Origin of the sequence: Hyphomicrobium nitrativorans NL23, assembly GCF_000503895.1 — a bacterium.
GTDB lineage: Bacteria > Pseudomonadota > Alphaproteobacteria > Rhizobiales > Hyphomicrobiaceae > Hyphomicrobium_C > Hyphomicrobium_C nitrativorans.
The window spans coordinates 702501-816016 of the sequence record NC_022997.1 but is presented as its reverse complement, the minus strand read 5'-3'; the positions used below and the strand labels follow the sequence as shown (position 1 = coordinate 816016).

Sequence of the window (113516 nt, the reverse complement as noted above, 5' to 3'; positions counted from 1 at the left end):
CCGGATCCGCGGCGCCACCCGGTTCCGCAGCCGGTGCCGGCTTCGGCCCGCCCTTGGCCACAACCACCATCGCCGGGCGCAGCACGCGATCGTCGATCACATAGCCCGCCTGATAGACCTCCACGATGGTTCCAGGCGCCACATCGGCGTTGTGCGCCTCCATCATCGCCTGATGCAGATGGGGATTGAAGGCCTCGCCCTTGGGCACGATCCGCCGCACCCCGTTCTTCTCCAGCGCGTTGAGAAACTCGCGCTCGGTCATCGTAACGCCCTCAAGAAGCCCTTTCAGCACCGGGTCCTGGTCGGCCGCATCCGCCGGCACCGCCTGCTTGGCCCGCTCGAAATTGTCGGCAACCCCCGCCACATCGCGCGCAAACTTGCTGATGGCGTACTTCGCGGTCTCCTCGCGCTCGCGCTCGGCCCGCTTCCTCATGTTATCCATCTCGGCATGCGCCCTCAGCAGCCGGTCGGTAAGGTCGGCGATCTGCCCCTGCAGCGTATCGACCTCGGCCGCCAGGCGCTCCGCCTCCAGAACCGGATCGGACGGAGGCGCCGAGGAAGTTGCATCGGCTCCGCCCGTCGTGCCCGGCGCATTCGGTTTCATCGTCTCGTCAGACATGAGATCTCCAGATCGAAGCGAAAATCTTGAAAGCGCCCAAACGGACCGGCGTTCGGACCGGCTGGCACCGCGTGCCCGAGGCGTGCGGCGCGGGGGCGCAGGATACAAGCGCCCGATATCAGCCGCAGAGGCGGAAAAATCAAGTCAGCACGCGGCTGACGAGCCGCGCCGTGTAGTCGACCATCGGAATGATGCGGGCATAGTTGAGCCGCGTCGGCCCGATCACGCCGAGCACGCCGACCACTTTCCGCTCCTCGTCGTGAAACGGCGCGACGATCAGCGACGAACCCGACAGCGAGAACAGCTTATTCTCAGAACCGATGAAAATCCGAACCCCCTCACCCTGCTCCGCGAGACCCAGGATTTGCACCAGATCCCGCTTGCTTTCGAGGTCGTCGAAAAGCTGGCGGATGCGTTCCAAATCCTCGATCGCGGTCAGGTCCTTCAAAAGGTTCGCCTGCCCCCGCACGATCAGGCTCTTCCTGTCGTCGAGCGAGCCCGACCATTCGGCGAGCCCCGCCTTGATCACCTTCTGCGTCAGTTTGTCGAGTTCGGCTTTCGCTTGTCCGAGCTCCACCTCCACCGCCTGCCGCGCCTCGGCGATGGTGAGCCCACGGATATGCGCGTTGAGATAATTCGCCGCTTCCGTCAGCGCGGACGGCGGCAGGCCCGCGGGCAACCCGATCAGACGGTTTTCGACGTTCTGATCCTCGTCGACGAGCACGACGAGCGCCTTTGTCGGCTCCAGCGGCACGAAATCGATGTGCTTCAAGCGCGCCGTCTGCTTCTCGGCCAGCACCACGCCCGCACAATGCGAAAGCCCGGAGATCATCTCACCCGCTTCCGTCAGCACCTGATCGAGCGACTTGGTGCGCCGGACAGCGATCTGCGCCTCGATCTTGCGCCGCTCCTCCGTGCTGAGGTCTCCGACCTCCAGCAAACCGTCGACGAACATGCGAAGCCCCGACTGCGTCGGCAGCCGCCCGGCCGAGGTATGCGGCGCGAAGATGAGCCCCGCGTGCTCAAGGTCGCTCATCACGTTGCGGATCGACGCGGGCGACAGCGCCATCGGCAACACGCGCGACAGGTTGCGCGAGCCGACGGGTTCGCCCGTGGCCAGATAGCTGTCCACGATCTGCCGCAGAATTTCGCGCGAACGCTCGGAAAGTTTTTTGATTTCGGACTGAGGTTCTGACATCGGGATCTCATGTCGCGAACGGCATGCGGCCGCTCGGGACCCTGAAATAATGGCAGCAAGCCCGTTCAATGCAAGACCCCGGCCGTAATCCACACCCAGCGCAAAGCCGTTGCGGAGGCGTCGAGCCAGGGTCCGTCCGCACCCGCCGATTGAGGTTGATCCCAGTGGGGCCCTCCCTTAGGGTCGCGCGCACACCGAAATAGCGGGATGGAAGGGACAGGGCGACGGCCTTCCCTATGCCGATCTCCCGAGCATTCCGAGAAAGCCGAAACCACATGCGCCCTTCCAAACGCCAGCCTGGCGAACTTCGCCGCGTCTCCTTCGAACGCGCGGTCTCCATGCACGCCGAGGGCTCCTGCCTGATCAAGTTCGGCAACACCCACGTACTCTGCACCGCAAGCCTTGAAGAGCGCATTCCCCCGTGGCTCAAGGGCCAGGGCCGCGGCTGGGTCACGGCCGAATACGGCATGCTCCCCCGCGCCACCACCGACCGCACCCGCCGCGAGGCATCCGTCGGCCACCAGTCGGGCCGCACCCAGGAAATCCAGCGCCTCATCGGCCGCGCACTCCGCGCCGTGGTCGATCTCCCCAAGCTCGGCGAACGCCAGATCTCCATCGACTGCGACGTGATCCAGGCCGACGGCGGCACCCGCACCGCCGCGATCACCGGCGCGTGGGTGGCGCTCCACGACTGCATCCAGTGGATGAAGCTCCGCGACATGGTGAAGGACGGCGTTCTGCGAGACCACGTGGCCGCCATTTCCTGCGGCCTTTACAACGGCACGCCCGTCCTCGATCTCGACTACCTGGAAGATTCGAACGCGGATGCGGATTCCAATTTCGTCATGACCGGCGCCGGCGGCATCGTCGAAGTCCAGGGTACCGCCGAAACCACGGCCTTCAGCCAGGAAAGCTTCGACGCTCTGATGGCACTCGCCCGCAAGGGCATCGCCGAACTGGTCGAGCTGCAGAAACTAACGGTCGCGTGATCGGTTGAGGTCTTGAGCCCTCGATGCCATAGACCGAAACCATGACAAAGCCTGCCATCCTCGAAGCGGTAATCTACGCGCGCGACCTTCCCGCCGCGGAAGCCTTTTACACGCGCCTGCTTGGAGTTGCACCGCACGCAAAGGTCGACGGCCGCCACATCTTCTACAAGCTCGCGCATCACATGCTTTTGATCTTTAATCCCGAGGCAACCCGCACTCCCCCGGACGGTCCCCTTCCCGTGCCGCCTCACGGCGCCAGAGGCCAGGGACACGTCTGCTTTGCAGCCAACGCGGACGAAATCGAAGCGTGGCGCCAGCGCCTCTCCGCCATGAGCGTCGCAATCGAATCCGACTTCGAGTGGCCCCAGGGCGGCCGTTCCATCTATTTCCGCGATCCCGCCGGCAATTCCGTAGAATTCGCCGAGCCGCGCATCTGGGGTTTTGACGCATGACCACGCTGACGTTCGGCACACGCCTCGTTGTCGCGAGCCACAACCCCGGCAAGGTCTGGGAGATCAAGGAACTGATCGCCCCCTTCGGTCTCGACGCGGTTTCCGCCGGAGATCTCGGCCTTGCGGAGCCGGAGGAAACCGAAACGACCTTCGAAGGCAACGCCACCCTCAAAGCCGTCGCCGCCGCAAAAGCGTCGGGGCTTCCCTCGCTCGCAGACGATTCCGGCATCGAGGTCCACGCGCTCGACGGCGCGCCCGGCGTCTATTCGGCCGACTGGGCCATGCCCGGCAAGGACTTCGGCCGCGCCATGCAACGGGTCCACGACGAACTCGCGGAACGCGGCGCCTGGTCCGGCCCCGCCCCCACGGCGAACTTCATTTCCGTGCTCTGCCTCGCGTGGCCTACGGGCGAAACGCGCCTCTTCCGCGGCCGCGTGGACGGCACGCTCGTCTGGCCACCCCGCGGCGGAAACGGCTTCGGCTTCGACCCCATGTTCGTGCCCGAAGGCGCAACCGAAACCTTCGGCGAAATGGAACCCGCGGGCAAATACGCCATCTCCCATCGCACCCGCGCTTTCGCCGCCTTCAAGCGCGACTGCCTCGAAGGCATCGCAGCCGAACCTGCACGTCCGAAATCCGGCCGCGACCTCGAAGGCCTCGAAGCCGCCGCCCGCAATCTCTCGACGCAAGCCGAACTGGCCCGCTTCATCGCCTCCTTGCGCGACGACCTCGCAACCAACGGCGCCGACTGGCCGGTGCGCGACTTGACAAGCTTCCTGGGTGCTCTCCAACAGGCTGCGGAAAAGGTCGACACGCCCGATGCCGAACCCCGCTGGCGCACGCTCGCCCGCGCGCTCCTCGCCGCCAGCCGATGACGCCGCCGATCCAAGCCACAGCAACCGACGACGGCACGCCCGGCTTCGGCGTCTACATCCACTGGCCGTTCTGCGCGCAGAAATGCCCCTACTGCGATTTCAACAGTCACGTCCGCTTCGGCGGCTGGGACGAGCCGCGCTTCCTCGCCGCCTACAAACGCGAACTCGACCACGTCGCAAACCTGATCGCGCACGGTGGCCCTCGCTCCTCTTCCCCTCCCCCCTTGTGGGGGAGGCCGGGAGGGGGGGATTCCAGAACGGCTGCTGTCGGGCTTCCCCCACCCCTAACCCCTCCCCAAGTCCATGCGGAGCATGGCTCCGCCATGACATGGGAGGGGAAGGCGCATCGCCCCCCACCGTCACCTCGATCTTTTTCGGCGGTGGCACGCCGTCTCTCATGCAGCCTGCAACCGTCGCCGCAATCCTCGATCACATCGCAAGCCTCTGGCCCGTGTCGCCGGGCGCCGAAATCACGCTCGAAGCCAACCCGGGCAGCGTCGAAGCCGGCCGCTTCGCGGGCTATCGCACGGCAGGCGTCAACCGCGTCTCCATCGGCGTGCAGTCGCTCCGCGACGAGGATCTCAAACGCCTCGGCCGCATCCATTCGGTGGAAGAGGCGAAGGCTGCCGTTGCGCTCGCCCACAAGACATTCGACCGCGTTTCCTTCGATCTCATCTACGCCCGCCCGCACCAAACACCCGCCGATTGGCGCGCGGAACTTACCGAAGCGCTCGCGCTGGCCGGCCGCCATCTCTCGCTCTACCAGCTCACCATCGAGCCAGAGACGCCCTTCGCAGCCCTCTATGCGAAAGGCCGCCTCGCAATTCCCGCCGCCGAAGCCGCTCACGATCTCTACGAAGTGACGCAGGATCTCACCGCCGCTGCCGGCCTGCCCCAATACGAGATCTCGAACCACGCCGCGCCCGGCGAGCAAAGCCGCCACAACCTCACCTACTGGCGCTATGGCACCTACGCAGGCATCGGCCCCGGCGCCCACGGCCGCTTGCAAACACCTGCGGCACTCCTCGCCACCGAAACCGAACGCAACCCCGAAGCATGGCTCGCGAACGTCGAAGAAACCGGCCACGGCATCGCGGCTACAGAAGCGATCCCCTCTTCCGCCCAAGCCGACGAACTGCTGCTGATGGGTCTGCGCCTTGCGGAAGGCGTAGATCTCGACCGCCTCGCCCGCATCAGCGGCCTCGCACCCAGCGCGGCCCGCCTCCGGAAACTCTCCGACCAGGGGCTGATCGAGCAGATCTCTCCCGCCACTGCACCCGCTTCCGAACCCGGCTTCGACGAAATCCGCGCCTGCCTCGGCCCGGGCCTCACCCCAGCCGGCCAAGAAAAAGCGCCCCGCCTTGGCCGCATCCGCGCCACCGGCGAAGGCCGCTTTATCCTGAACCACCTCGTCCTCGAACTCACATCGGGACTGGAAACCGCGCTTCAACACCAATAAAAAACACCGCCCTCGCTGCGTCCTGCCTGCAATAGACAAGTGGACCGCCGCCCACTAAGCACGCCGGAAACCTCTCCACGGAGCACGACGGATCATGATTAGGCGGCTCTACGACTGGACGATGGATCTCGCCCGCCACGGCCGCGCGAAGCACGCGCTGTTCTGGATCTCGTTCATCGAAAGCTCGTTCTTCCCGATCCCGCCCGACGTGATGCTGATCCCGATGGTGATCGCAGAGCGCGCGAAAGCGATGCTCTACGCCTCCATCGCAACCGTCGGCTCCGTGCTCGGCGGCATCGCCGGCTACATCATCGGCTATTTCCTGTTCGAGCAGATCGGCCTGCCGATCCTCGAACTCTACGGCAAGGCCGACAAGGTCGCGGAATTCTCCACGTGGTTCAATGAATGGAGCATCTGGATCTTGATCGTCCTGGGCGGCCTCACGCCCTTCCCCTACAAGGTGCTCACGATCACGGCAGGCGTAACGGCTATGCCGATCCTCCCGTTCATGCTCGCCAGCATCGTAGCGCGCGCCTCGCGCTTCTTTCTCGTCGCGGGCCTGCTCTACTATTTCGGCCCGCCGATCCGCGAATTCATCGAACGCCGCCTCACGCTGGTGACGACCGTGTTCGTCGTGCTTCTGGTCGGCGGCTTTGTCGCCGTCAAGTATGTGGTCTAAGCTCCTGGCGTACCGAGGATCTTGAGTATGTTAATGTCTGAAATCCCCGAAAAAAGCGCCGCCTACCGCACCGGCGGCCTGACGCTGTTTTTCGCGACCGGCATCATTCTCGTCGCGCTCGCCTTCGAACACCTCGGCGGCTACACGCCCTGCCCGCTCTGCCTGATGCAGCGCTACGCCTACTATGCAGCCATTCCGCTGCTGTTCGTCGCCATGGCGTTGACATCCGAGATGCCGCGCCTCGCGGCCTTCCTCTACGTCGTCGTCGCGCTCGCCTTCCTCGGCAACGCTGGCCTCGGCGTCTATCACGCGGGCGCTGAATGGAAATTCTGGCCGGGCCCTACGACGTGCGGTGCAGCCCAGTCGCTCCCCACCTCCGCATCCGACCTGCTGTCGAGCCTCGCGGAAAGCCGCGTCGTCCGTTGCGACGAAGCCCCGTGGACGTTCGCGGGGCTATCCTTTGCGGGCTGGAACGTCGTCGCCTCGCTCGCAGCGTTCACCGGCGCGCTCAAAGCTGCCTTTCTTTCAGCATCTGTGCGCGACTGAAACGGCCGTTGATTCAAGCGCTTGAAATTATCAACAAGCGCGCGCCGCAAACCAAAAATCCAGACGCGTGAGCCGCTTGCGAACTTCGCATGTGGCCGCGACGTAGCATGTCAAGATGATTTCCACCGCAAGTCATTTTTGCGCCCTGCCGTGGCCACAGTGTCACGGTCATATGAGTCCATACGCGGAACGCAAATGGAACAGCGTGAGTGTCAGCGGACCGCGGAGGGAGGGAAATGTGGACGTGCGGGAAGCTCTGGGAGGGTGTCCCGTTCGAAACTGCCGAAACGCTCTTTGTGTCGGAGAAAGGGGCAAGTGTTGTGTCCGCCCACGATCGACGGAAGCAGATGGCATCGGTGTTTTCCACAACAGACAGACCATCTCCCTGGAACCGAATGCGTAAGCGTTGCGTCAGTTGCGTACCGAGTAGCGGTGTTGCGTTGAGTAAGCGTGAGTTGAGTACCCCAGTCTTGCGTACCCCAGTTTTGCGTACCCCAGTTTTGCGTACCGAAGTTCCGCGTAGCGTTGCGTTGGCGTACCCCCAAAAGTCCCCCAAAGACACGCTGAAACGCGTGTTCGAAAGAATGAAGCGAACCGCTCGGACACAAAAGTCCATGCGTTTGTCTGAGCGGTTCGCACCCCGGAATTCTTCAGTTCAGCGTCTCCGGCAGGAAGGATCCAGCGTCTCGCTCAATTGAGCGACGGATCCCGCATGTTCCGGTCGTCGCGTAAGAGTGAGTGAAGTCGATGCGTTTGGAAGAAAGTCACTGGCGTTCGCTGCAGGATGTTGTTGGCGTCGTCCTGGCAGCCACGAAAGACGGGTCTCGCGGCGGAGCGACAAACCCCATCGCGGAGAAATCGCCGCAACAGGCAGGAAACCGGCCGATTTCCTACACGAAGCAATAGTCGGCCAAGGAATTCGGAGGCTCTCGAAAAGCCTCCAACGAGTAGGCAAGCATACCGGGCACCTGACGATCAGTCCCAGTTGGTGTCACATGGACCGGTATATGCGTAGTGGCACTGAAGCGAACCGGTGTGCTTGCCCCCCAACGTTTGAGTCACAGTAAATTGAGGAGCGACCCAATGGTTCCCGAGCACGTCAATCCGATTGAATGGCATCAGGCCGTCGGCATTGCGCGCCAGTCCTGCGCTCGCTTTTTCCGCGACGGCGGAACGGCCCGCGACGCAATGCGCGCATTCGGCGCCGAAACCGGCACAGCGGACACGAAGAACGCAGCCGATTGGGGGAAAGCCGTCGAGGCGATCGCGCTCGTCCTCTGCGCAAAGCCGGAAAAGCGCGCCGCCTGAGCCGCGCGCTGCTTGACGCTTATCAGCTTGGACCTTCCAATTCAGGCCCCGGCAACGGGGCCTTTTTTTGCGCGCGGAACAGATCTGCAAACCGGGCCGGAGTCAATCATGGCCGCGCAAACGCGCCCTACGGCTCCAGTTCGGTGTCCCAGTAGAGATAGTCGAGCCAACTATCGTGCAGATAGTTCGGCGGGAACAGCCGCCCGTTCCTGTGAAGCTCGAACACCGTCGGCCGATACGGCATCTGGTGCGGCCGCATCTCGATATCCCACGGCATCTCCGCACCCTTCCTGAGGTTGCAGGGCGCGCATGCGGTCACGACATTGTCCCAGCGGGTCAACCCGCCGCGCGAGCGCGGAATGAGATGATCGAACGTCAGGTCGTCCTTGATGCCGCAATACTGGCAACTGAAGCGATCGCGCAGGAAAACGTTGAACCGCGTAAAAGCGGGATACAGCGCCGGTTTGACGTAAGTTTTGAGAGAAACGACGGAGGGAAGCTGCATCTCGAAGCTCGTCGAGCGAACTGTCCGCTCATACTCCGAGACGATGTTGACGCGATCCAAAAAGACGGCCTTCACCGACTCCTGCCAGCTCCAGAGCGACAACGGGTAGTAGCTCAGGGGCCGGAAGTCGGCGTTGAGAACCAGTGCCGGAAACGAGTCCGGCTTGGCAGCATGAGCGTTCACGAGGCTGCTTCCAATCGGTTCGCGTCGAATCGAAGGGAACCCTCCGATATCGGGTGCGGATACTAGCGACGCATGACAGCTCTGTGAAGAACCCCTGTCTAATGGGAACTTTCCGCGTCGTATCAGTCGGATGACCCAATTTATACGCGTCGACGGCGCGTTCGGATCGCACGCCTACCGCGAAACGCGCTGGTGTGCGTAGAACGCCCAGAGAAGATGCGCCGCCACGCCTCGCCATGGCCGCCACCGCTCGGCAAGCGCCAACAATTCGCGCGAACTGGGTCGCGTTTCGAACGCGAATGCGCGTTGGGCCGCAATCTGCAGCGCGAGATCACCCGACGCGAAGCCGTCCGGCCGACCAAGACAAAACAACAGGTAGATATCCGCCGTCCATGGACCGATGCCGCTCACGCCCACGAGCGCGTCGAAAAGCTCCGTATCGGCCATATCCTGATCGAGCACGAGCGCGCCGCTTTGAATGGCGCTCGCAGCCGCCCGCAACGTTCGCATCTTTCCTTGCGACAACCCGGCAGCCCGCAATGTCGCATCGTCCTGCGCGAGCAGCGTCTCGGCATCGAACGGATCGACGGCGCGCACTGTGCGCGCCCAGATCGCAGCCGCACTCGCAATGGAAAGCTGCTGCCCGACGACGATCCGCGCAAGGCCCTCGAACCCTGCCGGATGGCGCCGCAGCAAAGGGTCGCCGATCGTGTCATGCACGCGCCGCATCACCGGACACAGACGCCGCAACGCCAACGCTCCGGCGCGGATGTCGCGCGCGCTCTCCAACGTCGCGCTGACGCGGACCCTCCGTGCCTCCCGTATCTTCCTCGCCATGAGATCGACGCTCCCCGCTTTTCGCAGACGCTCTCTCAAAGTAGGCTTCGTCCATGAAATTGGAAACATACACGCGCCGCTGGCGGCCCGCAGAGCTGCCGCGGCGGCCGGACGGCGACGATCGTTCGAACGGCGAAGCGCGTCCCGTATTCCGCTTCGCTCCGAGCCCGAACGGCCCGCTCCACCTCGGCCACGCACTCTCGGCGTTTCTCAACTTCGACATGGCGCAAAGCTTCGGCGGCCGCTTTCTCCTTCGCATCGAGGACATCGACCTCGCCCGCACGCGCGAAGAGCACGTCACCGGCATCTTCGACGACCTCGCCTGGCTCGGCCTGAGCTGGGAAGAGCCCGTGCTGCGCCAGAGCGAGCATTTCGCGACCTACCAGGCCGCCGCCCACACGCTTCTCAAGTTGGGCCTGCTCTATCCCTGTTTCGCAACGCGCGCCGAAATCGCCGAAGCCTCGAAGCGTGCACCGGGCGCACGCGATCCGGACGGCGCACCGCTCTATCCCGGCCTGCACAAACGCCTCGCGAAGGAGGAAGTTGCAGAGCGCATGAGGCGCAATGAACCGTTCGCGTTGCGCCTCGACATGGACCAGGCCCTCGACGTGCTCGCACTCAGGACGAACGCGCGACGCGTGACGTTCTGCGAACTCGCCGCCGACGGAACCGGCGAAGAGATCGAGGCAGACCCCGCCGTGTGGGGAGATGCGATTATCGTGCGCAAAGATACCCCGACGAGCTACCACCTCGCCTGCGTGGTCGACGACGCGCGCCAAGGCATCACCCACGTAGTGCGCGGCCGGGATCTTTACGCCGCGACCGGATTGCACCGCCTTCTGCAAGTCCTCCTCGGCATTCGCCGGCCGGTCTATCATCACCACCGCCTGCTGACCGGCCCCGACGGACGCAAGCTCGCCAAAAGCGCCGGCGCACGCCCCCTGGCCGAGTTTCGGGACGAGGGCGTCGAGCCGGCGGAGGTGCGCGCACGTGTGGACCTTGGGCATCAACTGCCCACCATTCCGGCTAACGACCGTTCGTAAACCAATGTTTCCGATGGCCCGCCATCGGCTTATCGCCTACACTTCAACCGTGGATTTTCCCGATATCTGAGCCTGTTAGTGAGCTTGCTAGGTGAAAAAGCCGCGGAAGCCCAAACCGAAGGCCAAACGCCGTGCCCCAAGCCCGGCGATCGCTCCGCGGCGTACCCTCGCACCGGCACAGCGCGCGCGCCACGCAGGCCGCGCCCAGCGGCACACCTCGCTCGCGTCCATAGGCCGCCGCCACCTCTCAGCGATCCGATCCTCCGGGACCGCCTCAGCACGCCGCGGCTGGTCCGAACTCGCACGCCTCGCCCAGCGCATCTCGGCAGGCGAGCTCCGCTCGACGTTTGAAAACTCGCGCACGCCCCCACGCACAATCGCGCTTCCCTATTCGCGGGACGAACGCCAGGTTCTGCTGCTTCTGTTCCTGCCGATCCTCCTCGTGGCGTCGGCCCTCGTCGCCCATCAATCGATGCGCACGCTCTACGACTACGTCACGCTCGCCGCGATCGTTGGGCCAGATCGGGAAGTGGCATCCATCCGCCCCGGCATCGCGAAAACGGGCCTCCCCCCCGCAGCGGAGTTGCCGGAGCCCGCGGCACGTCCGGCGATCGCTCGCGAAACGGCGATGCCGGCAACGGCCGTGCGCCTGCTCGCCGGCACACCGGAAACGGAAGCTCCGAACCCCACCGCACCAACGGTCCCCGCCGTCGCCCAAGCGGGCTACGCCGACGCCCGCCAGGTGGCAACCCCGGCGGACTTGGCCCCGGTGCCTCGTAATTTGTCCTCGATTCCGGAAACCAAGGCTCCCGCAACGGCAGCGCTGCCGTCCGAACCGCCAACGACCGTGGCTTTTCTGAACCCAGCCCCCGTGGCCGGCCTGAGACAGCCCAGCGTCGTGCCCGCACCCATCGAAGCATTCGAGGCCGATGATAGCGGCCAGCCCATTCTGCCGGGCATCTGTACGGTTGCGGATGCGGAGCGAAACGCCCCTGTCATGACCGGCACGCTTCCCGTCAGCACCGCCGCGCCCGTCTCGCTCAGCCCCGAAGCCTTCGGGCTCCGCCTCGCCGAAGCGGCCGAAGCGCAGACCACGGTCTTCGTTGTCTACAACGACACCTATCGCAGCATCGCCTATCCCATGGGCGACGTGCACCACATGTTCGGCGTCTGCACCGACGTTGTCGTACGCGCCTACCGCGCGCTCGGGCTCGACCTGCAGGCGCTCGTCCACCAAACCCGCTCAGGCCGGGGCGACCGCAACATCGACCATCGCCGCACCGAGGTGCTGCGCCGCTTCTTCGCCGCCCACGGCGAAAGCCTCCCCGTCTCGCCCTTCGCCGAGGATTACAGACCCGGCGATATCGTGACCTATCACCGGCCGCAGAACAGAGGCTCGCGCTCGCACATCGCAATCGTATCCTCGGAAATTGCGCCTTCCGGCCGCCCGATGATCGTGCACAATCGGGGCTGGGGCCCGCAGCTCGAAGACGCGCTCTTCGTCGACCGGATCACCGGCCACTACCGCTACCGCGGGCCGATGCCCGTCCAGGAAGCGCGTGCACCGGAAAGAGCCGCACCCTCGATCTCGCCCGTAGCCGGCATCGCCGCGGCAGCCCTCCCGGTTTTTCTCCCCGCTCCCGGCAATTGAGCGAGAGCCTCCTTTTTTCTCCGCCTGCGAAGAAACGAATTGGGAGTCCCTGCAACTTGGCGGGCTCATAAACCGTAAACCACGTATTTCGGCGCGGACTCCTTGAAAAAGCATCGCCAAAACATAAAAAGACTAGCAACACGCTTGCCTAAGGCAGCGAATAAGCTCAGCTTTCATGGATGAGTAAAATGCCGAAAAGGGTCGGCATGCCGGTAGTGCGTACGCAACAGACTTTGAGATCGAATTCCAGCGCACGCGGAAAACCGAAAATGCCTAGCTTCCGGATGACCTCTTCCAACCCATTCTGGTTCGAGGATCTCGTTTTCCTCGTCATGGAGGAGAGCCGCCGCCTGCCGGAACGCGCTTCTGCCGCGTTCTCGCGCGCGCGCCGCACGGCTGAAGCAGGCGCCGCCGCCGTTGTGCGCATGAAGCCGCTCCTGGTGCGCGAGGCCGTGGCACCGGCCAAGGCCGTTCCCGTCGCAACCGTCCAGACACGCGTCGTCGCCCGCGTCGAAGCCGATCTGCTGGACGATCCGCTGTCCTGGGCGCTGGCCACAGAGCCGTTGGTGAGCGGCGCGAAAGGCGTCGAAAGAGCCGTGGAGCTGCACGAAAAGGCCCGCGAGCAGCTCGGCGCAATCACGTACGTCCTCGACCGGATGCGGGACGAGTTGAGCCCCGCGCTGAGCAAGGCTCCCGCCCGGACGGAGCAAAAGCCCGCGGACGGCGATGCCGCCGTCCGGCTCGACACCTCGATTGAAGCGCTTCTCGCCCTGTCGCGGAGAAACGCCGCAACACGCCCGAAGGACCGCCTTCTCACGGCAGCTTAAGTCCGGGAAAAGCGCCCTGAGCACCTCACCGCCCGTCGGGCGGCGGAACGGACTGCGCGGGATCGAGCACGTGCCCGCCGAAGGTCTGCAACTCCAGCACCGCAATCGCCCGCTCGGATAACCCGTCGGCGCGAAACCTCAGATGCCCGTCGATCCCCGTAAATCCGGCCGGCCGCGTCAGCGTCTCGGTCGTAAACCGCTGCCCAGGCTCGGCTGAAGACAGCGTGATCGCAATGCTCACGGCATCGTACGCCAGGCTCGAAAGCCGCGGCGGTGGCTGACCGAACGTCCGCGAGAACCGCTGCACATAATCGCGCCATCCGTGCGGATCGGGCCCGGGATACCAGCCACCGACGAAAGCCTGCGCACGCCCGGCGTTGGGATAATCCCAGCCACCCGTGCCGATGAACTGCACCGTATCGCCCCTGACACCCGAATAGGTGAGGATGGGATCGATCTGCGGCAGCACCTCCGCACCACCCGCGACCAGCAGCGTGTCGACAGGCGCGACCGTATCGGTGCTTTGCCGGAGCCCGTCGGCCAGCATCCTCACCGGCTCCAGCATCGCGTTGGCCGTCAACGGATAGCGTGTCACGGCCGCGACCGATCCCCCATGGCGCTGCGCCGCGCGATGCAGTGCAGGCTCGATCACCTGTCCATAGCCGTCATCCGGCAGCAGGGCCGCAAAGCGGCGTTTGCCGCGCGCCGCGGCATAGGCCACGATCCGCTCCACCTCCTGCTCCGGCAGAACGCTCATGAGGTAGACGCCCGGTCCCGCCGCGCGCCGATCGTTGGAGAACGAGAGCACCGGCACGTTGGCCTGCCGCGCGACCGGAGCAACCGCAACGGTCGCTTCCGCCGTCAGCGGCCCGACAAGGATTTCCGCGCCCTCGCCGATCGCGTCCGTCGCAGCCTGCGCCGCGCCCTGCGCGGTCCCCCCATCGTCCTTGACGATAAGTTGTACGAGCGGCGTATCGAGTTCGAAAAGCGCGAGTTCCCCGCCCTGTTTCATGCCACGCGCCGTCGCCGCCTGCGGGCCGAAGCCCGAGAGCGGCAGCAACATTCCGATGCGCACGGGTTTCCGTGGGCGTCCATTTCCGGCTGGCGCCGTGGGCGGTCCCGCACCGAGCCCTTCGGTGGAGCTGTCCGATCCGCCGAGATTGGTGGCGCAAGCCGCTAGCCACAGAGCGGCCGCGCCGACAAGGATGAGGCGCCACCACGTAAGCGCCCGCGCGGCTCGAACCGCGAGCCGGCCAGGAACTCCGCTGTCGGGCCGAATGGAGGGCGGCCGGCAAGAATCGGTCGTCACGCAGAAAACACCGTCGGCCTTATGGAGATCGCACGCGAGGTTACAGCCAAACCTGGCAATGAGGTTGGGAAGATTTCGTTACAGCTCGTGGACGGCAGGGTGAAGCGAATTGTGCCCCCCACCGAAATATGGCTTGGATCTTTCACGGCAAAAGGGTGAAAACGTGGTCGCGCAACAGTCGGCGAATGTCGCCCGGCGCTGGCACGGCGCACCGTTAACCAGCGCGCGTCAACCGGAGCGGATGACATGCCCGACGATACGCGGGAAACCGAAACGGCAGCCTCCTCGACGACGGCCAATCGCGTCGTATTCGAGGTCGACCGCCAGCTCGCTCAACCGCTCACGCCTGGCCTCTACCTCGTCGCAACCCCCATCGGGCACCTGGCCGACATCTCATTACGCGCCATTGCAACCCTCGCCCGCGCCGATGTCGTCTACTGCGAGGACACCCGCCACAGCCGCACGCTCCTCGCTCATTACGCGATCCGGGCAACCCTGCGCCCCTACCACGAGCACAACGCCGAGACAGAGCGCCCACGCATCGTGCGCGAACTCGCCGCCGGCCGCGCCGTGGCCCTGATCAGCGACGCAGGAACCCCGCTGATTTCCGACCCCGGTTTCAAGCTCGTTCGGGACGCGGCTGCGGCAGGGCACGCCGTGACGGCGGTGCCCGGCCCATCCGCCAGCCTCGCGGCGCTGACCGTCGCGGGCCTGCCGACCGACGCCTTCTTTTTTGCGGGCTTCCTACCGCCGAAAGAAGGCGCACGGAACAGCCGTATAGCCGAGCTGGCTGCCGTGCCGGGCACGCTCGTTTTCTTCGAAGCCCCCAACCGCGCCGCCGCAACCCTCGCAGACCTTAGGGATCGCCTGGGCGACCGCGAAGCCGTTCTCGCCCGCGAACTCACGAAACTGCATGAGGAAGTCCGCCGCGGCACGCTCGCCGAGCTTGCGGAAAAGGCGGAAAGCGACCCGCCCAAGGGCGAAGTCGTGATCGTCGTCGGCCCCCCAGCCGATGAGGAGGCGAGCGACGCCACCATTGCCGAACGCCTCGCCCCCGCGCTCGAAACCCTGAGCCTCCGTGACGCCACAAAAATGGTGGCCGACACGCTGAAGGTCCCCAAGGCGCGCGTCTACGACATCGCCCTCGACCTCAAACGCCGCCAATGACCATGCGGGCGCCGCGCCGACACTCCGACGGAGACGCGCGCGCCGCCCGGCGCAAGAGCGAACGGCAAGGCCACTCGCCCTGATGCTGCGCGGCTACCGCATCGTGAGCCGCCGCCAACGGACGCGGCTCGGAGAAATCGATCTCATCGCCATCCGCGGACGCCGCCTGGCCTTCGTCGAGGTCAAGCGCCGCCCGTCTCCAGAAGCTGCCGAAGCCGCCCTAACACCTTATCAGCGCGACAGAATTCGGCGCGCGGCCAGTCTCTGGCTCGCTCAGAACACGCGCTATCAATCGCACGACATCGGCTTCGATCTGGTGCTGATCGTCCCGCGCAAATGGCCCCGCTACCTCCGGGACGGCCTCTAGGCGCCCTCCCTTGCGCGCACCGCTACACGAATATGTGTGATTGCAAGGGCTTCCTGACTGGGCTCGGGATAATTATACGCTACGATGTAACATCGCAGCTTCGAAACGGGGCCTCACCCGACGTCTCTAGGGAGAAAACGCTGATGAAGAAACCGATCGTCGCCATTGCGGCATCTGCAGCCGCTCTCGCACTTGGCGCGAGCGTTGCCTTTGCTGCCAGTGTCGTGGCGGCAAAGAAATACGAGTTCGATGTCGAAAAGGGCACCGCCGAAGCAGAGCGCAAGGCCTTCTGGGACAAGTACGGCGGCTGGTGCGCGATCCAGGATTGGCACCCGGCGGTCGAGAAGTGCGAGGAGAGCAAAGAGGGTGACGACACGTTCCGCACACTCACGCTCAAGGGCGGCGGCACGATCAGGGAGCAGCTCATTGCGAGCAGCGCCACGATGTATCGTTATGCGATCCTCGAAAGTCCGCTTCCGGTGCAGAACTACTCCGCACAGTTTCAGGTCTTGCCGGAGGGCGACGATCTCGATGGCGTGAAACTGACCTGGAGCGCCACCTTCGACCCCGCCGAGGGCAAGGACGCCAAGGAAGCGCGCGACGTCATCAACGGCATCTTCGAGGCCGGCGTCGACGCCATCAAAGCCGAGCACGGCGGTTCGTCTGACGACGACGATTGAGCATTGGCGGGCTGTGGACACGGAAAACGGGGGCGCGAACCGGCAAGGATCGCGTCCCCGCTTTCATAAGAGAACGGAAAGATCAGTTGGCGGAAGCGGTCCTCGAAGCCTTGGAGCGGGCCGCAACGGCCCGGCGGCGCTCGACTTCGCCGCGCGAAACCTCGCCCGCGCCGATCAGGGCGTTGACGCAGCGGTTCGAAAGCTTGGGTCCGTTGGCCCGCATGCACGACCGGACGGCCGGGCTGCCGACGCCATGCTGGCTGCAATAGGAGTAGTAGTCCGAAGCGCAGGCGAGCTTGACGCCGAGGCTCACGGCATTCGCCTGCCCGGAGAAAGCGGCGCTGGCGGCGATCGCGGCAAGAACGGCGCGGACGGCCGTAGACTTGAAAACGGGGGCGATCAGGGTCGAGGGCGTCATGGCAACCTCCAAAAGATCTCGCGTTCCGCGATCTGTCATGACCCGAACGTACAAGACACGGCCCTATGCCGCTGTTACGCACGGAACGCTGCGGTAAAGTCCGCTGCGTGGTAAGCAAAAAGCCATCGACAGATCCGGCGCGCCGTTCCGCGCGACCGGGCATGACAAGGGGAGGAAGTCCATGAGCCGCCTATACGGACCCCAGCATCGGGAATTGCAGGACCATTTCGCAAGCCGCGCCATGGCCGACCGTATCGAAGCCATCGCCGTCAAGCCGGAGATCGACGACACAGCCCGCGCGTTCATCGAGAGCCGCGACATGTTTTTCCTCTCGACGGTCGATCACAACGGCCGCCCAACCGTCTCCTACAAGGGCGGAGACCCCGGCTTCGTCCGCGTGCTCGACGCCGGCACGATCGCCTTCCCGAGCTATGACGGCAACGGCATGCACTACTCCACCGGCAACATCACCGGCCACGCCGAGATCGGTTGTCTCTTCATCGATTTCGAAAAACCGTTCCGTCTCCGCCTTCAGGGCCGCGCGGAAGTGGTGAAAGACGGCGACCTGCTCGGCCTCTTCAACGAGGCGGAGCTGGCGGTGCGCGTCGCCGTCTCGGAGATCTGGATCAACTGCCCGCGCTACGTCCACCGCTACGAGAAGAAGACGGCCTCCCGATACGTCCCGCGCGCCGAGGTCGAAACGCCGCTCTGCGAATGGAAGCGCATCGACGGCCTCCAGGACATCCTGCGCCCGCACGAACTCGCCGCCGTCGAGAAGGCCGGCAACATCACCGAGGAGGAATGGATGGGCCGCGTCGCCTCGGGTGACGAGAACGCCTGAGTCCGCATGACTAAACCCGTCGGGTTTAGTCACCAGGAATCAAGATTAACGGCATTTCGCCGGCGCTTTCCCGAGCGCCGGCGAGGACTTCGACACACACGCGCGTTATGATGATCCGCACATGGGGGATCATGGAGTTCGGTAATGCGTGTGATCGCCCGTACGATGTTGAGCAGCCTCCTCGCAGGCGCAGGAGTTCTTTGCGTTGCAGGCGCCACAAACGCCGCGCCGCCTCTTCCGGCAGCCGCCTTTGCGTCGAAAGACAATGCGTCGCTCATCGACGTGCGCCACCGCCGCCATCGCAGTTTCAAGGACGATTATTACGATGACGGCGGCGTCTACTACGTCCCGCCGCAGCCCGCGCGTATCTATCGCGTGCCGGACTTGCCGCCTCCCGTCGTCGAATATCGCCGGCCGCTCCCGGCCCCGCCGCTAACCGTCTACACGCCGCCCGTCTATGGTTGGCAGGTCGCGCCCTGGGGCGGCCCGCCCCGGCCGGCATCCTGCGGAAAATACCGCTACTGGGACGGCGAAGGCTGTGCCGACGCCCGCTACCTCCCGCCCTATCTCGGCCCGCGCTGGTAACGCGCACATCGAGCGTTTCGGGAGAGTGTGCCCGCATCGGCGAATTCCGCCGTTGCGCATTCATGCGCATCTCGTGGTAAGCCTCAGCGCGATCCGAACCACGATCCCGTGAGACCAACATGCCCCTCCGCATTGCCTGCCAGATGGACCCCATCGAGCGGATCGACATTCGCGGCGACAGCACCTTCGCGATCCTGCTCGAAGCGGAACGCCGCGGCCATGAGATCTTCTATTATACGCCACAGAACCTCGCGCTCGACGGCCGCGATCTGATGGCCACAGGCCACGCGTTGAGCGTGGTCGACAAAATCGGCGATCACTATCGCCTCGGCCGGGCAAGCCGCGAAAACCTCGCGGAGTGGGACGTGGTGCTGCTGCGCCAGGATCCGCCCTTCGACATGGCCTACATCACGACCACGCATCTCCTGGAGCGCATCCACCCGAAGACGCTCGTCGTCAACGACCCCGCGCACGTGCGCAACGCGCCCGAGAAAATCTTCGTCCTCGACTTCCTGGACCTGATGCCGGCGACCCTCGTCACGCGCTCGCTTGACGATGTGCTGGCCTTCCGCCGCGCGCACAAGGACATCATTCTGAAGCCGCTCTACGGCAACGGCGGCGCGAGCGTGTTCCGCGTTGCACCCGACGACACGAACCTCGGCTCCCTGGTCGAGCTGTTCCAGACCGTGTTCCGCGAACCGTTCATGGTGCAGGAATACCGGCCCGAGGTGCGCGGCGGCGACAAGCGCATCATCCTGGTGGACGGCGAGGTGGCGGGCGCAATCAACCGCGTGCCGCCAGCGGGCGAAACGCGCTCCAATCTGCACGTCGGCGGGACGGCGCACCGCACCGATCTCACCGAGCGCGAACGCGAGATCTGCGCGCGCCTCGCCCCCGAGCTCAAGGCCCGCGGCCTCATCTTCACCGGCATCGACGTCATCGGCGGCTATCTTACCGAGATCAACGTTACGTCTCCCACGGGCATCCGCCAGGTGAAAGACTTCGGCGGCGCCGATATCGCTTCGCTCATATGGGATGCCATCGAGAACAAGGTCGCGCAGAAAGCGCGCTGAACGCATACGCCTCTCACGCGACGTCACTCGTGGCCCGCACCCTTCCGCTTCATGTCCGCGCAACCGGCCGTCGCCTCGTCGCCGGATTCGATGTAGCAGGCGCCGATCCGGCCGGGCCCAAGCACGCGGCCATGGTTGTAGCCCTTGCTGTCGGACGCCACCCACGTGAAGGTCTCGTTATCCGGGTAGATGATCCCGAAGAAATGCTTCGTCCCCTCGGCGTAGGTGAAATGGCCTTTGAAGCGCCGGTCCCGTTGCTCGGTGATTTCCACCTTCTTGGTGCCCCAGTCGCTGAAGCCTTTCTTGTCGGAAATCGTGCGGTTTTCTCCAACCCACGTTCCGACCAGATTGGGGATCTTCTCGTCCGCGAGAGCGCCCCCTGCAATCGTCAGAGACATCGCAACCGCGAAGCACGGGCCCGCAGTCGCAGACAGGCGGCGGCACAGCGAAACGCTCATGGCATATCCTCACGAAACCCAATGAGCGATCTTAGACCATGATCGCTTCAGGCCTAGCAGCCTGAAGGTCTATAAAGCACCTAGATCGGCGTCTCCAGAAGATGGTGCTTTATGAGATAATCGAGGCTTCTGGACCAGCTCTTGTCGTCGCTGCGGATGTCCACGCTGCGCACGAACTTGATCCTCTGCGTATCCACATCCGCCACGGTGACGTTCACGCTGAGGATAAGGCTCGACACCTTCTGCACGTTGATCCACGCGACCACGTCGCCGCCAAGCTCCCGGCCGTAGGTGATTTCGCACCCGCCGCATGCGCCGATGGCCTGGTCCTGATCGATCCGCGCCCGAACCGCAGGCGGAACGGTCACGAACGTGAAGCGTCCGCTTTCGGCCAGCCGATCCTGGAATTGCGCTTGAATTGCAGCGATGCGGGCCTGCTCTGCCGCGCTCGCAGGTGCAGATGGCGCGCTGCCGCTACTGTAATCCACGGCAAGAAGCGCCACGGACTTATGCTCGCGCTCTTCCGCCCCGTCGCTCGCCGCGGCCGCAAAAAAGATCGCAACTGCGAACAACGGGAACCATCCGAAATGGCTGGCGATCGTGTCGGCGCGGGGGGCATCCAGGCCCATGCGTCTGCTCCGTCAACGATACGAGACACAGGGTTGTTGCAAAACATTCGACGAAGCAGCGACAACGTCTGGCAGCACGAAATGATCCCTCTCCGCCGCAATATATTTCGTACGGCACGCGCCCGGCATCGTACCGACGGTTGCGAGAGAACCTCCGCCCGCATACGCTCCCTGGACGGAGAAACGGGGACCCGTCGGAATGTACGGCACCATTGCCACCATGGCGTTCGTGGGCGTGGAAGCGCGCCCTGTGGACGTGCAGGTGCGCATTACGCCCGGCGCGCAGGCGTTCATGATCGTCGGATTGCCGGACAAGGCGGTGGCCGAAAGCCGCGAACGCATTCGCAACGCGCTGCATGCCGTGGGCCTGGGGCTTCCCTATAAGCACGTCACCATCAACCTCGCGCCCGCCGATCTCCCGAAAGAAGGCAGCCACTTCGATCTTCCCATCGCGCTTGCGCTCATGGTCGCCATGGAGGCTATCGCGCCGGACGCGATCGAACGCTACGCCGCCATCGGCGAACTCGCCCTCGACGGCGCCATACGTCCCGTCCCCGGCGCGTTGCCCGCCGCAATCGGCGCCAACGCCATCGACAAAGGGCTCATCTGCCCGGAAGCCTGCGGCCCGGAAGCGGCTTGGGCGGGCGACGACGCGGACATCCTGGCCGCCCCGCATCTCCTCTCCCTCGTCAATCACTTCAAGGGCCTACAAGCGCTGTCCCGGCCGAAGCCCGCGCTCACTCGAAACGAGAGCGGCACCGTGCACCCCGATTTGCGCGACGTGCGCGGCCAGGAAAGCGCGAAGCGCGCGCTCGAAGTCGCCGCCGCAGGCGGACACAACCTCTTGATGGTCGGCCCCGCGGGATCGGGTAAATCCATGCTCGCCCAGCGCCTGTCATCCATCCTGCCGCCACTTGCATCCGAAGAGATGTTGGAAGTTTCGATGGTGCACAGCCTCGCGGGCGAGCTCATGGGTGGAAAGCTCTGCACCGAACGGCCCTTCCGCGCGCCCCATCACTCGGCGAGCATGGCCGCTCTCGTCGGCGGCGGCACGCGCCCGCGCCCTGGCGAAGCGAGCCTCGCCCACCTCGGCGTGCTGTTCCTCGACGAGTTGCCCGAATTCCAGCCCTCGGTGCTGGATGCCTTGCGCCAGCCGCTCGAAACGGGCGAGCTGATCATCGCCCGTGCCAACCACCGCGTCGCCTATCCGGCGCGCCTCCAACTCGTGGCCGCGATGAACCCGTGCCGATGCGGCGGCGGACCGGGACAGACCTGCAAACGCGGACCGCGCTGCGCGGCCGATTACCAGGCGCGCATCTCGGGGCCGCTGCTCGACCGCATCGACCTTCAGATCGAGGTCCCCGCCGTCTCCGCGGCCGACCTCGTCCTGCCACCCCCGAAGGAGGGCAGCGCCGAGGTCCGCGCCCGCGTCACCGCCGCACGCGAACGTCAGCGCGCCCGCTTCGTCGAGCACAGCGCCGCCAGCTTGCGCACGAATGCGCAATGCTCCGGCACGCTGCTCGAAAAGATCGCCCAGCCGGACGACGCCGGCTTGGCCCTGATCCGCAGCGCCGCCGACACCCTGAAACTCTCCGCGCGCGGCTACCACCGGACCTTGCGCGTTGCCCGCACCCTGGCGGATCTCGACGCGGCCGAGACGGTTGGCCGTATTCATGTTGCAGAGGCGCTCTCCTATCGCGGCGAAACGCTGCGCCAGGAGCGTGTCCAATGAGGCCAGAGGCAGCCTGCCGTTGCGCCCCCCGGCTTTCCGGCGCCACCGGCCTTACTCTCACCCCGACTCATGACGTAGAAAAGCGTCCGGAAAAGTGGCCCGTCGGAATTTGGCCTGCCGCGCTTTGGCATCACCCCGTCGGCCCGCATGGCGAGCATCGCGTGCCTGAAATGACGTCGATGAGTAAAACGATGAGATGGGTGCTCGCGGCTGCCGCGGGCCTTCTCCTGGCTTCGGCCCTCCCGAGTCTCGCGGAACCGCCGCGCGATGCCGCCCCCGGCCTGCCCGCCGCCGACGAAATCGCCCACATATTCAGCCAGGTGGGCGACCAGCTCTACGAGGACTGCATCTTCGAGCTCTCGGAAGAGCAGATCGACGTACAGGCAGCGCTGATCCACGCCTACATCGAAAAAGGCGCGACGAGCACCGTCGCACGCCGCCTCGCAGCCACGCAGATCCAGCCTCCCAAGCTGTCCGAGGACTGCGAGCGCGTCCGCCAGCAACCTGAAGTGCCCGTGGGCGACGCTTGGTCCACCACCACGCTCAACATGCCGAAGCAGGCACCTTCCGCCGCGGCGACGCCGAAAACTCCGAAACGCCAGCAGCAGCCACCGTCGATTTCGCTGGCGGGCCGTTCCGGGTTGCCGCAATGGGATTGCGCGCCCGGCGTCGACTACGTCACCGTCAGCCTCAACGGCTTCAAGCGGAAGCTGAGCGGCGGCGAGATTTGCAGCCCGTATCAGGACGTCGTCCAGCAAGTCCCCGCCTCGACGCCGAGCTTCCGCCTTGGCTACACGATCCGCACCGGCCGGCTGTTCGTCATCGCGCCGGGAGACCCGGCAAACGGCCAGACCGTCGCCTGGGGTCTCTCCGGCCGCGACGTCTGCCGCAACAATCCCGACCCGGATTGTTTCGCAGCCCGCGCCATCGGTCCCTTGCCGCCGGGCGAATACACGTTCGCCGGCAGCGCCAAACACCGGGTGAGCTGGGGCCCGAAGACCAAACGCCACGTCGCGGCGGTCTATCTGCGCACGCTCTGGAACCGCGACCGCTTCACGCCCGAACAGACGGCCGCAATCCTGAAGCGCGGCAACATCGCGATCCACGTCCGCCTGAAGGGCGAGATGTCCGAAGCCTGCATCGGCCTCGAACCCAAGGGCTGGGCCTACGTGTCGTCGCTGATCAAGGACGGCCGCGCCACCGGCCTCCACGTCTACATCGACGAGCCGCACCCGCAGGTCGCCGGCAACCCGCCGATCGTCGTCGCCTCGACGTTCTCGCTCACGTCGCTCTTCGGCCAATAGACCATGATCGCTTCAGGTCCTATCAGCCTGAAGCGTGAATCATCGGTCTGACTAAAGAGATAGAGCGTGATCCCGATTCAATCAAAACTGATCACGCTCTAGAAAAGGCCGGGGAACGCGCCCCGGCCTTCGTTCGATCTTTGAAAACTCCGGACGTGATTAGTCCTTGATGCCCTTCTGGATCTTCGCCGCAACGACCGTGTTCTGCAAAAGGCACGCAATCGTCATCGGCCCGACGCCGCCCGGCACCGGCGTGATGGCGCCCGCCACCTCCGCGCACTCGGCATAGGCCACGTCGCCCACGAGCTTGGTCTTGCCGTTCTCGCTCGGCACGCGGTTGATGCCGACGTCGATCACGATGGCGCCCGGCTTGATCCAGTCGGCCTTCACCATTTCCGGACGGCCCACGGCCGCAATCACGAGATCCGCTTCGCGCACGACGCCCGGCAGATCCTTCGTCTGCGAATGCGCAATCGTCACCGTGCAGCTTTCGCGCAGCAGCAGCGCCGCCATGGGCTTGCCGACGATGTTGGAGCGGCCGATGACGACCGCGTTCATTCCCTTGAGATCGGGGGCGGCGCGCTTGGCAAGGATGGCCGAGCCGGTCGGCGTGCAGGGCACGAGCGCACGCTCGCCGATCCAGAGCCGGCCGACGTTCGTCGGATGGAACCCGTCCACGTCCTTGTCGGGATGGATGGAGTTCAGCACCTTCTCGGCGTTGACGTGCTTGGGCAGCGGAAGCTGAACCAGGATGCCGTGCACCTCAGGGCTTGCGTTGAGCCGCTCGACGAGGGTGAGAATCTCATGCTCGGAGGTGGTCTCGGGCAGTTTGTATTCGAACGACTGCATGCCGACCTCGACGGTCTGCGCGGCCTTGTTCTTCACGTACACTTTGCTGGCCGGGTCCTCGCCGACGAGCACCACCGCGAGGCCCGGCGTAAGCCCGTGGCTCGCCTGCAGCGCCTTCACATCGGCGGCCACTTCCTTCCGGACGTCTGCTGCGATGGCCTTGCCATCGATGATCTGGGCTGCCATGGGCTCCCCTCCTCCGTTTCTTGCGTTGAGCGGTTGGTCTCGAACCGTATCCAAATCCAAAAAAATTACACGACGCCACCCAGCCGCGCGGCGAGCCGGGCTTCGATGTCTTCCACGTTGCCGGTGATTTCGACCGACTTCACGCGCGATTTGCCGCCGTGGGCCAATCCCACGCTGCTTTTCGGCACCCCGAGCCATTCGGCCAGGAGCTTCATCAGGGCGGCGTTCGCGGCACCGTCGGCGGGCACGGCACGAACTCGCGCCTTGAGGGCGGGCCCGTCGGCCGTCTCCTCGACGCCGTCAATTGCATCTTTGGACGATTTTGGCGTGATCCGCACGCGCACGATGACGCACCCGGCCCCTCGCCGCCAGGGAACCTGGGATGGATGAGCGATCCCGGCCCCCTCAGCCGTCACAAGAACAGCTTGGCGACGTTCGGCAGAACCACGCTCTGCACGAAAAAGCAGCCCAGCAGGAGAATGAGCGGCGAAAAGTCGATGCCGCCGAAATCGGGCAGCGCATTGCGGATGGGCCGCAAGAGCGGCTCGGTCACGGCCCGCAGCGCCTGATCCAGGGCACTGACGAACCGATTGTAGGGGTTGACCACCCCGAACGCCATCAGCCAGCTCAGGATGACCGAAGCGATGATGACATAGACATAGAGGGTGATGAGGTAGCTGATAAAGCCGAGCAGCTCGAGCATGGGGCGGATGTCCTGAATTCGCGGAGAGCCACTCGACGTGTAGCGGCTGCGGCTTGGGGCGGCAAGTCACTGCAAACCATCGGAGGCAGCGCCCCCGCCAGTTCCTTGACAAGGTCAAAAGGCGGACGGTAAATGCGCGAACCCTGTTCGGGGCCGTAGCTCAGATGGGAGAGCGCTGCAATCGCACTGCAGAGGTCAGGGGTTCGATTCCCCTCGGCTCCACCAATTAAATCAAGATCTTACGTAAACCCCACCAACGCATAACCCATCCTGTCACGCACCTGTCACGCACGGGGGCCGGCTTAGGCAGGTGTTTTGGTGTGCCCGCATGTTCGTGTTCCCAACGCTCGTGCGTGACAGGAATGGCGTCTGACACCGCATTGAGTCTGTCACGGGCATCAATACCGCTGCGCCATCATCGCTCCCTGATCCTGGGTTAGAGATGATGCAGGACGAGCAGTTGAGGCGAGCAAATGACTGAGAACACGCTGACACGTCGTGACGTCATCGCAGGATCGATCGCAATCGGCGTAGCGACGTTGGCGCCAGATCAGAAATGGTCCACGCCACGGCCGGAATTCGTGGCCATGCATCAACGCCTCGGCGAGACACTGGTCGTCTTCGAGAAGGCCAAAGCGCGGCGCCTTGCTGCGCAACCGCGCATACGCGCTGAGATGCGGGCGTCCTCCAGCAAAATGAAAGCTTTCTCATCGGCCCCAGAAATCCGTGACCTGAACCTAGCGCGGATGGATGCGCGTGCGGCAGCAGAGAGTGTTTTCTTCTCTCGCGCACAGAACTCGGCCGAAGCCGCAATGCAGCGGGAAGCACGCCATATCTTCGCGTCGGTACTGAGCTAAACGGAAGCCTGGCGCGGCTTAGTTACATTTCCCGGCCGAAATCGCGGTCCTGATTGCGCCGGCGCCATTCCTCCATCTGTCGCTTGATCTTCTCCACCTCGCGCACGTGCCCTTCCTTATGGGCGTCTACGGCCTTGCCGAATTGCTGCGACGGGCTGCTGACCATCTGACGTTCGGCAATGATCTTCTCTTTGGCCAGTTCGGGCGTCACGATGCTCCGCAGAGTCGCCTCACGTTCGCTGACCAGGGCGAAGCGTTCTGTCTTTTGTCGCTCCCTGATTTTTTCGATGCCGGCCTTGTAGTTCTGCCAGAGCCGATCCGAGACCTGCTTCTTTTCAGTCTTTTCCGAACGCGCGAGGCTGGCGCGCTCTTGGGCCTGTATTGTTTCCACCCTGTTCAACAGCCTGTCCGGTTTTATGATGAGGTTGAACATCTGCCGGACGGTGAGGGGCTTGCCGTTCCCTAGTCGATTGCGCTGCGTATAGACATAGACCGCGCGCTCGAACGGATGTGCTTCCCTCAAGCGCGCGCTTTCCTTCTTGTGCACTCTGTAGAGATCGCGCCATTGCGGGCGGCGGCGGGTGAACACGGCAGAGCAGGCCCGCTGCACGGCCCCTCGTGCGTTTTGATAATAGGCGTCCCGCTCGGCGCGGTGATGCATTGCCAGGATTTTGCGATCCTGCGGGCTGGGTTGCTGGAGCGTCGGCCGGATCTCCGAGCGAAGCTCCTTCATACGATCAAGAATCTCCTGCTGTTCGATCCAGTCCTTGCGCGCAGTCTGCTTATTCTTCACCGGCTCAAAGGGAATGGAGGGATCCTGTTCGCGGGCGGAAGACACTTCTTTGCGGCGCTGATTGTTCCTGATCCGCTGCTCGATGTGGATGCCGTGTTCTTTCTCATAAGCTTCGGCCCATCGCGACAGCCGCTCTTTGCTGTATTTGAGCGCGGCCGTCATTCCGGTTTCGGGATGGATCGTGTTGACTACAATATGCACATGCAGGTGTTGCTTATCCGAATGGGCGGCAAGCAAGGCTTGGTGCCCAGCAAGACCGAGAGCGTCCAGGGAGGAGAGCGCAGTTTCGCGCATGTGCTCCGGTGTGGGGCTCTCCCCTTGTGCCCAGGACAAAGTGAGATGCAGAACGGGGCTGATATTCTTCCGCCCACGCGCGGATTGGCCAGAATGCTGCTTTAACGCAGCCTGATCGCGCGCGGTCGCGAACATCTCGAACCAGGCATCGTCGGCCTTCGAGATGAGATTGCGGGTTTCGTTCCAAAGGATCCGGTCACGGGAAGTCGTCCGTGCGTCGTGCAGGATGTACCCACACACTCCTTTGAAAGACGTCCCGCGCTTGTGGAGCCGGGGAATCATTGGCAATTGCCCTCGTCATAAGGCTTGAGGTTTTCTGGTTCAGCAGCTCTTCGGAGAGAAGCATGGTCAGCAGCTGTTGCGCCGTGTTCCAGAGATAGCCGCGATCAGGCGGTAGATTGCCGTTCAGTGCGTGTGCGAGTTGGTTCACGTTATTGCCGATACGGCGAAGCTCCGCGAAGAGCGCCGGGTCCATGACGCGATAGGTCGGCACAGCACTCATTTCGACCTTGCCTGTCAGCACGAGACGTTCGCACAAGCCCGAGACCGTAAGCCCGAGGGCCTTTGCCTCGGATGCCTTTCGCACATAATCGTCATCCGTCATGCGGATACAGACCATCTTCGTGCGGGCGCCTTTCTCGTGTGTCCGTCGTCGCGGCATTCTCTGCCTCTATAAGGTTGGGTTCGGGGCGCGGCTGCGCCCTGACCGGAGGGGTCCAGGGGAGTGCGGAGCACTCTCCCCGGCGAGAGGGATCTTGATATCGATATCGGCGTAAGCCGGTATATCGATATCAAATCCACATCTCGCTACCCCACGGCTTTAACTTATTAGGGCGCTCTATTTCTACAAAACAAGTCAATTCAAGTTGCTCCCATATTTATTTCTTTGGGCCGTTATTTTTACATACGGACATACGTGCACATAAAAGAACATTCGATTTCTACAGCGAATTTGCGCGCACGTTTACAAGAGCACCTTTTCAAATACTAATTGCGCACCCCTTTTCCGAAGGAGGTGTGGCAATGTCCGAAAAGCCCTTTTTAGACCCGAGTTTCCCACCGCGCGGCTCCGGCATTCCGGGCCGCTCCGAAAGCGCACCCTCAACGCGATGGGGTCATCCTTGGGAGCTTTCATCGAACTGGGACTGGCAGCCGGGCCGCGTTCTCCTGGGGCATTGGCAGGGGCGGCTCATCGGCATTGACGATGACCGGCACGTCGTCACCGTTGCGGGTACGCGGGCGGGCAAATCCTCAACCGTTCTTATTCCGAACCTGTGCCGCTATCCGGGCTCGGTGCTTGTGCTCGACCCGAAGGGCGAGCTTGCCCGTGCGACAGCCGGGCATCGCCAACGCATGGGTCAGCGCGTCTACGTGCTGGACCCGTTCGGCGAGACAGAGTTCGCCACCGCTTCCCATAATCCGTTCGACGAGCTTGAAAGCGGCAGCGCACAGCGCATCGCGGCCGATGCAGCGCAGATCGCGGACGCGCTCATAATTGCCAACAACAAAGACCCGCATTGGACAGACAGCGCCAGGAACCTTGTCCGGGGCCTGAGCCTGCATCTGCTGTCCACCACGAGCGGTGCAACGCTCCGCAGAGTGCGTGCGCTGCTGAACGGTACGCCGGCGGAGCTGGACGAACTGTTCACCGCCATGACGGCATCAACGGCCTTCGACGGCGTCGTTTCCAACATCGGCCGGTCGTTCCTCGGCAAGCTTGAGGCAGGAGGACGCGAGTTGCAGGGCATCCTGTCTACGGCCCAGGAACAGACCGCGCCGCTGGACGATATCGTCGCCATCACCGAGCGCAGCAGTTTCGCGCTGTCCGATCTCGCGACCGACAACGTGAGCATCTATGTAGTTCTGCCCGGCATGCGCATGGGCACGCATTACAGATGGATGCGCTTGGTAATTCAGCTCGCGCTCGCGGCGCTTGAGCGCACGCGAAACACGCGCGGCGCGTTGCCGGTGTGGTTTGTGCTTGAGGAGTTTCCGTCGCTCGGTCACATGCGCTCGATCGAGACGGCGGCCGGTCTGATGGCTGGCTTCGGGGTGAAGCTGTGGAGCGTGTTGCAGGACTTCACGCAGCTCAAGACGCATTATCCGAAATCCTGGGAAACATTTCTCGGAAATGCCGGCATCATTCAGGCCTTTGGCAATGCTGATCTGACCACAACCGAGCATCTCTCGCGGCTGCTCGGCTCCACGCAAGTTTTCGAGCGTCAGGCTGTCCGTCTCTCCGGACAGGCGATGAGCCAGGGCGATACCGGTATTCGCGAGCATCTGCGCAGCGTGCGCCTGCTCGATGCCAACGAGATCACCATGCATTTCAGCAGAGAAACAAACAGGCAGCTGGTCCTCGCGCCCGGCCGCCCGCCAATCTATATGGAGAGGCTGCCCCATGACTTTCATGAGCCTTTGGCGTCATAATCCTATCCGTAGCCGCAGCCCCGGCGGCTACCTTGAGGAAGCAGGCTACCAGTGGGACGAGGCACGCCTGAGTGGGCAGCTGATCGTCGCGATGCTGGGTTTAATTTCCGGCGCAACCGCACTTGTCGGCTATGCGCATGGTCCGAAACCGGGACTGATCTTCCTTCTGCCCCTCGCACTCATATGCGTCGTTAAACTGACCTGGAGCATCGCCCGTCCGCGTATCGTGGTGTTCGAAGCTGACGGCGGAATATCCACCCCAAACGGCGTGGCGAAGCGATTTTGGGTCGAGAGACTCAACTTCGATCAAACGGAGATTGCGTCGATTGAACTGACAGCGGATGGCACCAACTGGGGAGTTGTCCTGTTCACGAAGGAAGGTCGCACAGTATTGCTTTCACATGCGATGCAAAAAGCCGATGCGCGACTCGTCGCCGTGCAGCTCACCAAGGCCCTGCGCGAGATACGCGAGAGCCTATCGACCGTGGAAAGCCGCCAGCGCGCTGCGCCTGCGGCGCACGCGAGGGAGATCTGGGTGCATTGATCCAAGCCCAGCATCCGATCGACGCGGCAAGGCGCGTCGGTCTTAAGGGCCGCACCGAGCGGCCCTTATGGTGGAGCCGATCACGGCTCCACCTTGTCGGCTCGCCAGTCACTATCGGGGTCGGTGGTTACGACGAACAATTCCGAGTTCGGATTACGGCTGCGCAGTTGCTGCGCCTTGGCGATGGCCTCTTCGGGGCTCGTTGCGTGCAAATAGATGCTGCGATACTCGGTGACGCGGAAGCCGACTTCGTAGGCGTTTGATTTGACGGTCATGTGTTTCTCCTTGCGTTTGTTCTTGAGCGGCTGGGCGAGCTGCCCGACCTCAATGGGGGCGTTAAAACCGGCCCCATAAGGCTGGCGGGTCAAACCCCGCGCCGAAGGCGCGCCCGAAGGGGGCGGAGCTGCACGGAGCGTAGCGTAGGAAGCGAGCCGGGTTGAACCGGCGAACGGGTCCGGTTAGACCCCATGACGATGAGGTCGGGCAGATCGCCCAGACGCGGCGCAGGCAATGGAGAAGACCGTGAGGGCTGGCTCGCGCTGGTCGTGGTCTCTTACCGATACCGAAATTTAGCCCCTGACAACCACCAGAAGGCTGCGGGCCCCGCATGCCCCGGCGCCCATATGGCCCAGACATAGCGATGCTTCCTGAAGTATTCCGGCGGTGGGCCATGACTTTCCTGCGGCCAGCAGACGATGTCGTCCACCGCGTAGATGCGCGCAGGCGGGCGACTGAGCCATTCGGACGTGCGGCTTGGATGGCAGAGCGAGGAGATGTTCAACAACATCGCCACTTTGCCGCCGGTCTGTGCGGTGAGAGCAAGTGCGTGCTCGACGAACCTGTCAGCCAGACCTTTGCCATAAGGGGGATTGGTGACGATATGTTTTGCGCGCGGGCGGTGCTCGCGCAGAAAGTCAGCGCCGCTTTCGCCGAAGCCGTAGGAATAGAGGTCGGTGCTGACCACGGTGTGCCCGTGGTCGGCAAGGACCTGCGCAATTGCGCCGTTGCCGCAAGCCGGCTCCCAAATCGAACCGTCGAAGGACTCAGCGGAGAGCAATGCGCGCGTGGCCTCGGGCGGGGTCGGATAGAATTCGTTCTCGATACGGTTGCCGATGCGGAACGATGGGCGCAGGACGGCCTGCGCCGTCCTCGCCCGCGGGGTTGCGAACCCTCTCATAGCGCGCACCCGCTTTCTCGTTCGTCGCGGTGGCGGTCCATGAAGTCTGCCACGCGATGCTGGAGCGCGACGCCACCCCAGCCGGTTGCGGCATAGTCAATTTTCTCAAGATAGCGCTCGACAGCGGCGATGATGTCCAGGGCCTCGGCGAGGCGGGACCTGAGTTGCCGGGAGGTCATTGGCCGACCTCCCAGTTGCTGGTTTCGATGCGGCCATCGCGGCACCGGAAGAAGGTTTCTCCGTCCAGATCGTAGAGATCGTCTGCGCGCAGGATAGCGTCTTCGATACGGGCCTCGTAAGCGTCAGCGGCAAGGCGGCCGGGGCGGGTGAAGAAGGGGCTCATTGCTGAGCCCCTTTGTTATCAGTGTCCTTTTCCGAGAACTCGCGGATTACGACCTTGCTGGTCAAAGGCAGGGCTTCGAGCATGATGTTGGCACCTTTGCCGTCACCGTGCAGCCAGGCTGCGCCGATCTTGAGCCAGTGCGCGTTTTCGCCTTCGCCCTGCACGACATAGACGCCGTGCGTCGGGGCTTTCTTTTCTTTGGTTTGCTTCTTCATGGGTTCTCTCCGTTTCTTGTTTTGAAGCCAGACACCGCGCCTGGCCTTGATGGGGGCGTGGAGAAACCGGGCGCATGCGAGCGGGTCAAACGCCGCGCCCAAAGGCGCGCCAGAGGGGCGGAGCTGCACGAAGCGAAGCGAAGGAAGCGAGCCGCGTTGACCCATAGCGAGCGGGCCCGGTTAGACCCCATCCTGACAAGGCCATGCGCGGGCTAACTGAAAAGACGATGGAAACGGACACTCGCTTTGAAGAAGCCGCAAAAAACAAAGAACGACACTAAGCGGCCTGCTGCGGCACATTTGATGACGGAGGCGATTCTGCGGAAGCACTACCTCGGCCAGCTGCAAAGCCTGAAGCTTGGTAAGCTAACGATAGAAGGGAGAGCTAGGCTTTGGCTGTCTGCGAGTTTTGCGGGTGAACTACAGACACCTGCTGAGGTCGAAGCGGACCGCTCAGCACTAAAGCTCGCCGGATGAGAGTTGCGGCATCGTCAATTGATAAAGAGCTACCTTGGCCCGTGACACGACGGCAACTCGCTTCGCACTAACTGGCGGATGGCTGGGCGCATAGTCAGTTTGAGGCGGGCCTTCAGGCGCGTATCGTTTAATGCGACAAGGCCGTCACCAATGAGCCAGGATGTTCCAACCGCCGCAGTGACCCACTCACCCCGCAAGAGGCTTTGGCCGATCATGTCGAAGCGCATGGGCGCTTTAATTGCTGAACTCGTCAATAGCGGCCGATCATCCAGAATGCGTTTAGCTGTGGCACTGCGTCGTGTGACGGCAGAAACTGCCCAAGCATAGACGGATATTCCCATGATCGTGGCCAACCCGGATGAAATCCGCAGGTCAGCGGCCACCGATTGCCTTTTCGTTCGTTGAAAATGTTGCTCCAGAACATGATATCCGCCGCGCGCCATTTCCAGGGACGACAAAGCAACCGCTCCGCCGCTCAGAGTGAAGCCGGCACTGGCAAGAAATAGGCCGCCAGCCAGACCCGAAAGACCGGCAAGCAGTAGGAAGTTCGGCGACTTCATGGGGTCGAACGCGAACAGGCACCCGGACATCGCGGCAAAGGAAAATGCTGCCATGGCTTCAGGGGTCTGGCCAAAGATTACTGCGTTGCTAACCGCATCAGCCTTGTTGTTCTCGCTTGCGACGAGGGCAAGATTGCCCCCCTCATACGCCGCAAACTGCAATCTATTGTGATGTTTCAAAATGAAATTTGAAAAACCTGACGGAGCAACATTTATAAGCCCTCAAAACTTAATTAGAGAATTAATATAAAATAAAACACGTGAATTATGCAAATTTCGCAAAATGGAATGAGAAAGTGGCGTTTTCAACAAACAGCCTATTTGACCGTCTAGCCTTGCAAAGCCCCCCGGGTGTGAAGCTGTAAAGTTGACCTTCCGCTCAAAATAAGCGTACACTGATTAACGGTCGGGCTTTTCCGGCCGAGGGCGTGATAACCCTTAGATGTTGCGGTGGACACAGCCGGATTTGTGTCGCTTCTCGGTCTCAAGGCCGGGAGGCGGCGTTATATGTCCAAGCCTCGCGGCCAAAAAAGCGCCGCGCCGTTTCAACATCAGCGGTTATCAACTCCCGGCCACCAGCCAGCATTTGCTGCTTGTCTGGTGGCTATCCGATGCCATTGGGGGATGATTGAGAACTGCCAGCACGGTCACTGCCATTTTCATAGCCGGCGCTGTTTTTTGCAGCCTGATCTACGCCAGCGGGGCAATCGGCTCGGCCTCTGCCTCGACATGCGCGTCCACCATTGCTGAGGCCGTCGTGTCCGTGCGTAGCGCGATTGAGCCGACGACACGACCACATAGCGATGTAGATCGAGACTTTCACCTTGCTATGTCTTGTCTGATCCGCGCAGTCGAGGCGCTTCAGGCCGACGTTGATGACCTGCGACAAAGAAACGAGTCATTTCAACAGATCCGGCTCGAACCGCGCGAAGGCGCCAAGCCCGCGCAATGAAGCTCTTCGCTGCCGCACTGTTAGCGATCTTCACAATGGCTCCGGTCACAGCTTCTGCCAATTGCTCGGGACCTGCGGGTATCCGCGGCGCCCTTGCCTACAACGACACGCACGACGTGGTGCAATTCTGTGATGGTGTTAACTGGTACGCTCTTGGCGGTGGTGCAACGCCCGCCGGCAATGATGGCTCCATACAGTTCAAATCAGGCGCAAATCTCGCAGCCGATTCAGATTTGCACTGGGACGATACGAACAGGCGGCTAGGGATCGGAGCGGCAACGCCCACGTCCAGGCTGGACATTCGCGACGGAGCGCATGCAGCCAATCAGGACATAGGCATCAACATCGGAACGCCGGTTGCCGGAACCGGATGGCTCGGCGGAATTCGCGTGAAAAGTAATTTATCCGGGGTGCCAAGACTGACCTTGGACGTCCCGTCAGGCAATACATTTAATTCTACAGAGGCCATCAGTGTTCTAGGCAACGGCAATGTCGGCATCGGGACGGGAAGTCCCAACACCAAGTTGCATGTGTTCGGCAGCACGGCGACAGGCACGGTCGGAACGCAAGAGTTGATCAAACTTTCGCGGGCTGTAAATTCCGGCGTGTCGTTCCCACAGGTCGCAGCGATCGCATTGGGTACTTATGGGATCCAACCGGGGCTTGCACCGGGATCGAGACTCGATTTCATGCTCAAATCCACTGGGGATCATGACCATATTGCGGATGTTACGGTCATGACGATGAACAGTAATGGCAACGTCGGGATTGGGATGACAACACCGGCAGCACGGTTGCACGCACGTGCTGCAACAGACACCGGAACTGCAATACAGGGGGGCACGCACAATGGCTCGGTATACGGTCTTTTAGGTTACAACAATTCTTGGGGCGTAGTTTGCAATGGGACCAACTGCGGTGGTTCTGCGCCGTGGACGAGCTACTCCGATGCTCGCCTCAAGGATCGTGTGCGCCAGCTTGCAAAGGAAGACGGTCTTTCAACTATCATGAAACTTCGACCTGTTCGTTTCCATTGGCGTGATGCTGAACGAGCGCAAGGAGAGCAGCTGGGCCTGATCGCCCAGGAAGTCGAAAAAATCCTGCCTGAAGTGATCGGTGATCCTATCGATTCCAGTATCACGCTGCCAGATGGCAGCAGAGAAGAGATAAAGGGAACACTAAACGTCAGCTATGCTGCGCTTGTTGTGCCCCTCATTAAGGCCGTCCAGGAACTAAAGAGCGAGAACGACACGCTGCGCGCTGAACAAAAAGCCGCAAACGACAAAGACGCCGTTCGCGACGCCGCGATCGAAGAGATGCGTCAGCAGCTCCGGGCGTTGATGACTTCCCAATAAGCATCAGGGCGTCTTTCTCTGCCATTGATTATCTCGCCTCAATTATTCTAATCGAACCCAGGCGCGATGCTCCGCGCATCACTTAGAATTCCTCTACATTCCGGCAAGATTTCCGCTAGAAGCGCATCACATCCACATCCGCGCAGCGATCTCGCGCTCTTCGCTACCCATAGCCTGCAGATAGATTGCTGTCGTTTCCATGCGTGCATGGCCAAGCCAGCGCTGCACGAGATTTAGCGGTATCTTCGAGCGGATCGCGTGCACGCCGAAACCGTGACGCAGGCCCTTGGGGCTGGCATGGGGTCCGGAGACCAGCCCTGCCGTGCCCATGACCTCCTTAACGAGTTGCCAGGCACGCCCGCGGGAAAGCGGCCAGAGGCGCTGCAAATGGCCCGCTGACGGCAAGCCGTGTATACGCTGAAGCTCTTCAATGAGCACGGGAGGTATTGGTACTTCGCGCACAACCACCTGCGGTTTGCGCTTTTTTAGACAACGTATGGCGATGGCCCGTTCGTCGACCATGATGTCTGCCGTAGTCAGAGCGAGAGCTTCAGAGATGCGGCAGCCGGTGTAAACAAGGGTCAGACAGAGCGTGCGCACGTCCGGCCGCGTCGCGCTCCAGCTAGCCACCAGAAAGCGATCTCGTTCTTCACGGGTGAGGTACTTACGCAGGCCGGCGGTAGAGTAAAGACTCGTAGGTGCTGACTGTGCGTGATGCATGGCGACGTTCCTTTCCGCCGGCAGCATCAGTTCGTGAATGTGACACTCTTGCCTATTCTGTTCACCTCAGCGGAATCCCCTCATCTGCGAGGATTTGAGCGGCCTGCTCCAGCAAAAGTTAACACTCTCGAACGAGCCGGATCAATCAGTTTCGCAGCGAGTCGGGGGGCACTCGAACACTTTAGGCAATTCTGTCCGTACCTCCGCCAAAGCCCTGCACCCATGGATTGGTTTCCATAAGGCAAAAGCAAAGGGGTGGTTACGGCATGTCACTTCAGAAAGACGGGAATGGCCGCCTGCTCGGGCTGCTCCACGCTGAAGCCCGCTTGGATAGCGCCGACCCTTCGGTCCAGAGATACAAATGGCACTTCGAGTCGATCGGCGGCCGACGATCCGGCTCAAATCCCGACAACGAGGCGGCTGGTATCGCCATTGTCGGCTTCATCTGCCTTGGGCTTTATGCCCTCGGTATAGCCCTCGAGTTCGTAAACACGCATTGGTTCTGGTTCGCTTCTATTGGCGGAGGAACGCTGGCCATCGCATATTTGGCCACGGCGAACTTCTTCCTGCCAAACTACATCAGGACAGCGGTCGCACTGTTTTTACTGACGATGACTATGGCGACGCTCTGGTTCCTTGGCTACGGCGTTTACTCTGTGCACCTTGGAGACTACCCGACATACGCGGACTACTTGGCCCGCTATATGCCCAACGACAGGCCCGCACCTGATTTGCTTGATTTGGCCCGCGTGTTCGGTACCATTTACGGCGTGGGCGCGCTCGTTGTGTCTTTCTTTCCGTGGGTACGGATGAAACGACCTTTCCACCAGCAGCTGGGGGTGGCTAGCGCGTTGTTCATCGCTGCCCCGCCTATCGGGTTGTGTATTTACGGAATCTACGACACATTCTTTTGAACATGAACGCTTGCTGCATTGCCCGCGCAACGTCGCTGCGGGCAGCTTCGCGTTGTCACGGCAGTGAGCAAGCGACCCGGGCCGGGCTAGCTCGGCTGCTGAAACCACTGCGCGAGGTATTGCGCGTGATCGGCGCGCGTGTCCTGGGTGATGCCGAGTTCGCACCATGTTGTTGAAAGAGGGATTTTATGGAGCCGTGGTGCTGACTGACAACAGCACGCCAGCGTGATGCGGTCCTGGAGACGAAATCCGGCTGCACCTTGCAGCGCAGCCGGAAGTGGATCGGCCTATTCCGCTGCCTCTGCGCAAGTGGTGCCGTTAACGACAGACCGCAACGGCTCGGGCAGCCACGATTTACCAGCGACAAGCTGCTCGGCGCGCGCCGCAAGTTCGGGCTTCTTGAGCTTGTCGAGTGCGGGAGCGTGAGAGCCGTTCACCTCATCGATGGCGTCAAGGATTTGCGAACGCTTGATACGACCGAAGTAGTTTGCGGCGGTCGGCTGGAACCAGTTACCCGGATCGAGCTGCAACGCCGCGGCAAGGGCACGAGCGTGCACCAGCCTCGGCAAATCAGGCTGGTCAGGCTTACGCTGCACGGCATCGACCGCACTGGCGGCGATAAATGCCAGCAGGCCCAGGAGTTCGTCGCATGACCGGGACAGCAGCCAGCTCCAGAGCGCTTGCGTATTGCAGGGCATTTGACTGCTGATGCGCTCTCTCTCCTGCTCGACAACAGCCAGCGCCTTGCAGGATTCAGGATCACCTATGATCCGATTGAGATAGGCATTGCCGGCATTGAGCTTCAGGCAGGTCTCTGCCGCGCCCAAACCTGGAAATACGGACAGGGCGAGACTGTGGACAATCGCAGTAAGCGCGATGTCGGGCCGCCTGATGAGCTCGGCGCTGATAGCGGCGCTATATTGTGCGCTCAGATCCTCGACCAGCCGCGGGGGAACGCGTCGGTCCGAGCGATACTGCATGGCTCATCGCCGGCAGATGAGGCTTCATCGCTCTGGAGCTTATCAGCGTCCTCCTTGCGAACCAGGCCACGCTCGACACAGAGAGCGCCGCGGTGATCGAGACAAAGAATTGCGCCGGCTACGGCCAGAGCTTCGGAGGTCCAACTCTGCGGCGTGTCCTCAAGGGCATCCATACGCTCCTGAAGCACGGCGAGACGATCTTCGTCGGCATTCTCGGTGTCGGCCAGATCATCGTATTCGCCCGCGAGACGTTCGAGCTCGGCCTGATCGGCTTCGCTCAGAGGGGCGCGCTCGGCACGAACCCGCTTGAATCGGCTGATGGTCTGCCAGTCCGCATCGGGAATGATTTCCACCCAGCTCCAGCCTTCGGCGCGGATGTCAGCGGAGCAGGCATTGAACTTCTCGGCGACAAGACGTTCGAGCAATGCAAGATCCAGGATAAATCCGCTACCGGCATCGTCAAAGAGATCCTGACGCAAGGCACCGCCGGCAGCCACATAAGTGTCGAGACCAACAAAACGCACGCGCTTGTCACTCGTCGAAACGTCGCCCTCAGTCAGCAGCCCGCGGATGTTATGCGCATTGCGGCTCCATTCGGAAAGTTCGGAGAATACACGCTCCTGGGCGGCCTGATCGTCGGATATGGCGAAAGCCTGGGCTTCCTCAAGATCTATGACACCGGAGCGATAGGCATCGAGAATGACCGGCGACAGGCGGCCAAGCTTCATGCGTCTGGCAACGACGGTATCGGACACACCAAAGCGTGCTGCAATGTCGGCTACAGACGAGCCGCCGTCGATCAACTGCCGGAATGCTTCAAACTGGTCCGCCGGATGCATGTGAGCACGGACAGCATTCTCCGCAAGACTCAACTCGGTCGCGGCCAGCTGCGCATCAGCCAGCAGGCAAGGAACCATATAAGCCTTGTCAATCTTGCCGGCCTTCACGAGCGCCTGAAGCGCAAGCAAACGTCTTTGACCGGCGACGATATCAAACTTGCCGCGCTTTCCCGGCCGCACGACAAGGGATTGCAGCAGACCATGGGCGGCGATGGATGCGGCGAGTTCATCGATGCCGGCATGGATATCGGTTTTGCGGACATTGCCGTCCCACAGGACCAGCTTGGTCAGAGGAAAATATGTAATCTCGGTCATGAAAGACTCCTTCGGTTGTGAGCCCGCCGGTATGGCGGTCTCGATGCCGAAGCAGCAGCGCCGGGCTTCAGCAGACGCGGAACCGAAGCCTGCAAGGCGAGGCGGCCGGCGACGCCGAAAGCCGAGGGGGCGAACGCGACGCGAGAGACACCCTTGAAGCGGATGCGGACCGGCGCAGAGTCGGCATCATCAAGAGGACCGCCTGCGGGTGGCCCGAAGAGTGGAGCGCGCGGGATCGTTCCGAAGACAACTGCCCAAATGGGCAAGTGCTGGTTTGCCTGCGGCCATGTCGCCGTAATTTAAGCGTGCTGACGATCAACGTTGGGGCGGCTGAATGAGGGCCGGAACCGATGATGATGACCGGGCAGGACAGGATTGAAGACGTGCTGTTCATGGTATGCACGTTCTACGGGATCGAGCGGGCTGATCTGCTGTCGCGGGCGCGAACCCGCACGCTGCATCGGCCTAGGTTGATTGCGATGTATCTGAGCTACCGGACATCAGGCGCATCGCCCGAAGAGATTGGCATGGTCTTCGACGGACGAGATAGGACAATCGTGCAAATGCATTGCCGCGCCATAGCGCGCGAATGTGAGGAAGACTTCGATCTGATGCGTCTGGTGCAAGACCTTGAGAGGGCCATCAAGATCCGATGGCGATTAACATAACAACGGCGTGATAATATAACTTATGGGAAATCATAGATATCCCAAAATGCGACTTTAGCAATTGCAGCATGCCCCACTACCGATAGCGCCTCTGCCGAGAAAGCCGACATCGGGCGGCGGCAGTAGGCTACACGCCGGCTAGCCAAATGGAACTCCGATCAGAGTGGGGTGTTTCGGGCAGCATAGTTCGAGTGCGCACGTGGAGTGCCCGCCTGAGATGCCCCGATCGGCGCGGTTTCTCGGCGTTCGCCATTGACGCACCTGCTCGTCAAACTGAACCGCAATAAGGAAACACCCCCATGGAAACGCTTGAAAAACTGTTCGAAGACACACTGCGTGACATCTACTACGCCGAGAAAGCCATCATTAAAAATCTGCCCAAGATGGCCCGCAAAGCAGACTCGGACGATCTCAAGGCGGCGTTTGAAGAGCACATCGTACAGACAGAGGAACAGGTCGCCCGCCTAGAGCAGATCTTCGAGATGATTGGCAAGTCCGCGCGCGGTAAACGCTGCCCCGCAATCGATGGCTTGGCTGAGGAGGCGAGCGAAATCATGCAGGAAGCGAAAGATAAAACCGTTCGCGACGCCGGCATGCTCGCCGCCGCGCAGGCGGTGGAGCACTACGAAATCGCGCGCTACGGCACCCTCGCCGCCTGGGCCGACAAGCTCGGCATGGCCGACGCCGCAGAGCTTCTCCGCACCACGCTGCAGGAGGAGAAGGACACGGACGCGAAGCTGTCTGAGCTGGCGCTTTCGGAAATCAACGTCGAGGCCGACGATGCGGAGCCGAGGGCAAAAGGCAAGGCCAAAGGCGGACGCAAAGAAGCCGCAGAATAAAACGTGCCTTGCGGGCCGGGCGCCCACCCGGCCCTCCTTTGTCCGTGAGAGGCCATATGAACCTTAAACTGCTGCCAGGGGCACCGGTCTCCCCTGCGTGGAGATGGGGACGTGCAGCGGCGTTGGCCGCCACGGGGCTTGCGGCGTCGGCCCTGCTTGTCAACCACCTCGCCCGGCGTGCCGAGAAAGCGCATCGGCCAATTGGCCAGTTCGCGTCCGTCGGCAAAATGCGGGTTCACTACGTGGATCGCGGCAGCGGCCCACCGGTTCTGGTCTTGCACGGCAACGGCGGCGTGTTGGAAGAGCTGACGTCGAGCGGGCTCATAGACCATCTCGCCAGAACCCACAGGGTCATCGCGCTGGACCGCCCGGGTTTCGGGCTTTCACCACGGCCGGATCGCGGCTGGAGCCCGGAACGCGAGGCGCGCCTCCTCCTGGCGCTGATGCACCAACTTGGACTGGACCGTCCCGTTATCGTCGCTCACTCGTGGGCAACGCTTGTCGCTCTCAATCTGGCACTCGAAGAGCCCGATGCGGTGTCCGGGCTGGTCCTGGTCGCCGGCTACTACTATCCGACTACCCGCGGGGACGTCGCTATGCAGCGCCTCGTCGCGATGCCGGTGGTGGGTGATGTACTGCGGAATACCATTTGGCCTTTGTGGGCCCGGGTGGCGGCGCCGTTGGCGTTCAAGCGCGTGTTCTCGCCGCTCGCGCCGACAAAAGCCTTCTTGAGCAGCTATCCGGTTGCTATGGCAGTGCGGCCCTCGCAGCTTCGGGCCGTCGCGGACGATACCGTCGATATGCCAAACGCCGCAGCGCGCCTCACCGCTCGGTACGGCGAGCTCCAGATCCCCGTGGACCTCATCGCGGGCGCCGATGACCGGATGGTTTCGACCGCGGATCATAGCCGTCGGCTCCATCGGGAGCTGCACAACAGTTTCGTCGACGAGGTGCCCGGTGTAGGCCACATGGTTCATCACGCGCATCCGAAGCTCATCGAGCGGCGGGTCGCACATGTGTTTCAAAGGGCGTTGAAGCCTGTTTCTACCGTGGAACCTGCAACATAACTTTTGCGAGGCGCTGCAATCATCAGGAACCGCTCAAGACGTCGGATGGTGGGCGCCTTCCGGAAAAGCAACGTCCGCCCACGCAGGAGGATCGTAATCCAGGCAGCCGGCGTTCGGTCGCTCTTGCTTTGCACCAGCTTTTAGGCAGAGGTGACGTCAGGTTTGATGGGAAACTTTATCTCCACGACACAACCCTGAACATCGGTCTTCCAGATGGCCGTTCCACCGAGCTGCTCCGCAAAGGTTAACACGAGGCGGGTGCCTAGCCGTTGCTGCGGCTCGGCGGGATATCCCCTGCCGGTGTCAGAAACCTCCAAGACAAGATCTGGACTGGCGTCCGACAAGCTAACGTCCACGGTGCCGCCGTCCTTCCCGAAGGCGTATTTGAACGCATTGGTGACAAGCTCGTTGACCAGAAGTCCGACAGCCAAAGCCCTGTCCGGCGGCAGGAGCACGCGAGCGGACGTACATGTCAGTGAGATCGTTCTCTCACTGCTATCGAGGGCGCCCTCCAGCGACTCGCACAGCCCGACCAGATACTCCCTCATGTCGATGTGGCCGTCGTGGCGGGAAAGCTGCAGGTAGTTGTGGACGGACGCGATCACTTGCACCCGGTGTGCAACATCCTCCAGCGCTTTACGAACCTCCGGCGAACTCTGGCGTCCCTGCAGAGCGATAATCGACGAGATCACTGCGAACTTGTTTTTGACGCGATGGCTCATCTCATCGAGAAGCAGAGCGGTGCTCTCATGCGCTTTATGGGCGGAATCTAGGGCGCGATGCAGGCTGGCCGCCACGAAGACCAGACAGCTCGCAACCAAGACAAACAGGGCGAGAGCCGCGACATGGACCCGGACATCACTGTTCCAGTCTAGCAGGAGAGCGATAAGGACAACACTTGCTACGGTCGCGAAAAAGCCGGCGCCGCGACCGAACAGCAAAGCGGACGCCACGATAGGAAGAATGAACAAAAGCGAAGCATACGGACCGGCATTATCGCCGATGGCATAACGGACCGCGAATGCGACCGCCACGAGACCTGCCGCAGCGCCCCATCTGACGATCGGGGGCTGGAGGCGTAGACAGAGACCAGAGAGGAAATCCATGTCCGCCACACAAATCTGTTTGCGCAAATATGACCGGGCAGCTGGCCGAGGCGACCATCCAGCGGGGGGTGGAACTGTTGAGTTCGTGTTGTGTTTTCTTATCGCCCGACGCGGAGCAAGGCATGAGACAGCCAATCGGACCCGTTCCTGACGACAATTCTTTACCCGCTTATCTCTTCGAAAGCAGTAACGGAGCGATGTTTGGCGTGAGTTTAGACTCGCACGGTAAAAATTTACCGCGCCGCGAAGGAGGGTGGGCCTTGCGCGCCGCATTCTCCCTAGGTGTCCACGATCCGGTGCCCGCGCCTATCGACCCGGAGCCGATTCTGCGGGGCATTCGCTCACAAGGATATTTCATCTGGCAGGCTCGGCGCACGCTTCCTTTTGGAACGACGCAGTAGACGCAGGGCTGGAGCCCTATCTTTCTAGGAGGTTCCGGACGAGGTGGGAGCGCACGCGCAGCCCGCCAGGGTCACCCAAGGCGTAAGGCAACCGGGGGTATGAGGCGAGATGGAATGCGCGTCAGAGAGAAGGATGAGGATGCCGGGATCACCGCGTACGGCATCCGAGCCAGTTCGCGCGAGAAAAACTTGAGAGCTTCGATCGTGAACCATTCGCCTGCGCAGCGGTGGCCGCTGAGGTGATCGCCGCCGCCCTGCTGAAGCAAAGAAAATCTGTAGTCACCGACACCTTGAAATCGGAGCGGCGCGAAAGCGGCGGCGTTCTGCCAGACGCGTTCGTCCCGATGAATGCCATAGACATCTAGGACGACGAGAGTATCCGAGGGGATCCGGAAACCCTGCCACGCGATTTCGCGGCGGCTGCGCGCGCCAAGGAAAGGCGTGAAGGGACAGAAGCGCCGGAGCTCCTGGACGAAACAATCGAGCATCTCGTCATTGGATGCCACCTGGTCCCGCATTTCGGAGATTTCGCTCAACTTTAGCGCTGCGAGATCGAGAAAATAGGGAATCGCCAGCGCCGGACGGATCACGTTCAATAGCTCCACCGCAGTAACTTCGGCTGGAAGCAGATTGCCGTCGACATCGCGAAAGTTCGCGATGCGCGCGAGCGCGCTGGTCGGCGACGGAGCAGAAGTTCGGTCACGTGTCGCGGAGACGATGCCGTGCATCCATCGTTCCGATCGCCGCCTGGCAAAGCGTCCCTTCCAATTTCGCCACGCAATGCCTCCGAAGGCGTCGACCATGGCGGCGGCATCAGCAGCACGTTGCTGCGTTTCGCGTGGGCCAAGAGGAATTCCGGCCCATTCGCACATGGTGCGGAATAGAACCGTCTGCGCTTCAGAGAACAGATTGAGACGTGTGCCTGGCTGCCATGACGCCGCCGCCTCGCGCCAGGTCCTCACCAGAATTGGCGTGAACGAACTGAGGGACTGAGGTCCCATAAGCTCAAGATACATTTCTTTTCGGTGGCGATGCGCGAGGCCATCAAGACCATGGATACCGCCCTGGCCCAGTAGCGTTTTCTCGATCCGTCCCGGAGCGACGTCCTTCCGCTCTACCGATCCGGAATCGTAGAAAAGGGCGGCCGCTGCGGGCCCTCCGATGCAAACGGCTTTCTTCATCATGAGACGGCAGGAAAAAGCATCAGTTCCGAACCGGCGGAGCCTGTTCGACGCGAACCGATAGCCTTCCCAAGCCAAAGCGACAGTGCTGTCAGGAAACGGATCTCGGGGCGGCTCTTTCATACCGGAGTTCTCTCTCCCTCGTTCGCGCGACGCTTCATCGACTAAGTTTTCTGCGACACCCGGCGGCCTCGGATTTGGCCTCCCAGTGCGTGACGGTCGCGTCCCTTCTCCCCGCGGACGCCGCAACCAGCGAGACGGGAGCAGGCACAGACGTTTTTTTTATTCGGTGAGGGACGGAGCATTGGGAAGGCTTTCTCCCTGCTCCGGATCGGGCGGACCCGCGAGCAACATCATGATCCCGGTCACGATCAAAGCGGCAATCACGCCTCCTATCACGATACGGAGGCCGCTACGGGGGCCACTTGGTTTGATCATGCTGTCCTTCCGTTCATGTCCCTGGGAGTTCTCGGCCGAGCGCCGCGTCTCGCCGTGCTGATAAACCGGAACCTTTAACTGCCGCCAAGGTTGCACAACAAATCAGAAGGAGGCTCCGATGTTCCTGCGTATCGACCGGCTTCAGATCGAGCTTCCCCCTCCGGCGCAACAGGATCCGAATGGGGCGGCCGCGCTTCAGGAACTGCTTGGCGGCAAGTATGGGGAGATGTCGACCCTCGGCAATTACATGTTCCAGAGCTTCAACTTCCGAAGCAAAAGCAAGCTCAGACCGTTCTACGAACTGGTCGCCAGCATCACGGCGGAAGAACTCGGTCACGTCGAGCTCGTGAGCAACGGCGTGGCGATGCTGAACAACGGTCCCGACACCGCAATGGACGAGATGGACGGCGGAGACATCAGCGATTCGCCGTTCGATGCAATGAAGGACATTCGCCTGGCGGCTTCGTTTCTGTCCAACGGAGGTGGATCGGCACCGGTCAACAGCAACGGGCACTCTTGGAACAACGATTTCATAACCACGACCGGAAACGTCGTGCTCGACCTGCTCCACAACTTCCATCTGGAATGCGGGGCGCGCCTACATAAGCTTCGCGTCTATGAGACCGTCTCCGATCCGCTGAGCCGTGAGATCTGCGGTTATCTATTGGTACGCGGCTCCGTTCACGCACACTCGTACGCGCTCGCTCTCAAGAAGATAACGGGGGTGAACATCGAGCAGATGCTTCCCGTGCCCAATATCAATCTCGACAAGATTCCCGAGAGCCAGAAGTACCTGGCTGAGGGCTCGCATCGCCGTCTCTACACCTTCAGCCCCAGCGATTACGCCGGTATCGCAGGCTTATGGAGCGCGGACGAGCAAGCGCTCCCCGGGGACCCGCCCGGTGGTCTGGAAGTTGTCGAGGGTGCGCCCGAGGGCGGAAAAATCCACGAACTGGCCGGCGTGCCGTCGGCATTCTCGCCGGACTACGCGCCCGAGGAGATGTTCGAGATCGCGTCTCGCCTTTATCAGGCTTCGCGGTAGCCCGGAGACCGATTGTGATGAAAACAAACCATTGCGACGCCGCGTGATGGCGGACAAGACGGATCATCGACATTTCCGCTTTCGGCGGGGATACTCTTCGGATTGGGGCTCGGCGGGTTTTTCGACGGCATCGTGCTGCACCAGCTTTTGCAGTGGCATCAGATGCTGAGCAGTTGGTACCCGCTCACGTCGGTCGAAGCGTTGAAGCTCAATACGTTCTGGGACGGAGTCTTTCACAGCGCCACCTACCTGTTCGTGCTCGGGGGCCTGTTTGTCCTCTGGCGCAGTGCGCAACGCCGCCCTCTCCTGTGGTCGGGCAGGATGCTGATCGGCTCCATGCTGATGGGGTTCGGTGCATTCAACCTCGTCGAGGGAACCATCAACCACCACATTCTCGGCATCCATCACGTCAATGAGACCGTTCCCTTCGCCCAATGGATTTACTGGGATCTCGCCTTTCTGGCCTGGGGCGCTGCGATGCTGGCGGGAGGTTGGATCCTGATGCGCTCAGTTCATCACCAGCAAAGGCCGTTGCCATGAACCGACGCGATGGCGAAGACCGAAGCCGAACGCCCTCCTTACCCAATGAGATGATCTGGCTGCTGTTCGGGTTTGGAGCTTTGCTGGCGACCGCTCCCGTTTGGCGCCTCGCGATCTACGGTTACAATCCGTCGGTCGACGAATTGCTGCGGGTTATTTGCATGGTGCCACGCTAACGCGAGGCGCGAGACCCGAGGTGACGACGCGTCAAACGGTGCCGCCGTTAACTCCCCCGCGCGAACTTTTCGATTGATTGCGGGCGTTCGCCAGCCCACCGGGAAATCCACTCCGATCGGAGTATCGGCGCGCCGACCCGCCCCGGCGCGCTCGGGCTTCCAAGGACGATGCAACGAAAACGTCCAGTGCGGTTGCGGCCGATACGGCCGCGAGCGCGAGCTTCACATTGCCACGCTGCGGATTGTGCGGGTGGAGCCCTTTCAGGAGCACGGCGATATCGAGCATGTCGCCCGCCACCCGGCTTTTGACGCCTGCCCGCTTTTCCGTCGACAGTGTCAGTATCCCGCTCGCAATCTCGCGAATGCCGAACAGGCGGACGAGGCCCTCCATGCCCTGAAGCCCGAGAGCCCGAGTCACTCGCGGAGCGGCAAACAGTTCCACGGCCCCGAGCCCAATGCTGAACCACCCAAGGGACTTGGCAAGGCGATCCTCGGGCTGGATCGACGACGGTCCTGAGCTCACAATTTTCGGAGCGCCCTTCGGCCGCACCGCGTTGGCAACGAGAGACATTCCTAGCTCCTTAAGGCTTCACGACCACCTTGATGCAGCTGTCACGCTTGTCCCGGAAGACTTTGTACATCTCCGGCGCTGCATCGAGATCGACCGTGTGGGTGATGACGAACGAAGGATCGATCTCGCCGTCCTCAATTCGCTTCGACAGATCGTCGGCCCAGCGTTTGACGTGGGTCTGCCCCATGCGGAAGCTCAGTCCCTTGTTCATCGCGATTCCGATGGGAAACTTGTCGGCGAGCCCGCTGTAGACCCCAGGGATCGAGATGGTTCCCACCGGACGGCACACGTAAATCATTTCTCTCAGAACGTGAGCACGGTCATTGGCGAGCATGAACATCTGCTTGGCGCGGTCGTACACCGAATCCGGATGCGTGAGCGAGACGTGCGCCTCGAGCCCGGTTGCGTCGATGCACTTGTCGGGCCCTCTGTTGTCGGTTAGCTCGTTGAGGCGCTCGATCACGCTTTCCGTTTCGAAGTTGATCGCGACGGCGCCGCCGGCCTCGGCCATGCTGAGGCGTTCCGGGAGGCGGTCGATCGCGATAATCTGTTCGGCGCCCAGGAGCACGGCGCTCCGGATGGCCATCTGGCCAACCGGACCGCATCCCCAGACGGCCACCGTGTCGGTGCGTTCGATGTCGCATTGAACGGCCGCTTGCCAGCCGGTCGGCAGAATGTCTCCAAGAAACAGCGCCTGATCGTCCGGCATCCCGTCGGGGACTTTGATGTGCGTGCTGTCGGCGAACGGAACACGCAGGTACTCGGCCTGCCCCCCAGGATAACCGCCCGTCAAATGCGAGTACCCGAAAAGACCGGCCGTGGTGTGCCCGAAGGCTTTTTCGGCGAGTTCTTTCTTCCGATTTGTCCGCTCGCAAACCGACCAGTTTCCGCGGCGGCACTGATGGCACTCGCCGCAGGTAATGGTGAACGGCACGACGATGCGATCGCCCTTTCGGAGGTTGCCATTGATCCCGCTGCCGACCTCCACCACCTCGCCCATCATCTCATGCCCCATGATGTCGCCGGGCATCATGGCGGGGATGAAATTGTGAAAGAGGTGCAAGTCGGAACCGCAAATCGCGCAGCTCGTCACTTTGATAATCGCGTCCCGCGGCTCTTCGATTTCCGGATCGGAAACCGTATCGCATCTCACGTCTTCTTTACCGTGCCAGACGATTGCTTTCATTCGATATCTTCTCGTTTTGGCGGCGTACGCAGTGAGTTGGCACGCACCGCGAGCAGCAAGGCGGCGACGGTCACTCCTGCTCAACGTGACGCTTCTTGCGCAGTTCCGCTCCGTGCGCACCACACGGTTCGAGCGCGGTTTCCGATCGATGGAGATGCGCGAGCATCAGCCGGATACGGAAAGGCAGCCGCGCGATCGGATTTTCGCGCAGTATGCGTTCGGCAAGGGCGAGCAGCAGCGTGTTCATGCGAATGGAACTGCGTGAGCGGCGTTTGGTTTCAATACATCGCCACATCCGGTGGCACGTCATTCAAGGAAGGACCACGTCATGACATCGCCTCGTGAATCGCTCGCGGCCTGGCTACGGGATGCCCATGCCATGGAGGGCCAGGCCGAGACGCTCCTAAGCACCCAGATTGAACGCCTCAAAAACTATCCGGAGGCATTGCCGCGGCTCAAGGCTCATCTCGAAGAAACCCGCGCTCAGCGCGACGCACTGGAAGGCTGCCTCGAAAAGCTTGGAGAGAGTACGTCGTCGTTGAAGGACGGGACTATGAAGCTCGCGGCTAATATGCAGGGCCTTATGCACATGATGTCGAGCGACGAGGTGCTCAAGAACGCGCTCGCCAGCGCCGCCTTCGAGCAGTTCGAAGCCGCATCTTACAAAATGCTCGTGGCAGCCGCACGCGTCGCGGGCGAACCGGAGATCGCGCGCACCTGCGAAACGCTGTTGGAGCAAGAGGTCGCAATGGCCGACTGGGTCTGGAGCGAACTTGAGCCGCTGACGGAGAAGTATCTCGCTCTCGAAGCCGCCGGAGCTGAGGCGAAGCGCTAGACGGAGTGCGAACGATCGGAACGCCAAAACGCTCGGCATACTTCTAAGATCGAACCGCCAATTGACGACGTCCAAATTGGCCGGCTCCGATCACGCGCCTCCGGCGCTGCTGCCGGGGGCGCTTACAGCCCTCAAGCGTTTACGGCACTCCGAACCAGGCGATCGCTGCCCCAGGCGGCCCGCCTTCGTGTCTGCCTAGTCTAGCCAATCCAGGGCTTTGCGTTATCGGAGCGACCGACAGGGCGCCGATGCGCGTTGCCTGCGCAATCATCGGGCGAGTGCCCTGAAGAAACTTCGCCTCCGGTCATTGTCACTTGTGCGAGGCGGCTCGACGTCCGCTCTGCTCCTAGATGCGGATCTGCCCGCCGTGATGCTCAACTCGCCCCGGCGCGATGATCATCACTTCCGCTATTGGGACGACGCGTTGCTGCGCGGCGCACCATCGCGTGCGTCCTCTTTGGCGGCTTTCTCTACTTAGCGTCCGTCCCAAAAGCCGGCGATGTAATGCAGGAAAAGCAGCTGCTCCGCTGCCTCGCGCTGTTTTCTTAGGCCGGCTTGGCCACTGGCTTTCTGTTACTGCTGTTAGCCGGGACGCCATCCATGGCCTTGGCACGACGTTCCATAATCTGGACGGGGGTCGCGGAGGACAGGACCGTGCCGGCCTTCGTCTCGACCTTCGAACGGAAGGTTTGCTTGAGGGTGTAGTCCTCGCCCTTGAGCCGATCAGCGTCTTCCTTGGTGAAGGCTTCGGCGCCGGTGATGTTGGCGGCCGGCACATAGCGGTCCGAACCAAGATTGACGAGAGCGACGCCCTGCCCCTTGATCGCGTCGAGCGATTCCTGGGCCAGCTTCGAGGACTTGTCCCCGAATTCAATGCGGATATTCACACGGGCCGCGTCGATGTCGATCCCCCTCTTCTCTTTCAACGACTCTTTCGCACGTTCCTTGTCCTCGTCCGCCATTGGGCGAATGAGGCGGATCGTATCGAGGGGCACGAGCTTGGTGACACCTTCATGGGTCGTGTATTTCAGGGAGTGTGCAGACATGATCATCCTTCGTTTTTCTTGTTGAACCGCGAAGGATGATGGCCGCCAGCGATCCCGAGTCATGGCGCGCTGCAGCAATATTACAATGGCATTCAGCGGACCGGATCGGCCTTCAATACACTCGGCGTCCGCCGTGCGCCGCAGACAACCTCAAGCACGAACAGCTGGCCGATCGGTGCGCTCCGCATGTCCATGCTGCCTGCCTCCGCCTGAAAAGCACGATCGGCGCGAAAGACCAAAACAGCGCGAACAGCCCCCTGCTCCCCGTCGACGAAGAAGCAGCCGAGATCATCCCCGAGCCAGGCCTTCGCCGTCAGCACAGCTTGCCAATTGGTCAGCGACTCTCCCGGATGGTCATAGGCCAGCAGCGCCTCAGCATCAGGATGCACTGTAATGTCCGGGATTTGATCAATGTCGCCCTGCACGCAGGGAGGTTAGCCAACCTCCGATCCTCGGACACGCTGCCCCGCAGCATTCCGCAAGGGATCGAAGCCGCATGGCGGAAACCCGCCACTCTCGGGGTTCCGTTCACGAGAGCCCGACCGGCCTGAAGGCCGGAGGCGGCCGGCCTCCAATTGTTCGTTTGATCACCAAAACAAAGAGACCAGAAAAGCGCGGCTTACTTGGGTTTTCCCTTTAAGTTCATACTTATTGCCGAGCATGAGCAGCGCAGCGTCTCCGGCGAGGACCCTTTGGGGGTGATGTAGAGCCAGGACTGACATTTCTCGCAGCGAAATTGAGCCATCAGATCCTTGAAAGCGGCCACCACAGGCTGAAAATCCTTCTTGCCGAAATTCGCCCATGCATTGTAGTGGACCGCCTTGTTGACAGCCCATTGCTCGACATTGCTTGCGCCGTTGGAAGCGGAAAGCTTTGATTTTCGATCCGACGCTGCCTGTCGCGCCTCAGCATCGCTCCAGGAATTGGCGGCGTCTGCCGCCTTGCCGAAGAGTTCGCCCATACGGGCGAGCACACTCGGCAGAAGATCGCCGAGTTCATATGCACCGTCCGATCTGAAGACAGCTCTGGCGCCTAAATTCTCTGCCAGATGGGGCACGGCATATTCCAGGTGATGCCGGACCATGGCCGCCGCCACCGGCACCTTGCCTTTGGAAAGGGCCGCGTCGATGTCCACCCAGATTTCTTCATCGGACTCGACGATAGGCCCCGTATCGACGGTCCAGTTTTGGAAGACAAGCGACGTTTTCGATGAAACAACGCCAGCAGATCGCATTTGCTCAGCCCAAAGGCGATCATGCGTCGTGATGACGAACTGGGTATCCGGAAACTGCTCTTTGAGCAGCTTGCAGAATTGGTAGCGATGCCCCACGTCCACAGACATGACGACGTCATCCAACAGCGCAAAGGTAAAGCGGTTTCCTAGTAGCCGCTTCATCAAGGCGAAGTATAGGCATACGCCCATGCCGTCTTGATGCCCCTCGCTGTGAAAGGCGGCTGGCGGGAACAAGCCCTTCTCGTAGAAGTTCACAAGCAAATCCAGCCTCCCCTCTGTCGGGGTGAGCTGGGCAGCGAACTGCTCTTCATCGCCTTCGTTGATGATCTTGTAGAAGCTTGAGAAATCCTCCTGCACGTCCTGATAGAGCGTATTGAGCTCGTCTTCCATAGCGCGGCAATAGGCGTCGTAAGCGGACTTGGCCGCATCGGCGGCGCGCGCGGACCTCACAAGAACGCGGGAAGCGTCACGATAGTCGGCGATACGCGCCTGGGCGGTTGTCAGGAAAGTCTGCGCGTCAATGCGGGCGCTCTGGTCCGGCTTCGCGTTAAGCTTGGCGCGCAGATTCTGCAACGCCTTGGGGAGATCGGGAGGCATGTCCGCCCATCCCTTGCCGAGGCGATCCTTCAGCCCGGTTATACCGTCAAGAGTTTCGAGCGAGCCGCGTAACTGGTCGAGATCCTTGGTCCAGCCCGAGAGTATGGCGGCCGTCTCCGCCTCGCCTTCGGCTGCGGCGATTTTGGTGACAGGATTGATTAAGCCTGCGATGCGTGATGTTTCCCCGCTGAGTTCACCGCCGGCGTTGAGCAACGCGTCGTTCAGCTTTCCCGCCTCCTGAGACTTCGCCAGTTTTATTCTGAGATGATCTCGAAGCTGCCCTTCATCGTCCCATTCATGATCGCATAGCGGACATTCGGCGCCATCGACGAGCGAAAGTCCTTTCTCTATCAGCGTTCGGCGATGGAGCATGGTTAGGAGGCCAGGGTCTGCTTCTAGCCTTCCCAGTCCGTCGAGGATCACGGAGGCTTGTTTCTTTCCGACGGCAGCCAATCCTGCCACCACATCGTCGAGCGCCTTCAAATCCCGCAGTGCAGACTGCTTGTTAAATTCCGGCGCCTTGCCTCCGGCAACGCCGGCATCCAACTTGGTGTCGGCCTCGAGCGTGGAGATCTTGGGAAGATCGAGCGCTTCGCGGCGTAGGTTGACGGCTTCTAGCACTTCGCGAGCATCGAAATTCTTGACGTTGAGATGCCTGACGAGTACTTCCCGCCGCTCATGCTTGGCGGACTCAGCCTGCCCCTGTTTCTTCTTCAGAGTGTTCTGGGCCGTATTGAGCGCACTGCGCGTCTGCCCGATGCCGTCGAGCTTCAGAATAATCTGAATGTCCTGCGACCGCGTCGTTGGTTCGGTGATGATGAATTTGAGCACTTCGCGACGCGACAAAGTGATTTCCGGATGCTCTTCCACCTCCTTGAATGCCGCCAAAACGTCTGCGTCCGCCGGTTCGATCGTGGGCTTCTGAGGCGCGGATATCGAACGGGTAATGGTGGCGCTCTTATTGAGGCCAGGGAAGAACACGCTCAACTGCACGAACGCGGCGTTTGGAAACTTCACCTTGTCGACATGCGGACCGTGTTCCTTGATTGAGAGCTGCTTGGTCCCCTTACCTGCAAGCCGACCGATATCGCCAGTCAGGCCGAACTCGATCGCATCAATGACGCCGCTTTTGCCCGACCCGTTTGGACCAGAGACAGCGAACTTCTTGCGTTTAAAATCTATGTCGAGCTTGCGGATGCCCCGCACTTCTTCAATATGCGCGCTTTCTAGCTTGATCATTTCACTTCGCCGTCGGCTGGAGTGGTGAAAATTTTCACGAAATCCTCTGCCTTGAGCTTGCCGCCGGAAGCCAGCAATTCGCGCAGCCGTTCGACGTTACGCTCATCGACTTCTTTGATGGCAGCAAGCGATTCCAAAAATTTCGCGGCTATATTCTCCTGAAGCGAAGACATCAAACCCTCATGAGACTTGCGGGGCGGGGCGTCCCTACTTCAGGGCGGCCTCGGAAATCCATCCGAATCAAAAGCAACAAAAATCTGCTTACGCACTATATGCGGAAGCAATCCGCCGGCAAATCACCGCAACCGCCTCCCATCCTCAATCATATCCGCATCCTTGATGGTCACGCCGTCCTTGACCAGGGCCGTCATCACGACGTGCTTGAGACTGGTTTGCTGCTGTGCGGCGCGGATCTTGAGCTCGGTCCAGACATAGGCCGGCAGCTCCAAATTCAGGCTTTTCATATCGCTTCGGGGCGTTGCATCAGGCGACGGCGCAGGCCGCTCCTGCGGAGCCAGCGTTGCTGCTCCCTCCCCTGCCCTGTTGGCGACTGGCTTCACAAGCGCGCCGACGCCTTTGTCGGCGGCCAGGCGCTCAAGCTTATCGTCATAGTCGGGAGTTATAGGCGCAAAGGGCGCGCGTTCTGTCTTCATGGTTATCCTGCCTTTCTGATGTCTTCGTTGGCGCCTTCGACGATGGCGCGGATTTCTGCGAGCAGGCTCGTCACTTCGAGACCGGCCCCCTTCCCTGCTTCGGATTTGGTGGGCGGTTGCCCGTTCAGGAACATTTCGCGATAGGCCGAGCGCTCGACGAGCGCGGTACGGAAGAGCGGCAATCCAAGGCGCTCCAGCTCGCGATATGCAAAGTCTGTCACCCGCGTGCGTAAGGGGTAAACTTTGGTGAGCAGAAGTCGGTAAGGGATAGTGCGGCTGGTGGTCTCGTTAACGTCGCGGATATCGCCGACTACCACGAGTGCTTCCCGAAGATCGGGCTCCGACGCCTGCGCCGGGATCACGACGAGATCGGAACGGGCTAAGGCTTTAAACAGCGTGACCTCCCTGCTCCCGGGCAGATCAATGCAGATATGGTCGTAGTCGCCGGAGGCCTCGGCCTCACGGACAAAGCTCCCAAACTTTTGAGGGTCAATGGCGGTGACAGTCAGGCCTTCGATCGGCGCTTTCCTCGCCCACCGATCAAGCGTGCGGTTCTGGTCGAGATCGAGGAGAAGGACGCGGGCGCCGTCGAAGGCGAGTGCGGATGCGATGCAGGCGCAGGTCGTGGACTTGCCGACGCCTCCCTTGGAGGACGCAAACGTGATGATCATGAAACCTCTTAAACGCGCAATTGCGCAGATATGGATTTGAGTAAATCAGTACTCGTATGAATAAAGGCTACCGTATTCGTTCAATTGGCCAAGCCCTTTCTTGATGCCTTGCCCATCAGCTCAACCATACAGATGCACGGGCGCGCAGTTGGGAATCCGCGCAAAGCTACAACCCAGCCAAGCTGCAAGACAACATCCCTGCAAATATGCATTTGGGCAGACCATCATTTGCCCAATGGCGCAGATATACTGCCATGGTTTGCGGAGCCGCCGTCGCGTGGGCCGATCGAGACGCGCGCCGCCAAGCGATCAAGGCCGGCCCGCAAGGGCCGCTTGCCTTGGCCTTGATCGCGCGAGGCGGGCGCGGCTAGGCCCGATACGCAAGGCGGTGAAGATCCTGGGGGCAGGGGGCCATGGTTTTTGGTGAGCCAGAGCATCACTTGCCCAAATGTGCATTTGCCCAAGAACAGCCTTGAGACCCACCTCTGCACGGGATTGGACATGTTCCCGGAAGCAGGCTCTGCGCCAATGCTAGGGGGCTAACCGCAAACTTGCGATTTGTTAAGTGATCATATATTATCACTTAAAGCACGAAACACCGAATAAGTGATAGCATATTGGCAGTTACGCTCAAATCACCCGCTGATATCCAGGACGCGCTGCGCGCGCGCTTCCGCGCACGACGGCTTGTGCTCAACCTGACACAGGAAGGACTCGCCAATCGCTCCGGCGTGACGCTTGCAACCCTGCGCCGTTTCGAGCGCACGGGCCTTATCGCGTTCGACTCGCTGCTCAAGCTCGCGCTCGTTCTCGATTGTCTTGGTGATTTCGAGAAAGTCGCGGCGGAGGATGAGCGCTCTCTGATCGGTCGACCGCTTGACGCCGTGCTGGCACAGAAGCGGGGTCGCCGGAAGGGACGGATCACGTGAAATACGTTCCTACCGCATTGCTCAACGTGTTCCTCGACGGCCGCAAGCGGCGCAAGGTCGGGCGTCTGGCGACGCAGGCCCGGCGCATCCTGTTCGAATACGATCCTGATTTCCTGAGCAGCGGCTTGCAGATTTCGCCTTTCCAGCTTCCGGCGCGTGCGGGCATCGTGATTGCCGAACCGGTCCCATTTGACGGCTTGTTCGGCGTCTTCAATGACAGCCTGCCCGACGGCTGGGGACGGCTGTTGCTGGATCGCGCCGTCGAGCGCGCAGGTATTCTACGCGGCAGCCTGACACCGCTCGACCGGCTGGCGTATGTCGGACGGCACGGCATGGGCGCCTTGAGTTACGAGCCGGACCACAGCGATAGCGACGGCGAGCCCATCGTGCTCACGCTCGACAAACTGGCCGCGGACGCCGCTACGGTGCTGAAAGGCGAGCAGGGGGCCATCGTCGACAAGCTTCTGAAGCTCAACGGGGCGTCAGCCGGCGCGCGGCCCAAGGTCGTAGCGCAGGTCAGCGCAGACAAGAAAAAGATCATCCACGGGCCGGCAAGTCTGCCGCCCGGCTATGCGCACTGGATGATCAAGTTTCCATCGCAGCTTGATGAAGCGGATGTAGGGCCGATCGAATACGCTTACAGCCTCATGGCGCGGGCGGCTGGCATCGACATGCCGGAGACCCATCTCTTCGGCGCGAAGAAGAAGCGGTATTTCGGGATCAAGCGCTTTGATCGCGATGGTGACCGCCGCGTCCATATGCACAGCTTATCCGGGCTTTTGCATGCGGACCACCGCACGCCGTCGCTCGATTACGACGCGTTCCTGAAAGCGACGCAGGTCCTGACCAAGGACATCACTCAGGTCGAAAAGGCCTTCCGCCTGGCTTGCTTCAACGTGCTTGCCCATAACCGCGACGATCACGCGAAGAATTTTTCATATCTGCTCGACGATGAAACCGGGCAATGGTCGCTTGCACCGGCCTATGACCTGATTTTTTCGAGCGGACCGGCGGGCGAGCAGAGCATGATGGTGATGGGCGAGGGCAGGGGCCCCGGCGTCGAACATCTGCGTGCGCTCGCAAAGAAGCATGGCCTCAAGAAAGGCGAGGCCATCCTCGACGAGGTCCGTTCGGCCATCGCCAAGTGGCCAGACGTCGCGGCCGATGCGGGCGTCTCAAAAAAATCTGCGTCAATGATCACTGCGCGCATCGCACCGGCGTCATCGAAACCCGCAAGATCGTCGAAGAAGCCTGCAGCCAAGACGCCACCAGCAGCCAAAAAATCTGCGAAGCCTAAAAAGCCACCCGCTGCGAAAAAGAGCAAAGCAGCGAAGACTGCGCGCAAACGCTAAGTCAGTGCGCCGCGCTTTCGCGCCTGCCGCAGGATGCGCTCATCATCATCAAAATCGCGCTCCAACAGCACGATGCGGCCATCCGTCGGCAGGGCATCGAGGACTACGGTCAACCCGGCGCCGGTATCATGCGGATAGGCGCAGCCGATACGTGTCCACACGGGCTTGTTGGATGAGGTGGCGCGCCTGACGGCAAACGCGATGAGAACGGGATCACTGGCCATGCGAATGTCAGCGTGCGGCTCTGCGCGTCGGCGGTCAACGGCAGCCCGGCAATCCATCCCCAGCCATGGCCGGAATCAAAGGTGAGAAAGAGGGCGCGGTCTCACCTTTGCCCGGAAACGCGCGGCTTTCCGGGCAGCAAAGAGCCCGAAAGGTGAGAAAATGGGCGGCGTCTCACCTTTGGGCCGGCGGCCAGGATCGGCCGCGGAATTGTTGCAACGACGCTCAAAACCGGAACGGCTCATAGGAAGGCGCGGCATTGAGCATCGATCAACGCAGGGTCGACCAGCCCCAATCATGGATCAGGCGCATCACGCCCCCTCCTATAGGCAATTGCGGCCTATCCACGAGGCAGGCGCCCGCCCTTTAGGATGGTTGTACCCATAAGCTCCCCACCCGCCAAACCCAACGACCTTTCCGCAAGTGCTATTGGTGATATTCGCAATCGATGTTGATCCCATCGACTCCTTGCATGACTCATCCGCGCGAGCGGATACCATTGCTATCAGGCGCGGCGGAGTGAGCGCTTGCGCGAACGAAGGGTGAGGGGACCTACACTTATGGCCGCTATGCGGCCATTCCATATATCGGCCCGCCTTACCGAGCCGCCTTTGACCCTAGTTGTCGGTCGGTTGTTTCACGTGGCGCGGCACGCTTCTCTTTTTTCATGATTCAAGATTCAGATTCAGGGGCAAAATGTTCTAAATATATCAACACATTAGACGGCCAAAAGTGAGGAAATGGGCGCTACAGGTGAGATATTGGGCGATGAGCGGTGAGGAAATGGGCGCTTAAAGTGAGAGATCGGGCGTGCTGCGGTGAGAGAATGGGCGCGCGGAAGGGTTTCTGAGCTTATCGGTGAGAAATTGGGCGTCGAATTATGAATTCTCATCATCGAAACGGATGGTCTCGAGCTTGCGGTTCTGGCGGGCCTCACGGCCGACGCGGCTGCGCTCGCGCTCGTCGAAAGCGGCCTGCAATTCTTTGACCGATTTCTTGTGCCAGGCGACCATCAACTTATCGACGGCACGGCCTCTCTTCACCGCCAGGACGTCCACGTAGAAGTCGGTCAGCTGATTGACCTCCGCAAGGGCAGGCTTGAGGCAGTGCTTGTTGAACTCTGCGAAGCGTTCCAGCTTGCCTGCTGGCACCCCCAGCATGGCGCGGAACTCGTCGACGGTGAACTCCTCGTGCTGTTTGTACATGCCGATGCGGCGCTCGATCATCTCATAGAGACGGATCGAATATTTGGAGCGCAGCGCGTACATGATGTGGGTCTTGATGGTCGCCCAGGCCTTGCTCTGCTGAATGACAGCGAGAAGGTCCGGCGGGAATGTATAATAGAAGTACCCGTCCTCGCGATCCTCTTCCTTGTTGGTTCCGATCAAATGGACGCGGAACGTCGACATCCTGCCGGTTTGCGGGTCGCGCGCACGGATCTTGGCCCACGCCGCCATAAGCTTGTCGAAGGCGTCTTCGAGGCGATCATTGCTTTGATGAGAGCCGCGCAGGGACGCTTTCAGCACCTTGTGGATGCGCTGCGTGTTGATGTTGTTCCACGCATTGGCGAGAAGTTGATTGTAGAGGATGGTTTCGCTGCGATTAAGCGGGGTCAGCTCGATAATGTCGACCAGTTCGCGCGGCTTGATGATGCGTCCCATATGGGCAGGATCAAGAGGCTGGCCCGTCACCTTCATGTCGGTGGCCAGTAGTTTGCTTGGCAGTTTGGCTTCTTCGTGGACCTCGAAACTGCCTGCGTCGATGAGTTGTGAAATCTTTCGCATGCTTACGGCATTGAGCGTGCGGATTGAAAGGTGAGACGTCAAGAAGTGAATTTCACCTTTGGCATTTCTCACCTTTGGCCCGCCCAATTCCTCACTTTTGGGCTCATACAAAAGCTGGCGGACTGGGACCCATCTGGACGCCCGCCCAATTTCTCACCTTTCAGATGCAGCGAAACCCGCGGAAATCCGCGCGCGACTCTATGATCCGCCCAATCTCTCACCTTTAGCTGTGCGCGAATCCAAGGAATCGCTTGGCTTGAATCCGGCCCGCCCATTTTCTCACCTTTCGGGGAGGGCGCGACTCCTTGGACTCCCTGTCGCGACTCCGGGATCAGCCCACTTTCTCACCTTTGGGGTCGAGGGCATTCTTCAATGCAGGTCATCATGCCCCAGCTGCGGATAGGCCAGGTCGCCACCTCAGCCTCCGCAACCGCCTCAATTGTGAAATGGAACTTCTTAATGCGCCGCGCCTCGAACAACCGCATCAGATCCGAAAACTGCTCACGCGTTGCATCGAGCGCCAACGTCAGTGACGGCAGCTCCTTCATCTTCATCAACGTGCCGGCGTTTTCATAAACTGGCTTCATCGGCGTGGGCGCCATGATCATCACGATGCCGGGCCACTGAAATGCGTGCTTGGTCATCGAGAAGGCAGCGGACAAAATCATGTACGAGAACTCGACGGACTGGCGCGGCGGACCGTCCTGAACGACCTGCCCCATATTGATCGTTCCACCGCCGAGAAAGTCCCCCCGCCATTCGCCGGGAAGGATAGGCGGCAGTACCATCCTCTCCTTCTTCTGCGTGCGCTTGGTCATCATGGACCTCCATTGCTGGCCGAACATCGACGCTCGCCTTCTCGGCGCTCAGGCAGCCGGCCTTCGGATCGTCATCAGGTTGCCGATGAAAGTGCCGATTATGGCCAGAAGGCGCTTACGCCGATCAGGCGGTACATCGAAGAAGCCCCAGAGGATCATGCTGTCGAGCAGGATTTCAGCAGTATCGGCATGCGAGCGTCGCATTGCCATGACGCGGTCCAGTTCGCCGGCGAAGTCGTAGAGAACGGCCAGATGATTGCGCTCGACGCCGAGTACAACGCCGTGCGTGAGAACGATCAGCAGCAGGTGCGCTGCTTCTTCATAGAAGCGGGGCATGGCACCTCCAAAGTGATTGGCGTGCAGGATCGAGCACGCGGCCCAGACAGCCGCGTGTCGATGATCGCTTGAGTTGTCGGCGGTTCTAGAGCGCGTCTGCGGGCTCGGGATCGGCGCGATACGTCTGCGCGGGGAGGCGGGCCTTGAGCCAGTCCTCAATATCCGTCAGCAGCCAGCCGATGCGGTTTTCTCCAAGCCGGATGCGGCGAGGGAACTTACCGGCCTTCTCCAGACGCAGAATATGCTGCGGCGTGTAGCGGACGATCGAGCGCACTTCCTTCAACGTGAGGGTGCGCAGGTGATGAAGGGGTGATTGATCCTTTCGGTTTGCAGTAGACATGCGGGCACTCCTTGCGCGCCGAAGCACGCAGCCGGTGTTGCGACTGACTTGGGGGATACGCAGGACGACGGCCAATTGGCCGTACAGAAACCTTAAATCAATATGTAAATTTAATCCACAGAAATTTACTTGCGGCGTCTATTACGCGGCGCGATCGATTGCCGTCGCCGATCGTAGTACTCGTCGATCTGCCGCATGATCTCCTGCATCGGAGAGTGCATATCGGCTAGCGTTTCCTCCGGATGGCGGTGCATCCAGACCGCAAGCGCCTGGTAGAGCGGCGGATCGAGCAGCTTGATATCAGCGCGCGTCATCCCGCGGCCGTACCAGCGCGCATAAACGCGGCGCAGAAATGCCGCGGGATTTTCCTTCCTGCCCTCGCGGTCAGACCAAAGCTCGGGAGCGCGATTAGGACTGTCTTCATGGATGGGGCATCTGGAGAGGAAGATATCGATTAGGTCTCGAACAAGGGCATAACGCAGGTCAAGGCGCTCCAGCAGCGTGAGTTTGTGGGCGTCTTCAATCGCGGAAACTGCCTTTTCAGCTTGGGTGGTAGGCGCAGACCAAATTCTCCGGTCTTCCTGCTGATCAGCAAAGTGGCGAAGCAAAGTGTCTAGAAGCTTGGTATCTGGCCGCTGAACCGGTGACGAGCGAAGCGGTCCGCCTATTGGCAAAGTTGGCAAAGGAGGCGGTTGCGGAATCTCCAGCTCTTCTGGCGCCTCTCGAACGGGAGATTTTCGTGACTCTCTGCGCTTGGGTCCTGCCATGCGACGCCTCATGCGGCGCTGTCCGCCGACATCGCCGTTAATCGCACGGGGCTCCGCAATTGTAAATCTTATTGGCATGATATTACAAACGCGCAGCGGGCCGGAGCAGAACAGTCACAGCCTTCATTCGGCGTCGCAGTGGGCGACTCGTATTGTTCCGCTCAACAGGCGGGCCAACTCCGCTTCCCATGCGCTCAAGGCTTCACGCTTTTCCCTATCATACGCATAACGGTTATAGACGGCATCCGTGATGCTGCGGCTGATGGCGCTGTGGTTGAGCACGAGCGAACGGACATGCGTCGGCAAGCCCAGCTTTGCCATTTCCGTTCCTACCGTGCGGCGCAGGTCGTGGGGCGAGACCTTAGTGATCTTCAGTTCGCCAACGAGCCGCGCCATCGCGCGTGTAACGGCACTTGCCAGGATAGGTGTATCCTCGGCCGCAACCGGCGAGGGGAACACATAGAGGCTCGACGCTGAACTTGCCGCAACCGCCTTCTTGAACTCCGCGCAGGCCATCGAGCAGAGTGGTACGCGGTGCAACAGGCCGTTCTTGGTGCGCTCACCCGGGATCATCCAGACCGGCTCATTGCCATCCAGCTCCAGTTCGGACTTCCGCGCTTCGACCACTTCGGTACGTCGCTGCCCTGTCAACAACATCAAACGCAGAGCGGAACGTGTCGCCGGCGAGAGCATGCGGCCTTTCTCGGCCTTGCCCATATGCTCGCCCGTCATTCCCTCCATGGCTTCGAGCGCACGCCAGAATGTCGGAATCTCTGCAGGCGACAACACCCGCTCGCGCGGCTTTACCTCGCCAACCTTACGCAGGCGGGCTGCTGGATTGAACTCAAGAACCCCTTCGTTGACGCCCCAGTTCAGGATGCGGTTGATGAGGACCAGAACGTTGTTGGAGGCTATGGGGCCACCGGTCTTTGCTACGCGGTCGCGCAGTTTGCCAATCTCGCCGCGCCGCAGATCGGTGAGCCGCTGGCGCCCTAGACCATTCTTGATATGCGTTTGCCAGGTTGACTCGTCGGTCGCCACACGCGCCAGACCGGAAGCATGGCGCTTGTGCCAGTCGTCGTACAGATCTGCGAACCGCATAGTCTCCGAGCGCTTGACCTTTCGCTCAACGTGCGGGTCGCGCTCGTTGGCATAGGCGGCCGTCAGAACGTTGCGCGCTTTCTGACCGGCATCGGCAAGGCTCACCGACTCGCGCGTGCCGACGCGGTACCACCGTTCGGTGCGCGTTCCGCGTCCGCCTGGCTGATAGCGGATGTACCAGTAGGCTTTGCCAGTGACGCTGACGTCGAGCCAAAGCCCTTCCAGGCCATCGATACGATAGCGCGTGCGCCGGCCGTCCACGGGCCTCGCAGCCTTGATCACCCGATGATTTGCTTTCAGCGTCGGCATGCCAAACAAAAGAGGTCAGGGGTCAATGGTCTGTATTTGTTGAGGTGCTGGATTCTGTCACGCACCTGTCACGCACCAAGACAGCATTAGAAGCGTGGCGATGTTATGGCTTGCCCACACGAGATGTCAAAATTATTCTTTTATTACAGACGCTTGAAACGAACATGAGCAAGCATCGAAGAACATAGAAAAACATGTCCGGTCACAATCGCACTGCAGAGGTCAGGGGTTCGATTCCCCTCGGCTCCACCAATTCAATCAAGAACTTACGCAAATCCCTCCAACGCACGGACCGTCCTGTCACGCACCAATGCGGGCGGGCGGGCGGCAGTCGGGCGAGCACCGTGCCCGCCCGATGCCCCTCCGTGAGGCTGGCCGACCTGGAACCTACTCAAACACCTATCGTCCCCGTTGGTCTTCCGGCTTGCGCGGATTACCCAGCGCGAAGCAGCTCACTCCGCGACTTGCACCTTCCTCTTCTCCCGCTTTGTGTTGTTGCGGCCTTCGTAGGAATATTTGCGGGCGGGAGTAGGTACGTTGCGGCCTTTGCCCTTACGCTTGCGCATATCGATCTCCGTGCAGCTTGCTGAGCAAGTCGCTTTCAGCCTTCGAGCGGGCGCGGCGAGGCACCCTTCCATGAAGAAGGCGAACGACTGCTTGCGATATTTTGTGGAATGAGCTGCCCGTAAGCTCGGAGACTTCGCCGGACTCTGGATTGCAACCAAGGTGCCGCTTGGCGCGCAAGCACCCGAGACGCTGCTCGCGCGAGCAGATGCCTCCGCCAATCGCAGAATGACGACTCTAAGCCTACGATCACAGCTCCGCTGTGCAACACCACAATGAACTCATCACTGTGTGTGAGACACGCCCCCGGGAAGGTCGTTTGCTGGCTTGTTAAGAAAGCGCAGCAACGACGTCCCGGGCCAAGACATGCTTGATCCAGCGTCGCGCAATAAAGAGGGTCGGAAACTGTGACATGCCGCTGAAGATAGGCCAGGCATGAAGGAAGTCAACGTTAGGCCCGCATGCATGAATGCGTTGCTGAGGTTTGCGAGCGCGATCGGCGCGATCCACGCCGGCCGCGACGGGCGCCACCGCGTCTTCAACCATCGTTAACAGGTTGCCCCCAGTAATCATCTGTAGACGTCGCGCCATCCCCTAGTCCGCCGCGTAGGCGACGACTTTTCATGAGCACGCCAGGCATGCCGCCGAAGGCGAGAGCGTTCGGCGAGAGACGCCGCGTATCGCTGGGGGGTATTTAAATGCGAATTTCCACCGACGCAGGCGTTTGCCGCAACATTGCTTTGAGGTTGTTATCCAGCGCCGCAATCATTCCATCCGTGGCCCTCGTCATCGGACTCCAAACGGCGCGTCCGGCCATCGCCGGCAGTTGCACCCCAGGCCCGACGTCCGTCTGCTCGGGCGCAGGATCCGGTGCGGACGTTACACAGAATATCAACCTTGGGAGCCCTGTTGAGATCACAACAACTGCAGGCTTTGGACTCGACATCACCGATGGCGGTGACGGTTTTAGCATTGTCGGGCTGGGCGGCGTCACGTTCACGGACAACTTCGCCTCGATCATCACGACAAACGGCAGTTACGGCATCTTCGCTGAAAATACCGTCAGCGGCACTCTCAGTATCGTGTCGACAGGAACGCTGATCGCCACAGGCGGCGATGGCATTCGCACCTACAATGATGGAGCGGACACGCTGGTTCGCGTTCACGATACCGAGGGCGACGGAAACGGGATCAACGTCGATCATCAGGGCTCAGGCTCAGTCCATATTATCTCCACAGGGCAAGCGACAGGTCATACCCTGAACGGGATCTATGGTTACGTCTGGTCTGGCACCTCCATGACGGTCGAGGCAGTCGATACTCAGGGCGCCCACGAGGGCATCTTCGCCCGTAATGGCACCTCCGGGGCACTGGTCGTCACATCGACAGGGCAAGCGACCGGCACATCCGGGCGCGGCATTCTTGCCGACAACATTGTTGGCAGCACCGACGTGACTGTGAGCGCCGTGAATACGCACGGCGGCGACATGGGAATCCGTGTCAACCACTACGGAACCGGTTTCCTTGAGGTCAATTCCACCGGAACAGCCAGCGGTGGTCTAAGCGGATTGAGCACATTGGGCACGGCATCGAGCACGACTGCGACGATCAACGCCGCCGATACGGACGGCGGAGGTTGGGGTATTTACGCCATACATGAGGGCGCCGGCCCAATTACGGTGACCTCGACGGGCACGGCCATAGGTCATGGCGGTGCAGGTATCGTTGTTCAGACAGGCACCGGAAGTTCTGGCCTGAATCTCACCGCCCACAATGCCCGGGGCGGACAGCATGGCATCCAAACGGATCACAACAGCGCCGCCGGCACACCCGGCAATACGGCGGCGATTGTCGTCACCGGCCATATACTCGGCGGCACGGGCTACGGCATTACGACGGCATCCACCGCCGGCGTCTTGACGACCATCGATGTTCAGGCCGGAGCCCTGGTAGAATCCAACAGCGGCAACGCCATTGCCAACGATGACGGGGATAGCGCGATCGTCATCGCCGACGGCGGCACGGTCAACGGACGCGTTAGCCTAGGGTTCGGCAACGACACCATAACCCTCCGGGGAAGCTTGTCGGGTATCACGGTTCTCGACGGCGGCGGCGGGGGAACAGACGTCCTGAATCTGTCCGACGCCGCCCATGTGGTTCATGCGGGAAGCGCCATCCAGAACTGGAGCGCGATCAATCTCGACAACAGCCGCGTGACCCTGACAGAGGGCGGCGTGACCGTAGGCACACCCGGCGATATGACCACCGGCATCTTCCTGCGCAACGGTTCGACGCTCGATGGAAGCCAGGACAACTTTTCGCTCAACGGCAACATGTCCCTTGCCGCCGGCACGCAGTTCATCGCGTCGGGCAACGGAAGCGGCACGAACGCCATCAGCGGAAACGTGGTCAATGCAGGTCTCATCTCGGCGGCAGGCGGCGGCGCAGGCGATCGGATCAGGATCGCGGGCGACTATGCCGGCAACGGCGGAACCATCGTTCTCGAAACACGACTGGGCGACGACACCTCCCCCACCGACAAGCTGGAAATCGCAGGCGGCACGTCCGGCACGTCCACCGTCCGGGTGACCAATGCCAATGGCCCCGGTGCGGCAACGAATGAAGGCATCGAGATTATTAAGATTGCAGGCGCGTCCCACGGCGTGTTCGCTCTTCAAGGCGACTATCAGTTCAAGGGAGCACCTGCCATCGTTGGCGGCGCCTATGCCTATCGGCTAGAGAAGGGGAATGCGTCCGAATCGGAGACGAACAATTGGTATCTCCGGTCCGAACTCTACGACACGACCGATCCGCGCTATCGGCCGGATGCTTCGCTCTACCAGCCGGGCGCCTCGGCTTACGAAGCATACCCTCACGCGCTTCTCGGCCTGAACACGCTGTCCACGCTGCAGCAGCGTGTCGGCAACCGCGCCTGGATGAACGATAGCGGCCTGTCTCATGAAAACCAAGGAGGCCCTGCGCCTTCACAGTCAGGTTCGACAGCTCGGCATGCGGGCGTCTGGGCGCGCGTGGAAGGCGCTCGTAACAGAATCGATCCGCATTCTGCGACCGCCGGAAAGCGGTTCGACCAAACTGTCTTCAAAGCCCAGGCCGGCGTTGACGGGCCCGTCTTCCAAAACTCGGAGAGTACGCTTCAAGGCGGGATCACAGCCCACTATTCGCAAGGTGTCATCAACACGCACTCCGAGCACGGTGATGGCCGGATCGCCACCAGCGGCTATGGCCTGGGGGGCACGTTGACATGGTACGGCTATGACGGTCTCTACATTGACGGCCAGGCGCAAGGCACCTGGTATCAGTCCGAGTTAAGCTCTCTTTTGGCCAGCCGGACTTTGGCCGCCGATAATGATGCGTTCGGCTATACCTTTTCGCTGGAAAGCGGGCATCGTGCGTCGTTTGGATCGGGCTGGTCGATCACGCCACAAGCTCAATTGGTCTACTCGAACGTCGATTTCGATACGTTTGTCGATGTCTTCGGCGCGCCGGTCAGTCTCGATAGGGGTGCAAGCCTGCAAGGCCGCCTGGGGCTCACGCTCGCTCACGAAACTTCGTGGCGGGATGTGAACGGCCAAACAAGCCGGGCGCAGACTTATGGCATCGCCAACATCTACCACGAGTTTCTCGACGGGAGCCGCGTCGACGTTGCGGACACGCGCTTCCACTTCAAACAGGATCGAGTTTGGGGAGGTCTCGGCGCCGGAAGCACCTATAGCTGGCGCGACGACGCGTACTCGCTTTACGCCGAGGCCCTCGTCAACACGAGCCTTGCCAGTGTTAGCGAAAGTTATTCGCTACAAGGCAAAGCTGGCGGACGCATGAGATGGTGAACCATCGAATGCCCGTCGTCTGCCCGCTCGTTTCGATCTGAAACGTTGCGCCCATCCCAACGCTTCCGAACCCGGAGCTGGGGAGCGTAGCGAAGCGTCAGCCTTTGCGCTCCCTGTCGATCAGCGCCCGCTTGCGCGCGACACCCCAGCGGTAGCCGGAGAGCGACCCGTCGTTGCGCACCACGCGATGGCAGGGAATGGCGACGGCGATTTTATTCGCTGCGCACGCGCCCGCCACGGCGCGCACAGCCTTCGGCATTCCGATGCGCTCTGCAATCTCGCTGTACGTCGCCGTCGTCCCCGCCGGGATCTCGCGCAACGCTTGCCAGACCCGATGCTGAAACGCCGTGCCGCGGATATCGAGCGGAAGATCGAACCCGGCGTCCGGCGCCTCCACGAGGCCGACCACCTTGGCCACGACATCCTCGAACGCCGCATCGCCACCGACCAGCCGCGCCCGCGGGAAACGGTCTTCGAGATCGTGTACGAGCGCTTCGGGATCGTCTCCCAGCATAATCGACGTGATCCCCTTGTCGCTCGCAGCGACGAGGATCGACCCGAGCGAGCATGCGCCCACGGCAAATTTCATCTCGGCGGTCGCCCCGCCTGTGCGGAATTCGGAGGGTGTCATGCCGAGAACGTCCGTTGAGTTGGCGTAGAACCGCGCACTGGAATTGAATCCGGCCTCATAAATGGCGTCCGTCACGGAGGCGGCGCGCGTCAAGCTTTCGCGAACCCGCTTTCCGCGGTGCGCCATCCCGTACGCCTTGGGCGTCACACCCGTCACTCCCTTGAACACGCGATGAAAGTGAAATGCACTGAACCCCGTGACACGTGCGAGATCTGCGAGCTTTGGCGCATCCTCGGCGCTCTCGATCAGCCGGCAGGCCGCGGCGACCTTGGCCGCATACCGATCGTGCAGGGATGCTTCGTTCGGCTTGCATCGCTTGCACGGGCGGAACCCGGCGGCCTCCGCAGCAGCGCATGACACATGGAACGCGACGTTCTCTCGTTTGGCAAGACGTGCCGGGCATGAGGGCCGGCAATAGACGCCGGTCGTTGCCACCGAATAGTAGAACCGGCCATCGAAACTGCGGTCCCGTTCCTGGAGAGCCTTCCAAAACGCCTCCTCCCGGCGCGATGCCGGTGGGGATTGGGGCGGCGGCTGTTCAACGGTCGGACTCATGCGGCCATCTTTCTTCATTGCCATGTCCGCAACATAGGAAGACAACCGCCGCGCGGCACTCCGGTCCTTGCTGTCGAATTCAAATTCCAATCCCGGTCAAATATCCCGCAGGCATGGCAGCACCTCCTGCGAGAACAGCCGCATCTGCTCCATCGAAAGGGGCGGAGAGAGCACGCCGTTGCCGTTGAACACGCATCGGAGCGCGGCGATCCCCATGCGGCGCCTGAGGTCCGCGATCTGCGCAAAGCACGATTCCGGATCGCCGAGGATGAGTTGGTCGCGCAGCAGCAGCTCCCGGTCGATCGGAAGCACGTCCCCAGGCGCCACGCCCCGCCTCCCGGCATAATAGATCCGTCTCGTCTGCAGCAAAGGCAGAAGATGCTCCAAGTGCGCCTCCGCATCGGCGGCGGAACGCCCAACGACCACATATCGCGTGAGCGAACTCTCCGCGAGCCGGGACGGAAAGCCATGCGCCCGGACGAGATCGCGATAGATCTCGATTTGACGCGTTTCCGGAGGCTCCAGGCTGAGCAGCAGCGGCAATCCATGCCGTCCGGCAAACGTCAGCGTCTCTTCCGTATACCCAGCCACGTAAAGAGGTGGATGCGGCGCCTGCACACACGGCTGGACAGGAATTGTCAGCGCCTCTCCATCGGCAGCTCTCTGTCGCGCAGTCCCCAGCCATACGCTTCGCATCGCCGCGAAGGCGTCCTCGAAACGTTCGCGCGTGCTGGCGGGATCGATGCCGAGCCGCGCAAGCGTCCCAGGATCGGTGCCACGCCCGAGACCGATATCGATCCGGCCGCCGCTTTGCCAATCGAGCTGCGCAATCTGCTCGGCCAGCACAAGCGGATTGTGCAACGGCAGGACAAGCACCGACGTGCCGACCCGCACCCGCTCGGTGCGCGCAAGGACGGCAGCCGCCAGAAGCAGCAGCGAGGGATACGGCTGCGGCGGAGTCTGGAAATGGAACTCGTTGAACCACACGCCGTCGTAGCCAAGCCGGTCGATCTCCTCCATCCGCGCGACAAACGCAGCGTGATCCATGCGATCGGGCTCACGGCCGATGCCGGCGATGTCGACACGCATGGGAGATCCTTTATCGAAAGCCTACAGGCGCGCCTTAGCACAACCCCGCAAACGGCGCGTCAGCCCCGTTTTCTACGCAGCGGCCACCCGCGGAAGCGCCCGCAGCGCGCGGAAGCCCGTTTGTGCGTCGCACCAGCAAAGCACTCTGCACTCTGAAAATTCCCTGTCGAATCAGCAACACGCCCTGAATGCATGTATCCGCCCGGCAACACATCAATCCAAAAGGAAGAGATTAATTTTGTGTTGAATTGATACGCAGACGGACTTGTGTCCAAGTATCGGCTTGTGAGCAACCTGTGAATAATCTGTGGGGCAGGGAAGTTAAGGCGCTGATTATAAATAGCATTTCCGAGCTTCTCAACAGGTCCACAGGGGTTGAAGTCAAGAATTTTTAGTATGCGTAAGCGTTTAGGAGTTGCGTACCATGTTGCAGGGGCATTGGGGGGCGGCACCGAGCCGCGGGAGACACAGCAGCGTCGCCAGACGGCTGCTTTCGACAGTCAGCGCAGTGGCATTGGGCGCTGTTTTCGTCGCCGCTGGATCGATGCCGGCGATCGCTCAGTGCACTCCGAGCAGCGGCACGAACTCCTCATGCGTCGGAACCGGAAATCTCGGTAACGGCGCAACGCTGAACTCGCTCGCAGTCGGCAATCAGAACAACATACAAGGCGCGACAAACGCGTTTGCCAATGGCAATGAAAACCAGCTTTGGCAATCCACCAACACGTCCGCAACGGGGGACAGCAATGATCTCTCAGGCTCGGGAACACGCAACTCCTCTGCAGTAGGGAGCGACAACGATGTCCGCGGAATCAATTCTTCCGCGGTAGGCAGCGGCAATGGACTCAGAGGCACTGAAAACTCATCGGCCACAGGAAACGCTAACCGCCTTCTTGGGGCGGTAAATGGGTCCGCCATCGGAGATGAAAACAACCTCGAAGATTCGACAAATTCGTCGGCGACGGGCAACCTCAATCAGATTTGGCAAGCGACGAACTCATCCGCCACCGGCGACAACAATACTCTCACCGGACGGAACACGAGGAACTCATCCGCGACGGGGCAAGGCAACAATGTCAGCGCGATCAATTCGTCGGCAACCGGCTCCTTGAACAATCTCCAAGATGCCGTCAATTCCTCAGCCACAGGCGATAGCAACACGCTGATCCGTGCGCGCCAATCTTCCGCCACAGGCACCCTCAACAGCCTGAACGATGCGCAGAATTCCTCGGCATCGGGCACGAGCAATCAGCTTAGCGGAACTGTCAACTCGTCAGCCGCGGGCGACAGGAACACGATTTCTGGTTCCAACAACGCATCCGCATCGGGTGAGCAGAACCAGATCCTCAACGGATCGCACAACGCATCCGCATCCGGCTTCAACAACCAGCTCAACAACGCAGCGAACTCCAACGCCGCGGGCGATCGCAACGCCATAACGAACTCGAACAACGCCTCAGCCTCAGGCCAGCAGAACCAGATCCTCAACGGGTCGCACAACGCATCCGCATCCGGCGTAAGCAACGAGATCAGCGCTTCTCAAAACGCAACTGCCTCGGGCAACGACAATACGATCACAGGATCGCATAACGCATCCGCGTCCGGCTTCAACAACCAGCTCAACAACGCAGCGAACTCCAACGCCGCGGGCGATCGCAACGCCATAACGAACTCGATCAACGCCTCCGCCTCAGGCCAGCAGAACCAGATCCTCAACGGATCGCACAACGCCTCCGCATCCGGCGCAAGCAACGAGATCAGCGCTTCTGAAAACGCAACTGCCTCGGGCAACGACAATACGATCACAGGATCGGACAACGCATCCGCATCGGGTCAGCAGAACCAGATCACCAACGGGTCGCACAACGCATCCGCGTCCGGCGTAAGCAACGAGATCAGCGCTTCTCAAAACGCAACTGCCTCGGGCAACGACAATACGATCACAGGATCGCACAACGCATCCGCATCCGGCGTATCCAACGAGATCGACAACGCTCAGAACGCGTCCGCGACAGGCAACGACAACACCATCTCCGACTCCATCAACGCCTCCGCCTCGGGCCAGCAGAACCAGATCCTCAACGGATCACATAACGCATCCGCGTCGGGTCAGCAGAACCAGATCACCAACGGATCGCACAACGCATCCGCGTCCGGCTTCGACAACGAGATCGACAACGCTCAGAACTCGACCGCGGTCGGAGACGGAAACACGCTCGACACGGCGACAGGATCGAGCGTCTACGGCTCCGGAAACAGCATCACCTTCGGTACGGACTCCGCAGCAATTGGAACCGACAACGCCCTCTTTGGCGTCGCCGGATCCACAGCCACCGGCTCAAGCAATTTTCTGATCGGCACGGACAACGTCTCCGCGACGGGCGCATCGAACATTCTCGTAGGCACCGCGAACTCATCCGCGACGGGCTTCTTCAACATAATGGCGTTGAGCGAAAATTCATCGGCAACCGGCACTGGCAACATTGTCGCCTTCAGCCAAAATGCGTTCGCGACAGGAACGCTCAACGTTCTTCTGGGCGCGAGCAATTCTTCGACAACCGGCGTCCTCAACATACTTGCGGGCGCAAATAATTCTTCCGCCACAGGCACGTTCAATCTTCTGACGAACGCCACCGATTCAGCGGCAGTCGGCACCGGAAACAATCTGACGAATGCAACCGCATCGTCTGCTACAGGCACGGCAAATGACCTGACCGACGCGACGAGTTCCGGAGCGGTCGGGAATGACAACCAGCTTGTCGCAGCCCTGCAATCGTTTTCGGTGGGCGCATCGAACATTCTCAACGACGCGGAAAATTCGTCTGCAACCGGCACCGCCAACGACTTGATGACCGCCACCAACTCAAATGCGGTTGGCCAGGGCAACATCGGCACCAACGCAACGAATTCATCGGCAACAGGCACCAACAACAACCTGACAAACGCTACGAATTCGAGCGCCACTGGCCAGGGGAACATTGCCGCGGATGCAACGAACTCCTCTGCAACGGGCACCAACAACGACCTCACGCAGGCGGAGAATTCTTCGGCCACCGGCGACGGAAATCTGCTGTCGGATGCCACAAATTCTGGCGCAGTCGGCTTCCGGAACAATCTCACGGACGCCACGAATTCCTTCGCCGTAGGAAACCCAAACAACCTCGCTGGCGCCACGAACTCCACGGCCATTGGAAGCACAAATTCCATGGTTGGCGCACAGCAGTCGCTCACCGTAGGCACGGCAAACAACGCAGACGGAGCGCTCAATTCTCTCGCCGTCGGCAGCACCTCAAGAGTTACGGGCTCGACCAGCGCCATCGCCTTCGGCACGAATGCGAACGCCAGCAACGCCAACAACTCGTTCGCATTCGGAAACAATGCGAACGCATCCGGCACGACGAACTCTCTTGCGGCGGGCGCAAACGCCACCGTAACGGCAAACGACGGCAATGCGATCGGCACGAATTCGCAGGTCGCACATGCCAGATCGACGGCACTCGGCTTCGGAGCGCAGAGCGAATTTGCCGACGAAGTCACTCTCGGAGCGAAAAACGGCTCGCAAACCTACACCACCCCCGGCATCACGTCCGACTTGAGCAAGCAGCGCCAGACCGGCCGGCTTGAACTCGTGACGACCGACGCCAACGGCCATCTCGCGTCAGACGGCGGAGACGTGTTCCGGAGCATCGCAAAGCTGCAGGCGGGCGTGGCCGTCGCGCTGGCTGCGGAAGCTCCGTCCCTCACATCGGCCGAAAACTTCGGCATGCGGATCGGCTGGGGTAACTTCGAGGGCGACGCCAACGCGGTTGCCGTGAGCGCGATCGGCGTGGTGTGCCGGAACTGCTTCTCAAGCGGAGACCGCATCGCGATCGACGGCTCAGTGGGCGCAGGCTGGTCCGACTACAAATCCTATAGCGCCGGCAACAGCATCGGTGGACGGGCCGGCGTCCAATGGACCTGGTAACAAGCACACGCGCAACCGGGGCCTCGCCCCCGGTTGTCGCATTGATGCGCGGACCATGATCGTTTTAGGCCGTGTCAATCCGAAGGCTTTCGAGCGTCGGCATCGTTCTTATCCGCCCCCGGCGGAGCACCGTCCGCCTTGGGCGCCTCCGGAGGCATGACATCGATGGCGATCCCAAACAAGCGCCAGTCGCCCTCGACAGTCTCGAACATGAGATCGAAGATAACGCGCTCGGGCCGCGTATCGAAGAAGCCCGTGATGCGAAGGCGGCCGTCCGGCTGAATCGCGGGCGGCTGCACGAGCTTCGGATCGAAAAACAGAATGGGCGAGAGGTCGAGATTGCGCCCGCGCAGGGCAGCGAAAATCTCCGCCAGCCGCGCCTGACTGTTTCCCGCCTGAAAGCCTGGCGCCGCAAGATCGCGCAGCACGGAATAATTGCCCGTCGCGTTGGCCTGGTTGAGCGCGATGAGGGTCGTGCGGATGAGAAGCGTAAGCTTGGTGTCGTCCGGCAGAGGGGATGACGCCGCCGGCCCGGCATCGCGCGGCACGGCCGGCTCGGCGATGTGCGTTCCCGCAGCACCTGAGACCGACATCGCGAGCAAAAGGAAAACTGCAGCTACGCCACGCCTGAGCATATGACACGATCGATTTCGGGAAGACGCCCCAGCGGCCCTCACGGGGCCAACACGTACCCATCCCGGACAGCAAGCACAACAACGGTCGCGATTGACCTTAACGAACGGAGCCGCCATCGGGCACCACGGACGAGCGGCAGAAGCCCGCACAAAAGAAGAAAATCCTCGAATTTCGCGACAAAAATAGAACGCATTACCCTCACATGAGCGATAAATAGCATCAACTGCCACGATCCAGCCGCAGTTGATCCGCAAGCACCGCCCAGCGAAATCCAATTCGAGCCTCATCGGGGGATCCATGTCACCAGCCGCTTCAACTCGCGCATTGGCCCTCGTCTGCGCGAGCCTCTTAGCGCTCGATCCCGCGGGACTGCGCTCCGCCTCGGCCGAGCCGCTCCCGGCCGATCGGGCTGGCCTCGACGCCTATATCCGCGACTACCTCATGAACAATCCCGAAGTCGTGCGCGATGCGCTCCTCAAGCTGGAGCAGGACGAGCAGATCGCCAACACCAAGCGCGCGCTCATCGAGCACAAGGATGCGCTATACGCCTCGGGCTCCCCCGAGATCGGCAATCCCGACGCCAAGGTCACGATCGTGGAGTTCTCCGACTACAACTGCCCCTACTGCCGCGCCACGTATCCCGACCTCAAGTCCTTCCTCAAGGACAATCCGGACACCAAGGTGGTGCTGAAGAACGTCGCGAGCTTCGGCAAGGATTCGGAGGCCGTTGCGCACATCGTGATTGCCGCCGCAAAGCAGGGCAACTTCGAAGCGCTCCACGACGCGCTCATGACGCAGAAGGGGCAAGTCACGGAAGAACGCGCGCTCGACGTTGCGAAAGGGCTCGGCTTCGACATCGACCGCATCAAGAAAGACGCGGCAGCGACAGAAACCGCCGAGACCTTGGCTGCCACGCAAAATCTCGCCAATCAGCTGAGTGTCAACGTCACCCCGCTTTACATCGTCGGGCATCAGGGCGTCGCAGGAGCACCCGACGATCTTCTCGCGCAATTGAGTGCGCACGCCGAAAGCGTCCGCAAAAACGGTTGCGAAGTCTGCTGACGCAAACACGCACGCCAAACGTTCTGCCCCTCCGCGATCACGTCGTGGTCTTGCGGCAGCTTTCGAACACCGCGAGGTTGGGGCAGAAGTCAGGCCGCTCGGAACTCGGCGGATCCGCATCCAGCCAGGCGAGACAGTCTTGCGCGTAGGGACAGTGCAGACAGGTGGTCCGCGCGTCGGCATAGGCACATCCCCCGTCGCGCCGCACAAGCGTCAGCGCATCGACGCCGAGCCTGTCCATCACGACGGTCATGCGGTTAGCCCGCCGCTCGACGAGGCGGCAAAGAGGCCACTCCATAGCGGTTCTCCCAGGGCCTGGCGCCTTGTCGGCGCCTGTCGTTGGCCATGCGTAGAGACACACCGGCAAACCGACTTTGCACGACGACGGAGCGCATGAGTTTGATCGGCATCAATAGGCCGAACATCGCCGACCGAACCGTCAAGCTGCGCCGCGCCCGTCCGCTCTCAAACGGCCTTGTCCTCCCGATATCGGCCGTAGCTCCGCTCGCCGCCGTCGCCGAACAGGATGACGTCGTAGGTCTCGGGTGTTCCGCCTTCCATGCCCGGCGAGCCGACCGGCATACCCGGCACCGCCAGGCCCCGCGCCGCGGGCTTCTCCGCAAGCAACCGCTTGATGGCCTCCGCAGGCACATGCCCCTCGATGACATAGCCGCCGATCTCGGCCGTATGACACGAAGCGAGCGACCGCGGCACACCGAGCTGCGCCTTCACGGCGGTCATGCGGGGTGTATCGCGCACGGTCGCCTCGAAGCCGTTCGCTCGCAGGTGCTCGACCCATTCGTGGCAGCATCCACAGGACGGATCGCGGAAGACAATGGCGTGCGGCAGCCGGTCGGCGCGCGCAACGCGCGAAAGTCCCACCAACGCGCCGGCTCCGATGAAGCCGAGCACGTGACGACGATCCAGAACGCGTATCTTCCCAACCATGATGAACCTCCTGAGCCGGACAAAGCCCGGCGAGCCTCGAAGTCGCAGTCAGCGCGCGCTGCGCGCCAGCACATCCATCAATTCGGCAATCTTCTGCTCCTGCTCCGCCTTGTCGCCGCTGGCCATGGCGTGCGCAACGCAATGGGAAATGTGATCGCGCAGCACGTCCTCCTCGACACGGCGCAGCGCAGCGCGCACCGCCGCGACTTGCGTCACGATGTCGATGCAGTAGCGATCCTCTTCCACCATCCGGGCGAGACCGCGCACCTGACCTTCGATGCGGTTGAGGCGTTTAAGCCGCGACGCTTTGGAAGCTTTCGTCATGCTTGACCGATACCCCATGGGGGTATATCCGTCAATACATACCCCCCAAGGGTATACGAGAGAAACGAGGACGCCCGATGACCGAGCACGAAACCGAGAAACATGTCTCTTGTTGTGGCCATTGCGGGGGAAGCTCGCACGGAACAGCCAGCGCCCCCGGGGCGGACGCCCTCCACGCCGCGAAGGACCCCGTCTGCGGCATGACGGTGGACCCGCACACCGCCAAGCATCGCCACGTCCACGAGGGCCGCACCTACTATTTCTGCGCCGCGGGTTGCCGCACGAAGTTCGCCGCAGATCCCGAAAAATATCTGGCGCCCCAGGACGAGCGCACGCCTCCGCCGCCTGGGACCATCTACACCTGCCCCATGCACCCCGAGATCCGCCAGGAAGGCCCCGGCGCCTGCCCTATCTGCGGCATGGCTCTCGAACCGGAATTCGTCACAGCCGACGCAGCACCCAATCCAGAACTCGCCGACATGACGCGGCGCTTCTGGATTGCTCTCGCCCTGACGTTCCCCGTCTTCGTGCTCGAAATGGGCGGCCACCTCGTCGGACTCCACCACATGATCGGCCGCGCGACGTCGAACTGGGTCCAGCTCGCGCTTGCGACGCCTGTCGTGCTCTGGGCGGGCTGGCCGTTCTTCGAGCGCGGCTGGGCGTCCGTAAAATCGCGCAACCTCAACATGTTCACGTTGATCGCCATGGGCACCGGCGTGGCCTGGATCTACAGCATCGTCGCCACTTTTTGGCCAGGCCTGTTCCCGGCGATCATGCGCGATCCGCACGACGGGTCCGTCGCCGTCTATTTCGAAGCAGCCGCCGTCATCACCACGCTGGTTCTGCTCGGGCAGGTGCTGGAACTCCGCGCGCGCGAACGCACGAGCGGCGCCATTCGCGCCCTCCTCGACCTCTCGCCCAAGATGGCGCGGCGCATCCGGAGCGACGGAACCGACGAGGACATCGCCCTCGAAGAGGTCGCCGAAGGAGATCGCCTGCGCGTGCGTCCTGGCGAGCACATCCCGGTCGACGGCGAAATCCTGGAAGGCCGCAGCACCATCGACGAATCCCTCGTGACGGGCGAATCCATGCCCGTGACCAAGAGCGCGGGCGAAACCGTGATCGGCGGCACCACGAACCAATCCGGCGGCTTCGTCATGCGCGCCGGCAAGGTCGGCCGCGAGACGGTTCTCTCGCGCATCGTGCAGATGGTCGCCCAAGCCCAGCGCAGCCGCGCGCCGATCCAGCGCCTCGTCGATCACGTCTCCGGATGGTTCGTCCCGACGGTGATTGCCGTCGCAGTCCTGGCGTTCCTCGCCTGGTCCACGTGGGGCCCCGAGCCGCGTTTCACCTACGCGCTCATCGCCGCGGTGTCAGTGCTCATCATCGCCTGCCCCTGCGCGCTCGGTCTCGCAACACCGATGTCGATCATGGTCGGCGTGGGACGCGGCGCCAGATCCGGCGTGCTGATCAAGAACGCCGAAGCACTCGAACGCATGGAGAAGGTCGACACGCTGCTCGTCGACAAGACGGGCACCCTCACCGAAGGCAAACCCAGCGTCGTCAAGATCCACACCGCCGCCGGGACCGCGGAGACGGAACTCCTGCGCCTCGCCGCCAGCCTGGAGCGCCGGAGCGAGCATCCGCTCGCAGCCGCCATCGTCGCGGCGGCGCGTGAGAAAAACATCACGCTCGCGGAGCCGGAAAGCTTCGACAGCCCGGTCGGAAAAGGCGTGATCGGCACCGTGGACGGCCGCAAGCTCGCCATCGGCAACCGCCGCATCATGCAGGACGCAGGCATCGGCACGGCCGCTCTCGACACCCCAGCGGACGACCTCCGCCGCGACGGCGCAACCGCCATCTTCGTCGCCATCGACGGAAAAGCCGCCGGCATCCTCGCGATTGCGGACCCCGTGAAGAAGACGACGCCGGAAGCCATCGCCGCCTTGCGGGAGACCGGCATTCGGATCGTCATGCTGACCGGCGACCAGAAGACGACAGCCGAAGCCGTCGCCCGCGCCCTCGGCATCGACGACGTCGAAGCCGAAGTTCTACCCGAGGAAAAGAGCAAGATCGTCGAACGCCTGCGCCACGAAGGCCATGTCGTCGCCATGGTGGGCGACGGCATCAACGACGCGCCAGCGCTCGCCGCCGCCGACGTCGGCATCGCCATGGGAAGCGGCACGGACGTGGCAATGGAAAGCGCCGGCGTGACGCTTCTTAAAGGCGATCTCAATGGCATCGTCCGCGCCCGCGCCCTCTCGGCCGCCACCATGGCGAACATCCGCCAGAACCTGTTCTTCGCCTTCGTCTACAACGCCGCGGGCGTGCCCATCGCCGCCGGCGTCCTCTACCCCGTGTTCGGCATCCTGTTGTCGCCGATCGTTGCCGCCGCCGCCATGTCGCTGTCGTCCGTCAGCGTCGTCGCCAACGCGCTGCGCCTCAACCACGTGCGCCTCAAGGCATAACGACCGTACTCAAGGAGACCGAATGAAACGCCATATCATCCTGTCGCTCCCGGCCATCGCGCTCGCCACGGGCCTCGCCTGGGCAGAAGCGCACGACCATCGGCACCACGGCCACGAGGCACACACGGAGCACGACCACGGCAAGGCTGGCGACACGAAGAGCGAAGCCACGCGCGCCTACGAAGCAGCGAACGCCCGGATGCACGACGGCATGAATGCCGCCCTCACCGGCGACGCCGACGTCGACTTCATGAAAGGCATGATCCCACACCATCAGGGCGCGATCGACATGGCCAAGATTGTCTTGAAATACGGGAAGGACGCGGAAACGCGAAAGCTCGCCGAGGAGATTATCGCGGCTCAGACGAAGGAAATCGTGCTGATGAAGGAGTGGCTCGCGACACGTGGAGCGGAGTAGCCCAACCGGCGGCGATAGATACTGAGTCCACGCATACCGAAAAGGCGCCCACCCACCTTTGCCCGCTGCCAAAGATTGTGGGCGCCCCAGTCCCAAAAAAAGCATGCGTTCCGAGGGAGCACGCTCAGACGGGACAATGCGCATTCGGATCGGCCCCGTCGCGTCGGCGACGGAGAGCTAACGCTACGCAAAGCGACGTCGAGGGCGCCGCCGCCAGCGCCTCACCCGAAACCCGGAAGTTCTCCTCCGGGTTTCGAGATCATTGAGAGTCCGAGCTTCTGATTACTCGCACCAGGAAGCGTTGGTGGACTTGCACGACTCGGAATAAGCCGTCGTCTGCTTCTCGGCAGCGGCCCACTCGTCGGCATCGATACGGTTGTTCACGTCACCGTCCATCGACGTAAAGGTCGGCGCAGGATCGAGACCCAGCTTGCTCACGCCCGCCTCGTACTCCGTGCGGCTGACCGAGCCGTTGCCGTCGGTATCGAGCGTCTTGAAATGCCCAGCCCAATCGGCATGAGCCACAGACGCCGACACGAGCGTGGCAGCAGCCACAATCAAAACTCTCCTCATCGTTTCAACTCCCAAAATGTTATGTTCCCGCCCGTTTCGGGCTTTTGCTGCCCCGACGCATGAACCGAAGCGCCCTCTTCATGGGGGCTTACGGCAGCGGTTCAGTCGACGCCGCGGCATGCCCAATCAGGGACGGGTGCGACGAATTGCACAAGGTCAGCCCAGGCAATATCGGCCGGGATATTTGGCAGACATATGCTGGAGCGATCGGCAACGGCGACAGGCCTTGAGGGATCGCGTCGGGCGGTATTACATGCAGGGGAGCGCACGCGGACCGATTCGCTTGAGCGATCGAAAAAACGCATTGGGCAAAGGAAAAGGCGATGATCTTCAAGGCAATGGCGGCGGCCGCCACGATCGGCCTGATGACCCTCACGGTCTCTCACGATGCCGAAGCCCGTTCCGGAAAATCGAAGCGCGCCCATAAGGAAGCCGCCATACGCGACTGCAAGCCCTACAACGGCCCTCACGGATACTACGGCAACCCGTGGTGCGAAAACGGCTGGAAGTTCGCCGACGACTACGCGCCCGGCACGAGCCCTTATTTGGATCTGATGGATCTGCCCCAGCTTCGCCGCCTCGAACGCCGCCGGTACTGAGCGGCGCATCGTTAGCTTTCCTCCACGCCGAAAACACGCTGCCCTTCGTCTTTGCGACGCTTCGGGCCGCCGGGTTGTGTCTGCTGCTGTGCTCCGCGCATCCCTTCACAGTCAATCTCAGCAATCCACACATAACTCGCCTGGACATGAGAACATTTAGGGAACATAATGACGATTCGTCATGATTTGAGCAGCCTGCGCGATAGGGTTTACGTCGCGTCGAAGAGTGGGAGCAGGACCCGGGATGAGCGAGCCAACAATCACGTGCCCCAATTGCAGAACCGACATCAAGCTGACCGAGTCCCTCGCTCAGCCGCTGATCGAGGCCACACGGGCGCGCTATGAGCAGGCCTTGAGTGTCAAAGACGCAGAGGTCGCCAAGCGCGAGACCGCCCTTCGGGCGATGAAAGACGCGCTCGAAAAGGATAAGGCGGCCCTCCAGGCGGAAATCGCGGACCGCGTCGCACAGGAGCGCGTGAAGATCGCGGCCCAGGAAGCCGAGAAGGCCAAGCGCCTCTCCGCCGCCGATCTCTCCGAGAAAAGCAAGCAGCTCGCCGACCTGCAGGACGTGCTGCGCGAGCGTGAGACCAAGCTCGCCGAGGCCCAGAAGGCGCAAGCCGAGCTGATCCGCAAACAGCGCGAGCTGGACGACGCCAAGCGCGAGCTGGATCTCACCATCGAAAAGCGCGTCCAGGAGTCTCTCACCGACGTGCGCCAGAAAGCGAAGCAGGAGGCGGAAGACACCCTCAAGCTCAAGATCCTCGAAAGCGACGAGAAGATCGCCTCCATGCAACGCAAGATCGAGGAACTGAAGCGCAAGGCCGAACAGGGCTCGCAGCAGCTCCAGGGCGAGGCGCTCGAACTCGAACTCGAAAACCTCCTGCGCTCGAAATTCCCGCGCGACATGATCGAACCCGTCGCGAAGGGCGAGTTCGGAGGCGACGTGCTGCAACGTGTGTACGGTCCGCAGGATCAACCGTGCGGCACGATCCTTTGGGAATCGAAGCGCACGAAAAATTGGAGCGACCTCTGGCTCCCCAAGCTGCGTGGCGATCAGCGCGCGGCAAAGGCCGATATCGCACTTCTAGTCTCGAATGCGCTGCCGAAAGACGTCGAATCCTTCGACCTCATCGATGGCGTTTGGGTCTCAGACGCGCGCTGCGCGCTTCCCCTCGCTATCGCACTCCGCCAATCGCTCGTGGAGCTCGCAGGCGCCCGCGATGCCAAAAAGGGCCAGCAGACGAAGATGGAGCTGGTCTACGACTATCTCACCGGCCCGCGCTTCCGCCATCGCGTGGAGGCCATCGTCGAGAAATTCAAGGATATGCAAGAGGATCTCGACCGCGAACGCAAATGGATGACCAAACAGTGGGCCAAGCGCGAGCAGCAAATTCGAATTGTCGTTGATTCGACCGCCGGCATGTACGGCGACGTGCAGGGCATCGCGGGTCAGGCCCTCGACGAGATCGAGGCGCTTACGCTGCCGATGATCGAAGCCGACAACCTGGAAAGCGTCGACTGACGCGGCCCGGCCGGACGACGGCAACGCGCCTCACGCGGAGAACGGCTCCGGGGGCGCGTTGCCGAGTTCCTCGGCCGTCTGCTCCAGATAGCGCACAAACCGCTCGAAGGCCTCGAAGTAGGCCGCATCGACGGTCTCGTCGATCTGAGCGAGAAGACCGTCCCGCACGCGCACCCGGAACCTGAGCCGGACATCGAGCCGCTCGCGCGTCTTCTTGTGGGTATGATAGCCCACAACCGTCGCGCGGAGTTCCTCCGCATCCGTGACGAGAGCCTCGATCACGAACGCATCGACAAGGAAAGTCTCGCGAATGAGATTGAGCCTCGCGGCCACATCCGCCTTGCCCTCGGCGCTCGCCATCCAGGGGATACCGAGCGCATCGACATTGACGGTGTGACGGATATCGTCCGCCAACAAGGCAATCACGCTGTCGAAGTCGCCGTCGTTCCAATATCGACAGGCGAGTCGAAAAACCAAAGCATTGTCGTCTCGTGGCATGGCTTCTCGCGTCTGCCGCCCAAAACGGGCTGGCCCACCACACGCGCAATATAAAATATCACTTTAGAGCAAAATCAATTCTCGTCCATCTTGAGCGCGGCGATGAAGGCCTCCTGCGGGATCTCCACCTTCCCGAACTCGCGCATCTTCTTCTTGCCCGCCTTCTGCTTGTCGAGCAGCTTCCTCTTGCGGGAAATGTCGCCGCCGTAGCACTTGGCGATGACGTCTTTGCGCAGCGCACTGATCGTCTCGCGTGCGATGACCTTGCCGCCAATGGCCGCCTGGATCGGAATCTTGAACAGGTGCGGACGGATCAGCTCCTTGAGCTTTTCGCACATCGCACGTCCCCGGCTCTCGGCGCGCGTCCTGTGCACGATCATCGAGAGCGCATCGACGGGCTCGTCGTTGACGAGGATCGACAGCTTGACCAGGTCGTTCTGCTCGTACCCCTTGATCTGATAGTCGAACGACGCATACCCGCGCGAGACCGACTTCAGCCGGTCGTAGAAATCGAACACCACCTCGTTGAGCGGCAGCTCGTACTGGAGCATGGCGCGCGTGCCGACATAGGTGAGCTGCTTCTGGCGTCCACGCCGATCCTGACAAAGCTTGAGCACGGCACCGAGATAGTCGTCCGGCACCAGGATCGTCGCCTCGATCCACGGCTCCTCGATATGATCGATCTTCACCGTATCCGGCATGTCGGCCGGATTGTGCAGATCGACCACCGAGCCGTCCGTCATGTGCAAATGATAGATAACCGACGGCGCCGTCGTGATCAGGTCGAGATTGAACTCGCGTTCAAGCCGCTCGGTGATGATTTCGAGATGCAGAAGTCCGAGAAAGCCGCAGCGGAAGCCGAAGCCCAGCGCCGCCGAGCTTTCCGCCTCGAACGAGAAGCTCGCGTCGTTGAGACGAAGTCGCCCCATCGCATCGCGCAAATCCTCGAAGTCGGCCGCGTCCACGGGGAACAGGCCGCAGAACACCACCGGCTGCGCCGGCTTGAAGCCCGGCAACGCTTGCACCGTCGTGTTTTTCTCGTCCGTAATCGTGTCGCCGACGCGCGTGTCGGCCACCTCCTTGATCGCGGCCGTGAAGAAGCCGATTTCGCCGGGCCCAAGCTCCGTCAGCATTTCCTGCTTGGGCCTGAAGATGCCGACACGCTCGATCTGATACGTCGCATTGGTGGACATCATCTTGACCTTCTGGCCGCGCTTCAGCTTGCCATCGATAATGCGCACCAGAACGATGACGCCCAGATAGGCGTCGTACCAGCTGTCCACCAGCATGGCCTTGAGCGGTTTCGAAGGATCGCCCTCTTTCGGGGCCGGCAACCGCTCGACGATGGCCGCGAGCACGGCCTCCACGTTGAGGCCCGTCTTAGCAGAAACGCCGACCGCCTCTGACGCGTCGAGGCCGATCACGTCCTCGATCTGCGATTTCACACGGTCCACGTCCGCGGCCGGCAGGTCCACCTTGTTGAGCACCGGCAGGATTTCGAGATCGTTGTCGAGCGCCTGATAGACGTTGGCGAGCGTCTGCGCCTCCACGCCCTGGCTCGCGTCCACGACGAGGATCGCCCCCTCGCAGGCGGCGAGACTGCGCGAGACTTCGTAGGCGAAGTCCACATGCCCTGGCGTATCCATCAGGTTGAGCTGATAGGTCTTGCCGTCGCTGTGCTTGTAATCGAGGCGCACGGTCTGCGCCTTGATCGTGATGCCTCGCTCGCGCTCGATGTCCATCGAGTCGAGGATTTGCTCCTTCATCTCACGGCTCGAAACGTTGCCGCACAGCTGGATCAGCCGGTCCGACAGCGTGGACTTGCCGTGGTCGATGTGGGCGATGATGGAGAAGTTACGGATCAGCGAGGTATCGGTCATGCGCGCGTCATTATCACCTTGCGCGACGGGGCAAAAGGGCCGTTCCGGGGCCACATCCGCAGGAAATCTGCGGCGACCCCGTCCGGAGCTGTGGGGAGGGTGGTGCGGCACGTTGACCGATATTGGAAATGTTCTAATGATCCGAGCGAACTAGGAGGCCAAAAGGGGGGCGCGTGCGGAGCTTTTCCGACCTCGATCAGAGCGAAGTGCTGGCGCTGGCGATCACGCTGGGCGAGGAGCACGCCCGGATCTACGCCGAATACGCGCACGGGCTGTTCGAGAGAGAGCCCGCGATGGGGCAGATCTTCTCCGCCATGGCCGAGGAGGAGCACGTCCACCGCGGTGCGCTGATCGACGTCTACCAAGCTACCCACGGCGACCACATTCCTCTCATCCGGCCCCAGGACGTACGGGGCTTCGCCCACCATGAGCCCATCTGGACACGGGAGGAGGTGGACCCGCAGGAAATTCGCGGCCAGGCCGAGCGCATCGCCCAGGAAGCGCGCCAGTTCTACGAATCGGGCAAGAGCCGCACGACCGACGCCGCAGCCCGCAAACTTCTGGGCGACCTCGCCGCGGCCGAGGACAGGCACCTCAGCACCATGCGCGATATGCGCAAATCGAGCGATCTCCCCGAGGAAACGAGCGGCGACACGGCCCAGCGCGCCTTTGTCCTTCAGTACATTCAGCCGGGTCTCAACGGCCTGATCGACGGCTCCATCTCGACGCTCGCACCGATCTTTGCCGTCGCGTTCGCCACCTACGACACCTGGACCACATTCCTCGTCGGCCTCGCCGCCTCTATCGGCTCCGGCATCTCGATGGGCATCGCGGAAGCGATGTCGGATGACGGCCTGATCTCGGGCCGCGGCCATCCCTGGAAACGCGGCACCGTCACAGGCGTCATGACCGCCATCGGCGGCCTCGGCCACACGCTCCCTTATCTTATTGCGGATTTCTGGACGGCGACCGCCATCGCCGCGCTCATCGTCGTCGTCGAGCTTTGGGTGATCGCCTGGGTGCGCGCCCGCTATATGGAGACGCCGTTCATGCGCGCGGCGCTCGAAGTCGTGGCAGGCGGGCTCATCGTATTCGGCGTCGGCATCGCTATAGGCAGCGCGTAGCAGAGCGGTTGCCATCGCCCCGCGACATAGCTCCGAACGACGCGGTTCCAGTATTTTGCCGTTTGAAGACATTTCCCCAACCGCCTGACCTTGACGCGGCCACATCGGTCGGCATGAGTGACGGCGAAACCGACATCGGAAGGCTCGAAATGCGCGTCACCCCCTTGCTCGCCGCCCTCGTCCTCGCGTCCACCGCCATCGTCGCCCCCCTGAACTCCACCGTCGCAGGCGGCATTCAATTCGGACCCGTTGAAAACCAGCCCAAGCGCAAGCCGCAGCGAAAGCCAGCCCCACCGCCGCCAACACCTGCCGAAATCGCACCCGAGCCTGCGTTCGAGGACACCGCACCCGCCGCGCGCCCGCCGGCCCGCCAAGCCGCACCGGCTGCAGAAACGCACACGCCGACCCAGCGCCAGTCGGGCGTCATGCGCCGCGTCTCCACCAAGGGCCTTCCGCCGCCGCCCGCCCCGCGCAACTGCAAGAACACCGGCACCTTCTCGGCCTGGATGCGCGACTTCCGCAAGGAAGCCGAAGAGCTTGGCATCAGCCGCCGCACCATCTCCGACGCGCTCGACGGCATCACCCTCGACGAGGGCGTGATCCGACGCGACCGCCGCCAGGGCTTCTTCTCGCAGAGCTTCCTCGACTTCCAGGCCAAGCTCGCGACCAACAACCGCGTGCAGAACGGCCGCGCGCAGATCAAGCGAAACCAAGCCACCTTCGACCGCGTGAAGAAGGAATTCGGCGTCCAGGCGTCCGTCATCACGGGCTTCTGGGCTCTTGAGAGCGACTTCGGCGCGGGCCTCGGCAACCTCCCGATCCTGCGCTCGCTGGCGACCCTCGCCTACGACTGCCGCCGTGGCCCGATGTTCCGCGACGAGCTTCTCGCCGCCCTCGAAATCATCGACCGTGGCGATATGCGGCCCCACGAAATGGTGGGCTCGTGGGCGGGCGAGATCGGCCAGACGCAATTCCTGCCGACGCGCTATCTGGAACACGCCGTCGACTACGACGACGACGGCAAGCCCGACCTCTTCAAGAACCCGACCGACATCATCGGCACCACCGCCAATTACATGTCGCATCTCGGTTGGCGCCGGAACGAGCCGTGGCTCGAAGAGGTGATCGTCCCGCGCGAGCTGCCCTGGGCCGAAGCCGATCTGTCGATCAAGCACCCGCGCTCGAAGTGGGCGGGGCTGGGCGTCACGCGCGCCGACGGCTCCGCGCTCGAAAACGACGCCATGCCCTCGTCGCTGCTGCTGCCGATGGGCCGCTTCGGTCCGGCGTTCCTCGCCTATCAGAACTTCGACGTCTATCTGCAGTGGAACCAGTCGCTCAACTACGCGATCACGGCGGCCTATCTCGCCACCCGCATCGACGGCGCGCCAGCCATGCGCCGCGGCCGTGGCGACATCCCAACCTTGAGCCAGGACGAGGCGAAAGAGTTGCAGCGCCGCCTGGTGGATCACGGACACGACGTGGGCGAGATCGACGGCATCATCGGTGCACAGACGCGCCAGGCGGTGAAGACCATGCAGATCAAGTTCAACCTTCCGGCGGATTCCTATCCGACAGCCGAACTCCTATCCGCGCTTCGCCGTCGCTGAACGCATCTTCCGCGGCCTTCACTGGCGTCAACACGCCGCGAAATCGCAACGGCACACAAAAACGGCGGCGAGCGCGCCCTATAGGTCACACACCTCGCGCGCTCCAGCCTTTACCATCGCGCCATCGGACCCTACCAATCCGTCACCGGGACGGTCACGTTGGGAGACCGGAGGCTGCGGTCGGGGAAACCGCGCCTCGCAAGCGTAAAGTTGGGGGAGTGGTTGCGTGCAACGTCTGGTCGTTCTGAGCCCTGAGCAGCGGCTCGTAGAAGCTCGTAAAGTTGCCGAGCGGCGGTTCGAAACCCACCTGGATCTCGAAGCGGGCCTCAAAACCATCTATCACCTCGTCCACGACAACGACCCTGCCGATGTCGATCGCGACGAAATCAGAGCGGCCGCTCCAGAGCTCCTGCAAGAACTCTTTGCGATCCGCATGATCCTGCGCGACCGGATCGGCGAATGGCAGGCCGCCGGCATCCTGCTCCGCCCCGCCGAGATCGCCCTTCGCGATACCTTCCGGATCATGCGCTACGCATCCGACATTCTAGGCGAGATCGCATGCGGCAACGCGCGTCTCGCACCGGCGGAGCAAAGCCGCCGCGCTTTCACCGGCACGGACTGGAACACGCTCGTCCATCCCGCCTACGACACCGGGCGCAACATCCCCTTCCGCTCGGGCGACGTGCTGCTCGTGCGCGGCAGCGCCCACAACAGCGCCGCCATCGCCCGCATCGGCGACGTGGACACACAGTTCAGCCACGTCGCGCTCGTCTACATCGACGCCGAAGGCAAGCACTGGATCGTCGAAGCGCTCATCGAGGAAGGCGCCGTCATCAAGCCTCTGGAAGAGGTGCTTGCCGCCGGCCTCGGCCGCGCCGTGCTCTATCGCTTCAAGGATGCCATCATCGCCGCCAAGGCTGCCGAGTTGGCCCACGCCCGCGTACTGGCCACGACCACCGGCGCCGCGCTCCACATCCCCTACGATTTCTCGATGCGCATGAAGGGACGGCGCAAGCTGTTCTGCGCCAAGCTCGTCGCCCAGGCCTTCGCAGACGCCAGCCGCCGCAAGGTCAAACTCCCGGCGTTCAAGACCCGCTTCGACCACAAAGCCAACCGCGACTTCTTCCGCGCCATCGGCGTCACCGCCACCGAAACGTTCGCCCCCGGCGACATCGACATCGACCCGCGGTTCGATCTCGTGGCCGAATGGCAGGACTACCGCCTGACGCCCCTGCTTCGGCGGCAGGACATGACCATGACCAAGTTCTTCGAGTGGATGGAGACGAAAGGCTATCGCTTCCGCGACGATCTCTTCATCCGGCTGATCGCCGTCTTCGGCCGCCTGTCGAGCTACATGTCCGACCGCGCGCGCGCGCTCGTCGCGAGCAGCATGCCCAAAGTCCCGCGCAACATGGGCCGGGCCTGCGTGGCGATGATCGTGATGCTTCACAAATCCGCGGAAGAAGTGATGCCCGCGCTCGAAGCGCTCGACGAGGACCACGTGCGGATGACAGGCCTCCCGCTGCACGGCAGCGAATTGCTCGCACATCTGGAGCGCCTGCGGCAGGTCTCCGGCGGCCGCATCGGTTACCTCGTCAAGAAAGCTTAGTCGGCACAGGCGGCACAGGCCGCGTCAGCAGCCTAAGAAACACGTAGCCGAAGAGGTAGAGCAGCTCCCAACTGAGGAGCGTCAACGCGCGTGGGATGATCTCCGAGAAGGTGTCATGCACGACGCCGTCGAGCACGATGAGCGCGAACGCTGGCGGAAACACCAGGAACGGCGCACGCGCCGCGCCGCGCCATCCTCCGCCAAGCTGCGTCGCAGCCACCATATGGGCCAGCACGAACGCCAGAATAATCGCGAGTCCGCACATGAAATCCTCCACAGTGCGCACCGACCCCGCATGAATAAGCGTAGCCCGGACGTATCAAGACACCGTGCAGAAGATCTCTAAAATTGGAGGGACCGGGCGGCAGCGTACCCCGGCCAATGACTTACGCGCCACGCGGGACGGTTAATCCGCCGTTAACCGGCGCCGCCCCGGCAAAGGCCCCGCCTACCCCGCGACCAGCGAACGATCAGTGCAGCTTGACGTGCGGCTCCGTCCGCCGCGTCAACAGCCGCGAAACCGTATCGAGCGCCACCTTCCAGAAGCCGTGCAGCGCCATCTCGTGCATCTTGTAGAGCGAGCGGTACATCATCTTGGCGACGAAGCCCTCGATCAGCATCTTCCGCCCCGTGACGAAGCCCATCAGGCTGCCGACCGTCGAATAGTCGCCAAGAGAAACCAGCGACCCGAAATCGCGATAGACGAACGGCTTGAGCGGCAGCCCGCCGAGCCGCGCCTGCAGTTGCCGCCTGAGATGCGACGCCTGCTGGTGCGCTGCCTGCGCGCGCGGCGGGATCGGACGATCCTCGCCCGGCGGCAGCAGATAGGCGCAGTCGCCAAACGCGAAGATATCGGGATCGTTGGTGGTCTCCAGCGTCGGCGTGATCACGAGTTGTCCCGAACGGCTGACCTCCAGCCCATCCAGGTTGCGCAGCACGTCCGGCCCTTTGACGCCAGCAGCCCACACGACGAGCTCCGACGGAATGAAATCGCCGTTCGCGATTTTCACACCCTTGTCCGTCACCTCGGTCACGCGCGCGTTCGTCCGGATATCGACGTCGAGCCCGGTAAGGATCTCCGCCGTGGCATTCGAAATCCTGACCGGCAGCGCCGACAAAATGCGGTCGGCTGCTTCGATCAGCGTGATCTTGATATCCTTCTCGGGATCGATGTTGTCGAGCCCGAACGCGACCACACCGCGCGCCGTACCGTGCAACTCCGCCGAAAGCTCCGTCCCCGTCGCACCTGCACCGATGATGGCGACGTGAAGCTGTTCCGGCCGCAGCGGACCCGGCTGCGTATTGGCGCGCACGCACGCGTTGAGAAGCCGCCGGTTGAAACGCTCCGCCTGCTCCGGCGTATCCAGCATGATCGCGTTCTGCGCGACACCCGGCACGCCGAAATCGTTCGAAACGCTGCCGATGGCGATCACGAGCGTATCGTAAGGCACCCACCGCTCGGGCGTGATCTCGCGGCCGTCCTCGTCCACCGTGCGGCCGAGCTGGACGCGCTTGTTGGCACGGTCGAGACCGATCACCTCGCCGTAGCGATAGCGGAAATGGTTCCAGTGCCCCTGCGCCATGTACTCGACCTCATGCCGGTCGACGTCCATGCTGCCCGCCGCGATTTCGTGCAACAGCGGCTTCCAGATGTGCGTGCGCGAGCGATCGACCAGCGTAATCGCGGCCTTCGCCTTGCGGCCCCACCAGCGATCGCGGCCGAGCTTGTTGCCGAGCCGCGTGGCAAGCTCCAGCCCGCCAGCGCCACCGCCGACCACGACGATGTGGTGCAGGTCGGGCTTCGGCAGCACCAAAGGCTCCTGCGCTTCCGTGATGTCTTGCACGCCCATCCCGTGTCTCCCGCACATGGCCATGATCGCTTCAGGCCCTACCAGCCTGAAGCGTGAATCATAGGCCCAACTAAAGAAATCATGCTCGATGATTGAACGGCCAGTGTCATACCAGGAATTTCAAGGCCGAGGAACATCGCGCGCCGCTCCCCTGTCATCCCGGAAAGGCGGAGCCTTATCCGGGACCCAGCGCAAGAAAGTCGAAGACGCGATATTCGCGATAGAAGCGTCTCCTAGGTCCCGGCCCTGCGTTGCGCTACGCTCCACTTGGCCGGGATGACAGCTCCACGCGACAATCCGTTCGCCCCTAACCGCGGATCTCGCCACCGGTCGCCTTCTTGACGCCCGCGATCACCTTCTCCGAAACGGCTTCGATGTCCTTGTCGGTCAGTGTCTCGGCCGTGGGCTGTAGCGTCACCTCGATGGCGACCGATTTCTTGCCCTCGGCAGCAAGCGCCCCGCCCTCGAACACGTCGAACACCGAAACGCCCGCGATCAGCGCCTTATCGGCCCCGAGCGCCGCCCGCACGACATCGCCTGCACTCACCGCCGCATCGAGCACGAATGCGAAATCGCGGCGAACGGGCAAGAGGTCCGACTGCGCGAATTGCGCCTTGGCGCGCGACTTCCGCTTCTCGGGCGGCAACGCATCGAGAAACACCTCGAACGCGACCACGGGCGCCGCAACATCCAGCGCATCGAGTGTCGCCGGATGCACCTCGCCGAAATGCGCGAGCACCGTCTTGGGCCCGAGCCTCAGCGTGCCCGACCGGCCCGGATGATACCAGCCCGGAGCATCGCGCGTGACCTGCACCTTGGCCGTATCGAGCCCCAGCGCGGCCAGCACGGCAACCGCATCCGCCTTGGCATCGAACACATCGACGTTCTGCGCCTTGCCATCCCAGTGACGACCGCCGCCGGATCGTCCCGCCGTTCCGCCGCGCACACCGGAGACCGCGAGATACTGATCTTCCGGCTTATCGCCGCGATAGGCCTGGCCCAACTCGAACAGCCCCACATCCGCAAAGCCGCGATTGCGGTTACGTCCGACAGCGGAGATCAACCCCGGAAGCAGGCTCGGCCGCATGACGGCGAGATCGACGGAGATCGGGTTCGCCAGTTCCACCAACTCGCCGTTACCCGCAGAAAACGTCTCGGCCTGCCCGCGCGGCAGGAACGACCACGTCACCGCCTCCACGAGCCCGCGCGCGGCCAGCAACCGGCGCGCACGCCGCGAACGCTTCTGCGTTTCCGTCAGCACAGGCCGCGAAACACCGCTTGTCCGCGGCAGCGGCGTAGAGGGCACGCGCTCGATCCCCGCGATGCGCACGACTTCTTCCACGAGATCGGCGCTCCCATGAATGTCCGGCCGCCAAGATGGCGGGATCACCTCGATGGTCTCGCCATCGCCCACCAACTCGCAGCAGAGCGTCTCCAAAATCGTGCGGATCTCTGCGACCGGCAGAACCAGGCCGGAAAGCTTCTCCACCCGGCCCACATCGAACAGGATCGTACGCCGCGTATCGGGAACCGCGCCTGCAACCACCGCCTTCGAGGGCTTGCCGCCGCAAAGCTTGTGGATCATCTGCGTCGCGAGATCGAGCCCCGGCAGCACGCTCTCAGGGTCCACGCCGCGCTCGAAGCGATAGCGCGCATCCGTTACGAGCCCCGTCTTGCGCCCCGTGGCCGCGGTGCGCAGCGGATCGAAATAGGCGCTCTCGATGAGAACGTTGACCGTAGCCTCCGTCGAACCGGAGTCCTCGCCGCCGATGATGCCGCCGAAACCGAGCGGCCCGCTGTCGTCCGCGATCACGCACATCGCCTCGTCAACGGCATGTTCCTTGCCGTCGAGACCGAGAAACTTTTCGCCCGGCTTTCCGAGCCGCGCCCGCACCGCGCCCTTGAGCTTGTCGGCGTCGTAGACGTGGAGCGGCCGGCCGCGATCCTGGCTGATGTAGTTCGTCACATCGACAAGCGCATTGATCGGCCGAAGCCCCACGGCACGAAGCCGTCGCTGCAGCCACTCGGGCGACGGCCCGTTGCTCACGCCCTTCACATAGCGCGCCGCGAACACCGGACACGCGCTCTCAGCTTCCTTCGTGAAGTCGAGCGCCACCGCAACCGGGCTCTCGAAGCTGCCTTCGACGCCCGCGATCGCCTTCTCAGGCTTCAGCGTGCCGAGGCCCGCCGCTGCGAGATCCCGCGCAATGCCGCGCACGCCCGTGCAATCCGGCCGGTTCGGCGTGAGCTTCACCTCGAACACCGGATCGTTGAGCCCCATGACATCGATATAGCGCTGCCCGACCTGCTCGGCCGCTTCGGGTGAAAGCTCCAGAATACCGGCGCTCTCGTCGGAGAGTTCGAGTTCCGCCGCCGAGCACATCATGCCGTTCGAAACGACGCCGCGCACCGGCTTCTTCTCAAGCGTGATGCCCGAGCCTGGAATGTAGGTGCCGAGCGGCGCGAACACGCTGACGAGCCCGACGCGCGCGTTCGGCGCGCCGCACACGACTTCGAGCAGCGGCTGCCCGCACTCGACCTCGACCATGACGACCTGGAGCTTATCCGCATTCGGATGCTTCTTCGCTTCCACGATCCGCGCAACGCGAAACGCACCGAGCTTGTCCGCCGGGTCCTCGACGCTTTCGACCTCAAGCCCGATGGCCGAAAGCTTCGTCGAAATCTCCTCGACCGTCGCCGTGGTCTTGAGATGATCCTTGAGCCAGGACAGCGTGAATTTCATGAAATCTCCTTAGCTCGAAAGACCGCCCGCAAGCGTCGGCACGTCGAGCACCGAGAAACCGTAATGGCGCAGCCAGCGCAAATCCGCCGAGAAGAAGGCACGCAGATCCGGCACGCCGTACTTCAGCATCGTGAGCCGGTCGAGGCCCATGCCGAACGCGAAGCCCTGATATTTCTCCGGATCGAGCCCGCAATTGCGCAGCACGTTCGGATGCACCATTCCGCAGCCGAGAATTTCGAGCCAGGCGCCCGGCTTGCCGATGGCCTCGGCCCCGATATCGACCTCCATCGAGGGCTCGGTGAAGGGAAAGTGAGACGCACGGAATCGCATCTTCACGTCCGGCACCTCGAAGAACGCCTTGCAGAATTCTTCGAGCACCCACTTGAGATGCCCCATGTGCGTGGTCTCGTCGATGACGAGCCCTTCGATCTGGTGGAACATCGGCGTGTGCGTCTGGTCGCTGTCGCAGCGGTAGACGCGGCCCGGCGCGATGATGCGGATCGGCGGCTTGCGCGTCTCCATCGTGCGGATCTGCACCGGGCTCGTGTGCGTGCGCAGCAAGAGCCGCGAGCCGTCCGGCTTCGTCGGGAAATAGAACGTGTCGTGCTCCTGCCGCGCGGGATGCTCGGCCGGAATGTTGAGCTTGGTGAAGTTCATGTCGTCGGTTTCGATATCGGGACCTTCGGCCACGTCGAAACCGAGATCGGCGAAGATCTCCACGCACTCGTCGAACACCTGGCTCACCGGATGGATACGCCCCAGCGCTTCTGGGCCCGGACGCACCGGCAGCGTCACGTCTTCCCGTTCGCTCGCAAGGCGCGCGTCGAGCGCCGCCACCTCAAGCTCGGCGCGGCGCGCTTCGAGCGAGGAGGTCACCGCTTCCTTCACGGCGTTCGTCGCCGCGCCGAATGCCTTGCGCTCTTCGGGCGGCAATCCGCCGAGCTTCGCCATCTGGGCGGCGATCCGCCCCTTCTTGCCGAGCGCAGCGACGCGCACGGCCTCGATCCCGGCGAGATCGCGGGCCCCGGCGATTTCGGCCAGAAGTTCGGCTTTGAGTGTATCGAGTTCGGTCGTGCCGGTCATCGTGCGCCTCTTCTCATCGCGGACGACGATCCCAGGCTGTCATCCCGGCCAAGCGAGGCGAAGCCGAGCGCCGAGCCGGGACCCAGCAAAAGCTCCCATCGCGAAAATACTACGTCTTCGACGAATCTTGCGCTCGCTCCCGGATAAGGCTTCGGTCATGCTGGAAGCATGCCTCCGCCTTTCCGGGATGACAGAGGATGGGATCAGGCCGCGGCCTTGGAGTCCTTCACCGCAGCGGCAGCCTGCTCGACGAGCGCCTTGAACGCGGCCGCATCGCGCACGGCGATATCGGCGAGAACCTTGCGGTCGATGTCGATGCCGGCCTTCGAAAGACCGAAGATAAATCGGCCGTAGGTCAGGCCGTGCTCGCGCGTGGCCGCGTTGATGCGCTGGATCCAGAGCGCGCGGAACGTGCGCTTCTTGCGCTTGCGATCCCGGTAGCCGTACTGCAGCGCCTTTTCGACGGCCTGCTTGGCGACCCGAATGGTGTTCTTGCGGCGGCCATAGTAGCCCTTGGCGGCCTTCAGAACTTTTTTGTGCTTGGCGTGAGCGGTAACACCGCGTTTGACGCGAGCCATGGCTGTGCTCCTCGATGACGGAAATTAAAGGGAGTGCTGAAAGTCCGAAACGACGGACTTAGCGGGCGTACGGCATGTATTTCTTGACGATTTTGGCGTCGCTATCGTTGAGCACCATCGTCCCGCGCGCATTGCGAATGAACTTCGCATGACGCTTGATCATGCCGTGGCGTTTGCCCTGGGCAGCCACCTTGACCTTGCCGGTCGCAGTCATCTTGAAGCGCTTTTTGGCGCCGCTCTTGGTCTTCAACTTGGGCATTTTGCTCTCCTCGAAGTTCGAAAGCGGGTCCGCGGGCGCCCGACCGCAAAACGGCCGGACACCCCCTCCACCGCGCCGCGCGCCCCATGGACGGCGGGTGGGGGATGCTTTTCGCGGAAACCGCAAATGGTAAAAGCATGAAAAGCCGCCACGGCATGCCCCGCCGGGCGGCTCTGGGGCGACTTATAGGGCGGCCCTCCCCGCTTTGCAACAGGCAGAGCAGGCCGCAAAGCCCGAAAAAGTGCCGCGGATCGGTGGCGGAGCCGGACGAAGCTCCGCATTTGATAAATCCACAGCCCTCACAGTCTATTACATGAATTATTGGAACTGATCTAAAAAGAGACTTCACCGAAACATGGAATAAAACGCGAAATCCGAGCATTGGCGCTCAGGCCCGCCCTGCTCTTGAGTTTTTCTGGAGACGTCGAGCCATTGACACACGCCGTTCACTTTGACGAAAGCGCGTGCGCCTCAAAGATCATCGCTTCCGGGGCCCCTGCAACATCTTGCCTTTAAACACAAGCCGGTTCATATAAGGCCATCGAACACGCCTTGGGTTCACTCTACGACAGCGCCCCACGCTGACACTGGAAGTCTCCATCGCGCGATTTGATGACGTCTCCGGTCATCGGGTCCGGGGATATGACGACTTGCTTTGGAGGCACTATAATGTCGAACGGCACCGTAAAGTGGTTCAACGGTCAAAAGGGATACGGCTTTATTCAGCCGGAAGAAGGCGGGGCTGATGTGTTTGTGCACATTTCGGCCGTGGAACGCGCCGGTCTGCAGACACTGCGCGAAGGCCAGAAGGTTGAGTTCGAAACCGAGCGTGGCCGCAACGGCAAGATCGCAGCCGTAAACCTGCGCCCGCTCTAAAACACGGCAAGACAGACATGCGTTCGGGGAGCGGCATGGTCGCTCCCCGTTTCTTTTGCATTGTCCTGCGTAGCCGCCACGCGTATGACGGGGCCGCAACCGGGACCACCTGAGGACGATGAATGGCGAAAGAGGAAATGCTCGAGTTCGAGGGCATCGTGGAAGAAGTGCTTCCCGACGCCCGCTGCCGCGTGAAGCTCGACAACGGACATGAGGTGATCGCCTACACGTCCGGGCGCATGAAGAAAAACCGCATCCGCATCCTGGCGGGCGACAAAGTCACCGTCGAGATGACGCCTTACGACCTCACGAAGGGTCGCATCAACTTCCGCCACAAGGACGCACGCTCCGGCCCTCCGCCGTCCTCGTTCGGCCCTGGCGGCGGCCCGCGCCGCCCCCGCTGATCGGCATTTGCCGGTCGGCCCTCTTCGTCGCGGGTGACGATCGGGGCCCGCCAACTCCGAGAGGCACGATGCCCCTCCAAGCAGTGAGAACGATCCCGATCCTCAGAAGCTTCGACGAGACGAAGGCCCGGGAGTTCTATCTGGGCTTTCTGGGCTTCATGGTCGACTGGACCCATCGCTTCAAGCCCGATCTCCCGCTCTACATGCAGGTCAGCCGCAACGGCATCGCAATCCACGTCTCCGAACATCACGGCGACGCGACGCCCGGCTCCCACGTCCGGGTCGAGGTGACCGGCTTGGCTGCCTTCCACGCCGAACTCACGGCGAAAGCCTACAAGAACAATCGGCCGGGCCTCGAACGTCCTCCGTGGGGCGGGCTTGAAATGACGGTCACCGATCCCGCAGGCAACCGCATCACCTTTGCCGAAAAGGACGCGTGAGCCCCCTTTACGGATACGCGAAGCCGAACCGAAAGCGCACGAGCTTGCCGCGCTGAAACTCGTACTCGGCATAGTACAGCGGAAAACTGAAACGGCCGATCTCCGGGTCGCGATCCGCGTTCTTGATCTCGTATTCGATGAAAACCTCGTTGCCGCTCCGCTGGCGCGACTTCACGCAGCGGCCGAACAGCGCTTCGACCTCCTTGATCGTCATGCCCAGCGCAACGCCGCGTCCCGTCGTGAAAGTCTCAATCGGCAGATCGCGAAGCGTCAGCGCTTCCGTCCCCGCAACGCGCACCTCGGCCTCGGCATACTCGTCCGGATTCGCACCGTAGGGCGCAAATAGCACCAGTTCCTCCGCCCCGTTGGTGGACACGAAGCGCGCGTGCGGAAGATCGTGATCGTTCTCGATCAGTTCGGCATCCGCGCCGACGACCCGCACCGCACTCTCGCTATCGGTGAGCGTGATCCCGCTGATAACGGTATCGGGCGAGTTCATTCGGCACTGCGCGCGGACCTGTCCGGAGAAATCCCCCGCGACCAGCGCCAGGAGCGCGAACACAGCGACCCGCAAACGGAAAAACATGGGCAACCTCTGGCTCCCGCGACACAGCCGATTGCTGATCTGCCCCGCCCGGATCCCCACCTGGGCACAAAGCGCAGCCGTCCACGGAGCGCCCCGCAGCATAGTCGCTCAGGGACCGCTGACCAGAGCCAATCTCAAATTAGACCATGATCGCTTCGGACCCTAGCCGCTCCGATCGCCGCGCCGCCTACCCGGCGCGGCGTGAATCGGCAGCGCGGAGAAAGTCCGAAGCGTGAATCGTCGGTCTCACTAAAAAGACAATGATCACGTTCTAATCACTGAGCGCGAAGCCGCACCGGCTTAAGGTCGCGGCCCTCTATGACCGGCGCATCGCACTCCTGTTCGAGCGCGCTCTCGACGTTGTCGAGAAAAAGTTGCGCCGCGGCCCGCCATGTGAACGCTTCGGCGGCTTGGCGCACTAGGTCCCGGTCGAGATCGAGCGCCGCCATCGCCGCAGCTCGAAGATCGGACCCGAGAACACCCGAGACTCCCGAGACGATAATGTCCTTCGGACCCGTGGCCGGAAATGCGGCAACCGGCACGCCCGAGGCAATCGCCTCCAGAAGCACCATTCCGAACGTGTCCGTAAGACTGGGAAACACGAAGACATCCGCCGACGCATAAGCCGCCGCGAGATCCTCGCCCTGTCGCACACCGGCAAACGTCACCGATGGATACCGCGCCCGAAGCTCCCCAAGCTGCGGCCCGTCCCCGACGACCACCTTCACCCCAGGCAGATCGAGCGAGAGAAACGCTTCGATATTCTTTTCGACCGCCACGCGGCCGACATAAAGAAACACCGGCCCGGGACCGAACAGGCGTTCGCGCGACGGCCGGAAAAGATCCATGTCGACGCCACGCGTCCAGGGCCGGAGCCGTTGGAACCCGCGCTCGGAAAGATCGGCCGAGAGGCTCCGCGTCGCCACCATCACGCCCGCGCTTGGCGCGTGAAAATAGCGTTGAAACGCATAGCCCCAGGACTGCGGCACCGGCCAACGCGCGCTCGCATAGTCTGCAAATCGCGTGTGAAAGCTGGTGGTGAACGGCACCCCATGGCGCAAGCACCACGCCCGGACCATCCAGCCGACCGGCCCTTCCGTCGCGATATGGATGGTGTCGGCTTGGGCGTCTTCGATGAACCGCGCGCACCGTCGGCGCGCCGGAAGCGCGAGCGGAATCTCAGGATAGCTCGGGCAGGGAATGCAGCGGAACTGACTGGGTTCGAGCACCACGAGCTCGGTCCCCATCAGCGCCAACTCCTCGCGCAGCCTCAAATAGGTTCTGACGACCCCGTTGATCTGCGGCACCCATGCATCCGTTGCGAGAAGAACCCGCATTTAGGCAGCCTTGAGAGCCGGATCGAGCGTCGGCACCGGCATGCGCGCCTCGACGACCTCCCGCCAGCGGATCAGCTCCATCTCGCCCGTGTCCGTCTCGGCGACCGCCGTGCAGCTCTCCACCCAATCCCCGGTATTGATGTAGTGCACGCCCTCGATCATCCGGCTCGCCGCGTGATGGATATGGCCGCAGATAATACCGTCCACATGCTGCCGCCGCGCTTCCTCGGCGAGGTTCTGCTCGAAAGCCCCGATGAAATTCGCAGCCCGCTTCACGCGATGCTTGAGGTAGGCGGAAAGCGACCAGTAACCGAGCCCCAGCCGGCGTCGAATGAAATTCAACGGCCCGTTGCACCAGAGCGCGAACTCGTATCCCCGGTCTCCCAGCAGCGCGAGCCAGCGCGCGTAGCGAACGATGACGTCGTATTCGTCGCCGTGCAGCACGACGAAGCGCCGTCCGTCGGCCGTCACGTGCAGCGCCTGCCGCTCGATCTCGATACCGCCGAAGTGCATGCCAGCGTAATCGCGAATACCCTCGTCGTGATTGCCGGGAATGAAGACGACGCGCGTGCCTTTGCGCACTTTGCGCAGCAGCTTCTGCAGCACGTCGTTGTGCGTTTGCGGCCAGACGGCCCCGCGCTTGATGCGCCAGAAATCGATGATGTCGCCGACGAGGAAGATCGTGTCCGCGTCGTTGTACTTGAGAAAATCGAGAAGCATCTCGGCTTGGCTGGTGCGCGTACCGAGGTGAACGTCCGAGATAAACAACGTTCGATATGAGCGTTCCGTGCTCATGCGGGAAGCCTCCAATCGGCCGGACCACACTGGATCCTAGGCTCCTTTGAACGGGCTTCGGTTTCAGGAATATGACAAGGCTGAGGCGAGGCGCGCGGCTTAGTAAATACGGAGCGGGAAGTAGCGCTCCACGAGTTCCTGGAACCGGCCGCTCTGGCGCACCCTCTTCAACGCATCGTTGATCAGCGCCTTGATCTGCGGGTCGCTCCGCGGCACCGCCACCGCAATCCCATCGCCGAAATATTTGGGTTCTAGAAACGCCTCGCCCTTGAACTCGCAGCACTGCCGCGAAAGCGAGCCGTTGAGCCAGAAGGCCAGGCTGATCGCATCGTCAAAAATCACGTCGACGCTTTTCTGCTGCAATCCCTCGCGCGCAAGCTCGGGATTCTCGAACAGAACGATTTTGCTGTCGCGGAAAAAGGCCCGCACGAACGCTTCGTGCGCCGTCCCCTTGGCGACACCGATCGACACGCCGTCCAGCCCATCCGGGCTCACCTCGTGCGCACCATCCTCGGTGCGGCCAGCAAAGCGCCCCGGCGTATGGAAATAGCGATCCGTGAAATCGACGTCCGCAAGCGTCGCCGCCGTCACTACGTGCGCGGCGATCACCGCGTCCGCTTCGCCCCGTCCGAGACTGGGTAACAGCTCGTCCCACGGACGCACCTTGATATCGCACGCCGCATTGGCTTCGAGGCAGATGGCGCGCGCAAGGTCGACGTTGAACCCCGCGAGCACGCCCTCGTCGTCGTAATAGTTGAAAGGCGGAAACTCGCCCTCCGTCAGGAAGCGGATCACGAATCGCCGGGGCGCCGCAGCCTGCTCCGCTTCGGTTGCAGCATCCGTCTGAAATCCGGCGCTCTGCGCGCCTGCGTGTCCCGCAAGTCCGACCATCATCGCAGCGCACAACAACACGGTCACGAGCGCGAGCCGGATCGCGAGAGAAGACCTGCCAAAAAGCGTGTTCAACGTCATGGATCGCGCCGCCTCATGCGGAATCGCTCGAATGTCTGGTCAAGACCGAAACCATTATGCCAAAATCGCGGCGAACGCGAGCGGATCGGGGACCCGCCGTCATCGCCGGCCGCACCGCTCACGTCCACGGATCGAGACAAAAACGAGGATCGAAGAACAAAAAACAGCGCGCTCACACAAGCTTGCAACGCACGACAAAACCAAGGCGCGCACCAGAAACGACACTGCGGGGGGAAGTTCGGACGTGCCTCAGCGACGCGAAGGCCACGCGAGCCCTGAACGCGCACGCTCGGGCTTGCCACTGCAACGAGCGCGCGCCTCGCTATCCTCTCACCTTTTTCCTGCCGCCGCGCGCATCCACAATCGGCGCGACCCACTCACCGCGCCGACCTACCCCGACAATACATCCCAGAGAGAGCGCGATCTCGATCTCGCGGTCAGCGGTCTCCGCCGCCGCCGGCCCGATCTTTCCGCCGCCGAGCCCCTGTGGGCCTGGCAAAAGGCGGCACTCATTTTCATCATTCCGATCTTCGCAACGGTTGCCGTCCTCGCGCCCCATCGGGCCGCGTTCATCCTCGCGACAACACTCGCTCTGCCATTCTGCTGCATCGTGCTCCTCAGAACATCGGCGCTCTGGAAATCCCTCGCGGCAACTGCGCACCCGGCCGATGGTTCCCCGCGCGCGCCGTCACCCCTCTCGCTTCCGCGCTATTCTGTTCTCGTCCCCCTCCACGACGAAGCGGACATCGTCCGGGACCTGCTGGCGGCACTCGACGGTCTCGACTATCCGATAGATCGCCTGGAGATCTTCCTCGCGCTTGAGGAAACCGACCAGGCCACCCGCAAGGCCATCGAAGCCGAAATCCTGCCACCACACATAACGGTCGTGATCGTGCCGGAGGGCTTGCCGCAAACGAAGCCACGCGCCCTCAACTACGTCCTGCCGCGAACGACCGGCGATCTTGTCGTCATCTACGATGCGGAGGATCTTCCCGAGCCCGACCAGCTCCGCCGCGCCGTCGCAGCCCTCACGGCCAACCCGGACCTCGGTTGCGTGCAGGCACGCCTGAACGTCCTCAACGCAGACGAAACCTGGCTCACGCGCCAGTACGCAATCGAATACACGGTGCTGTTCGATTGCATGCTCCCGACCCTCGAAGCCCTGAAGCTGCCGGTCCCTCTCGGCGGCACCTCGAACCACTTCACCCGCTCCGCTCTCGAAGACGTCGGCGCGTGGGATCCGTTCAACGTCACGGAAGACGCCGACCTTGGCATTCGCCTCGCGCGCAACGGCTGGTCAGTCGGCGTCGTTCCCTCAACGACATGGGAGGAAGCCCCCGCAAACTTTAAGAGCTGGCTCAAACAGCGCACGCGCTGGCTCAAGGGATGGATGCAGACCTATCTGGTCCACATGCGCAATCCCTGGCGCACCCTCCGCGATCTCGGTTGGCGGCAATTCGCGGGCCTGCAGGTGTTAATGGGCGGAATGGTTCTTTCGGCCCTCGTCCATCCCTGGCTCTACGTCGCCATTGCCGCCGATGCGGCGTACGGCCCTTTCGACGTTCTTGGCGACGACGTGCTCTCTCGCATCATCAAGATCGTCACCGTCGCCAATCTCGTGCTCGGATATGTATCCGGCGTTGTACTCGGGATCGTCGCGATGCGCGGCCGCGGACGTCAGCGGCTTGCAGCCTGGGCGCTCCTCATGCCGGCCTACTGGCTGCTGATCTCGCTCGCGGCTTACCGGGCGTTGTTGCAGCTCGCTACCTCGCCCTACCGCTGGGAAAAAACCCAGCATCGCCCCCGCGCCGCGTTCGCCCCGCTCCGGCCCTCGGGCAAAACGCATTGAGGTGCCCCTCTTCGAGGGACACCCCATCGTTCTCTATCGCACCGATGCAGGCGTGCAGCACCGGCCTTTACGGCTTCACCAGCACGCCCCACGGAAGGCGGCCGACCGGAACCGACTTTTCAGGCTTCAACGTCGCGACGTCGACAATCGTCATGTCGTTGGTGAGACCGTTGGCGACATAGAGCTTTGTGCGATCCGAGTTCATCGCCAGATGCCACGGACGTTGCCCCACGAGAATGTAATCGATGGCCTTGTAGCTCGCGACATCCACCACCGCCACGCGGTTCGCCGGCCCCAGCGCGACGAACGCGCGCTTGCCGTCGTCCGAGAACCGCACGCCCACGGGCTGGATCAGCTCGCGCCGCACACCCGGAATGTCGAAGCCGAATTTCTGCACGATCTTGTGCGTCTCGGGATCGATCACAGCAACCGTCCCGCCGATCTCGGCCGTCACCCACACGAGCTTTCCGTTCGGCTCGAACTTGGCGACCCGCGGGCGCGTATCGACCAGCACGTTGGCCGTCACTTCAAGCGTCTCGTTGTCGATAAAATGCGCCATGCTCGTGGTTTCCGAGGTGGCGACGGTGAACTTGTTATCGGGCGAGACGGCCATGCCTTCCGGCTCCACACCCACGGGGATCTCGGCGAGCACCTTCCCGCTCTCGATCTCCATGACGGTCACATAGCCCTCGTCCTCATTGGCGATGTAGACGCGCTCGCCCTGGGGATCGACGTCGAGCAGCTCCGGGTCGGGCCCGGAATCGAGATGACGCACCACTTCCAGCGTCTCGGTGTCGATCACGTCGAGCCGGTTGTCGTCGCCCGCACACACGAGCAGCTTCTTGTAATCGGGGGTAAACACCATGCCGCGCGGCCTGGCGCCGGTCTCGATCACCTTGATGATCTCGTAGGACTTGCCGTCCAGAACCGTGACGGTGTTATCCCGCTCGTTGGAAACGAAGATGGTCTCGGCTCTCGCCGTCGGAATGGAAGACGAGACAAGAGCAACGGCAAGTGCCGCGGCGACCACGGTACGCGTCATGTGTGTCCTCTCCTAGGATGATCGAGGCGCTCGGGCCAAAAGGCCCGGCGCCCCTTGTCGTTTTTTATTGTTCGAACTTGCACTGCGTTTCGGGCTGATCGAAACCAAGCGTATCGGTCAGAAACCTTTCGTGCAGGAACCCCTCCTGCGGCGAGATCGAGACCAGCGCACGCGGACCCGAAATCAGCATCGGCTGGCGCATCTGATGGTCCCACGTACGGAACGACTGACCGATGCCCTTGAAACCGGCCACTTCGAAATCGCTTTCGAGAATTCTGGCGCGAACGTCTTCGGCCGCGTTCTTGCCCGTACGCGTCACGACCTCCCCGATGACACGCGCACCGAGCCAAGCCGTATAATCGCGCTCCGTCATGATCCGGCCCGCAAGTTTCTCGAAGCGGTTCTGAAGCTGCGTTCCCGCATACTGCTCGTAGGCGCGATGCCAGGCAACAGCCTGCAATCCTTGAGATCCGACCACGGGCCGCGGCTCGTAGGTGCGGAACATGAGATAATCGCCGAACGCCTCGCCGGCGTCCGCCACGAACACGACGTCATGATCCGACGCTCCCTGCGTCAAGAGCGGCATCTGCGTTTGAATCTGCTGATGCCCACTATCGGTGCGCCGCGATCCGGCGTCGAACTCGTACACCCGCTCATCCACGATCTTGGCCCCGAACTTCTTTGCCGCACGGCGTATGGCTTCGAGATATTCGAGATCGGGCGGTGTCGTGCCGTACACGACGAACCAGCGCCGCCACTTCTTCCAGACCAGATACTGAGCGAGCGCATCCGCGCGCATCGCCCAGTTCGGCATCAGGTGGAAGATGTTCGCGCGGCAGTCCTGCTGACGTAGCTCGTCTCGGCTGCTGCGCGTATTGAAAATAACCGATGTCTTGGCTTCCGGCAGATCGGACAGCGCCAGGAGATCGGCAGGTCCGAGATCCGCCAGGATAAGTGCAGGCCCCTCGGCGAGGATCGGCCTCACGAGATTGAGGACATCCTCGTCCCGCTTGGCCACCACCTCGACGATTTCGAAATGCTGCTTCAGGAAGCGGCCGGTGTGGTTGATCTCGTTGATCGCCAGCCGCGCCCCCTGCACGCCTTCGTCGTCCAGGATTTTCTCAAGCAGCGAGAGAGGCGGCGGCTCCGGATAGCGCTTGCTCAAATAGACGATCTTGGTCACAAGCGCGTCGGCCGGCGCTTCCGATGGACTTTCCGGCGCAGCGCGGACGGGCAGCGCCACCGCCAGCCATCCCGTCAGGATGGCGGCGGCGGCGAGAACCAGGCCGGCCTTCACACGGATCACGGATTTCATGCGCGGGCCAACCGCCATTCTACCATTCCTTCCGTTCTTCGCGCCCGCCCCACTTCGTGCGGATCCAGGCAATGATCTTCCAAAGTTTACGCTCGTCGTCGATGAGTTCGCGATAGGCCATCATCGGGCCGACAACGCCCTCGGTACCCTTACGGGAATAGCCCTCAGCCTGCAGGTCCTTGGTGCCAAGCGTAATCAGGCGGAACAACGTGTCGTCGTCGCCACCATAAACCCAGACCTCGTTCGTCAGCGGAGGACACATGCCGCCGCCGCCGCCACCACCGTGGCAGCCGTTGCACGACAGTCCCATGTAGAGCTTTTGGCCTTCGGCAATTGCCGTTTCGTCTCCGGTATAAGGGTTCTTCAGCGTGCCCTTAGGAGAAGCCTGAACCCGTTCGATCGCCGTCATGAACTCGCCATCGGCTGCGGGCGCGGCGGCCTCAGCCGCAGGTGCTGCCTCTTCGGCTTTGTCGCCGGCCTCGGCCTTGTCGCCTGCATCCGCGACCTGAACGGGCGCGGCGTCGGCCGCCGGCGCCGCGGCTTGCGTTTCCGCAGCCTCGCTGGCCGTCGTCTTTGTCGTCGGCTCGTCGGCCGCGCCGCAGGCGCTCACCAACGCTGCGGTAGAAACCGCTGCTGCTGTCAGCAGCGCAAGGAAGTTCTTATTCACGTTCCGTCCCTCGTCATTTCCATATTGTACCGCCTCTTCCGATCGTGATGAGGAGCGGCAGCGAGGCCCGTGCCGCTCTTCTCTCCCCCGTGCTTGCTTGCGGAGTTGGTTCGGAACGGCGCAGAGGCGCCGCCCCGTCCTTAAAGTTTTTCCTTTTCGCTTTGCGCCTCGTCCGGCTGGTGCGCGCGCCCGGAGAGGGTGGCCTGGAAAAGTTTGATCGATTTCACCGCATCGGGATTGAGACTGTCGGCCGCGATGTCGATCGCTTTCTTTCCGGCATGAGACTTGAGATCCGGATCGGCACCGGCTTCGAGCAGCACCCCGAGCATCGCCATGTTCCCGCGCGCCGCCGCAATCATGAGCGGCGTGATGCCCTGCGCATTCGCCGCGTTCACATCCGCCCCGCGATCGATGAGCGCTGTCGCGATGTCCGTGGAGCGCAGCCCCTGCCGGAGCTCGATTTCCTTCGCGGCCTCGCCCACCGCAAGCCACGTGGCCGCAACCATGAGCGGCGTGACCCTGTCTTCGCCCGACACGGCGTTGACCTTCGCGCCAAGCTCGATCAACGCCTTTGCGGCAAGGAAATGCCCGCCGTCGATAGCCAGCGAAAGCGGCCCGAACCCGCCGTCGACCGCAAGTTCGAGATCCGCCCCGCGCTCGACCAGCGCCCTGATCGACGGCACGTGGTTGCGCTGCGCCGCGTTGCTGAGCGCCGTGAACCCATCCCGGTCGCGCCCGTTGATGTCCGCCCCCAGTTCGACGAGCAGCGGAATGAGCTTGTCCTTCCGGCTCCTTGCCGCGGACTGAAGCGCGCCGTAGCCTTGCCGGTCGAGCGTATTGACGTTCCCGCCCTTCTCCACCAGGAAGCGGATGCGTTCCTCGTCCGACGCGAGCACCGCGTTCGCGAGTTCCACCTGAACGTTGGCGCCCTTGGCCAGCCACGCTTCGAGCCGCTCGCGATTGACGAGCTGGTCCGGCGATTGGGCACTCCTCGGCGCCTGCATCACGTCGAACGGCTTCGTGTAGGAGCCGTGCGCCGGCAAATCGCCAGAGACCACACAGCGGCTACAGTGCACCAGCGGCACGCCGAAGCTGCGTAAAATCTCCTCGATCTTCTCCCGCTTGTCGTCGAGCGCAAATTCCAGCGCATACTTCAGCACGGCGTTCGTCGGCCGCACGCCCAGCGCCAGATCGAATTCGAGCGGCACGTCGTCGTCCATGAGGTTGACGGGGAGCACGGTGATCGGCTCGCCCTTGCCGGTCGCATACCACCCCGCGAAAGGCCCCCACACGGCAGCCACATCGAGCGTGCCGTCCAGCACCTGCTGCAACTGATAGCTCGGCTGCTGCTCGGGAATGAGATCGCCGTTGTGGCTCACGGTGTGCAGGGTGACGTTGGCCGTATGCCCGCGGCGCTTGAGTGCCTCGCGGATCGCCGAGGTCTGGTAAACGCCGATCTTCAGATCTTTGAGCTTGGGATCGTCGAGCCCCGTGATATCGAGGCCGCGATCGCTCCGCCAGGCCATCACATAGGCGGTGCGATAAACTGGAAGCGTCGTAAGCACGCCCCGGTACACCGCCGGCATGTCCACGAGCACGTCGCAATCGTCCGTCTCGAACGTCTGCCGCGTGATTCCCCTTTCGAGATAGGGCCGCCAGAAGTGAACCAGCCGGGCGCCGAGCGCCTCGGCGACCACTTCCATCATTTTGTTCTGGAAGCCTTCACCCTGCATGGAAGAGAGCGGCATGTTGCCGGGGTCGCCGCAAACGCGCAACGTCGCGAGAGACTTGGTCCGCCACATGTCGCGCCCGGCGGTCCGCGCGGCCGTCTTCTCGGCCGCTGTCATCTCGTCATAGTCCTTGTTCAACCGCACCCGCGCATCGTCCGCAAACGCGCTGGCGCTTACGAGCATAAGCGCGCCCGCGGCAAGGATCGAAGCCGAAAAACGGAACAAGACAGACGTCACATGTTTCTCATTCATACGGATTTACCTGTAACTCTATATCGTTGCGCAGCAAGAGCGACAAGGCACTCTTGCCCCGCCCGATGATCAAGTTCCGTTGATCCCGGCTGAAACTCCCGAAAACCGGAAGGAAAAACGCCCGGCGTCGTGAGACGCCGGGCGCATTTTTCATGTCAGATCGATGATCACTCATAGACCCGGAAGGTGAACAACGTGCCAGCCTGCGGGATCTTGTCGAGGCCCGTCGCCTTGGTCATCGCAGTCGCGCCGATCGCACCGAACTTGTCGTTGAGATCGAGGCCTGCGGTGACGGGGACGCCGATCCAGCCGCCGATGCCGGCGAGAACCGAGACGTACTGGTGTCCGCCCACCTTGTAGGTGATCGGGTTGGCGATGATGCCGGAAGCGAGCTTGCGGCTCCAGAGCACCTTGCCGTCCTTCCGGTCGACCGCGCGGAAATCGCCGCCGAGCGAGCCGTAGAACAGGAGGCCACCGTCGGTGACCATCGTGCCGCCCCAGTTCGGGTACGGATCGGGGATCTCCCAATCGGTCTCGCCCGACACGACGTCGAACTTCTTGACCTTGCCGGTCGTGCCGGGCTTCTCAGGATACATGTACACGTTGGCGAACACGTAGACCGTGCCCTGCTGCGTGTGCGTGCGCTCCTGCGGCTCAAGCTCCATGCACCAGTTGTTGGTGGGGCAGTAGAACTTGCTCGGGTCCTTCGGGTCCACAGAGCAAGGCTGCTGGTCCTTGCCGCCCATGGCGGAAGGGCACACAGCCACGTTGCGGCCACGCTCGAACGGCGAGTGTTCGTAGACCTTGATCGGACGGCCCGTTTCGAGGTCGACCTTCTCGGCCCAGTCCACGGTGACGTACTTGTGCGCGCGCAGCAGCGTGCCGTCGGCACGATCATGCACATAGGCGAAACCGTTCCGATCGAAGTGCACGAGAGCCTTGTGCTTCTTGCCGTCGATATCGAGGTCGTCGACAAGCATGTTCTCGTTCACGCCGTCATAGTCCCACTGGTCGAACGGGGTCATCTGGTAGGCCCAGACGGCTTCGCCCGTGTCCACCTTGCGAGCGAAGGTCGTCATCGCCCACTTGTTGTCCCACTCGCCGGTGTTGCACTCGTCGTGGGTCTTGGCGCCGCAGCGATACGACGGAGACCAGAGGCCCGGGTTGCCGGTGGAGTAATAGACGAGCTTCATCTCGGGATCGTAGCTGATCCAGCCCCAGACCGCGCCGCCGCCGATTTTAAAATCGTCGCCGACATGCGTATGGATGCCAAGATCCTTCCCGTAAGTGCCGAAGTGCGGGTTCGCCTTGTTGGTGTCGGGCGTCAGGCACACGTCCTTGTCCGAACCTGTCGAGTGGCATTCCCAAACCTTCGCACCGTCTTCGAGGTTGTAGGCCGTGACACGGCCGCGAGCCGCGAACTCGTCGCCGCCGAAGCCGAGGATGACAAGGTTCTCGGCGATGAGCGGAGCGCTCGTGCTCGTCTCGCCCTTCTCGGGCCAGGCGTGCTTCACGACCCACACTTCTTTGCCGGTGGCGGCATCGAGTGCGATCAGGAAGCCGTCGAGCGTGCCGTAGTAAAGCTTGCCGTTGGCGAAAGCCGGACCACGATTGACGGTGTCGCAGCAGGCGCGCGGCACAGCCGATTCATCGCGATCCGTCGTCTTGACGTAGTTCCAGATCTGCTTCGGATTGTCGGGGTCCGTAAGATCGAGGCCCTGTGCGATATTGCACTGAGCCATATTCGGACAGCCCGAGACGAAGAACAGCATCGGCTTGCCGCCGACATCGTCGATGAACAGCGGCTGGCCTTCGTGACCGCGCAGAGCGCCGGTCGACTGCGACCAGACCATCTGCAGTTTGCTGACGTTCTCGGCATTGATGTCCGCGAGCGGGCTATGGCGCGTAAGCGCGTTGTCGCGGCCCGGCGACGCCCACTGATTGGGGTCGGCGGCGCGCTTCTCGACTTCCTCGTTCGCGAACGCGTGGCCCGTCAGGCCCAGCATCGCGACCAGGAAGCCGCCTGTTAGAAGGCGAAGCTTCTGCTTCATATCTTTCGGTCTCCTCTCCTAGCTAAGAGACTTGTTCTCGTAAAATCCGGGCCAAGCGCATTCGTCAGCTCCCGAGGCCCATCGAGCCTCGAAGAGACAGGTTCGCTTGCGCGCTTTTTGCTTTACGGATGCGGTCGAGTCTCGCGGCTGCCTCTTGGTCGAGCCTTGAGGTCGTTCTCGGAGATCCAGCGGTCCGACCGCTCGTGCTGCTCCCTGACTTGAAAGAACAAGCGCCGTATGAGCGTCTTCCACGGACCGCCCCTAAGCGATCGGTTCCGCAGAAACCTCCCAAACAGCCCCATCACCGTAGGGATGTTATACCAGAACAGCGAGAGTGATATTTCCCCACTGATCGGGGAAATAATCCCAATCACGAGAACGTGAAAGAGAAGCGCTTCTGATAAATCCTCAGCACGCACACAACAAGACGCCGCTCGACGTGGGTCAAGCGGCGCATATCTCACGATGAAACTTGGAAGCGAAGGGAGCGCGCACAATTGCGCTTGAGATCAGCGTCCGAAACCGAGCGAGGCAAGTTCGACCTGACACTTTCGGCCGAGCTGGAAATATTTGCGGAAAACGCAGCTCTTCACCTTCGCGACGGTCGGGTCCTTTCCGATGCAGAGACGACGCACATCTGTCTCGCAGGCGGCGCGCAGCGAGGGCGTCACTTCGGGGGGAAGCTGGAACTGCTCCGCCTTGACCGGCGATGCCGCGACTGCACCTGAAAGAACCAATACAAATCGTGCCGCCCGCATGGACCCCACCTCATTCGTTTACTGATTGACCGCACGTTTCAATGCAGAATAGCGGCCAAATTGTGCGCCGCCAGAAGCCATTGATCAGGGTTCGTAAACGCTAGGAACGGGGTGTCGGAAAAGCCACGAGAAATCGCCCTACGCGCGACAATAAGGCACTGGCGCGATGCATAAGATGCAACGCGTGAAACATGTCAGCGTGGCGCGATCCCGCCGGGAACGGGACACGCAACGCCCGTTCCTCCAAGCCCGCAATATCCGTGCGGAACCTTGGCCAGGTATTGCTGGTGATGGGACTCGGCAAAATAGAACTCCGGCGCGGGAAGGATCTCCGTCGTGATCGATCCGAGCCCCTCAGCTGCGAGCAGATCCTGGTAAGCGGCTTTCGAAGCGAGTGCAGCCTCCCGCTGCGCCTCCGAAAACACGTAGATGCCGGAGCGATACTGTGTACCGACGTCGTTTCCCTGCTGCATGCCCTGCGTCGGGTTATGGCTTTCCCAGAAAACTTTCAGGAGTTCGCCGTAGGAGAGCGTGCCCGGATCGAAGACGACGAGCACCACCTCGTTGTGGCCCGTCCGCCCTGAGCACACCTCGTCGTAGGTCGGGTTCGGCGTAAAGCCTCCCGCATAACCGGCCGCCGTCACCCATATTCCGTCGCCAAGCTGCCAGAACTTTCGTTCCGCGCCCCAGAAACAGCCGAGACCAAACAGCGCCGTCTCGAACCCTTCCGGATACGGCCCCTTGAGCGGACGTCCAAAAACGAAATGCTCGTCAGCCGTGGCAAGCGGCTCGGGACGTCCCTTGAGCGCGTGCTCGGGCCGGGGCATCTCACTCTTTTTCCGATGAAACAGCATCACGCAGCATTCCTCTCAGGACCTACATAGGAAGAGAGCAAAGCAATTGTCAGAGGCCCGCCGGGGTCTCGCACGGCAGCCGGTCAACGCGTTCTCTCGTAGATCTTGGCCACGCGAATATGCCGGAAGATCGCGTAGTTCATCGCGACCAGAAATCCATAAGTCCCCCGCAGCACCAGCCGCCGGCCGATCCACGCCTTGAAAAAAGCGATCGGAAACTCGGTGAAAACGCGGATTTTGGGCAAGCGCCGTCCGCGATCGATAAAGTCGTCCGCCTGCATGGTGGAATAGCGGTCGAGCTTGGACAATTGCTCGCCAAGCGACCGGATCGAGCGATGATACACCGTGCCGCGAAGCCCCGCGATGCGGGCACCGGGTTCGAATGCAACGCGATCGTGCACCGGGCTTTCCGAATAACGCCCCCGATCGCGCCGATAAAGGCGGACGGGTGACAGCGCATGCGCAAACCGTCCAGGATGCTCCTCGCCCGGAAACAAGTTCACGATCGTGATCTCGTATCCGTCCGCATCCGGCTCCCCTGAAGAGAAAAGTACGCGCATTTCCGCACGAAGCGCGTCGGTCACTTCTTCATCCGCATCGAGATTGAGAAGCCACGTGTTCCGGCAGCGATCTTCCCCAAAACGTTTCTGCTGGCCGTATCCCGGCCACACGTTCTCGAACACAACCGCGCCGAGCTCGCGCGCAACCTCCCGCGTCCCATCCGTGCTGCCGCTATCGATGACGATCACTTCATCCACCCAATCGCGCACCGAACGGATCGTGGTTCCGATGCGGTCGGCCTCGTCCTTCGCGATGATGAAGCAGGAAACAGGCAGCCGAACGTCCACGAAATCCCTCGTCAATCCCAATCGACACATACGGTCAGGCGGCGATCGCCAACGAGAGACGACATACCAGAAACGGCAGCCCGGCAGCAGAGTGTTTTCCGAGCGAAGCCTCACCGGCCACTCTGCCCCGAGCCTCCGCCAGCAGACCGCCGCAGCACGACGACGCCCGGTATTCCAATTTTTTGAGTGACGGCCGTGCCGGAACAGCACCCTCCACGCCGCCGGAGACCCGATAGAGATCGCCGCACAAACGAAAACACCGCCCGAGCGTGAGCCCGGGCGGTGTTGAATAGAGATGTGAAGAGGATGATGAATTCGTATTTTTCGTATCACGCTTCTGCAGACCTGGCGACGACCTACTCTCCCGCGTCTTAAGACGAAGTACCATCGGCGCAGGGGCGTTTCACGGCCGAGTTCGGAATGGGATCGGGTGCAGCCACCCCGCCATAATCACCAGGTCGGCGGAAGCGTGATACGAATTCTGGTCTTTCCGTGCTAATTCCTACGCTCATCGCGAACGACATGCCTGCGCGCCGTGAGGCGCAAGCGTCCAAGGGACGCCGGCACAAGTGCCGCCCTCGCGGAGGAGCAGCGCGCTGTTAAGCGCGCGATACGCTCCGTGAGCGATAACGATGAGCATTGCTTAATGAGAGCGATCGAAGTTCGATCGAGCTATTAGTACCGGTAAGCTCCACACATTGCTGCGCTTCCACACCCGGCCTATCAACGTTGTGGTCTACAACGGCTCTCAAGGGAGAACTCGTCTTGAGGTGGGTTTCCCGCTTAGATGCCTTCAGCGGTTATCCCTTCCGCACATAGCTACCCTGCTATGCCGCTGGCGCGACAACAGGTCCACCAGAGGTGCGTCCAACTCGGTCCTCTCGTACTAGAGTCAGATCCTCTCAATTCTCCAACGCCTACGGCAGATAGGGACCGAACTGTCTCGCGACGTTCTGAACCCAGCTCACGTACCTCTTTAAATGGCGAACAGCCATACCCTTGGGACCTGCTCCAGCCCCAGGATGAGATGAGCCGACATCGAGGTGCCAAACGATTCCGTCGATATGGACTCTTGGGAATCATCAGCCTGTTATCCCCGGCGTACCTTTTATTCGTTGAGCGATGGCCCTTCCACACAGAACCACCGGATCACTATGGCCGACTTTCGTCTCTGCTCGACGTGTCAGTCTCGCAGTCAGGCGGGCTTATGCCATTGCACTCGACGGTTGATTTCCGACCAACCTGAGCCCACCTTCGCACGCCTCCGTTACGATTTAGGAGGCGACCGCCCCAGTCAAACTGCCTGCCATACAATGTCCCGGAACCGGATAACGGTCCGCGGTTAGACAACCATGGTCGTAAGGGTGGTATTTCACATTGCGGCTCCACAAGAGCTGGCGCCCCTGCTTCAAAGCCTACCACCTATCCTACACATGCAAACACGATTGCCAGTGTAAAGCTACAGTAAAGGTGCACGGGGTCTTTCCGTCTAACCGCAGGAACCCCGCATCTTCACGGGGAATTCAATTTCACTGAGTGTGTGCTGGAGACAGTGGGGAAGTCGTTACGCCATTCGTGCAGGTCGGAACTTACCCGACAAGGAATTTCGCTACCTTAGGACCG

General features: G+C 62.1%; 112 protein-coding genes, 1 tRNA gene, 2 rRNA genes and 1 pseudogene (2 of these 116 cut by a window edge). 46 read left to right on the top strand and 70 right to left on the bottom strand.

Annotated elements, in window-relative coordinates; genetic code table 11:
* Together grpE and hrcA are read right to left on the bottom strand one after the other, a co-directional pair.
* A protein-coding gene (grpE, locus tag W911_RS03780) for a nucleotide exchange factor GrpE (protein WP_023786185.1) crosses the window boundary here: on the bottom strand, positions 1-619 show its 5' portion. 68 nt of this gene lie to the left of the window's left edge; the window shows 619 of its 687 coding nt (coding positions 1-619); it begins with the start codon at positions 617-619; its stop codon lies beyond the left edge, outside the window.
* 139 nt (positions 620-758) lie between these two features.
* A complete protein-coding gene (gene hrcA, locus W911_RS03775) occupies positions 759-1817 on the bottom strand; it encodes a heat-inducible transcriptional repressor HrcA (protein ID WP_023786184.1) in 1059 nt (352 codons plus the stop codon).
* A gap of 275 nt (positions 1818-2092) precedes the next feature.
* On the opposite strand from hrcA, the gene rph reads away from it, so the two are divergent.
* The 7 genes from rph to W911_RS03740 all read left to right on the top strand — a co-directional run bounded on the left by rph (position 2093) and on the right by W911_RS03740 (position 8125).
* Positions 2093-2806, top strand: a complete 714-nt coding sequence (rph, locus tag W911_RS03770; protein ID WP_023786183.1) for a ribonuclease PH — start codon at positions 2093-2095, stop codon at positions 2804-2806.
* A 41-nt stretch (positions 2807-2847) separates the two neighbouring features.
* Positions 2848-3258 carry a VOC family protein gene (locus tag W911_RS03765; protein WP_023786182.1) on the top strand — a complete coding sequence of 137 codons (411 nt, stop codon included), beginning with the start codon at positions 2848-2850 and terminating at the stop codon, positions 3256-3258.
* Positions 3255-4133 (top strand): non-canonical purine NTP pyrophosphatase, encoded by an 879-nt coding sequence (locus W911_RS18640; RefSeq protein WP_023786181.1) that lies wholly within the window; start codon positions 3255-3257, stop codon positions 4131-4133. Before W911_RS03765 ends, W911_RS18640 begins: the two co-directional genes overlap by 4 nt.
* A gap of 328 nt (positions 4134-4461) precedes the next feature.
* Positions 4462-5592, top strand: coding sequence for a radical SAM family heme chaperone HemW (gene hemW / locus W911_RS03755; RefSeq protein ID WP_081717620.1), 1131 nt, complete (start codon positions 4462-4464; stop codon positions 5590-5592).
* A 94-nt stretch (positions 5593-5686) separates the two neighbouring features.
* Positions 5687-6271: a YqaA family protein gene (locus W911_RS03750; protein ID WP_023786180.1), complete on the top strand. Its 585-nt coding sequence runs from the start codon at positions 5687-5689 to the stop codon at positions 6269-6271.
* 33 nt (positions 6272-6304) lie between these two features.
* The gene (locus W911_RS03745) at positions 6305-6817 is read left to right on the top strand and encodes a disulfide bond formation protein B (protein ID WP_244438583.1); all 513 of its coding nucleotides are present in this window, start codon (positions 6305-6307) and stop codon (positions 6815-6817) included.
* 1083 nt (positions 6818-7900) lie between these two features.
* A complete protein-coding gene (locus W911_RS03740; protein ID WP_041316236.1) occupies positions 7901-8125 on the top strand; it encodes a hypothetical protein in 225 nt (74 codons plus the stop codon).
* A 127-nt stretch (positions 8126-8252) separates the two neighbouring features.
* Here the strand turns inward: W911_RS03740 and W911_RS03735 are convergent, their stop codons facing one another.
* Both W911_RS03735 and W911_RS03730 read right to left on the bottom strand, forming a co-directional pair.
* On the bottom strand, positions 8253-8813 hold the full coding sequence (locus W911_RS03735) for an HNH endonuclease (protein WP_023786177.1): 561 nt from the start codon (positions 8811-8813) through the stop codon (positions 8253-8255).
* A gap of 174 nt (positions 8814-8987) precedes the next feature.
* Positions 8988-9650, bottom strand: a complete 663-nt coding sequence (locus W911_RS03730; RefSeq protein ID WP_023786176.1) for a DNA-3-methyladenine glycosylase family protein — start codon at positions 9648-9650, stop codon at positions 8988-8990.
* A 53-nt stretch (positions 9651-9703) separates the two neighbouring features.
* Here W911_RS03730 and gluQRS point away from each other — a divergent pair, with 53 nt between their 5' ends.
* The 3 genes from gluQRS to W911_RS03715 all read left to right on the top strand — a co-directional run bounded on the left by gluQRS (position 9704) and on the right by W911_RS03715 (position 13171).
* Positions 9704-10693 carry a tRNA glutamyl-Q(34) synthetase GluQRS gene (gene gluQRS, locus W911_RS03725; protein ID WP_023786175.1) on the top strand — a complete coding sequence of 330 codons (990 nt, stop codon included), beginning with the start codon at positions 9704-9706 and terminating at the stop codon, positions 10691-10693.
* A 91-nt stretch (positions 10694-10784) separates the two neighbouring features.
* On the top strand, positions 10785-12344 hold the full coding sequence (locus W911_RS18545) for a DUF1287 domain-containing protein (protein WP_023786174.1): 1560 nt from the start codon (positions 10785-10787) through the stop codon (positions 12342-12344).
* A gap of 284 nt (positions 12345-12628) precedes the next feature.
* A complete protein-coding gene (locus W911_RS03715) occupies positions 12629-13171 on the top strand; it encodes a hypothetical protein (protein WP_023786173.1) in 543 nt (180 codons plus the stop codon).
* Between the two features lie 25 nt (positions 13172-13196).
* Here W911_RS03715 and W911_RS03710 read toward each other — a convergent pair whose 3' ends face one another.
* Complete coding sequence (locus W911_RS03710; protein ID WP_144083498.1) at positions 13197-14480, bottom strand: penicillin-binding protein activator; 1284 nt, start codon at positions 14478-14480, stop codon at positions 13197-13199.
* Between the two features lie 246 nt (positions 14481-14726).
* Here W911_RS03710 and rsmI point away from each other — a divergent pair, with 246 nt between their 5' ends.
* The 3 genes and pseudogenes from rsmI (at position 14727) to W911_RS03695 (ending at position 16694) form a co-directional block, all read left to right on the top strand.
* Positions 14727-15647, top strand: a complete 921-nt coding sequence (rsmI, locus tag W911_RS03705; RefSeq protein ID WP_023786171.1) for a 16S rRNA (cytidine(1402)-2'-O)-methyltransferase — start codon at positions 14727-14729, stop codon at positions 15645-15647.
* A gap of 40 nt (positions 15648-15687) precedes the next feature.
* Positions 15688-16014: pseudogene (locus tag W911_RS03700) on the top strand (YraN family protein); the annotation flags it as partial.
* A 143-nt stretch (positions 16015-16157) separates the two neighbouring features.
* Positions 16158-16694, top strand: coding sequence for an SRPBCC family protein (locus W911_RS03695; protein ID WP_023786169.1), 537 nt, complete (start codon positions 16158-16160; stop codon positions 16692-16694).
* 82 nt (positions 16695-16776) lie between these two features.
* Here the strand turns inward: W911_RS03695 and W911_RS03690 are convergent, their stop codons facing one another.
* A complete protein-coding gene (locus W911_RS03690; protein ID WP_041317307.1) occupies positions 16777-17112 on the bottom strand; it encodes a hypothetical protein in 336 nt (111 codons plus the stop codon).
* 181 nt (positions 17113-17293) lie between these two features.
* Here W911_RS03690 and W911_RS03685 point away from each other — a divergent pair, with 181 nt between their 5' ends.
* The 3 genes from W911_RS03685 to gshB all read left to right on the top strand — a co-directional run bounded on the left by W911_RS03685 (position 17294) and on the right by gshB (position 19611).
* Positions 17294-17953, top strand: a complete 660-nt coding sequence (locus W911_RS03685) for a pyridoxamine 5'-phosphate oxidase family protein (protein ID WP_023786167.1) — start codon at positions 17294-17296, stop codon at positions 17951-17953.
* 144 nt (positions 17954-18097) lie between these two features.
* On the top strand, positions 18098-18538 hold the full coding sequence (locus W911_RS03680) for a hypothetical protein (RefSeq protein WP_023786166.1): 441 nt from the start codon (positions 18098-18100) through the stop codon (positions 18536-18538).
* 119 nt (positions 18539-18657) lie between these two features.
* Positions 18658-19611, top strand: coding sequence for a glutathione synthase (gene gshB / locus W911_RS03675; protein ID WP_023786165.1), 954 nt, complete (start codon positions 18658-18660; stop codon positions 19609-19611).
* 23 nt (positions 19612-19634) lie between these two features.
* Here gshB and W911_RS03670 read toward each other — a convergent pair whose 3' ends face one another.
* Positions 19635-20069, bottom strand: coding sequence for a lipocalin-like domain-containing protein (locus tag W911_RS03670; RefSeq protein ID WP_023786164.1), 435 nt, complete (start codon positions 20067-20069; stop codon positions 19635-19637).
* Between the two features lie 80 nt (positions 20070-20149).
* Positions 20150-20698, bottom strand: coding sequence for a DUF3280 domain-containing protein (locus tag W911_RS03665; RefSeq protein WP_023786163.1), 549 nt, complete (start codon positions 20696-20698; stop codon positions 20150-20152).
* Positions 20699-20897: 199 nt separating this feature from the next.
* Here W911_RS03665 and W911_RS03660 point away from each other — a divergent pair, with 199 nt between their 5' ends.
* Positions 20898-22430, top strand: coding sequence for a YifB family Mg chelatase-like AAA ATPase (locus W911_RS03660; RefSeq protein WP_023786162.1), 1533 nt, complete (start codon positions 20898-20900; stop codon positions 22428-22430).
* 179 nt (positions 22431-22609) lie between these two features.
* Entirely contained in the window at positions 22610-23734 is a 1125-nt protein-coding gene (locus W911_RS03655; protein ID WP_244438581.1) for a DUF2778 domain-containing protein, read from the top strand.
* A 159-nt stretch (positions 23735-23893) separates the two neighbouring features.
* Here the strand turns inward: W911_RS03655 and folD are convergent, their stop codons facing one another.
* From folD to W911_RS03640, 3 genes are all read right to left on the bottom strand, one after another.
* Positions 23894-24769: a bifunctional methylenetetrahydrofolate dehydrogenase/methenyltetrahydrofolate cyclohydrolase FolD gene (gene folD, locus W911_RS03650; RefSeq protein ID WP_023786160.1), complete on the bottom strand. Its 876-nt coding sequence runs from the start codon at positions 24767-24769 to the stop codon at positions 23894-23896.
* Positions 24770-24834: 65 nt separating this feature from the next.
* Positions 24835-25113 (bottom strand): DUF167 domain-containing protein, encoded by a 279-nt coding sequence (locus W911_RS03645; protein ID WP_425277583.1) that lies wholly within the window; start codon positions 25111-25113, stop codon positions 24835-24837.
* A 68-nt stretch (positions 25114-25181) separates the two neighbouring features.
* On the bottom strand, positions 25182-25472 hold the full coding sequence (locus W911_RS03640; RefSeq protein ID WP_023786158.1) for a YggT family protein: 291 nt from the start codon (positions 25470-25472) through the stop codon (positions 25182-25184).
* Between the two features lie 149 nt (positions 25473-25621).
* Between W911_RS03640 and W911_RS03635 the strand changes: the two genes are divergently transcribed.
* Together W911_RS03635 and W911_RS03630 are read left to right on the top strand one after the other, a co-directional pair.
* Positions 25622-25697 (top strand) — tRNA-Ala (locus tag W911_RS03635).
* Between the two features lie 248 nt (positions 25698-25945).
* Positions 25946-26329, top strand: coding sequence for a hypothetical protein (locus tag W911_RS03630; RefSeq protein WP_023786157.1), 384 nt, complete (start codon positions 25946-25948; stop codon positions 26327-26329).
* A gap of 22 nt (positions 26330-26351) precedes the next feature.
* On the opposite strand, the gene W911_RS03625 is transcribed toward W911_RS03630, so the two are convergent.
* Both W911_RS03625 and W911_RS03615 read right to left on the bottom strand, forming a co-directional pair.
* Complete coding sequence (locus W911_RS03625; protein ID WP_081717619.1) at positions 26352-27698, bottom strand: relaxase/mobilization nuclease domain-containing protein; 1347 nt, start codon at positions 27696-27698, stop codon at positions 26352-26354.
* Complete coding sequence (locus W911_RS03615) at positions 27613-28035, bottom strand: plasmid mobilization protein (RefSeq protein ID WP_425277587.1); 423 nt, start codon at positions 28033-28035, stop codon at positions 27613-27615. The genes W911_RS03625 and W911_RS03615 overlap by 86 nt, the downstream gene beginning before the upstream one ends.
* Positions 28036-28439: 404 nt before the next feature.
* Between W911_RS03615 and W911_RS03610 the strand changes: the two genes are divergently transcribed.
* Together W911_RS03610 and W911_RS03605 are read left to right on the top strand one after the other, a co-directional pair.
* On the top strand, positions 28440-29846 hold the full coding sequence (locus tag W911_RS03610) for a type IV secretory system conjugative DNA transfer family protein (protein ID WP_023786153.1): 1407 nt from the start codon (positions 28440-28442) through the stop codon (positions 29844-29846).
* Positions 29818-30390 (top strand): hypothetical protein, encoded by a 573-nt coding sequence (locus W911_RS03605; protein WP_144083497.1) that lies wholly within the window; start codon positions 29818-29820, stop codon positions 30388-30390. The genes W911_RS03610 and W911_RS03605 overlap by 29 nt, the downstream gene beginning before the upstream one ends.
* Before the next feature lie 80 nt (positions 30391-30470).
* On the opposite strand, the gene W911_RS03600 is transcribed toward W911_RS03605, so the two are convergent.
* The 6 genes from W911_RS03600 to W911_RS03580 form a co-directional block, all read right to left on the bottom strand.
* The gene (locus W911_RS03600; RefSeq protein ID WP_023786151.1) at positions 30471-30665 is read right to left on the bottom strand and encodes a hypothetical protein; all 195 of its coding nucleotides are present in this window, start codon (positions 30663-30665) and stop codon (positions 30471-30473) included.
* A 278-nt stretch (positions 30666-30943) separates the two neighbouring features.
* Entirely contained in the window at positions 30944-31567 is a 624-nt protein-coding gene (locus tag W911_RS03595; protein ID WP_023786150.1) for a DNA methyltransferase family protein, read from the bottom strand.
* Positions 31564-31746, bottom strand: a complete 183-nt coding sequence (locus W911_RS03590) for a hypothetical protein (protein WP_023786149.1) — start codon at positions 31744-31746, stop codon at positions 31564-31566. The genes W911_RS03595 and W911_RS03590 overlap by 4 nt, the downstream gene beginning before the upstream one ends.
* Positions 31743-31910: a hypothetical protein gene (locus tag W911_RS18280; protein ID WP_023786148.1), complete on the bottom strand. Its 168-nt coding sequence runs from the start codon at positions 31908-31910 to the stop codon at positions 31743-31745. The genes W911_RS03590 and W911_RS18280 overlap by 4 nt, the downstream gene beginning before the upstream one ends.
* Complete coding sequence (locus tag W911_RS03585; RefSeq protein WP_041317291.1) at positions 31907-32125, bottom strand: hypothetical protein; 219 nt, start codon at positions 32123-32125, stop codon at positions 31907-31909. Before W911_RS03585 ends, W911_RS18280 begins: the two co-directional genes overlap by 4 nt.
* 506 nt (positions 32126-32631) lie before the next feature.
* Positions 32632-33324, bottom strand: a complete 693-nt coding sequence (locus tag W911_RS03580; protein ID WP_023786146.1) for a hypothetical protein — start codon at positions 33322-33324, stop codon at positions 32632-32634.
* 786 nt (positions 33325-34110) lie between these two features.
* Between W911_RS03580 and W911_RS17665 the strand changes: the two genes are divergently transcribed.
* Entirely contained in the window at positions 34111-35469 is a 1359-nt protein-coding gene (locus W911_RS17665; protein ID WP_081717617.1) for a tail fiber domain-containing protein, read from the top strand.
* 126 nt (positions 35470-35595) lie between these two features.
* Here W911_RS17665 and W911_RS03570 read toward each other — a convergent pair whose 3' ends face one another.
* A complete protein-coding gene (locus W911_RS03570; RefSeq protein ID WP_041317288.1) occupies positions 35596-36189 on the bottom strand; it encodes a tyrosine-type recombinase/integrase in 594 nt (197 codons plus the stop codon).
* Positions 36190-36455: 266 nt separating this feature from the next.
* Between W911_RS03570 and W911_RS03565 the strand changes: the two genes are divergently transcribed.
* Positions 36456-37103, top strand: a complete 648-nt coding sequence (locus W911_RS03565) for a hypothetical protein (protein ID WP_023786142.1) — start codon at positions 36456-36458, stop codon at positions 37101-37103.
* Positions 37104-37390: 287 nt separating this feature from the next.
* On the opposite strand, the gene W911_RS03560 is transcribed toward W911_RS03565, so the two are convergent.
* Positions 37391-38083 carry a hypothetical protein gene (locus W911_RS03560; RefSeq protein WP_041316231.1) on the bottom strand — a complete coding sequence of 231 codons (693 nt, stop codon included), beginning with the start codon at positions 38081-38083 and terminating at the stop codon, positions 37391-37393.
* Positions 38032-39237 carry a ParB/RepB/Spo0J family partition protein gene (locus W911_RS17145; RefSeq protein ID WP_051388505.1) on the bottom strand — a complete coding sequence of 402 codons (1206 nt, stop codon included), beginning with the start codon at positions 39235-39237 and terminating at the stop codon, positions 38032-38034. Before W911_RS17145 ends, W911_RS03560 begins: the two co-directional genes overlap by 52 nt.
* Positions 39238-39593: 356 nt before the next feature.
* Here W911_RS17145 and W911_RS03545 point away from each other — a divergent pair, with 356 nt between their 5' ends.
* From W911_RS03545 to W911_RS03535, 3 genes are all read left to right on the top strand, one after another.
* A complete protein-coding gene (locus W911_RS03545) occupies positions 39594-39905 on the top strand; it encodes a helix-turn-helix domain-containing protein (protein WP_158412828.1) in 312 nt (103 codons plus the stop codon).
* A gap of 299 nt (positions 39906-40204) precedes the next feature.
* Positions 40205-40744 carry a YciE/YciF ferroxidase family protein gene (locus W911_RS03540; protein ID WP_023786140.1) on the top strand — a complete coding sequence of 180 codons (540 nt, stop codon included), beginning with the start codon at positions 40205-40207 and terminating at the stop codon, positions 40742-40744.
* A gap of 56 nt (positions 40745-40800) precedes the next feature.
* Positions 40801-41811 carry an alpha/beta fold hydrolase gene (locus W911_RS03535; protein WP_023786139.1) on the top strand — a complete coding sequence of 337 codons (1011 nt, stop codon included), beginning with the start codon at positions 40801-40803 and terminating at the stop codon, positions 41809-41811.
* A gap of 140 nt (positions 41812-41951) precedes the next feature.
* Here the strand turns inward: W911_RS03535 and W911_RS03530 are convergent, their stop codons facing one another.
* From W911_RS03530 to W911_RS18275, 3 genes are all read right to left on the bottom strand, one after another.
* Positions 41952-42845, bottom strand: coding sequence for a sensor histidine kinase (locus W911_RS03530; protein WP_158412827.1), 894 nt, complete (start codon positions 42843-42845; stop codon positions 41952-41954).
* Between the two features lie 544 nt (positions 42846-43389).
* Positions 43390-44046, bottom strand: coding sequence for a cytochrome P450 (locus W911_RS18570; RefSeq protein ID WP_210163474.1), 657 nt, complete (start codon positions 44044-44046; stop codon positions 43390-43392).
* A gap of 735 nt (positions 44047-44781) precedes the next feature.
* Positions 44782-44937: a hypothetical protein gene (locus W911_RS18275; protein WP_158412826.1), complete on the bottom strand. Its 156-nt coding sequence runs from the start codon at positions 44935-44937 to the stop codon at positions 44782-44784.
* Positions 44938-45055: 118 nt separating this feature from the next.
* Here W911_RS18275 and W911_RS03520 point away from each other — a divergent pair, with 118 nt between their 5' ends.
* Both W911_RS03520 and W911_RS03515 read left to right on the top strand, forming a co-directional pair.
* Positions 45056-45979 (top strand): manganese catalase family protein, encoded by a 924-nt coding sequence (locus W911_RS03520; RefSeq protein ID WP_023786135.1) that lies wholly within the window; start codon positions 45056-45058, stop codon positions 45977-45979.
* A 30-nt stretch (positions 45980-46009) separates the two neighbouring features.
* Positions 46010-46519, top strand: a complete 510-nt coding sequence (locus W911_RS03515; protein ID WP_041316220.1) for a DUF2243 domain-containing protein — start codon at positions 46010-46012, stop codon at positions 46517-46519.
* Between the two features lie 207 nt (positions 46520-46726).
* Here W911_RS03515 and W911_RS03510 read toward each other — a convergent pair whose 3' ends face one another.
* The 3 genes from W911_RS03510 to W911_RS18270 all read right to left on the bottom strand — a co-directional run bounded on the left by W911_RS03510 (position 46727) and on the right by W911_RS18270 (position 48699).
* Positions 46727-47266, bottom strand: coding sequence for a hypothetical protein (locus W911_RS03510; protein WP_023786132.1), 540 nt, complete (start codon positions 47264-47266; stop codon positions 46727-46729).
* A 10-nt stretch (positions 47267-47276) separates the two neighbouring features.
* Positions 47277-48452, bottom strand: a complete 1176-nt coding sequence (locus W911_RS03505; protein WP_023786131.1) for a zinc-dependent alcohol dehydrogenase — start codon at positions 48450-48452, stop codon at positions 47277-47279.
* 70 nt (positions 48453-48522) lie between these two features.
* Complete coding sequence (locus W911_RS18270; RefSeq protein ID WP_023786130.1) at positions 48523-48699, bottom strand: hypothetical protein; 177 nt, start codon at positions 48697-48699, stop codon at positions 48523-48525.
* Between the two features lie 81 nt (positions 48700-48780).
* On the opposite strand from W911_RS18270, the gene W911_RS03500 reads away from it, so the two are divergent.
* Positions 48781-49287, top strand: coding sequence for a ferritin-like domain-containing protein (locus W911_RS03500; protein WP_023786129.1), 507 nt, complete (start codon positions 48781-48783; stop codon positions 49285-49287).
* A gap of 545 nt (positions 49288-49832) precedes the next feature.
* Here W911_RS03500 and W911_RS03495 read toward each other — a convergent pair.
* The 6 genes from W911_RS03495 to W911_RS03475 form a co-directional block, all read right to left on the bottom strand.
* Complete coding sequence (locus tag W911_RS03495; RefSeq protein ID WP_023786128.1) at positions 49833-50339, bottom strand: hypothetical protein; 507 nt, start codon at positions 50337-50339, stop codon at positions 49833-49835.
* Positions 50340-50425: 86 nt separating this feature from the next.
* Positions 50426-50758, bottom strand: coding sequence for a hypothetical protein (locus W911_RS03490; RefSeq protein ID WP_023786127.1), 333 nt, complete (start codon positions 50756-50758; stop codon positions 50426-50428).
* 194 nt (positions 50759-50952) lie between these two features.
* Positions 50953-53403 carry an ATP-binding protein gene (locus W911_RS03485; RefSeq protein WP_023786126.1) on the bottom strand — a complete coding sequence of 817 codons (2451 nt, stop codon included), beginning with the start codon at positions 53401-53403 and terminating at the stop codon, positions 50953-50955.
* Positions 53400-53576, bottom strand: a complete 177-nt coding sequence (locus W911_RS18435; RefSeq protein WP_023786125.1) for a hypothetical protein — start codon at positions 53574-53576, stop codon at positions 53400-53402. Before W911_RS18435 ends, W911_RS03485 begins: the two co-directional genes overlap by 4 nt.
* 123 nt (positions 53577-53699) lie before the next feature.
* On the bottom strand, positions 53700-54056 hold the full coding sequence (locus W911_RS03480) for a hypothetical protein (protein WP_023786124.1): 357 nt from the start codon (positions 54054-54056) through the stop codon (positions 53700-53702).
* A gap of 2 nt (positions 54057-54058) precedes the next feature.
* A complete protein-coding gene (locus tag W911_RS03475) occupies positions 54059-54727 on the bottom strand; it encodes a ParA family protein (protein WP_023786123.1) in 669 nt (222 codons plus the stop codon).
* 617 nt (positions 54728-55344) lie between these two features.
* On the opposite strand from W911_RS03475, the gene W911_RS03470 reads away from it, so the two are divergent.
* Complete coding sequence (locus W911_RS03470) at positions 55345-55656, top strand: helix-turn-helix domain-containing protein (RefSeq protein WP_023786121.1); 312 nt, start codon at positions 55345-55347, stop codon at positions 55654-55656.
* A complete protein-coding gene (locus W911_RS03465) occupies positions 55653-57008 on the top strand; it encodes a type II toxin-antitoxin system HipA family toxin (protein ID WP_023786120.1) in 1356 nt (451 codons plus the stop codon). The genes W911_RS03470 and W911_RS03465 overlap by 4 nt, the downstream gene beginning before the upstream one ends.
* Here W911_RS03465 and W911_RS03460 read toward each other — a convergent pair.
* From W911_RS03460 to W911_RS03430, 7 genes are all read right to left on the bottom strand, one after another.
* The gene (locus W911_RS03460; RefSeq protein WP_023786119.1) at positions 57005-57232 is read right to left on the bottom strand and encodes a hypothetical protein; all 228 of its coding nucleotides are present in this window, start codon (positions 57230-57232) and stop codon (positions 57005-57007) included. The genes W911_RS03465 and W911_RS03460 overlap by 4 nt on opposite strands.
* Before the next feature lie 876 nt (positions 57233-58108).
* Positions 58109-59086 carry a replication initiation protein gene (locus W911_RS03455; protein WP_144083495.1) on the bottom strand — a complete coding sequence of 326 codons (978 nt, stop codon included), beginning with the start codon at positions 59084-59086 and terminating at the stop codon, positions 58109-58111.
* A 272-nt stretch (positions 59087-59358) separates the two neighbouring features.
* The gene (locus W911_RS03450; protein ID WP_051388662.1) at positions 59359-59832 is read right to left on the bottom strand and encodes a hypothetical protein; all 474 of its coding nucleotides are present in this window, start codon (positions 59830-59832) and stop codon (positions 59359-59361) included.
* A 48-nt stretch (positions 59833-59880) separates the two neighbouring features.
* Positions 59881-60168 carry a hypothetical protein gene (locus W911_RS03445; RefSeq protein ID WP_023786116.1) on the bottom strand — a complete coding sequence of 96 codons (288 nt, stop codon included), beginning with the start codon at positions 60166-60168 and terminating at the stop codon, positions 59881-59883.
* Between the two features lie 85 nt (positions 60169-60253).
* Positions 60254-60508, bottom strand: a complete 255-nt coding sequence (locus tag W911_RS03440; protein ID WP_023786115.1) for a helix-turn-helix transcriptional regulator — start codon at positions 60506-60508, stop codon at positions 60254-60256.
* A 125-nt stretch (positions 60509-60633) separates the two neighbouring features.
* Positions 60634-61275 (bottom strand): hypothetical protein, encoded by a 642-nt coding sequence (locus tag W911_RS18005; protein WP_144083494.1) that lies wholly within the window; start codon positions 61273-61275, stop codon positions 60634-60636.
* A gap of 123 nt (positions 61276-61398) precedes the next feature.
* Entirely contained in the window at positions 61399-62685 is a 1287-nt protein-coding gene (locus tag W911_RS03430; protein WP_023786113.1) for a tyrosine-type recombinase/integrase, read from the bottom strand.
* A 1262-nt stretch (positions 62686-63947) separates the two neighbouring features.
* On the opposite strand from W911_RS03430, the gene W911_RS03425 reads away from it, so the two are divergent.
* On the top strand, positions 63948-67097 hold the full coding sequence (locus W911_RS03425) for an autotransporter family protein (protein WP_023786110.1): 3150 nt from the start codon (positions 63948-63950) through the stop codon (positions 67095-67097).
* Between the two features lie 97 nt (positions 67098-67194).
* Here the strand turns inward: W911_RS03425 and ada are convergent, their stop codons facing one another.
* On the bottom strand, positions 67195-68283 hold the full coding sequence (gene ada / locus W911_RS03420) for a bifunctional DNA-binding transcriptional regulator/O6-methylguanine-DNA methyltransferase Ada (protein WP_041317270.1): 1089 nt from the start codon (positions 68281-68283) through the stop codon (positions 67195-67197).
* Between the two features lie 96 nt (positions 68284-68379).
* The gene (locus tag W911_RS03415; protein ID WP_023786108.1) at positions 68380-69372 is read right to left on the bottom strand and encodes an LLM class flavin-dependent oxidoreductase; all 993 of its coding nucleotides are present in this window, start codon (positions 69370-69372) and stop codon (positions 68380-68382) included.
* A 1108-nt stretch (positions 69373-70480) separates the two neighbouring features.
* Between W911_RS03415 and W911_RS03410 the strand changes: the two genes are divergently transcribed.
* Complete coding sequence (locus W911_RS03410; protein ID WP_144083493.1) at positions 70481-73336, top strand: beta strand repeat-containing protein; 2856 nt, start codon at positions 70481-70483, stop codon at positions 73334-73336.
* Between the two features lie 74 nt (positions 73337-73410).
* On the opposite strand, the gene W911_RS03405 is transcribed toward W911_RS03410, so the two are convergent.
* Entirely contained in the window at positions 73411-73971 is a 561-nt protein-coding gene (locus W911_RS03405; protein WP_023786106.1) for a hypothetical protein, read from the bottom strand.
* A gap of 298 nt (positions 73972-74269) precedes the next feature.
* On the opposite strand from W911_RS03405, the gene W911_RS03400 reads away from it, so the two are divergent.
* A complete protein-coding gene (locus W911_RS03400; RefSeq protein ID WP_081717615.1) occupies positions 74270-75034 on the top strand; it encodes a DsbA family protein in 765 nt (254 codons plus the stop codon).
* A 37-nt stretch (positions 75035-75071) separates the two neighbouring features.
* On the opposite strand, the gene W911_RS03395 is transcribed toward W911_RS03400, so the two are convergent.
* The 3 genes from W911_RS03395 to W911_RS03385 all read right to left on the bottom strand — a co-directional run bounded on the left by W911_RS03395 (position 75072) and on the right by W911_RS03385 (position 76306).
* Entirely contained in the window at positions 75072-75332 is a 261-nt protein-coding gene (locus W911_RS03395; protein WP_023786104.1) for a DUF6455 family protein, read from the bottom strand.
* 167 nt (positions 75333-75499) lie between these two features.
* Positions 75500-75982 (bottom strand): DUF411 domain-containing protein, encoded by a 483-nt coding sequence (locus tag W911_RS03390; RefSeq protein WP_023786103.1) that lies wholly within the window; start codon positions 75980-75982, stop codon positions 75500-75502.
* Between the two features lie 48 nt (positions 75983-76030).
* The gene (locus tag W911_RS03385; protein WP_041316211.1) at positions 76031-76306 is read right to left on the bottom strand and encodes a metal-sensitive transcriptional regulator; all 276 of its coding nucleotides are present in this window, start codon (positions 76304-76306) and stop codon (positions 76031-76033) included.
* A 77-nt stretch (positions 76307-76383) separates the two neighbouring features.
* Between W911_RS03385 and W911_RS03380 the strand changes: the two genes are divergently transcribed.
* Positions 76384-78774, top strand: a complete 2391-nt coding sequence (locus tag W911_RS03380; protein ID WP_041316209.1) for a heavy metal translocating P-type ATPase — start codon at positions 76384-76386, stop codon at positions 78772-78774.
* Between the two features lie 22 nt (positions 78775-78796).
* Positions 78797-79192: a CopM family metallochaperone gene (gene copM / locus W911_RS03375; protein ID WP_023786102.1), complete on the top strand. Its 396-nt coding sequence runs from the start codon at positions 78797-78799 to the stop codon at positions 79190-79192.
* Between the two features lie 282 nt (positions 79193-79474).
* On the opposite strand, the gene W911_RS03370 is transcribed toward copM, so the two are convergent.
* Complete coding sequence (locus W911_RS03370; protein ID WP_244438579.1) at positions 79475-79747, bottom strand: EF-hand domain-containing protein; 273 nt, start codon at positions 79745-79747, stop codon at positions 79475-79477.
* A 341-nt stretch (positions 79748-80088) separates the two neighbouring features.
* Between W911_RS03370 and W911_RS03365 the strand changes: the two genes are divergently transcribed.
* Together W911_RS03365 and W911_RS03360 are read left to right on the top strand one after the other, a co-directional pair.
* Positions 80089-80364 (top strand): hypothetical protein, encoded by a 276-nt coding sequence (locus tag W911_RS03365; protein WP_023786100.1) that lies wholly within the window; start codon positions 80089-80091, stop codon positions 80362-80364.
* A 244-nt stretch (positions 80365-80608) separates the two neighbouring features.
* Positions 80609-81886, top strand: coding sequence for a DUF2130 domain-containing protein (locus W911_RS03360; protein ID WP_023786099.1), 1278 nt, complete (start codon positions 80609-80611; stop codon positions 81884-81886).
* A gap of 30 nt (positions 81887-81916) precedes the next feature.
* Here the strand turns inward: W911_RS03360 and W911_RS03355 are convergent, their stop codons facing one another.
* Together W911_RS03355 and lepA are read right to left on the bottom strand one after the other, a co-directional pair.
* Entirely contained in the window at positions 81917-82384 is a 468-nt protein-coding gene (locus tag W911_RS03355; RefSeq protein WP_041316206.1) for a nuclear transport factor 2 family protein, read from the bottom strand.
* 74 nt (positions 82385-82458) lie between these two features.
* The gene (gene lepA / locus W911_RS03350) at positions 82459-84264 is read right to left on the bottom strand and encodes a translation elongation factor 4 (protein WP_023786097.1); all 1806 of its coding nucleotides are present in this window, start codon (positions 84262-84264) and stop codon (positions 82459-82461) included.
* 173 nt (positions 84265-84437) lie between these two features.
* Between lepA and W911_RS03345 the strand changes: the two genes are divergently transcribed.
* From W911_RS03345 to W911_RS03335, 3 genes are all read left to right on the top strand, one after another.
* Positions 84438-85388, top strand: a complete 951-nt coding sequence (locus tag W911_RS03345; protein ID WP_023786096.1) for a ferritin family protein — start codon at positions 84438-84440, stop codon at positions 85386-85388.
* A 149-nt stretch (positions 85389-85537) separates the two neighbouring features.
* Complete coding sequence (locus W911_RS03340) at positions 85538-86995, top strand: lytic murein transglycosylase (protein WP_081717804.1); 1458 nt, start codon at positions 85538-85540, stop codon at positions 86993-86995.
* A 226-nt stretch (positions 86996-87221) separates the two neighbouring features.
* Complete coding sequence (locus W911_RS03335; RefSeq protein WP_023786094.1) at positions 87222-88604, top strand: YiiX/YebB-like N1pC/P60 family cysteine hydrolase; 1383 nt, start codon at positions 87222-87224, stop codon at positions 88602-88604.
* On the opposite strand, the gene W911_RS03330 is transcribed toward W911_RS03335, so the two are convergent.
* The 6 genes from W911_RS03330 to rpmI form a co-directional block, all read right to left on the bottom strand.
* On the bottom strand, positions 88591-88869 hold the full coding sequence (locus tag W911_RS03330; RefSeq protein ID WP_023786093.1) for a hypothetical protein: 279 nt from the start codon (positions 88867-88869) through the stop codon (positions 88591-88593). The genes W911_RS03335 and W911_RS03330 overlap by 14 nt on opposite strands.
* Before the next feature lie 205 nt (positions 88870-89074).
* Positions 89075-90454: an NAD(P)/FAD-dependent oxidoreductase gene (locus W911_RS03325; protein ID WP_023786092.1), complete on the bottom strand. Its 1380-nt coding sequence runs from the start codon at positions 90452-90454 to the stop codon at positions 89075-89077.
* 307 nt (positions 90455-90761) lie between these two features.
* Positions 90762-93197, bottom strand: a complete 2436-nt coding sequence (gene pheT, locus W911_RS03320) for a phenylalanine--tRNA ligase subunit beta (protein WP_023786091.1) — start codon at positions 93195-93197, stop codon at positions 90762-90764.
* Between the two features lie 9 nt (positions 93198-93206).
* A complete protein-coding gene (pheS, locus tag W911_RS03315; protein WP_023786090.1) occupies positions 93207-94280 on the bottom strand; it encodes a phenylalanine--tRNA ligase subunit alpha in 1074 nt (357 codons plus the stop codon).
* 203 nt (positions 94281-94483) lie between these two features.
* A complete protein-coding gene (gene rplT / locus W911_RS03310) occupies positions 94484-94858 on the bottom strand; it encodes a 50S ribosomal protein L20 (RefSeq protein ID WP_023786089.1) in 375 nt (124 codons plus the stop codon).
* A 58-nt stretch (positions 94859-94916) separates the two neighbouring features.
* Complete coding sequence (rpmI, locus tag W911_RS03305) at positions 94917-95117, bottom strand: 50S ribosomal protein L35 (protein ID WP_023786088.1); 201 nt, start codon at positions 95115-95117, stop codon at positions 94917-94919.
* A gap of 669 nt (positions 95118-95786) precedes the next feature.
* On the opposite strand from rpmI, the gene W911_RS03300 reads away from it, so the two are divergent.
* The 3 genes from W911_RS03300 to W911_RS03290 all read left to right on the top strand — a co-directional run bounded on the left by W911_RS03300 (position 95787) and on the right by W911_RS03290 (position 96837).
* A complete protein-coding gene (locus W911_RS03300; protein WP_023786087.1) occupies positions 95787-95993 on the top strand; it encodes a cold-shock protein in 207 nt (68 codons plus the stop codon).
* A 122-nt stretch (positions 95994-96115) separates the two neighbouring features.
* Positions 96116-96397 (top strand): translation initiation factor IF-1, encoded by a 282-nt coding sequence (gene infA, locus W911_RS03295; protein ID WP_023786086.1) that lies wholly within the window; start codon positions 96116-96118, stop codon positions 96395-96397.
* 68 nt (positions 96398-96465) lie between these two features.
* The gene (locus W911_RS03290; RefSeq protein WP_023786085.1) at positions 96466-96837 is read left to right on the top strand and encodes a glyoxalase superfamily protein; all 372 of its coding nucleotides are present in this window, start codon (positions 96466-96468) and stop codon (positions 96835-96837) included.
* Positions 96838-96844: 7 nt separating this feature from the next.
* Here the strand turns inward: W911_RS03290 and W911_RS03285 are convergent, their stop codons facing one another.
* The 4 genes from W911_RS03285 to W911_RS03270 all read right to left on the bottom strand — a co-directional run bounded on the left by W911_RS03285 (position 96845) and on the right by W911_RS03270 (position 100527).
* The gene (locus W911_RS03285; RefSeq protein ID WP_023786084.1) at positions 96845-97423 is read right to left on the bottom strand and encodes a hypothetical protein; all 579 of its coding nucleotides are present in this window, start codon (positions 97421-97423) and stop codon (positions 96845-96847) included.
* A gap of 275 nt (positions 97424-97698) precedes the next feature.
* A complete protein-coding gene (locus tag W911_RS03280; RefSeq protein ID WP_023786083.1) occupies positions 97699-98760 on the bottom strand; it encodes a glycosyltransferase family 4 protein in 1062 nt (353 codons plus the stop codon).
* Positions 98761-99555: a UDP-2,3-diacylglucosamine diphosphatase gene (locus tag W911_RS03275; RefSeq protein ID WP_023786082.1), complete on the bottom strand. Its 795-nt coding sequence runs from the start codon at positions 99553-99555 to the stop codon at positions 98761-98763.
* Between the two features lie 99 nt (positions 99556-99654).
* The gene (locus tag W911_RS03270; RefSeq protein ID WP_023786081.1) at positions 99655-100527 is read right to left on the bottom strand and encodes a transporter substrate-binding domain-containing protein; all 873 of its coding nucleotides are present in this window, start codon (positions 100525-100527) and stop codon (positions 99655-99657) included.
* 244 nt (positions 100528-100771) lie between these two features.
* On the opposite strand from W911_RS03270, the gene W911_RS17140 reads away from it, so the two are divergent.
* Entirely contained in the window at positions 100772-102376 is a 1605-nt protein-coding gene (locus tag W911_RS17140) for a glycosyltransferase (protein WP_158412825.1), read from the top strand.
* A 67-nt stretch (positions 102377-102443) separates the two neighbouring features.
* Here W911_RS17140 and W911_RS03260 read toward each other — a convergent pair whose 3' ends face one another.
* The 10 genes from W911_RS03260 to W911_RS03215 all read right to left on the bottom strand — a co-directional run.
* Positions 102444-103418, bottom strand: a complete 975-nt coding sequence (locus tag W911_RS03260) for a PQQ-dependent catabolism-associated beta-propeller protein (RefSeq protein ID WP_023786079.1) — start codon at positions 103416-103418, stop codon at positions 102444-102446.
* 64 nt (positions 103419-103482) lie between these two features.
* The gene (locus W911_RS03255; RefSeq protein ID WP_023786078.1) at positions 103483-104751 is read right to left on the bottom strand and encodes an ABC transporter substrate-binding protein; all 1269 of its coding nucleotides are present in this window, start codon (positions 104749-104751) and stop codon (positions 103483-103485) included.
* A gap of 1 nt (position 104752) precedes the next feature.
* Positions 104753-105400, bottom strand: coding sequence for a c-type cytochrome (locus W911_RS18540; protein WP_041316202.1), 648 nt, complete (start codon positions 105398-105400; stop codon positions 104753-104755).
* A gap of 140 nt (positions 105401-105540) precedes the next feature.
* On the bottom strand, positions 105541-107367 hold the full coding sequence (locus W911_RS03245) for a quinoprotein dehydrogenase-associated putative ABC transporter substrate-binding protein (protein WP_158412824.1): 1827 nt from the start codon (positions 107365-107367) through the stop codon (positions 105541-105543).
* Positions 107368-107549: 182 nt separating this feature from the next.
* Complete coding sequence (locus W911_RS03240) at positions 107550-109433, bottom strand: PQQ-dependent dehydrogenase, methanol/ethanol family (RefSeq protein WP_023786075.1); 1884 nt, start codon at positions 109431-109433, stop codon at positions 107550-107552.
* 509 nt (positions 109434-109942) lie between these two features.
* Complete coding sequence (locus W911_RS03235) at positions 109943-110191, bottom strand: hypothetical protein (RefSeq protein ID WP_041316200.1); 249 nt, start codon at positions 110189-110191, stop codon at positions 109943-109945.
* Positions 110192-110385: 194 nt separating this feature from the next.
* Entirely contained in the window at positions 110386-111045 is a 660-nt protein-coding gene (msrA, locus tag W911_RS03230; protein WP_023786073.1) for a peptide-methionine (S)-S-oxide reductase MsrA, read from the bottom strand.
* Between the two features lie 83 nt (positions 111046-111128).
* Positions 111129-111893, bottom strand: coding sequence for a glycosyltransferase family 2 protein (locus W911_RS03225; protein WP_023786072.1), 765 nt, complete (start codon positions 111891-111893; stop codon positions 111129-111131).
* 343 nt (positions 111894-112236) lie between these two features.
* Positions 112237-112351, bottom strand: a 5S ribosomal RNA gene (gene rrf, locus W911_RS03220).
* 194 nt (positions 112352-112545) lie between these two features.
* Positions 112546-113516, bottom strand: a 23S ribosomal RNA gene (locus tag W911_RS03215) (it continues 1826 nt past the right edge of the window).

Excerpts from the sequence above, each read along its gene's own strand:
- hrcA (WP_023786184.1), bottom strand. The coding sequence starts at position 1,817 with ATGTCAGAACCTCAGTCCGAAATCAAAAAACTTTCCGAGCGTTCGCGC.
- rph (WP_023786183.1), top strand. The coding sequence starts at position 2,093 with ATGCGCCCTTCCAAACGCCAGCCTGGCGAACTTCGCCGCGTCTCCTTC.
- W911_RS03765 (WP_023786182.1), top strand. The coding sequence starts at position 2,848 with ATGACAAAGCCTGCCATCCTCGAAGCGGTAATCTACGCGCGCGACCTT.
- W911_RS18640 (WP_023786181.1), top strand. The coding sequence starts at position 3,255 with ATGACCACGCTGACGTTCGGCACACGCCTCGTTGTCGCGAGCCACAAC.
- hemW (WP_081717620.1), top strand. The coding sequence starts at position 4,462 with ATGGGAGGGGAAGGCGCATCGCCCCCCACCGTCACCTCGATCTTTTTC.
- W911_RS03750 (WP_023786180.1), top strand. The coding sequence starts at position 5,687 with ATGATTAGGCGGCTCTACGACTGGACGATGGATCTCGCCCGCCACGGC.
- W911_RS03745 (WP_244438583.1), top strand. The coding sequence starts at position 6,305 with ATGTCTGAAATCCCCGAAAAAAGCGCCGCCTACCGCACCGGCGGCCTG.
- W911_RS03740 (WP_041316236.1), top strand. The coding sequence starts at position 7,901 with ATGGTTCCCGAGCACGTCAATCCGATTGAATGGCATCAGGCCGTCGGC.
- W911_RS03730 (WP_023786176.1), bottom strand. The coding sequence starts at position 9,650 with ATGGCGAGGAAGATACGGGAGGCACGGAGGGTCCGCGTCAGCGCGACG.
- gluQRS (WP_023786175.1), top strand. The coding sequence starts at position 9,704 with ATGAAATTGGAAACATACACGCGCCGCTGGCGGCCCGCAGAGCTGCCG.
- W911_RS03715 (WP_023786173.1), top strand. The coding sequence starts at position 12,629 with ATGACCTCTTCCAACCCATTCTGGTTCGAGGATCTCGTTTTCCTCGTC.
- rsmI (WP_023786171.1), top strand. The coding sequence starts at position 14,727 with ATGCCCGACGATACGCGGGAAACCGAAACGGCAGCCTCCTCGACGACG.
- W911_RS03695 (WP_023786169.1), top strand. The coding sequence starts at position 16,158 with ATGAAGAAACCGATCGTCGCCATTGCGGCATCTGCAGCCGCTCTCGCA.
- W911_RS03690 (WP_041317307.1), bottom strand. The coding sequence starts at position 17,112 with ATGACGCCCTCGACCCTGATCGCCCCCGTTTTCAAGTCTACGGCCGTC.
- W911_RS03685 (WP_023786167.1), top strand. The coding sequence starts at position 17,294 with ATGAGCCGCCTATACGGACCCCAGCATCGGGAATTGCAGGACCATTTC.
- W911_RS03680 (WP_023786166.1), top strand. The coding sequence starts at position 18,098 with ATGCGTGTGATCGCCCGTACGATGTTGAGCAGCCTCCTCGCAGGCGCA.
- gshB (WP_023786165.1), top strand. The coding sequence starts at position 18,658 with ATGCCCCTCCGCATTGCCTGCCAGATGGACCCCATCGAGCGGATCGAC.
- W911_RS03670 (WP_023786164.1), bottom strand. The coding sequence starts at position 20,069 with ATGAGCGTTTCGCTGTGCCGCCGCCTGTCTGCGACTGCGGGCCCGTGC.
- W911_RS03665 (WP_023786163.1), bottom strand. The coding sequence starts at position 20,698 with ATGGGCCTGGATGCCCCCCGCGCCGACACGATCGCCAGCCATTTCGGA.
- W911_RS03660 (WP_023786162.1), top strand. The coding sequence starts at position 20,898 with ATGTACGGCACCATTGCCACCATGGCGTTCGTGGGCGTGGAAGCGCGC.
- W911_RS03655 (WP_244438581.1), top strand. The coding sequence starts at position 22,610 with ATGAGTAAAACGATGAGATGGGTGCTCGCGGCTGCCGCGGGCCTTCTC.
- folD (WP_023786160.1), bottom strand. The coding sequence starts at position 24,769 with ATGGCAGCCCAGATCATCGATGGCAAGGCCATCGCAGCAGACGTCCGG.
- W911_RS03640 (WP_023786158.1), bottom strand. The coding sequence starts at position 25,472 with ATGCTCGAGCTGCTCGGCTTTATCAGCTACCTCATCACCCTCTATGTC.
- W911_RS03630 (WP_023786157.1), top strand. The coding sequence starts at position 25,946 with ATGACTGAGAACACGCTGACACGTCGTGACGTCATCGCAGGATCGATC.
- W911_RS03625 (WP_081717619.1), bottom strand. The coding sequence starts at position 27,698 with ATGATTCCCCGGCTCCACAAGCGCGGGACGTCTTTCAAAGGAGTGTGT.
- W911_RS03615 (WP_425277587.1), bottom strand. The coding sequence starts at position 28,035 with ATGGTCTGTATCCGCATGACGGATGACGATTATGTGCGAAAGGCATCC.
- W911_RS03610 (WP_023786153.1), top strand. The coding sequence starts at position 28,440 with ATGTCCGAAAAGCCCTTTTTAGACCCGAGTTTCCCACCGCGCGGCTCC.
- W911_RS03605 (WP_144083497.1), top strand. The coding sequence starts at position 29,818 with ATGACTTTCATGAGCCTTTGGCGTCATAATCCTATCCGTAGCCGCAGC.
- W911_RS03600 (WP_023786151.1), bottom strand. The coding sequence starts at position 30,665 with ATGACCGTCAAATCAAACGCCTACGAAGTCGGCTTCCGCGTCACCGAG.
- W911_RS03595 (WP_023786150.1), bottom strand. The coding sequence starts at position 31,567 with ATGAGAGGGTTCGCAACCCCGCGGGCGAGGACGGCGCAGGCCGTCCTG.
- W911_RS03590 (WP_023786149.1), bottom strand. The coding sequence starts at position 31,746 with ATGACCTCCCGGCAACTCAGGTCCCGCCTCGCCGAGGCCCTGGACATC.
- W911_RS18280 (WP_023786148.1), bottom strand. The coding sequence starts at position 31,910 with ATGAGCCCCTTCTTCACCCGCCCCGGCCGCCTTGCCGCTGACGCTTAC.
- W911_RS03585 (WP_041317291.1), bottom strand. The coding sequence starts at position 32,125 with ATGAAGAAGCAAACCAAAGAAAAGAAAGCCCCGACGCACGGCGTCTAT.
- W911_RS17665 (WP_081717617.1), top strand. The coding sequence starts at position 34,111 with ATGAAGCTCTTCGCTGCCGCACTGTTAGCGATCTTCACAATGGCTCCG.
- W911_RS03570 (WP_041317288.1), bottom strand. The coding sequence starts at position 36,189 with ATGCATCACGCACAGTCAGCACCTACGAGTCTTTACTCTACCGCCGGC.
- W911_RS03565 (WP_023786142.1), top strand. The coding sequence starts at position 36,456 with ATGTCACTTCAGAAAGACGGGAATGGCCGCCTGCTCGGGCTGCTCCAC.
- W911_RS03560 (WP_041316231.1), bottom strand. The coding sequence starts at position 38,083 with ATGCAGTATCGCTCGGACCGACGCGTTCCCCCGCGGCTGGTCGAGGAT.
- W911_RS17145 (WP_051388505.1), bottom strand. The coding sequence starts at position 39,237 with ATGACCGAGATTACATATTTTCCTCTGACCAAGCTGGTCCTGTGGGAC.
- W911_RS03545 (WP_158412828.1), top strand. The coding sequence starts at position 39,594 with ATGACCGGGCAGGACAGGATTGAAGACGTGCTGTTCATGGTATGCACG.
- W911_RS03540 (WP_023786140.1), top strand. The coding sequence starts at position 40,205 with ATGGAAACGCTTGAAAAACTGTTCGAAGACACACTGCGTGACATCTAC.
- W911_RS03535 (WP_023786139.1), top strand. The coding sequence starts at position 40,801 with ATGAACCTTAAACTGCTGCCAGGGGCACCGGTCTCCCCTGCGTGGAGA.
- W911_RS18570 (WP_210163474.1), bottom strand. The coding sequence starts at position 44,046 with ATGCACGGCATCGTCTCCGCGACACGTGACCGAACTTCTGCTCCGTCG.
- W911_RS18275 (WP_158412826.1), bottom strand. The coding sequence starts at position 44,937 with ATGATCAAACCAAGTGGCCCCCGTAGCGGCCTCCGTATCGTGATAGGA.
- W911_RS03520 (WP_023786135.1), top strand. The coding sequence starts at position 45,056 with ATGTTCCTGCGTATCGACCGGCTTCAGATCGAGCTTCCCCCTCCGGCG.
- W911_RS03510 (WP_023786132.1), bottom strand. The coding sequence starts at position 47,266 with ATGTCTCTCGTTGCCAACGCGGTGCGGCCGAAGGGCGCTCCGAAAATT.
- W911_RS03505 (WP_023786131.1), bottom strand. The coding sequence starts at position 48,452 with ATGAAAGCAATCGTCTGGCACGGTAAAGAAGACGTGAGATGCGATACG.
- W911_RS18270 (WP_023786130.1), bottom strand. The coding sequence starts at position 48,699 with ATGAACACGCTGCTGCTCGCCCTTGCCGAACGCATACTGCGCGAAAAT.
- W911_RS03500 (WP_023786129.1), top strand. The coding sequence starts at position 48,781 with ATGACATCGCCTCGTGAATCGCTCGCGGCCTGGCTACGGGATGCCCAT.
- W911_RS03495 (WP_023786128.1), bottom strand. The coding sequence starts at position 50,339 with ATGATCATGTCTGCACACTCCCTGAAATACACGACCCATGAAGGTGTC.
- W911_RS03485 (WP_023786126.1), bottom strand. The coding sequence starts at position 53,403 with ATGATCAAGCTAGAAAGCGCGCATATTGAAGAAGTGCGGGGCATCCGC.
- W911_RS18435 (WP_023786125.1), bottom strand. The coding sequence starts at position 53,576 with ATGTCTTCGCTTCAGGAGAATATAGCCGCGAAATTTTTGGAATCGCTT.
- W911_RS03480 (WP_023786124.1), bottom strand. The coding sequence starts at position 54,056 with ATGAAGACAGAACGCGCGCCCTTTGCGCCTATAACTCCCGACTATGAC.
- W911_RS03475 (WP_023786123.1), bottom strand. The coding sequence starts at position 54,727 with ATGATCATCACGTTTGCGTCCTCCAAGGGAGGCGTCGGCAAGTCCACG.
- W911_RS03460 (WP_023786119.1), bottom strand. The coding sequence starts at position 57,232 with ATGGCCAGTGATCCCGTTCTCATCGCGTTTGCCGTCAGGCGCGCCACC.
- W911_RS03450 (WP_051388662.1), bottom strand. The coding sequence starts at position 59,832 with ATGACCAAGCGCACGCAGAAGAAGGAGAGGATGGTACTGCCGCCTATC.
- W911_RS03445 (WP_023786116.1), bottom strand. The coding sequence starts at position 60,168 with ATGCCCCGCTTCTATGAAGAAGCAGCGCACCTGCTGCTGATCGTTCTC.
- W911_RS03440 (WP_023786115.1), bottom strand. The coding sequence starts at position 60,508 with ATGTCTACTGCAAACCGAAAGGATCAATCACCCCTTCATCACCTGCGC.
- W911_RS18005 (WP_144083494.1), bottom strand. The coding sequence starts at position 61,275 with ATGGCAGGACCCAAGCGCAGAGAGTCACGAAAATCTCCCGTTCGAGAG.
- W911_RS03430 (WP_023786113.1), bottom strand. The coding sequence starts at position 62,685 with ATGCCGACGCTGAAAGCAAATCATCGGGTGATCAAGGCTGCGAGGCCC.
- W911_RS03425 (WP_023786110.1), top strand. The coding sequence starts at position 63,948 with ATGCGAATTTCCACCGACGCAGGCGTTTGCCGCAACATTGCTTTGAGG.
- ada (WP_041317270.1), bottom strand. The coding sequence starts at position 68,283 with ATGAGTCCGACCGTTGAACAGCCGCCGCCCCAATCCCCACCGGCATCG.
- W911_RS03415 (WP_023786108.1), bottom strand. The coding sequence starts at position 69,372 with ATGCGTGTCGACATCGCCGGCATCGGCCGTGAGCCCGATCGCATGGAT.
- W911_RS03405 (WP_023786106.1), bottom strand. The coding sequence starts at position 73,971 with ATGCTCAGGCGTGGCGTAGCTGCAGTTTTCCTTTTGCTCGCGATGTCG.
- W911_RS03400 (WP_081717615.1), top strand. The coding sequence starts at position 74,270 with ATGTCACCAGCCGCTTCAACTCGCGCATTGGCCCTCGTCTGCGCGAGC.
- W911_RS03395 (WP_023786104.1), bottom strand. The coding sequence starts at position 75,332 with ATGGAGTGGCCTCTTTGCCGCCTCGTCGAGCGGCGGGCTAACCGCATG.
- W911_RS03390 (WP_023786103.1), bottom strand. The coding sequence starts at position 75,982 with ATGGTTGGGAAGATACGCGTTCTGGATCGTCGTCACGTGCTCGGCTTC.
- W911_RS03385 (WP_041316211.1), bottom strand. The coding sequence starts at position 76,306 with ATGACGAAAGCTTCCAAAGCGTCGCGGCTTAAACGCCTCAACCGCATC.
- W911_RS03380 (WP_041316209.1), top strand. The coding sequence starts at position 76,384 with ATGACCGAGCACGAAACCGAGAAACATGTCTCTTGTTGTGGCCATTGC.
- copM (WP_023786102.1), top strand. The coding sequence starts at position 78,797 with ATGAAACGCCATATCATCCTGTCGCTCCCGGCCATCGCGCTCGCCACG.
- W911_RS03365 (WP_023786100.1), top strand. The coding sequence starts at position 80,089 with ATGATCTTCAAGGCAATGGCGGCGGCCGCCACGATCGGCCTGATGACC.
- W911_RS03360 (WP_023786099.1), top strand. The coding sequence starts at position 80,609 with ATGAGCGAGCCAACAATCACGTGCCCCAATTGCAGAACCGACATCAAG.
- W911_RS03355 (WP_041316206.1), bottom strand. The coding sequence starts at position 82,384 with ATGCCACGAGACGACAATGCTTTGGTTTTTCGACTCGCCTGTCGATAT.
- lepA (WP_023786097.1), bottom strand. The coding sequence starts at position 84,264 with ATGACCGATACCTCGCTGATCCGTAACTTCTCCATCATCGCCCACATC.
- W911_RS03340 (WP_081717804.1), top strand. The coding sequence starts at position 85,538 with ATGCGCGTCACCCCCTTGCTCGCCGCCCTCGTCCTCGCGTCCACCGCC.
- W911_RS03330 (WP_023786093.1), bottom strand. The coding sequence starts at position 88,869 with ATGTGCGGACTCGCGATTATTCTGGCGTTCGTGCTGGCCCATATGGTG.
- W911_RS03325 (WP_023786092.1), bottom strand. The coding sequence starts at position 90,454 with ATGGGCGTGCAAGACATCACGGAAGCGCAGGAGCCTTTGGTGCTGCCG.
- pheT (WP_023786091.1), bottom strand. The coding sequence starts at position 93,197 with ATGAAATTCACGCTGTCCTGGCTCAAGGATCATCTCAAGACCACGGCG.
- pheS (WP_023786090.1), bottom strand. The coding sequence starts at position 94,280 with ATGACCGGCACGACCGAACTCGATACACTCAAAGCCGAACTTCTGGCC.
- rplT (WP_023786089.1), bottom strand. The coding sequence starts at position 94,858 with ATGGCTCGCGTCAAACGCGGTGTTACCGCTCACGCCAAGCACAAAAAA.
- rpmI (WP_023786088.1), bottom strand. The coding sequence starts at position 95,117 with ATGCCCAAGTTGAAGACCAAGAGCGGCGCCAAAAAGCGCTTCAAGATG.
- W911_RS03300 (WP_023786087.1), top strand. The coding sequence starts at position 95,787 with ATGTCGAACGGCACCGTAAAGTGGTTCAACGGTCAAAAGGGATACGGC.
- infA (WP_023786086.1), top strand. The coding sequence starts at position 96,116 with ATGGCGAAAGAGGAAATGCTCGAGTTCGAGGGCATCGTGGAAGAAGTG.
- W911_RS03290 (WP_023786085.1), top strand. The coding sequence starts at position 96,466 with ATGCCCCTCCAAGCAGTGAGAACGATCCCGATCCTCAGAAGCTTCGAC.
- W911_RS03285 (WP_023786084.1), bottom strand. The coding sequence starts at position 97,423 with ATGTTTTTCCGTTTGCGGGTCGCTGTGTTCGCGCTCCTGGCGCTGGTC.
- W911_RS03280 (WP_023786083.1), bottom strand. The coding sequence starts at position 98,760 with ATGCGGGTTCTTCTCGCAACGGATGCATGGGTGCCGCAGATCAACGGG.
- W911_RS03275 (WP_023786082.1), bottom strand. The coding sequence starts at position 99,555 with ATGAGCACGGAACGCTCATATCGAACGTTGTTTATCTCGGACGTTCAC.
- W911_RS03270 (WP_023786081.1), bottom strand. The coding sequence starts at position 100,527 with ATGACGTTGAACACGCTTTTTGGCAGGTCTTCTCTCGCGATCCGGCTC.
- W911_RS03260 (WP_023786079.1), bottom strand. The coding sequence starts at position 103,418 with ATGACGCGTACCGTGGTCGCCGCGGCACTTGCCGTTGCTCTTGTCTCG.
- W911_RS03255 (WP_023786078.1), bottom strand. The coding sequence starts at position 104,751 with ATGGCGGTTGGCCCGCGCATGAAATCCGTGATCCGTGTGAAGGCCGGC.
- W911_RS03240 (WP_023786075.1), bottom strand. The coding sequence starts at position 109,433 with ATGAAGCAGAAGCTTCGCCTTCTAACAGGCGGCTTCCTGGTCGCGATG.
- W911_RS03235 (WP_041316200.1), bottom strand. The coding sequence starts at position 110,191 with ATGCGGGCGGCACGATTTGTATTGGTTCTTTCAGGTGCAGTCGCGGCA.
- msrA (WP_023786073.1), bottom strand. The coding sequence starts at position 111,045 with ATGCTGTTTCATCGGAAAAAGAGTGAGATGCCCCGGCCCGAGCACGCG.